The organism is Terriglobus sp. TAA 43 (assembly GCF_000800015.1).
Lineage (GTDB): Bacteria > Acidobacteriota > Terriglobia > Terriglobales > Acidobacteriaceae > Terriglobus.
Genome location: NZ_JUGR01000003.1, coordinates 115344 through 230686, shown reverse-complemented (window position 1 = coordinate 230686; position 115343 = coordinate 115344). Strand labels below are relative to the sequence as shown.

Annotated in this window: 105 protein-coding genes and 1 pseudogene (1 of these 106 only partly in view); 61 read left to right on the top strand and 45 right to left on the bottom strand. The window is 55.7% G+C overall.

What is annotated here, in order from left to right; translation table 11 throughout:
* Window positions 1-233: 233 nt before the first annotated feature.
* On the top strand, window positions 234-1970 hold the full coding sequence (locus tag M504_RS18795; RefSeq protein ID WP_084214542.1) for a sodium:solute symporter family protein: 1737 nt from the start codon (window positions 234-236) through the stop codon (window positions 1968-1970).
* A 14-nt stretch (window positions 1971-1984) separates the two neighbouring features.
* A complete protein-coding gene (locus tag M504_RS18790) occupies window positions 1985-2254 on the top strand; it encodes a hypothetical protein (protein WP_052201051.1) in 270 nt (89 codons plus the stop codon).
* Window positions 2255-2588: 334 nt separating this feature from the next.
* Here M504_RS18790 and M504_RS18785 read toward each other — a convergent pair whose 3' ends face one another.
* Window positions 2589-3029 carry a low affinity iron permease family protein gene (locus M504_RS18785; protein WP_052201079.1) on the bottom strand — a complete coding sequence of 147 codons (441 nt, stop codon included), beginning with the start codon at window positions 3027-3029 and terminating at the stop codon, window positions 2589-2591.
* Between the two features lie 156 nt (window positions 3030-3185).
* On the opposite strand from M504_RS18785, the gene M504_RS18780 reads away from it, so the two are divergent.
* Window positions 3186-3782 carry a TonB family protein gene (locus M504_RS18780; RefSeq protein ID WP_047497181.1) on the top strand — a complete coding sequence of 199 codons (597 nt, stop codon included), beginning with the start codon at window positions 3186-3188 and terminating at the stop codon, window positions 3780-3782.
* Between the two features lie 137 nt (window positions 3783-3919).
* Window positions 3920-4246: a lysozyme inhibitor LprI family protein gene (locus M504_RS18775; protein ID WP_052201050.1), complete on the top strand. Its 327-nt coding sequence runs from the start codon at window positions 3920-3922 to the stop codon at window positions 4244-4246.
* A gap of 20 nt (window positions 4247-4266) precedes the next feature.
* On the opposite strand, the gene tnpA is transcribed toward M504_RS18775, so the two are convergent.
* Complete coding sequence (tnpA, locus tag M504_RS18770; protein WP_047497179.1) at window positions 4267-4707, bottom strand: IS200/IS605 family transposase; 441 nt, start codon at window positions 4705-4707, stop codon at window positions 4267-4269.
* Window positions 4708-4981: 274 nt separating this feature from the next.
* On the opposite strand from tnpA, the gene M504_RS18765 reads away from it, so the two are divergent.
* On the top strand, window positions 4982-5548 hold the full coding sequence (locus M504_RS18765) for a hypothetical protein (protein WP_047497177.1): 567 nt from the start codon (window positions 4982-4984) through the stop codon (window positions 5546-5548).
* Between the two features lie 11 nt (window positions 5549-5559).
* Here M504_RS18765 and polA read toward each other — a convergent pair whose 3' ends face one another.
* Both polA and M504_RS18755 read right to left on the bottom strand, forming a co-directional pair.
* Window positions 5560-8364: a DNA polymerase I gene (gene polA, locus M504_RS18760; protein WP_047497175.1), complete on the bottom strand. Its 2805-nt coding sequence runs from the start codon at window positions 8362-8364 to the stop codon at window positions 5560-5562.
* Between the two features lie 116 nt (window positions 8365-8480).
* A complete protein-coding gene (locus M504_RS18755) occupies window positions 8481-8816 on the bottom strand; it encodes a helix-turn-helix domain-containing protein (RefSeq protein ID WP_047497173.1) in 336 nt (111 codons plus the stop codon).
* Window positions 8817-8909: 93 nt separating this feature from the next.
* Between M504_RS18755 and M504_RS18750 the strand changes: the two genes are divergently transcribed.
* The gene (locus M504_RS18750) at window positions 8910-9341 is read left to right on the top strand and encodes a DUF1772 domain-containing protein (RefSeq protein WP_052201049.1); all 432 of its coding nucleotides are present in this window, start codon (window positions 8910-8912) and stop codon (window positions 9339-9341) included.
* A 197-nt stretch (window positions 9342-9538) separates the two neighbouring features.
* Window positions 9539-10390, top strand: coding sequence for a DUF6607 family protein (locus tag M504_RS18745; protein ID WP_047497171.1), 852 nt, complete (start codon window positions 9539-9541; stop codon window positions 10388-10390).
* Between the two features lie 216 nt (window positions 10391-10606).
* On the opposite strand, the gene M504_RS18740 is transcribed toward M504_RS18745, so the two are convergent.
* From M504_RS18740 to queA, 4 genes are all read right to left on the bottom strand, one after another.
* Window positions 10607-12523: an LVIVD repeat-containing protein gene (locus tag M504_RS18740; protein ID WP_047497169.1), complete on the bottom strand. Its 1917-nt coding sequence runs from the start codon at window positions 12521-12523 to the stop codon at window positions 10607-10609.
* A 3-nt stretch (window positions 12524-12526) separates the two neighbouring features.
* A complete protein-coding gene (locus M504_RS18735) occupies window positions 12527-13207 on the bottom strand; it encodes a DUF305 domain-containing protein (RefSeq protein WP_047497168.1) in 681 nt (226 codons plus the stop codon).
* A gap of 205 nt (window positions 13208-13412) precedes the next feature.
* Window positions 13413-15062, bottom strand: coding sequence for a protease pro-enzyme activation domain-containing protein (locus M504_RS18730; protein WP_047497166.1), 1650 nt, complete (start codon window positions 15060-15062; stop codon window positions 13413-13415).
* A 63-nt stretch (window positions 15063-15125) separates the two neighbouring features.
* Entirely contained in the window at window positions 15126-16217 is a 1092-nt protein-coding gene (queA, locus tag M504_RS18725) for a tRNA preQ1(34) S-adenosylmethionine ribosyltransferase-isomerase QueA (protein ID WP_047497421.1), read from the bottom strand.
* 190 nt (window positions 16218-16407) lie between these two features.
* Between queA and M504_RS18720 the strand changes: the two genes are divergently transcribed.
* The gene (locus M504_RS18720; RefSeq protein WP_198137697.1) at window positions 16408-17208 is read left to right on the top strand and encodes a TIGR03435 family protein; all 801 of its coding nucleotides are present in this window, start codon (window positions 16408-16410) and stop codon (window positions 17206-17208) included.
* Between the two features lie 72 nt (window positions 17209-17280).
* On the top strand, window positions 17281-18108 hold the full coding sequence (locus tag M504_RS18715) for a TIGR03435 family protein (protein ID WP_156994012.1): 828 nt from the start codon (window positions 17281-17283) through the stop codon (window positions 18106-18108).
* Window positions 18109-18147: 39 nt separating this feature from the next.
* Here the strand turns inward: M504_RS18715 and M504_RS18710 are convergent, their stop codons facing one another.
* Entirely contained in the window at window positions 18148-18792 is a 645-nt protein-coding gene (locus tag M504_RS18710; protein WP_047497419.1) for a response regulator transcription factor, read from the bottom strand.
* Between the two features lie 195 nt (window positions 18793-18987).
* Here M504_RS18710 and M504_RS18705 point away from each other — a divergent pair, with 195 nt between their 5' ends.
* Together M504_RS18705 and M504_RS18700 are read left to right on the top strand one after the other, a co-directional pair.
* Window positions 18988-20631, top strand: a complete 1644-nt coding sequence (locus tag M504_RS18705) for an FAD-dependent oxidoreductase (protein WP_047497160.1) — start codon at window positions 18988-18990, stop codon at window positions 20629-20631.
* Between the two features lie 2 nt (window positions 20632-20633).
* The gene (locus M504_RS18700; protein WP_047497158.1) at window positions 20634-22076 is read left to right on the top strand and encodes an ATP-binding protein; all 1443 of its coding nucleotides are present in this window, start codon (window positions 20634-20636) and stop codon (window positions 22074-22076) included.
* Window positions 22077-22132: 56 nt separating this feature from the next.
* On the opposite strand, the gene M504_RS18695 is transcribed toward M504_RS18700, so the two are convergent.
* From M504_RS18695 to M504_RS18665, 6 genes are all read right to left on the bottom strand, one after another.
* Window positions 22133-22363: a hypothetical protein gene (locus M504_RS18695; protein ID WP_047497156.1), complete on the bottom strand. Its 231-nt coding sequence runs from the start codon at window positions 22361-22363 to the stop codon at window positions 22133-22135.
* 3 nt (window positions 22364-22366) lie between these two features.
* Window positions 22367-23170: a succinate dehydrogenase iron-sulfur subunit gene (gene sdhB / locus M504_RS18690; protein ID WP_052201048.1), complete on the bottom strand. Its 804-nt coding sequence runs from the start codon at window positions 23168-23170 to the stop codon at window positions 22367-22369.
* A gap of 75 nt (window positions 23171-23245) precedes the next feature.
* The gene (locus tag M504_RS18685) at window positions 23246-23452 is read right to left on the bottom strand and encodes a hypothetical protein (protein WP_047497154.1); all 207 of its coding nucleotides are present in this window, start codon (window positions 23450-23452) and stop codon (window positions 23246-23248) included.
* A 16-nt stretch (window positions 23453-23468) separates the two neighbouring features.
* Window positions 23469-25247, bottom strand: coding sequence for a succinate dehydrogenase flavoprotein subunit (gene sdhA / locus M504_RS18680; RefSeq protein WP_047497152.1), 1779 nt, complete (start codon window positions 25245-25247; stop codon window positions 23469-23471).
* A gap of 287 nt (window positions 25248-25534) precedes the next feature.
* Complete coding sequence (locus M504_RS18670; RefSeq protein WP_047497148.1) at window positions 25535-26380, bottom strand: succinate dehydrogenase; 846 nt, start codon at window positions 26378-26380, stop codon at window positions 25535-25537.
* A gap of 202 nt (window positions 26381-26582) precedes the next feature.
* Window positions 26583-27191, bottom strand: coding sequence for a non-canonical purine NTP pyrophosphatase (locus M504_RS18665; RefSeq protein ID WP_047497146.1), 609 nt, complete (start codon window positions 27189-27191; stop codon window positions 26583-26585).
* Window positions 27192-27435: 244 nt separating this feature from the next.
* On the opposite strand from M504_RS18665, the gene M504_RS18660 reads away from it, so the two are divergent.
* Window positions 27436-28773 (top strand): inositol-3-phosphate synthase, encoded by a 1338-nt coding sequence (locus M504_RS18660; RefSeq protein WP_047497415.1) that lies wholly within the window; start codon window positions 27436-27438, stop codon window positions 28771-28773.
* Between the two features lie 273 nt (window positions 28774-29046).
* On the opposite strand, the gene M504_RS18655 is transcribed toward M504_RS18660, so the two are convergent.
* Window positions 29047-29847, bottom strand: coding sequence for a DUF1080 domain-containing protein (locus M504_RS18655; RefSeq protein ID WP_047497144.1), 801 nt, complete (start codon window positions 29845-29847; stop codon window positions 29047-29049).
* A 146-nt stretch (window positions 29848-29993) separates the two neighbouring features.
* Between M504_RS18655 and glgX the strand changes: the two genes are divergently transcribed.
* Together glgX and M504_RS18645 are read left to right on the top strand one after the other, a co-directional pair.
* Window positions 29994-32123 (top strand): glycogen debranching protein GlgX, encoded by a 2130-nt coding sequence (gene glgX / locus M504_RS18650; RefSeq protein WP_047497142.1) that lies wholly within the window; start codon window positions 29994-29996, stop codon window positions 32121-32123.
* Between the two features lie 92 nt (window positions 32124-32215).
* On the top strand, window positions 32216-33217 hold the full coding sequence (locus tag M504_RS18645; protein WP_232296362.1) for a ThuA domain-containing protein: 1002 nt from the start codon (window positions 32216-32218) through the stop codon (window positions 33215-33217).
* A gap of 58 nt (window positions 33218-33275) precedes the next feature.
* Here the strand turns inward: M504_RS18645 and M504_RS18640 are convergent, their stop codons facing one another.
* Window positions 33276-33779, bottom strand: a complete 504-nt coding sequence (locus M504_RS18640) for a TlpA disulfide reductase family protein (RefSeq protein WP_047497140.1) — start codon at window positions 33777-33779, stop codon at window positions 33276-33278.
* 22 nt (window positions 33780-33801) lie between these two features.
* On the opposite strand from M504_RS18640, the gene M504_RS18635 reads away from it, so the two are divergent.
* From M504_RS18635 to folE, 4 genes are all read left to right on the top strand, one after another.
* Window positions 33802-34983, top strand: coding sequence for a glycosyltransferase family 2 protein (locus M504_RS18635; RefSeq protein WP_084214537.1), 1182 nt, complete (start codon window positions 33802-33804; stop codon window positions 34981-34983).
* A gap of 71 nt (window positions 34984-35054) precedes the next feature.
* Complete coding sequence (locus M504_RS18630) at window positions 35055-35468, top strand: 6-carboxytetrahydropterin synthase (RefSeq protein ID WP_047497138.1); 414 nt, start codon at window positions 35055-35057, stop codon at window positions 35466-35468.
* Window positions 35468-35926 carry a 6-carboxytetrahydropterin synthase gene (locus M504_RS18625; protein WP_047497135.1) on the top strand — a complete coding sequence of 153 codons (459 nt, stop codon included), beginning with the start codon at window positions 35468-35470 and terminating at the stop codon, window positions 35924-35926. The genes M504_RS18630 and M504_RS18625 overlap by 1 nt, the downstream gene beginning before the upstream one ends.
* A gap of 23 nt (window positions 35927-35949) precedes the next feature.
* The gene (folE, locus tag M504_RS18620) at window positions 35950-36570 is read left to right on the top strand and encodes a GTP cyclohydrolase I FolE (RefSeq protein WP_047497133.1); all 621 of its coding nucleotides are present in this window, start codon (window positions 35950-35952) and stop codon (window positions 36568-36570) included.
* A gap of 72 nt (window positions 36571-36642) precedes the next feature.
* Here the strand turns inward: folE and M504_RS18615 are convergent, their stop codons facing one another.
* Window positions 36643-37317 (bottom strand): PadR family transcriptional regulator, encoded by a 675-nt coding sequence (locus M504_RS18615; RefSeq protein ID WP_052201047.1) that lies wholly within the window; start codon window positions 37315-37317, stop codon window positions 36643-36645.
* 164 nt (window positions 37318-37481) lie between these two features.
* On the opposite strand from M504_RS18615, the gene truB reads away from it, so the two are divergent.
* On the top strand, window positions 37482-38357 hold the full coding sequence (gene truB, locus M504_RS18610) for a tRNA pseudouridine(55) synthase TruB (protein WP_047497131.1): 876 nt from the start codon (window positions 37482-37484) through the stop codon (window positions 38355-38357).
* An 8-nt stretch (window positions 38358-38365) separates the two neighbouring features.
* On the opposite strand, the gene M504_RS18605 is transcribed toward truB, so the two are convergent.
* Entirely contained in the window at window positions 38366-39100 is a 735-nt protein-coding gene (locus M504_RS18605; protein WP_052201078.1) for an arylesterase, read from the bottom strand.
* 96 nt (window positions 39101-39196) lie between these two features.
* On the opposite strand from M504_RS18605, the gene M504_RS18600 reads away from it, so the two are divergent.
* Both M504_RS18600 and M504_RS18595 read left to right on the top strand, forming a co-directional pair.
* Window positions 39197-39886, top strand: a complete 690-nt coding sequence (locus tag M504_RS18600; RefSeq protein WP_156994010.1) for an ABC transporter ATP-binding protein — start codon at window positions 39197-39199, stop codon at window positions 39884-39886.
* Between the two features lie 3 nt (window positions 39887-39889).
* Window positions 39890-42466, top strand: a complete 2577-nt coding sequence (locus M504_RS18595) for an ABC transporter permease (RefSeq protein ID WP_047497130.1) — start codon at window positions 39890-39892, stop codon at window positions 42464-42466.
* Window positions 42467-42471: 5 nt separating this feature from the next.
* Here the strand turns inward: M504_RS18595 and M504_RS18590 are convergent, their stop codons facing one another.
* The 6 genes and pseudogenes from M504_RS18590 to M504_RS18570 all read right to left on the bottom strand — a co-directional run bounded on the left by M504_RS18590 (window position 42472) and on the right by M504_RS18570 (window position 48901).
* Window positions 42472-43494: an LLM class flavin-dependent oxidoreductase gene (locus M504_RS18590; RefSeq protein WP_047497128.1), complete on the bottom strand. Its 1023-nt coding sequence runs from the start codon at window positions 43492-43494 to the stop codon at window positions 42472-42474.
* 285 nt (window positions 43495-43779) lie between these two features.
* Window positions 43780-44421 carry an XdhC family protein gene (locus tag M504_RS22575; protein WP_232296375.1) on the bottom strand — a complete coding sequence of 214 codons (642 nt, stop codon included), beginning with the start codon at window positions 44419-44421 and terminating at the stop codon, window positions 43780-43782.
* 261 nt (window positions 44422-44682) lie between these two features.
* Window positions 44683-44895 (bottom strand): annotated as a pseudogene (locus tag M504_RS22570) (XdhC family protein); the annotation flags it as partial.
* Window positions 44896-44921: 26 nt separating this feature from the next.
* Window positions 44922-47207 (bottom strand): xanthine dehydrogenase family protein molybdopterin-binding subunit, encoded by a 2286-nt coding sequence (locus M504_RS18580; RefSeq protein WP_052201046.1) that lies wholly within the window; start codon window positions 47205-47207, stop codon window positions 44922-44924.
* Window positions 47208-47220: 13 nt separating this feature from the next.
* Entirely contained in the window at window positions 47221-48225 is a 1005-nt protein-coding gene (locus tag M504_RS18575; protein WP_047497123.1) for a xanthine dehydrogenase family protein subunit M, read from the bottom strand.
* Between the two features lie 13 nt (window positions 48226-48238).
* On the bottom strand, window positions 48239-48901 hold the full coding sequence (locus tag M504_RS18570) for a (2Fe-2S)-binding protein (protein ID WP_047497121.1): 663 nt from the start codon (window positions 48899-48901) through the stop codon (window positions 48239-48241).
* An 869-nt stretch (window positions 48902-49770) separates the two neighbouring features.
* On the opposite strand from M504_RS18570, the gene M504_RS18565 reads away from it, so the two are divergent.
* The 15 genes from M504_RS18565 (at window position 49771) to mobF (ending at window position 66664) form a co-directional block, all read left to right on the top strand.
* Window positions 49771-50808, top strand: a complete 1038-nt coding sequence (locus M504_RS18565; protein ID WP_052201045.1) for a LysR family transcriptional regulator — start codon at window positions 49771-49773, stop codon at window positions 50806-50808.
* A gap of 165 nt (window positions 50809-50973) precedes the next feature.
* Entirely contained in the window at window positions 50974-51285 is a 312-nt protein-coding gene (locus M504_RS18560; RefSeq protein ID WP_232296374.1) for a hypothetical protein, read from the top strand.
* A 14-nt stretch (window positions 51286-51299) separates the two neighbouring features.
* Window positions 51300-51563 carry a VirB3 family type IV secretion system protein gene (locus M504_RS18555; protein WP_047497119.1) on the top strand — a complete coding sequence of 88 codons (264 nt, stop codon included), beginning with the start codon at window positions 51300-51302 and terminating at the stop codon, window positions 51561-51563.
* Window positions 51544-53940: a VirB4 family type IV secretion system protein gene (locus tag M504_RS18550; RefSeq protein ID WP_047497117.1), complete on the top strand. Its 2397-nt coding sequence runs from the start codon at window positions 51544-51546 to the stop codon at window positions 53938-53940. Before M504_RS18555 ends, M504_RS18550 begins: the two co-directional genes overlap by 20 nt.
* Entirely contained in the window at window positions 53937-54770 is an 834-nt protein-coding gene (locus M504_RS18545; protein ID WP_047497115.1) for a TrbG/VirB9 family P-type conjugative transfer protein, read from the top strand. Before M504_RS18550 ends, M504_RS18545 begins: the two co-directional genes overlap by 4 nt.
* 2 nt (window positions 54771-54772) lie before the next feature.
* Window positions 54773-56053 carry a TrbI/VirB10 family protein gene (locus M504_RS18540; protein ID WP_047497114.1) on the top strand — a complete coding sequence of 427 codons (1281 nt, stop codon included), beginning with the start codon at window positions 54773-54775 and terminating at the stop codon, window positions 56051-56053.
* 14 nt (window positions 56054-56067) lie between these two features.
* On the top strand, window positions 56068-56853 hold the full coding sequence (locus M504_RS18535; RefSeq protein WP_047497112.1) for a hypothetical protein: 786 nt from the start codon (window positions 56068-56070) through the stop codon (window positions 56851-56853).
* Between the two features lie 19 nt (window positions 56854-56872).
* Window positions 56873-57796 (top strand): type IV secretion system protein, encoded by a 924-nt coding sequence (locus M504_RS18530; protein ID WP_047497110.1) that lies wholly within the window; start codon window positions 56873-56875, stop codon window positions 57794-57796.
* 162 nt (window positions 57797-57958) lie between these two features.
* Window positions 57959-58765: a VirB8/TrbF family protein gene (locus M504_RS18525; RefSeq protein ID WP_052201044.1), complete on the top strand. Its 807-nt coding sequence runs from the start codon at window positions 57959-57961 to the stop codon at window positions 58763-58765.
* Window positions 58762-59730 carry a CpaF family protein gene (locus tag M504_RS18520; RefSeq protein WP_047497106.1) on the top strand — a complete coding sequence of 323 codons (969 nt, stop codon included), beginning with the start codon at window positions 58762-58764 and terminating at the stop codon, window positions 59728-59730. Before M504_RS18525 ends, M504_RS18520 begins: the two co-directional genes overlap by 4 nt.
* Before the next feature lie 532 nt (window positions 59731-60262).
* Window positions 60263-60637 (top strand): single-stranded DNA-binding protein, encoded by a 375-nt coding sequence (locus M504_RS18515; RefSeq protein WP_047497105.1) that lies wholly within the window; start codon window positions 60263-60265, stop codon window positions 60635-60637.
* 102 nt (window positions 60638-60739) lie between these two features.
* On the top strand, window positions 60740-61066 hold the full coding sequence (locus tag M504_RS18510; RefSeq protein ID WP_047497103.1) for a hypothetical protein: 327 nt from the start codon (window positions 60740-60742) through the stop codon (window positions 61064-61066).
* A gap of 195 nt (window positions 61067-61261) precedes the next feature.
* A complete protein-coding gene (locus M504_RS18505) occupies window positions 61262-61654 on the top strand; it encodes a hypothetical protein (protein ID WP_047497101.1) in 393 nt (130 codons plus the stop codon).
* A gap of 483 nt (window positions 61655-62137) precedes the next feature.
* On the top strand, window positions 62138-63730 hold the full coding sequence (locus M504_RS18500; protein WP_232296361.1) for a type IV secretion system DNA-binding domain-containing protein: 1593 nt from the start codon (window positions 62138-62140) through the stop codon (window positions 63728-63730).
* A 3-nt stretch (window positions 63731-63733) separates the two neighbouring features.
* On the top strand, window positions 63734-66664 hold the full coding sequence (gene mobF, locus M504_RS18495; protein ID WP_084214535.1) for a MobF family relaxase: 2931 nt from the start codon (window positions 63734-63736) through the stop codon (window positions 66662-66664).
* 8 nt (window positions 66665-66672) lie between these two features.
* Here mobF and M504_RS18490 read toward each other — a convergent pair whose 3' ends face one another.
* The 6 genes from M504_RS18490 to M504_RS18460 form a co-directional block, all read right to left on the bottom strand.
* Window positions 66673-67068 carry a hypothetical protein gene (locus M504_RS18490; RefSeq protein WP_047497099.1) on the bottom strand — a complete coding sequence of 132 codons (396 nt, stop codon included), beginning with the start codon at window positions 67066-67068 and terminating at the stop codon, window positions 66673-66675.
* A 352-nt stretch (window positions 67069-67420) separates the two neighbouring features.
* A complete protein-coding gene (locus tag M504_RS18480; protein WP_047497095.1) occupies window positions 67421-70648 on the bottom strand; it encodes an error-prone DNA polymerase in 3228 nt (1075 codons plus the stop codon).
* Window positions 70641-72152, bottom strand: coding sequence for a DNA polymerase Y family protein (locus M504_RS18475; RefSeq protein WP_047497093.1), 1512 nt, complete (start codon window positions 72150-72152; stop codon window positions 70641-70643). The genes M504_RS18480 and M504_RS18475 overlap by 8 nt, the downstream gene beginning before the upstream one ends.
* Window positions 72149-73180: an ATPase domain-containing protein gene (locus M504_RS18470; protein ID WP_047497091.1), complete on the bottom strand. Its 1032-nt coding sequence runs from the start codon at window positions 73178-73180 to the stop codon at window positions 72149-72151. Before M504_RS18470 ends, M504_RS18475 begins: the two co-directional genes overlap by 4 nt.
* Before the next feature lie 330 nt (window positions 73181-73510).
* Window positions 73511-73813 carry a hypothetical protein gene (locus tag M504_RS18465; RefSeq protein WP_047497089.1) on the bottom strand — a complete coding sequence of 101 codons (303 nt, stop codon included), beginning with the start codon at window positions 73811-73813 and terminating at the stop codon, window positions 73511-73513.
* A gap of 36 nt (window positions 73814-73849) precedes the next feature.
* Window positions 73850-74521 (bottom strand): SOS response-associated peptidase, encoded by a 672-nt coding sequence (locus M504_RS18460; RefSeq protein ID WP_052201076.1) that lies wholly within the window; start codon window positions 74519-74521, stop codon window positions 73850-73852.
* 246 nt (window positions 74522-74767) lie between these two features.
* On the opposite strand from M504_RS18460, the gene M504_RS21560 reads away from it, so the two are divergent.
* From M504_RS21560 to M504_RS21555, 4 genes are all read left to right on the top strand, one after another.
* Window positions 74768-75436 carry a TetR/AcrR family transcriptional regulator gene (locus M504_RS21560; RefSeq protein WP_052201043.1) on the top strand — a complete coding sequence of 223 codons (669 nt, stop codon included), beginning with the start codon at window positions 74768-74770 and terminating at the stop codon, window positions 75434-75436.
* 160 nt (window positions 75437-75596) lie between these two features.
* Window positions 75597-76058 (top strand): cupin domain-containing protein, encoded by a 462-nt coding sequence (locus M504_RS18450; RefSeq protein ID WP_052201042.1) that lies wholly within the window; start codon window positions 75597-75599, stop codon window positions 76056-76058.
* Window positions 76059-76155: 97 nt separating this feature from the next.
* Window positions 76156-76947 carry a hypothetical protein gene (locus tag M504_RS18445; protein WP_047497088.1) on the top strand — a complete coding sequence of 264 codons (792 nt, stop codon included), beginning with the start codon at window positions 76156-76158 and terminating at the stop codon, window positions 76945-76947.
* 52 nt (window positions 76948-76999) lie between these two features.
* Complete coding sequence (locus M504_RS21555) at window positions 77000-77425, top strand: cupin domain-containing protein (RefSeq protein WP_052201041.1); 426 nt, start codon at window positions 77000-77002, stop codon at window positions 77423-77425.
* A 189-nt stretch (window positions 77426-77614) separates the two neighbouring features.
* Here M504_RS21555 and M504_RS18435 read toward each other — a convergent pair whose 3' ends face one another.
* The gene (locus M504_RS18435; protein ID WP_047497086.1) at window positions 77615-78127 is read right to left on the bottom strand and encodes a ferritin-like domain-containing protein; all 513 of its coding nucleotides are present in this window, start codon (window positions 78125-78127) and stop codon (window positions 77615-77617) included.
* A 341-nt stretch (window positions 78128-78468) separates the two neighbouring features.
* Here M504_RS18435 and M504_RS18430 point away from each other — a divergent pair, with 341 nt between their 5' ends.
* The 7 genes from M504_RS18430 to atpH all read left to right on the top strand — a co-directional run bounded on the left by M504_RS18430 (window position 78469) and on the right by atpH (window position 87241).
* The gene (locus M504_RS18430; protein WP_084214534.1) at window positions 78469-79359 is read left to right on the top strand and encodes a manganese catalase family protein; all 891 of its coding nucleotides are present in this window, start codon (window positions 78469-78471) and stop codon (window positions 79357-79359) included.
* A 124-nt stretch (window positions 79360-79483) separates the two neighbouring features.
* Window positions 79484-80467, top strand: a complete 984-nt coding sequence (tal, locus tag M504_RS18425) for a transaldolase (RefSeq protein WP_047497084.1) — start codon at window positions 79484-79486, stop codon at window positions 80465-80467.
* 489 nt (window positions 80468-80956) lie between these two features.
* On the top strand, window positions 80957-81394 hold the full coding sequence (locus tag M504_RS18420) for an ATPase domain-containing protein (protein ID WP_047497082.1): 438 nt from the start codon (window positions 80957-80959) through the stop codon (window positions 81392-81394).
* A 699-nt stretch (window positions 81395-82093) separates the two neighbouring features.
* Window positions 82094-82372 carry a hypothetical protein gene (locus tag M504_RS18415; protein WP_156994008.1) on the top strand — a complete coding sequence of 93 codons (279 nt, stop codon included), beginning with the start codon at window positions 82094-82096 and terminating at the stop codon, window positions 82370-82372.
* Between the two features lie 113 nt (window positions 82373-82485).
* Window positions 82486-84819 carry a glycosyltransferase family 4 protein gene (locus tag M504_RS18410; RefSeq protein ID WP_084214533.1) on the top strand — a complete coding sequence of 778 codons (2334 nt, stop codon included), beginning with the start codon at window positions 82486-82488 and terminating at the stop codon, window positions 84817-84819.
* Window positions 84816-85850, top strand: coding sequence for a glycosidase (locus M504_RS18405; protein ID WP_084214532.1), 1035 nt, complete (start codon window positions 84816-84818; stop codon window positions 85848-85850). The genes M504_RS18410 and M504_RS18405 overlap by 4 nt, the downstream gene beginning before the upstream one ends.
* Window positions 85851-86683: 833 nt before the next feature.
* Window positions 86684-87241 carry an ATP synthase F1 subunit delta gene (gene atpH, locus M504_RS22810; RefSeq protein WP_047497076.1) on the top strand — a complete coding sequence of 186 codons (558 nt, stop codon included), beginning with the start codon at window positions 86684-86686 and terminating at the stop codon, window positions 87239-87241.
* Window positions 87242-87993: 752 nt separating this feature from the next.
* Here atpH and M504_RS18390 read toward each other — a convergent pair.
* Together M504_RS18390 and M504_RS18385 are read right to left on the bottom strand one after the other, a co-directional pair.
* Window positions 87994-88431 carry a response regulator gene (locus M504_RS18390; protein WP_083344184.1) on the bottom strand — a complete coding sequence of 146 codons (438 nt, stop codon included), beginning with the start codon at window positions 88429-88431 and terminating at the stop codon, window positions 87994-87996.
* Complete coding sequence (locus M504_RS18385; RefSeq protein WP_047497074.1) at window positions 88428-88967, bottom strand: hypothetical protein; 540 nt, start codon at window positions 88965-88967, stop codon at window positions 88428-88430. The genes M504_RS18390 and M504_RS18385 overlap by 4 nt, the downstream gene beginning before the upstream one ends.
* A gap of 494 nt (window positions 88968-89461) precedes the next feature.
* Between M504_RS18385 and M504_RS18380 the strand changes: the two genes are divergently transcribed.
* Window positions 89462-90175, top strand: a complete 714-nt coding sequence (locus tag M504_RS18380; protein ID WP_047497072.1) for a Crp/Fnr family transcriptional regulator — start codon at window positions 89462-89464, stop codon at window positions 90173-90175.
* Window positions 90176-90464: 289 nt separating this feature from the next.
* Here M504_RS18380 and M504_RS22565 read toward each other — a convergent pair whose 3' ends face one another.
* Window positions 90465-90944, bottom strand: a complete 480-nt coding sequence (locus M504_RS22565) for a hypothetical protein (protein WP_231966903.1) — start codon at window positions 90942-90944, stop codon at window positions 90465-90467.
* On the opposite strand from M504_RS22565, the gene M504_RS22560 reads away from it, so the two are divergent.
* Entirely contained in the window at window positions 90834-91061 is a 228-nt protein-coding gene (locus tag M504_RS22560) for a Crp/Fnr family transcriptional regulator (protein WP_231966866.1), read from the top strand. The two genes, M504_RS22565 and M504_RS22560, sit on opposite strands and share 111 nt — an antisense overlap.
* 389 nt (window positions 91062-91450) lie before the next feature.
* Window positions 91451-92164, top strand: coding sequence for a Crp/Fnr family transcriptional regulator (locus M504_RS18370; RefSeq protein ID WP_047497068.1), 714 nt, complete (start codon window positions 91451-91453; stop codon window positions 92162-92164).
* Between the two features lie 425 nt (window positions 92165-92589).
* Here the strand turns inward: M504_RS18370 and M504_RS18360 are convergent, their stop codons facing one another.
* The 3 genes from M504_RS18360 to M504_RS18345 all read right to left on the bottom strand — a co-directional run bounded on the left by M504_RS18360 (window position 92590) and on the right by M504_RS18345 (window position 95430).
* Window positions 92590-93432 (bottom strand): fatty acid desaturase, encoded by an 843-nt coding sequence (locus M504_RS18360; RefSeq protein WP_047497376.1) that lies wholly within the window; start codon window positions 93430-93432, stop codon window positions 92590-92592.
* A gap of 817 nt (window positions 93433-94249) precedes the next feature.
* Window positions 94250-95002 (bottom strand): RES family NAD+ phosphorylase, encoded by a 753-nt coding sequence (locus M504_RS18350; protein ID WP_084214531.1) that lies wholly within the window; start codon window positions 95000-95002, stop codon window positions 94250-94252.
* A complete protein-coding gene (locus M504_RS18345; protein WP_047497062.1) occupies window positions 94984-95430 on the bottom strand; it encodes an antitoxin Xre-like helix-turn-helix domain-containing protein in 447 nt (148 codons plus the stop codon). Before M504_RS18345 ends, M504_RS18350 begins: the two co-directional genes overlap by 19 nt.
* A 416-nt stretch (window positions 95431-95846) precedes the next feature.
* Here M504_RS18345 and M504_RS18340 point away from each other — a divergent pair, with 416 nt between their 5' ends.
* A complete protein-coding gene (locus M504_RS18340; protein WP_232296360.1) occupies window positions 95847-97043 on the top strand; it encodes a Gfo/Idh/MocA family protein in 1197 nt (398 codons plus the stop codon).
* A gap of 31 nt (window positions 97044-97074) precedes the next feature.
* Here M504_RS18340 and M504_RS18335 read toward each other — a convergent pair whose 3' ends face one another.
* Entirely contained in the window at window positions 97075-98283 is a 1209-nt protein-coding gene (locus M504_RS18335; protein WP_232296359.1) for a sorbosone dehydrogenase family protein, read from the bottom strand.
* Window positions 98284-98424: 141 nt separating this feature from the next.
* On the opposite strand from M504_RS18335, the gene uvrA reads away from it, so the two are divergent.
* The 6 genes from uvrA to M504_RS18305 all read left to right on the top strand — a co-directional run bounded on the left by uvrA (window position 98425) and on the right by M504_RS18305 (window position 104679).
* Entirely contained in the window at window positions 98425-100959 is a 2535-nt protein-coding gene (uvrA, locus tag M504_RS18330; protein WP_232296358.1) for an excinuclease ABC subunit UvrA, read from the top strand.
* A 45-nt stretch (window positions 100960-101004) separates the two neighbouring features.
* Window positions 101005-101409, top strand: coding sequence for an inorganic diphosphatase (locus M504_RS18325; RefSeq protein WP_052201039.1), 405 nt, complete (start codon window positions 101005-101007; stop codon window positions 101407-101409).
* Between the two features lie 297 nt (window positions 101410-101706).
* Window positions 101707-102438 (top strand): PIG-L deacetylase family protein, encoded by a 732-nt coding sequence (locus M504_RS18320; protein WP_198137695.1) that lies wholly within the window; start codon window positions 101707-101709, stop codon window positions 102436-102438.
* Window positions 102435-103019, top strand: a complete 585-nt coding sequence (locus M504_RS18315) for a trans-aconitate 2-methyltransferase (RefSeq protein WP_047497054.1) — start codon at window positions 102435-102437, stop codon at window positions 103017-103019. The genes M504_RS18320 and M504_RS18315 overlap by 4 nt, the downstream gene beginning before the upstream one ends.
* Window positions 103016-103747, top strand: a complete 732-nt coding sequence (locus M504_RS18310) for a glycosyltransferase family 2 protein (protein ID WP_052201072.1) — start codon at window positions 103016-103018, stop codon at window positions 103745-103747. The genes M504_RS18315 and M504_RS18310 overlap by 4 nt, the downstream gene beginning before the upstream one ends.
* A 116-nt stretch (window positions 103748-103863) precedes the next feature.
* Entirely contained in the window at window positions 103864-104679 is an 816-nt protein-coding gene (locus M504_RS18305; RefSeq protein ID WP_232296357.1) for a hypothetical protein, read from the top strand.
* A 7-nt stretch (window positions 104680-104686) separates the two neighbouring features.
* Here the strand turns inward: M504_RS18305 and M504_RS18300 are convergent, their stop codons facing one another.
* Complete coding sequence (locus M504_RS18300) at window positions 104687-105058, bottom strand: PleD family two-component system response regulator (RefSeq protein ID WP_052201037.1); 372 nt, start codon at window positions 105056-105058, stop codon at window positions 104687-104689.
* A gap of 361 nt (window positions 105059-105419) precedes the next feature.
* Between M504_RS18300 and M504_RS18290 the strand changes: the two genes are divergently transcribed.
* Window positions 105420-106619, top strand: coding sequence for a DUF2252 family protein (locus M504_RS18290; protein WP_047497050.1), 1200 nt, complete (start codon window positions 105420-105422; stop codon window positions 106617-106619).
* A 175-nt stretch (window positions 106620-106794) separates the two neighbouring features.
* On the opposite strand, the gene M504_RS18285 is transcribed toward M504_RS18290, so the two are convergent.
* The 3 genes from M504_RS18285 to M504_RS18275 form a co-directional block, all read right to left on the bottom strand.
* A complete protein-coding gene (locus M504_RS18285; protein ID WP_052201036.1) occupies window positions 106795-107628 on the bottom strand; it encodes a hypothetical protein in 834 nt (277 codons plus the stop codon).
* Window positions 107629-107686: 58 nt separating this feature from the next.
* Window positions 107687-108259 (bottom strand): ferritin-like domain-containing protein, encoded by a 573-nt coding sequence (locus tag M504_RS18280; protein WP_047497048.1) that lies wholly within the window; start codon window positions 108257-108259, stop codon window positions 107687-107689.
* Between the two features lie 123 nt (window positions 108260-108382).
* Window positions 108383-109690, bottom strand: coding sequence for an NRAMP family divalent metal transporter (locus M504_RS18275; protein WP_198137694.1), 1308 nt, complete (start codon window positions 109688-109690; stop codon window positions 108383-108385).
* 289 nt (window positions 109691-109979) lie between these two features.
* Between M504_RS18275 and M504_RS18270 the strand changes: the two genes are divergently transcribed.
* From M504_RS18270 to M504_RS18260, 3 genes are read left to right on the top strand one after another with little or no spacing between them, the layout of a single operon-like run.
* A complete protein-coding gene (locus M504_RS18270; RefSeq protein ID WP_084214530.1) occupies window positions 109980-111728 on the top strand; it encodes a thiamine pyrophosphate-dependent enzyme in 1749 nt (582 codons plus the stop codon).
* A gap of 49 nt (window positions 111729-111777) precedes the next feature.
* Entirely contained in the window at window positions 111778-112881 is a 1104-nt protein-coding gene (locus tag M504_RS18265) for an enolase C-terminal domain-like protein (RefSeq protein WP_047497044.1), read from the top strand.
* 2 nt (window positions 112882-112883) lie between these two features.
* Window positions 112884-113432, top strand: a complete 549-nt coding sequence (locus M504_RS18260; protein WP_052201034.1) for a hypothetical protein — start codon at window positions 112884-112886, stop codon at window positions 113430-113432.
* Between the two features lie 109 nt (window positions 113433-113541).
* Here M504_RS18260 and M504_RS18255 read toward each other — a convergent pair whose 3' ends face one another.
* Both M504_RS18255 and M504_RS18250 read right to left on the bottom strand, forming a co-directional pair.
* Window positions 113542-115035 (bottom strand): glycoside hydrolase family 32 protein, encoded by a 1494-nt coding sequence (locus M504_RS18255; protein ID WP_052201033.1) that lies wholly within the window; start codon window positions 115033-115035, stop codon window positions 113542-113544.
* Window positions 115036-115090: 55 nt separating this feature from the next.
* Window positions 115091-115343, bottom strand: the end of a protein-coding gene (locus tag M504_RS18250) for an esterase (protein WP_052201032.1). The gene runs 971 nt beyond the window's last position; 253 of the gene's 1224 nt are visible here — the last part of the coding sequence; its start codon lies beyond the right edge, outside the window — the gene reads right to left on this strand; its stop codon occupies window positions 115091-115093.

The window sequence follows — 115343 nt, the reverse complement described above, 5'->3', positions numbered from 1 at the left end:
GATAGGCTCCGGGGATCGAAGAATAGCCCCGTGGTACGACCTTCTAAAGTATTTTTGCTGAGAAGCGAATTATTGATAGTCGCGAGTGTAGACCAGCTTTTTGTAGGTGATTTCGGCGCAGGATGGCAGAAAACCTGAAGGTTGAAGTGCAAAGCGGAAGATGGCTTAACTTTCGTCTCTGGCGCAGAGACTCCCTTATGGGGCACACTGTCTGTCTCAAGGAGAAATAGGGAATGCCCTTTGCTCACCCTGTGATGGCGACACTGCTTGCCTCACAGCTAACGAATCTTTCCGGGATCGACATTGTGATCCTCGCGCTGTACTTCGTCATGGTGCTGTTCATCGGCTTCTATGTGAAGGGCGGCACTAATACGAGCGAAGAGTTCTTTCTCGCTGGCCGTGAGATGACCGCCTGGATTGCCGGCCTCAGTTTTGTTTCGGCGAACCTGGGGTCGCTGGAGCTGATGGGGTGGGCGGGGTCTGCCTATCAGTACGGTATCCTGGCGACGCATTGGTATTGGATAGGCGCCATCCCTGCCATGCTGTTCCTGGGCATCGTGATGATGCCGTTCTACTACATCTCCAAGACACACTCGGTGCCGGGGTACCTGCAGTTACGGTTTGGTGAGGGTGCGCGCGGACTGGCCGCCATCAGCTTCGGGTTCATGACCATCCTGATGAGTGGCGTGAACATGTACGCCATGGCTGTGGTCATGCAGACAGTGCTGGGATGGAACATCACCTTCTCTATCTGGATTGGTGCGATCACCGTGGCGATCTACGTGATGTTGGGTGGACTGCGTTCGGCCATCATCAACGAGGTGCTGCAGTTCGTGCTCATCTGGGCAGGTGCTGCGCTCATTCCTATCCTTGGGCTCATCGAGGCGGGTGGCTGGACCAACCTGAAGGCACAGATTGCCCATAACGTGGGTAGCAATGACTACACGCATCTGTGGTCTACCCTGGGAACCTTCAAGGGGAACCCGATGGGTATTCACTGGACGGGGATTGTGTTCGGCTTGGGCGCCATCGTGTCCTTCGGATACTGGACGACTGACTTCCTGGTCGTGCAGCGTGTACTGAGCGCTAAGGATCTGCGTGCAGCCAAGATGGCGCCGGTGATTGGTGCGGCGTTCAAGATGGCGGTACCCCTCATCGTGATCGTGCCGGGTCTGCTGGCACTGGCTGTGCTGAAGAACCCTGATGGGTCGCTGATGCACCTCGTGCCGGGTGATGTGGCTCGCGCTACGGGGCAGCACGCGTATGACGAGGTGTTGCCGCTGATGCTGATCCGCTACTGTGGGCCGGGTCTGCTGGGGCTGGGTATTACGGCTCTGGTGGCTGGGTTCATGAGCGGTATGGCTGGCAATGTGTCGGCGTTCTCGACCGTGTGGACGTATGACATCTACGGTGCGTACATCAAGAAGGATGCGCCGGATAAGCACTATGTGTCGATGGGCCGCTGGTCGACTGTGATCGGCATGTTGGTGTCGATTGGCACGGCTTACCTTGTGGCTCGTGCGGGATCCATCATGGATTACGTGCAGGCGCTGTTCTCCTTCTTCATCTCACCTCTGTTCGGCACGGTGATTCTGGGCATGCTGTGGAAGCGGGCTACGAAGGCGGGCGGATTCTGGGGCCTGCTGGCGGGAACCGTCAGCTCCATTGCGATGTTCACGTATGTGGAACTCGGTGGAAAGGCTGCGCTGGCACACATCGCGCTGTCGCCTGATGCGCAACCGATGGCTGAGAACATGTATCGCGCACTGTGGAGCTGGATCATCTGCGTGGTTGTGACCGTTGTCGTCAGCCTGATGACCACTCCGAAACCGGATTCCGAGTTGGATGGTCTGGTTTATGGCGCTACTGTGATTCCGCATGATGGTGCTCGCACACTCTTCCAGAAGCCGATCTTCTGGGCGGGCGTTGTGTCGGTTGTATTTATTGGCCTGAACATTCTCTTCTGGTAAAGGAGCGGGGAACGATGGAACACAAGACTGCTGATATTCATCACGTACACGCTTCAATCGAAGACAGAGATGTGAAGCCCAAAGAAACGTTGTCGCTTTGGTTTTTTGTCGGAGTGCTTTGCCTGATGTATGGGCTGGTGCTGACGCCGGTGGGGATCTATGAGTTCTCGCATCCGCCGAGCGTGGTGCTGGCAAACCTTCATGCGGCGTTCTGGTGGGGACTTCTGATGACAATCTTCGGAGCGTTCTATACGATCCGGTTCCGGCCGGGAAGTGGGCGGTAGCACTTCGTGCCGTTCTCGACGCCTTCGGCGTGAAAGCAGGCCAGCGGTTTCCGCTGGCTTTTGCTTATGGTGGGGCCAGGTACCCCCTCCCCCTGTTATTCTAAAATCGTCTTTCTAAAGGGGTTAGGTTTTGGGGTGTTGCTAAAATCGTCATCCTGTTGGAGTTAGAGGCAAAATCGTCTTTCTAAATGACTTAGGGCCGCGACCATCGCGGCCCTTTTCAGCTCTATCTCTATTTTAGGGAGTTGATGGAAGTAACATGCCAACTCTATTTCTTTTGGTTTGTTGGGTTTGGATAAGGCAGGGGCTTGACAGGATTTTGACGGCTCCCGCTTTAGGTGGCGTTGGCCTTGGCGGCTGCGGCTCGTATGGCTCGGCGGTCTTCGCAGGCGTTGCGGACTGCTTCGTAGCGGACTTGGAGGTCGTCGAGTTCGAGGTCGCTTAGGTTCTCGATGTCGATCATCTGATTCTCGGCGTTGTCACCGGAACGGATGAGTTCGTTCAGTTTCAGGTTGATGGCGCGGGCGTCGCGGTTCTGGGTGTTCTGGATGAGGAAGACCATCAGGAAGGTGATGATGGTGGTGCCGGTGTTGATGACGAGTTGCCACTCGGCGGAGTAATGGAACATGGGGCCGCTTGCTGCCCAGGCAACGATGAGCAGAACCGCTGCGGAGAACGCCCATTTGGAGCCGAGCCAGCCTGAGGATGAAGCGGCGAAGCGACCGAACCAGTCGTTGGTGGTACGTACTTCTTCTTCTATGGGCTTCTGTGACACGGCGAACACTCCCTGATCGTTTTGCGAAAGAACGATGCAGATGGTTTGTTTCTGATGGTGTGGGAAGGGTTGTAGGGCAGGGATTCGTGGCTTTTCCTGGAAATGGCCTGCTGATTTTGTTCGTGCGTCTAATCGTGAGGAGGCTACACTGCGGGCATGCGGCGTTTCGATGAGCTTCGGGGTGTTTGGCTTTCAGCGGGGACGCATGCGCTGGTGATTGCGGCGGTGGTGCTGGTGGCGGTGAAGGCTCCGCAGGCGGTGCGGGTGAAGCTGCCGGGGTCGGCGCATGGGACGCATACGTTGCTGACGTACACCATTGGCGGGCAGGAGAGCGCGGCGGCGAGTTCTGCGCCTAAGAAGTCTGCTCCAGCGAAGGTGAAGACACCGACGATTGCGAAGGTGGCTCCTGCGCCGGTGCCTGAGGCGAAGCCCGAGACAGAGAAGGGCGATGGCTCGTCAGGCGTGAGTGCGCTGGGCAGCGGCAATGTTCGGATTGCAATTGTGAAGGTGTTTCCGCGTCCCGCGCCGGACCTGAGCAGCCTGCCGCGTGGCAAGGGCGGCAACGTGATCATGGACGCGGTGATTGATGCGCACGGCACGATTACGAAGCTGACGCTGGAACAGGGGCTGGGCGATCCGATTGATCAGCAGGTGATGGCAACGGTGCGGGGATGGAGCTTTGATCCGGCTACTCGTGATGGACAGCCGATTGCGAGTGAGCAGGAGATCGTGCTGCATTATGAGCGCGGTTAGCACTTCGTGCCGTTCTCGACGCCTGCGGCGTGTTTCGTGTAGATGATTACAGAATGAGACGTATTGTGGTTTTGCCTTTGTTCGTGGCCTTGGCATGTTCTTGTCATGGGCAGAGCAGTTTAACGCTCGACGGTTGCATGAAGGTTGCAGACACACAGCACGATCTGAACCTGTGCGCGAGTGATGAGGCCAAGCGAGTCGATGCTGAACTGAATACGAAATATAAAAACTTTCTGACCCAAATTGCTGGGGATTCACTTGGCTTGGCAAAGCTGAAGGTGGCGGAGAGAGCATGGCTTCGCTATCGAGACGCCTTCATTGCTGCGACGTACCCTGCACTAGACAAGCAATTGAATTATGGGACGGAGTATCCGATGAATGTGAATCTTCTGCGTGCGAAGTTGACCCGCGAACATTTGGCCACTCTCACAGACCTCATCAACGATTACCAACCGCCCCAGTGATTGAGCGCCAACGGCCCAGTCTAATCCCACACGTATTGTTCGTCGTGTTCGACGCCGTAGCGTTTGAGGATGGCGCGGAGTTCATCGCGGAAATCGATCTTGCGGTGATGTTCTTCCTGGTTGTCGATGTATCGCATGAGTGCATCAAGGTCGGATTTGCCGAGGGTGAATGCACCGTAGCCTCGTTGCCACGCAAAGGTGGATGCGCCTTGCGTTTTCATCCATTGAGATGAGGATGTTTTGAGTTCGGAGATGAGGTCGGCAATGGTGATTGTTCTCGACAGGCCAACTGCCAGATGCACGTGATCCATCGTGCCTCCGACTCGGAAACAATCGCAACCGAGGTTTCGCGCGACGGTGGCGAGATAGGCGTGGAGATCGGTTGGGTTGGTGATGGATGGTGTGCGGTCTTTGGTGCTGAAAATGATGTGGACTAATGCGAATACGAGAGATTGTGGCACGCGAGGATTATAGAGCGGGCCTTTGGCCCTTGGCCTTCTATAGGGTCTAGCCTAGGCCTTCGGCCTAGGCTAATATCTCGGCGCGCCTTTGGCGCTTGTTTCTGTGGTCGGAGTTGAACTGTGAAGTGGTGTGCATCTCAAACGGCTCGCGTCCGATACAAATACTCATCCATGTGCGGAGCGGAATGAATTTGTATTACACACGGCAGCAGGACGGAAGTTTTGGTGAGGATATGCTGTCTAGATGTGTGCGGCTATGGAAAGAAACACGGCAATGAAAAGAGCGCAACGAGGAATAATCGCGATTGCTATTTTTCTGATGGTGGTTACATCTTGTCGGGGGCAGACGAGATGGCCGTCTTCTGTTGATGACAACTGCTTCGTGAAAGTCACAGGGCCAACAACGTCGTTTGATCGAGAGCATGATAGGGACACGGTAAATGGTGGATCTTTATTTTGCAGATTAGGGATTACCGCGAGTAAGGCCAATCAGGCGATCTCGGCTTTTAAGCTGGCTGTGAAGTCCCCCGGTGAGAATCCGAATGCAATTCTGAAGTTTCCGGTTGAGGTCATACTGCCCGGCAGCGCGATACATGGCAAACAAGTAGATTCGAAGTTCTTTGTCAGGGACTCTACTCAGTGGGCTGAATTCGTACAGAACAAACTGAACGAGAAACAGCGTGCCGCAATTCACGCCGCAAAACTGTCCGATATGTCGATTGTTAATTCGCGATCAGCAGGGCCGGGTTTCATTTTGGGTAATGGCCTGGTCTTCTTCAGCACCAGAGATGCAAAACGCATTGTCGTTTTGCATCTCAACACTGAAGACGGTGCAGAGTAGCAAAAGGAAAATTACTTAGCGTCGCGCCAGTTGGGGCCTTGGCCTACTTCGGCGACTACTGGGATGGAGAGTTGGATTACGCTCTCCATTTCTTTTTTGACTAAGGCGGCGACTGCTTCTGCTTCTTCCTTTGGTGCGTCGAAGAGGAGTTCGTCGTGGACCTGCAGGGTCATGCGGGTTTTGTAGTTGCCTGCGGTGAGTGCCTTGTCGATGTGGAGCATGGCTACCTTGATCATGTCGGCCGCGGTGCCTTGCAGCGGGGTGTTGACGGCGGTGCGTTCGGCGAAGCCTCGCATGTTGGGATTGCGTGACTGAATGTCGGGGATGGGGCGGGTGCGGCCGAAGAGTGTGGTGACTTTGCCGGTGTTGCGTGTCTGTTCGAGCAGTTCTGTGATGAAGGTCTGCACGCCCTTGTAGCGGTCGAAGTAGGTTTCGATGTAGGTGCGGGCTTCTTTCTGGTCGATGCCTAACTGCGCTGCCAATCCAAACGGACTGATGCCGTAGACGATGCCGAAGTTGACGGCCTTGGCGCGGTTGCGGGTTTCCTTGCTCATGGTGGCGGGGTCGACGCCGAAGACTTCCGACGCGGTGAGCGTGTGGATGTCGATGTTGGTGCGGTAGGCGTTGAGCAGGAGCGGGTCCTGCGAGAAGTGGGCCATGAGGCGGAGTTCGATCTGGCTGTAGTCGGCGGAGAGGATGATGTTGCCGGGCTGCGCGGTGAAGGCTGCGCGGATTTCTCTGCCTAACTCAGTTCTTACAGGAATGTTTTGTAAGTTGGGGTTAGTGGAACTTAGTCGGCCTGTGGCGGTGCCTACCTGGTTGAAGGTGGTGTGGACGCGCGAGTCGGTGTCGACTAACAAGGGAAGTTGTTCGGTGTAGTTACTGCGTAACTTGGCTAACTGACGGTACTCGAGGACGAGGCGCGGGGCTTCGTGTTGTTCGGAGAGTTCTTCGAGGACGTCCTGCGCGGTGGAGACGACTTTGCCCTTGCCGTACTTGAGCGGCTTGGGCAGGTTCATCTCGTTGAAGAGGACTTCTCCTAATTGTTTGGGAGAGTTGATGTTGAAGGTGCGGCCTGCGAGGGTGTGGATGCGGGCGGCGAGGTCGTCCATGGCGACGGCGAGTCGGGTGTTCTGCGCGCGGAGGAGATCGGTGTCGATGCGGCAGCCGGCTTTTTCCATGTGCAGGAGCACGGGGACCAGCGGGAGGTCGATGTCTTCGTAGGTTTTGTTTAGTTCGGCTTCTTCGATTTGCGGTTTGAGGAGGCTGGTGAGTTGGAAGACTGCGCTGGCGGCTTCGGGCAGGATGTGTGCTGGTGGGGTTTGTTTCTTTTCTACCTGCGTGAGGGCGCGGTCGTTGAAGCGTGCGGCGACGTCGGAGAGCTTGTGGCTGCCGTGCGTGGGGTTGATGAGGTAGCTGTAGAGCATGACGTCGTCGCGAACGTTTTTGATTTCGATTTTGGCGCGTTCGCAGGTGCGCAGCACGGCTTTCAGGTCGTGGACTGCTTTGGGGATTTTGTTGTTTTTTAGCGCTTCGCGGATGGGGGCTGCTATGTCGGTGTTGAGGTCCAGCAGAATGGCTTTGTCTGCTGTTGTTGCCAGGCCTACGGGCAGCGGTTCGGTTTGCGGTGGTGCGAAGGGTTTGGTTTCGACCGGGGTGGTCATCGCGGCGAATAGATCCATGTTGGTGGCGATGGGATCTTCGGCGGGGGATTCGGTGTCGAGTTCGGTTTCGGCGCCTGACTCTTCGGCGATGGCTTGCGCGTCTTCGGGGAAGAAGATGGCGAGGGTGTCGCTGGTGGCGAGTAGTTCGGTGATGTCGTGCGCGGTGGGCTCTAGGATGTAGTCGATTTTTTGCGCTTCGGGGGCGGGGAGGTCCTTGAGCAGCGTGGTGAATTCGAGTTCGGTGTAGAGCGCGCGGAGGTCGGCGAGGTTGGGCTCGGTGGCGGTGCTCATGGCTTCGAGCGAGTAGTCGACCGGCAGGTTGCAGTGGATGGTGACGAGCTCCTTGGAGAGCATGACGGTGTCACGATTGTTCTGCAGGGATTCGCGCTGGCGTTTGCCCTTGATGCTGTCGGGGTTGTCGCGGGCGGCGTCGAGTGCGGCTTCTACGGAGCCGAATTGCTGGATGAGTTCGACGGAGCCCTTGTCGCCGATGCCGGGTGCGCCGGGGATGTTGTCGATGCTGTCGCCGCGGAGGGCCATGACGTCGATGACGCGTTGGGGTGGGACGCCGAGGACTTCTTCGACCTTGGCGGGGTCGAGGATGAGGTTGTCTTTCGTTGGGTTGAGGATATGCACACTGTCGGTGACGAGCTGCATCATGTCCTTGTCGGACGAGACGATGTAGACGGGGTGGCCCTGTTCACTGAGGCGCTGTGAGAGTGTGCCGATGACGTCGTCGGCCTCGAAGCCTTCATGCGCGAGGATGGGGATGCCGAAGGCTTCGAGGGCGCGGCGGATGTAGGGCTGCTGCTGTGTGAGGTCGGGCGGGGTCTCGGTGCGGGTGGCCTTGTAGCCGCCGTAGTCGACTTCGTCGAACTGCTGGGTTTTGATGTTGAACTTTTTGATGGTCTTCATCTGCGCCGCGGCTTCGTTGCGGTGTACGGGCGCGCCGCCCTCGTAGATGGCTGCGAGGTAGTGCGGATGGAAGTCCTGCCGCAGCTTGTTGATCATGTTGATGAAGACATAAGTGGCCGCCGTGGGGACGCCGGTGCGCGTGGACATGGGCCGCGACCGCTGCATGGCGTGGTACGCGCGGAAGATGAAGGCCATGGTGTCGAGCAGGTAGACGGGCGGCTTGTTTTCGTTCGGCATCGTCTACAAGTATCTCGCTTTGAGGCTGGTTGCGCTTGCGGGGCGTTCTGCTGCTCAATCGCTGTGGGGACGGCGGATGGTGGCCGTATACGGAGGACGCAGCTGGCCGATGAGAATCAAGCCGATAGATCGCGCTTTAAATGCTCTCTGCCCCATGAACACAGGGCATCCAGTACCGGGACGAGGGTCAGTCCGTAGGGCGTGATTGAGTAATGGACTCGCAGGGGCAAGCCCTGATCCTGATGACGTCCTAGAATTCCGGCTCCGGTCATCTCGCGCAGATGACGGAGAAGCATGCGTTCTGTGATTTCGGGGATGCTCTTCCGCAATTCGTTTGTCCTCATGGGCCCGTCCAGCAGTCGCCAGAGTATGGTGCCTTTCCATCGCCCGTCGATCACGCTTAGCGTCACGTCGATGGGGCAGGGTGAGATTTCTTTCTTTGAGACGCCCATAGATTCCTCCAACTGACGAATTTGTCAGTGCTGCTTTCTGCATCAGTGCTCCATTGCAAAGCGTCTTTTGGGAAGAGTCAATGGGAGGCCCTCATGCACTTGTTCAACGTGACGACCCTCTTCGTCGTTCTTACCCTGGTCGGCGTCGAGTTTTCTGTGTCTGCATTCACGAACCCTGCGGCGTCGCAGCTGGAACCTGAATCGCAATTGAAGCTGCTGAGCCGTTCTGCTCTGATGTTGGGAAAGGTGATGCCCGTCTGGTACATGGCCTCTACCGTGTTGCTGGGGATTGAGACGTGGCTTTATTGGCATACGCCGGGCCGCGCAATCCTGCTTGCTGCGGATACGGTCTGGGTTCTTACTTCGGTGGCATCGATCGTGTTTCTGGTTCCGCTTGCTCGTCGCGTGGCGGAAGGTGATGCCGATTGGCAGCGGTTGAACCGGGTCTGGGATGGGAGACATCGGGTGCGCATTGCCGCCGTGGCCTTTGCGGCTGTTCTGCTCGCGTATGTCGTCGTTCGGTGAGTAAGAAAAGGATCGATATAAATATGGGACTTAATTGATCCTAGATCGTGTAGTCTGACTGCACTATGAACGCTCTGGTGAAGTTGGTCTCGTTGGGTTTGGTGTCGTCGGTGGCTTGCGCACAGATGTCGCAGCTTGAGGCAGGGAAGAAGGCGATTCATGCGCGCACTGGCTGTTTCCTGGTGGACTAGAGCTTTGTGGAGACGGAGACGCTGAAGCCGGGGTATGTCCGCGACAATCGCGTGTACGACGTGAACAAGGACAAGAGCGTGAAGGAGTGGATCATTGCCACGGAGGTCTCACCGACGCGTGTGAAGCTGCAGCATGTGTTGCAGGGAGTGACGCTGAAGGGCGAGCACATGCCAGGCGGCATCATTCGGCATACGGGTGAGGATTGGGCGTTTAATGCGTCGAGCCGGTTTGAGTATCAGGGGCCGAATGCTAAGGGCGAGGACACGTGGAAGACGATCCAGCTTGAGCCGAACCAGTGGCTGCGTCGTGTGACGAGCCTGGATGATGGTTTGCGCTATGAGTGCTCCGCTGCGTGGACGACGGACACGGAGTATGCGAGCTGGAAGTGCGACGACATGGCGCCGATTCCGGGGCGTGAGTATCGCGATATGAAGCGGAAGGATTATCAGGATCTGGAGCGGTCGTCGAAGCTGGTCGTGTATGACACGAACTGGCTGGAGCGTGAGGCGAACACGAAGATTGTGGATGCCGATGGTGTGAAGACTCCGCTGGTGAAGGAGCTTGGCAAGACCTGGTATGTGCGGCTGCCGGATGCGGAGTGCAAGGATGCACAGGAGTTTGCTTCGCCTCGTAGGGTCGCCTTCTGGGACATTACGCGTGAGGCGTGGGATGAGGAGCTTGCTGGTGTGAACGCGTGGTCCGATGCGAAGGCAGCTAAGGGTAAGGATTCGCGGTATGGGCGGATTGCAGATATGGAAGAGACTTGGATTCGCAAGGATCTGTCGCAGCCTGCGGTTCGTGCTGAGGCTAGGGATGCTGTGAAGAAGGTGATTGAGGAGACCCAGGCAGGGAAGTAATGCACCGTGGCTGAATGGTGTTCAACGTTGAGTCGATGCGAGGGGCATGGGATTTTTCGCTTTGCTCAGAATGACAGCGAGAACCTATCGCTACAGTCACAACCTATCGCCGTGTAATCGCCACTACCTGTCGATGTGGTGATTGTGTTTTGTTGATTCGTGAATAGCAAAGGGGCGCGGCTGATTGGCCGCGCCCCTTTTGTGATGATGGTGGGGCTACTGAGCGAGGATCTCAGCGAGTGCCGTCATGCGGGCTGCAGTGTTCGGCGATGCCTTGGCGGAGTCCTTCTTGAGGGTGGCTGCGTAGGTCTTCAGCACCTTGGTGTTCTTCTTGTCCATTGCTGCGAACAGCGTGGTGGCCTTGTCCTGTGTGAGCGCATTGTCGCGCACAAGCTGGTCCACGTATGCCTTGGCAGTGATGAAGGTTTTGGGATAGATGATCTTCGTCGCCAACTGAGCGTTGTAAAGAGTCATGTGAACCTGTTCGGCTGCGGCGATTTCATTTGCCGTGACGAACTTGGTTGGCGTGATCTTGTAGACGTCGAGACCACGGGCGATTTCTGCACCGTAGACATAGCCGTTGTACCAGTAGGCCGACCATGTGCCGCCGTCGATGAACTTCTCGCTGTCAAGCGGTCCACGATCGAAGTAGGCAATTTCAAACGGGTGCGTTGCGTCGGTGAAGTCCATGATGGAGATGCCACCCTGGTACCAGCTCTTCACTTCGATATCGCGGCCCGGGATGGGAACCAGATTACCGTTGTGGGCGGTGCAGTTCTCCAGCTCGGTCTGCGGTGCAGGCATCTTGTAGTAGCTGCCGAGGGTGAGTTCAGAACCCTTGCGCGTGAAGATGGAATCCGCGCCCCAGGTCATGGGGTCGGTTGCACGGCAACGCGGCTGGGTGCCGCCGCCCCACTCGTCGTCAAAGATCAGCTTGGAGCCGTCGTTGTTCCAGAGAGCGGAGTGCCAGAAGGAGAAGTTGGGATCGGAGATGGCGGCTACACGCTTGGGGTGAGCCGGGTTCTTGATGTCGAGCAGGATGCCCACGCGGGTGCATGCGCCAGCAGCGAGACCGATTTCAGGGAAGGAGGTGATGTCGTGGCAGCCGCTTACGGGCTGTGCGGCAGCGCCTTCACCATGCAGGTTTCCGACCGCAAGGCCGTTCATGGCGCCGGTGTTTGGATCGGAGAAGATGCGCGGGCTTTCGATGACCTTTGCGGTATCAGGATGTGCGAGCGGCACCTGGATGACGACGATGGTGTAAAGCGCGGTGTTGGGATCGTCTACGCCGCCAGAAGAGCAGCCGGCCAGTTCCTCAGACGAACGGATGGGAGCGTAACCAGCGACGTAGATGTAAACGTTGTCCTTGTCGTTGGGGTCCGTTACGAGGGTGTTGGTGTGTGAACCGCGGCAGGTCTGTACGCCGGGAAGCTGCTTGGGGTTGGCGATGTCGCTGATGTCGAAGATGCGAACGCCACGGAAGCGATCTTTGCTGGGTGGCTCAGGAGCGCGGGGCGAACGACCGCCACCCGGAGCGCCTGCGGGACGTGCTGGCGGTGCCGGTGGAACGTAGCCAGCGGGAAGGGGAATGCCCTGTGTGCCGCAATCAACGCGCGCGCTGGTGGATTCCACGGAGATGAAGAGCAGGTTGCCGTAGACGGTTGGATCGCCCTGCGAGCCGGGGCACATCACGGAGGACTTCAGTGTGGTCTTGGTGGGATCTGCAATGTCGTAGATGTTGAAGCCGTTGTAATTGCCGACGACGACGTAGTGATCCTTGAACGCAAGATCAGAGTTGGTGGAGCCGAGCTGCAAAGCGCGTACACGGGGCTTGCCGTCGGGGCCAAGGGGCGCCGGTGCTGCGGGTACCGGTGCGGGAGCCTTTTCCTGCGGCGTGGTGCCTGCTGCAAAGCCCGGAGGCTTGGGCAGGTTGAGCACCAACTCCATACCCTGAGCTGCAACGCCTGCGTCTGTAACGCCACCCTTGAGGCCGACGCGGGGATCATTGGGAAGCTGCGGGTTGTTATAGACGGTGGGCTTTGCCGGCATGGCTACCTGCGCAGAGACCGCTGCGGTACCTGCTAGAAAGGCCAGTGCCAGTGCGGCGGTGTTCCACATCGTGCGTCGAGTCATCGCTTATTTTTTCTCCTTGGCCAACATGCTTTGCATCGTTTCGATTTCGGCGCGCTGCGTGACATCCACGTCTGCGGTGAAATCAAATAACTGCGGTTCCTGACCGCCATCCTTCGTTTCAAACAACTCCTTCACCATGTTGAGAGCGCCGGTGTGGTGCTGGATCATGCCGGTGAGGAAGAGGTGGTCAAACTGTGCGCCTTTGGCATTGCGCAGTGCCTGCATCTGGCGGGGCGTGAGCATGCCGGGCATTACGGCGGTGTCCATGTCTTGCTTGCCGTGGTCCATGTGCGACATGTCCATACCGGGCATATCCATGTCCATGTCCATTTTGTTTTCCTGAACAGGCTTGCCATAGAAGGAGAGCCAGCGCTTCATGAAAGCGATTTCGTCGCCCTGCGAGATGCTGATGCGCTTACCCATCTCAAGCATCTGCGGATTGGTGGTGCGGCCGTTCATGAGGCCGACCATCTCCACTGCCTGGCTGTGATGGATGACCATGCCCTGCATAAAGCCGAAGTCGGCGGCCGTGGGTTCGTGCACCGCTGTTCCCACGGGATTGGTGATGACCTTGTTGGGTTGGCCGGGAGCGCCGGGCTGCACCAGAGGCACCTGTTGTGCTGCAGCCATGCCCACACATGCGGACAGGACGAAGGCGCAGGCACACGAACATCGAAAAGCCATGAAGACTACTCCCTACGCGATTGCCTGCGGATGTACGTGGGCAAACGCGTGTATTGCGCTGACAACGCCACGACGGGCGCGGTCGGCTGAATGTATCCAGTGAGAGGAATTGTATGAGGTGACGCAGGAGCGTGCGCGTTTGTTTCAGCACGATAAAAGAAAATGGCCGAGAGTGGCTTAGCCTCTCCCGGCCCGCGAAGAACTTTTATGCCTTTGCTCTGCTGGTTTTCTTTTTGGCTGACGACTTTGTAGCTAGCAAGGTGATGATGGATGCGGCTTTGGGAGAGCCGAGGCCGGTGCATGCGTCCCAGCCTTTGGCGGCTTTGAATGCTCCGTTGTTGCCGCTGGTGATGTCGCGGAAGGCTTTCTGTCCGGTGGTGCTGTAGAGCTTTGCCTGCGGTAGTCCTGCGGCGTTTTTGTTCGTTGCGTTGCTGAGTGCGATGAGGCCCGCCCAGAGAGGAGCTACGGCGCTGGTGCCACCGATGACCATGTTCTGGCCGTCGACGCGGACTTGATAGCCGGTGGTGGGATTGGCGTCACCTGCTACGTCTGGAACGCCTCGGCCGGATTTGGTTGCGGCGACGCTCTTCTGCCATGTGGGCTGCGGGAATGCGGTGCTGATGCCGCCGCCGGTTGCGCCCTCATTGTTTGCGGTTTCGTTCCAGACGACTTCGCTGGTGATGGCTCCGTTGGAGGCGACTAGTTTTGTGCCGCCGCAGGCGAGTACGTTGGGGCTGCTGGCGGGGAAGTCGACGTGCTTCTTGCCGTCGCCTACGCCGTCGTTTGATCCGTCGTCACCTGCTGCGGCGGTGACGGTGATGCCGAGGGCTGCGGCGTCTTTGCAGGCGTTGTCTAAGGCGGTGAGCGCCTGGGATGTCCAGGATGATTCCGGGCCTCCCCAACTGATGGAGATGATGGTGGGTTTGTTTGTGGTGTCGTGCGCGGCGGTGGCGATGGCATCGACGAAACCCTGGTCGGTGTTGGGTGCGAAGTAGACGGCGATCTTTGCGCCGGGTGCGACGGCTGCGGCGACTTCAATGTCGAGCATGACTTCGCCGTCTGCACCGTTGGCGTTGCTGGGGGCGTTCTTGCCACCGTCCACCAAGACGGCTTTGACGCTGGGGGCGGCGATGCCGAGGGATTTGAAGTAGGCGGCGATGTCGGCCTGGCGGAATCCGCCGCCGAGTTCAATCAGCGCGATGGTTTGGCCGGTGGCTTTGGCGCTGGGAGGGAAGCCGTAGAGCTGCGCGAGTTGTGGCGGTGTGAAGGAGGTGCTGGCGGCGGCGCGCGCTTTGCCGACTCGGTAATGCGGTTTGGCCTGGGGACGGTTATCCAGACCGAGTACGGCTTGCACGTGAGGCAGGACGGAGTCTGGGAGATAGATGGCGCCCTGCCGGATGCGCAGAGTTTTTGTGCCTACTGTGTGTTCCTGCAGCGTGACGCCGAAGGCTTCCTGCATGTCTTTGACTGTGCCGGTGACGTGAACCGTGCTGTGTGCGGGTTCGGCTTTGGAGGAGAGGTTGAATGCCTTTGCGAATGCCTGCACCGCCTTTACTGACGAGGGCGCGGCGGCGTGCGATGACTTGAACTGTGCGCGTGTGAGGTGTTTGCCTACGACTGCGGCCTGGGTGACGGGCTTTATTCGAGGCACTACCACTGACACAGTGATCTTCTTGCGACTGGATGCAGGCTTGGCCTTTGCAACAGCGGTCGCTCGCAATGGTTTTATTCCTGCTGCGACTGTTGCGGGAGTGTCAGCTAACGCTGACTTTTCGCTACCCGGTAGAGGGCTGCGGGGTTCGTTGCGGAGGTCGGCAAGTGCTGAAGCTGTCGTCCTGACGGCACGAGTGGACATGGCGAGTAGCCTCCTGTGATGCGTGGCATCCATCAGGCGCAGAAACTGCGTCCGGTTAGGAGACTAGCTTAGAAACATACAGTCGCCGTAAGAAAAGAAGCGATATTTCCCGCCTACTGCATGTGCATACGCACGAAGAATCTTTTCGCGGCCTGAGATGGTTTGGTCTTCAGTTTCAGCCAGCGCACTTACGAGCATGAGCAAGGTTGATTTTGGAAGATGGAAGTTTGTGAGTAGCGCGTTGACTAACTGGAAGCGATGACCGGGCTGCAGAAAGATGCTGGTGGTGCCGCTGTGTGGCTCGATGCGATTGATGGCGGCGATGTGTTCGAGCGTGCGCGTGGTGGTGGTGCCTACAGCGATGATGCGTCGGCCTTCGGATTTTGCTTTGTTGATGGCGTCGGCTGTAGCTGCGGGTAGCGTGTAGGGCTCTTCGTGGAGGCGGATGTCTGCGAGGTCTTCTACACGGACGGGCTGGAAAGTGCCGAGGCCTACGTGCAGGGTGATGTGTTCGATCTGCACGCCTCTTGCTTTGATCTGTTCGAGGACTTCCGGAGTGAAGTGCAGGCCTGCTGTTGGGGCTGCTGCGGAGCCGTGGGTGTTGGCTCCGGCGTAGACCGTTTGGTAGCGGGTGCGGTCTTCCTCTTCGTCTTCTTCGCTGCGATGGATGTAAGGCGGCAGGGGCATGTGGCCTAACTGCTCTAACGCGCCGAAGAAGTCTTGCGTGGGAGCGAACTGGAGTGCGCGTTCGCCGAAGTCGCCGGATTCGATGACTTCAGCTTCGAGTACGTTGTCGCCGAAGATGAGGTGCTCGCCGGTGGGGACTTTACGGCCGGGTTTGACGAGAGCTCGCCAGCGGTCGTTGCCGAGAGGTTGCGTTAACAGGACTTCGACCTGGCCGGTTGGTGCGGGGCTGTTGTGCTGTGTGCGAAGGCCGGCGCGTCGAGCGAAGAGTCGTGCGGGGATGACTCGACTGTTGTTGAGGATGAGCAGGTCGCCTTCGTTGAGCTGCGCAGGGAAGTCGCGGAAGTGAGCGTTCGTGTAGTTACCGGTGTGGCGGTCGATGAGGAGCATGCGGCTGTCGCCGCGTTCGGCGGGCGGGTGCTGCGCGATCAGTTCTGTGGGGAGATGGAAATCGAAGTCGGAGACGCGCACGTTCTTTATTGAAGCAGCGGGGCAGCGAGACAGCAAGTTGGGGACTTGATACGGTTCCTGACGCCTACGGCGTGCTTGAGCTGCGAGATCGCTGCGTCCGGTGGAATGGATGCGTACGTAGTAAGTGGGGAACGATTGTCTTGCCCGTTCGTATCGTCTGGTAGGTGGGGAGTTTATGCGAAGAATTGTTTTGACCCGGGCTTTGATGATGACGATTGGGTTGGCTTCCGTCGGCGTCGAGGCGCAGGTGGCGAAATCGCCGAGTTTTGAAGTGACGGTGGTGAAGCCTGCCAAGCCGGATGCAGATGGCGAGGACTGGGATTCGAACGAGGGCACTACGGTTATTCAGAACTATCCAGTCATCAAGCTGATCCGCAATGCCTATGGATTGAGTACTGTGTCGCAGGTGGTCGATGCTCCTGATTGGCTCAAGGATGAGCGGTTTGACGTGACGGCGAAGGTGGATGCGGAAGAGTTTCATCGGTTGAACACGTTGAGCGCGGATGAACGCGATAAGGAGTTCAGCGACTTGTTGAAGGGTATGTTGGCGGAGCGCTTTGGCCTGAGGGTGCGGCCGGGCACACGGAAGATGCCGATGTATGCCCTTGAGCGCGTCTCTGCAACGACGTTGGGCTCGAAGCTTCAGTCCGTCCCTGTGGGCAAGGATGGCCGGGCGATCGGCGGACATCATTCCAATCGCAATGGAGGTCATTGGGATGCGCAGGGCGTTTCGATGGAGGAGATTGCCCGTTTGCTCTCAGGACGCTATGAGATGGGCGGTCGGCCTGTTGTGGATCGCACCAGTACACCGGGGGCATATCGCTTCACGATGGATTATGCGCCGGACAACGGAACAGGCGTGGCACCGGATGCGACGCTGCCGGGGCTGTCGGACGCGGTGCGGCAGGAGCTTGGATTGAAGCTGGTGAAGACGGATGGGGACGTGCCTGTGGTGATTGTGGAGTCAGTGAAAAAGCCTGAGCTGGATTGAGCATTCAGGTGCGTGGTTTGTGTGCGTATCTTGAACCAGCGGCTATTTGCATTGTTGCGTTGTGGAGGGGTTGTGCGGAGAACGGTTCTTGCGGTGGCTTTGAGTATGGTGGCGATGCCATCCGTGGCGGTTTGGGCGCAGGATGTAAAACCTGTGAGCTTTGAAGTGACCCTGGTTAAGCCAGCGAAGCCAGACGAGCGCGGAGGAAGGGGATGGCATTCGACCAGAAATATTACGAATATCGAGAATTATCCGTTGATGGACCTTATCCTTCGCGCCTATGACCTGAAGTCGCCGATGCAGATCCTGAATGCCCCGGAATGGGCAAAGAAGGATCACTATGACATCACTGCCAAATCGTCAGAACAAGAGTTTGAGCGGCTTGGTAAGTTGAAAGCCGAAGAGAGCGGTGACGAATACCTCAAGATGGTGCAGTCCATGCTTGCGGAACGATTTGGACTTCTGGTGGAGACGAGCACACAGCGGATGCCTCGCTTCACCATAAAACGTGTTTCAGATGACGTGATTGAGCAGGGGTTGAAGCCTACGCCAGTGGGGCCAGATGGACGCCCCCCGGGCGGCAGGGATGTTTCATCAAATGGGAATTCCACATTGGTGACAATGGAAGTCTCCGGCGCGTCGATGGAAGATATCGCGAAGATTCTTTCGGGGCGTGCAGAGGTTGGACATCGTGTTGTTATCGATACAACAGGGTTGCCCGGCTTCTTCAGTTTCAGACTGCAGTTTGCTCCAGACAACGGTATGGGGATATCGCCGGATGCGACGGTCCCTGGGCTTCTGGACGTAGTGCGACAGGAGCTAGGGCTGAAGCTGGTGAAGGATGAAGGCGATGTGCCTGTGGTCATTGTGAAAGCAGCAAAGAAACCAGAATTGGATTGAGGTTTCTTATGCTGCTTTCGGTTGTTCTATGACCTGTGATCAGACGGTGACGGCAGCGGGAGCGGCTGCTTTTGCTGCGGCCTCTGCAAGTGGGCGGTGATGCAGCGTGAAGAGCGCCAGCTCCAGGCGATCGCTGGCTCCTGTCTTGTCGTAGATGGAGCGGAGGTAGTTCTTAACGACCTGCTCCTTGGTTCCAATCTCGTCGGCGATCTGCCGGTTCTTCCAGCCCTGCACGATGAAACCCACGATCTGCAACTCGCGCGTGGTGAGTGCGTCGCGGATACGGCGGCCGACGCTGTCGTCTGCCTCAGCGACCGGTGCTTTGACGGCGCGTTCTCCATTGAAGACGCGACGTACGCAGTGCAGCAGATCGTCTGTGGAGACGTGGCGTGAGAGGAGACCATCCATCCTGCGGGAGACGGCGGCTTCCGGCTCGTTGCCATTGTCATGAAGCAGGATGATCCGGACACCGTTGGCAGAAGCTGCTGCGAAGGCCTTATCGATGTCTGCTTCAAGGGAGGCGGCGAGTAGAAGAATGGCGTTGCGCGCGGGGGCAATGAGGGGAAGAAGTTCGTCCGGGGCCCCACATTGGCCCAGAACGGTCATGTCGTCCTGTGAAGAGAGGACACGTGCCATCCCGGAGCGGAAGATGGCCTGGTTGTCAGCAAGCAGAATTCGAATCATGGCGTAACCGGAGAGTCTCGAAAAATGGAACAGCGAGGGGGAATTTTTCGTGCCAGAGAAGCTAAAAACTGTGTTGCCATGAGTATGCAACACCTTATGCCGTTCGACGCGAAATAATTGCATCAGGGGCCGTTATTCGGGAATCTAAAGCACGGCAGGCGAAGAGACACCGCCGGCTGTGGGACAGGAAGGCACATGGCACGACCGATTTTGTTCGCAGTGGATGACGACGTTAGCGTTTTAGAGGCCGTCGTTGGCGATCTGCGCCGCAAGTATGCGCAGGAATATCGCATTGTGCGCGCCGCTTCCGGGCAGGCTGCGCTGGATACGTGCGATCAGTTAAAGAATCGCGGGGACGCCGTGGCGTTGTTCCTGAGCGATCAGCGTATGCCAGGCATGACTGGCGTGGACTTCCTGAGCCAGGCAATGGGGCTCTATCCCGATGCAAAACGTGTTTTGTTAACGGCGTATGCCGATACGGAAGCTGCGATTCGTGCGATCAACACGGCACGCATCCACTACTACCTGAACAAGCCGTGGGACCCGCCGGAGGACAAGTTGTACCCGGTGCTGGATGACCTGCTGTTCAGTTGGCACCAGGGATACAAGCCACCTTATGAGGGATTGCAGGTGGTGGGGACGCGCTGGGGATCGAAGGATCATGCGGTGCGCGATTTTCTTTCACGCAATCATGTTTCTTTTCGCTGGCTGAATCCGGACTCGCAGCCTGAGGCGCTGGAACTGTTGAAGTCGCGCGGGCTGGATGATGCGAAATTGCCTGTGGTGGTGTTCTCCGACGGCACTTCAGCGGTGCAGCCGACTCAGATGGAGTTGGCAGGAAAGATTGGCCTGCGCGTGCAGGCAGAGAAAGAGCACTACGACCTGGTGGTGGTGGGCGCCGGGCCTGCTGGTTTGGCTGGTGCAGTGTATGGCGCTTCAGAGGGTTTGCGCACGCTGGTGGTAGAGCCAGATGCGGTTGGCGGACAGGCTGGATCGAGCTCGCGCATTGAAAACTATCTGGGTTTTCCGGATGGCGTGAGCGGCGACGAGCTGGCGCGTCGTGGATTTGTGCAGGCGCAGCGGTTGGGTGCGGAGTTTCTGACGCAGCGCGTGACGAAGATTCGCGTGGAGGACCAGTACCGCTTTGTGACGATGGGCGACGGTCGCGATGTGAGTTGCTCGGCTGTGTTGCTGGCGACTGGTGTGAGCTGGTGCAAGCTGGATGTGCCCGGTGGCGACGAGTTGGTTGGCGCTGGTGTTTACTACGGCGCGGCGCAGAGTGAAGCGCAGTCATGCAAGGACGAAGAGGTCTTTGTGGTGGGCGGCGCGAACTCGGCCGGACAGGCTGCGATGAACTTTGCCCGTTACGCACGGAAGGTGACGATGCTGGTGCGGGGCAAGGGATTGGCGCAGAGCATGTCGCAGTACCTGATAGACCAGATTGCGGGGACTCCGAACATTACGGTCGAGACGGGAACTGAGATCACGCGCTTCTGCGGCACGGAGCATCTGCAGGGCATTGAACTGCGCACTCCAAATGGCACGGATAATCGCGCGGCGACTTCCGTGTTTATCTTCATTGGCGCTGCACCGAAGACGGAATGGCTGCCGAAGGAAGTGGCGTGTGACGATCGTGGCTTTGTATTGGCTGGGCCAGACCTGAAGCGCGTGGGGGTAGATCGCATGGGGGATCGCAATCCTTATCTGCTGGAGACCAGTGTCCCCGGCATTTTTGTGGCGGGTGATGTGCGGCATGGTTCGGTAAAGCGTGCAGCCTCAGCGGTTGGTGAAGGCTCCATTGCAATTCAGTTTGTGCATCAGTATCTGGCGGGGTTCTAACTATGGCAACGACGACGGATTGCCTTGCAAACAGTGTCGAATGGCAACGCAAAGCTCTTGATGATCTGCAGCGTGTGAAGCCATTTGGTGACAACGTACCGGAAGAAGAGTTGGCTTGCCTGGTGGCGGTGGCGCAGGATATGTATGTCGCTGCGGGCACAAAGATCGTGGACCAGGAAGATGACCTGCACTACTTCACGATCTTTACCGAAGGCCGAGCCCATGTTTCCCGCAAGGATGAGCAGGGCAACTACTTCTTCAGCAAGATCATGGAAGCGCCCGCATTCATGGGTGAAGTGCCACTGCTGACCGGCATGCATTCCAACGTCACGGTGATTGCACAGACAGACATTCGTGGATTGCGTTTGGACGAAGAATCGTTCTGGGCCGGTATGTCGCACTGCCCGCATCTGCGCTCCGTAATTTTGGGCGAGCTGCGTATGCGGCTGATGGGCATGCAGACACAGCAGACTCAGCAAGCAAAGCTGGCCATGCTGGGCACCATGACTGCGGGATTGATGCATGAGTTGAATAACCCGGGTGCTGCGGCTCGTCGTGCGGCTTCTCAACTCCGCGATAATCTTCGCCACATGCATGAGATTGCGCGTTCGTTCTCAGAGCACGGACATACAGAAGAACAGCGTGCTTGCCTTACCGCTTTGCAGGAACGTGCACTGGCGGTGAAGAAGGATGTTTGCCTGAGCTCGCTGGAGCAATCGGACGCAGAAGAAGAGATGGGCGACTGGCTGGATTCGCACTCGATTGCAAAGGCGTGGGACATTGCGCCTGTGATGGTGGCGAGCGGCATCAGCACGCAGGATCTGGATTGTCTTGCGGATGTGTTCCAGAGCAGCGAGTTGACTGCTCCACTGGAATGGCTTGAGGCAAGTGCCTCGTCGATGCAGATGGTTACGCTGGTTGAAGAATCAGTAGCTCGCGTCACGGAGCTGGCACAGTCTGTGAAGAGCTATGCGCATGAAGGGCAGACCGGTGAGCAGGATGTGGATGTGAACGAAAGCATCCATGCCACGGCCGTGATGATGAAGCACAAGCTGCGCGAGAAGAACGTCAGCATCCACAAGGAGTTTGGTTCGAAGATGCCGAAGGTGCACTGCGTGTGCAGCGGCTTGAACCAGGTGTGGACGAATCTGCTGGATAACGCGATTGATGCTGTGCCGCAGACGGGTGGATTGATCACGATCAAGACCGCTCGTGTTGGGGATGAGATTCAGGTGACGATTGGCGACAACGGTTCCGGTATTTCCGCGGAAGATCGTGATCGCATCTTTGATCCGTTCTTCACGACGAAGGCTGCGGGAGTGGGAACGGGACTTGGACTTGGGATTGTGCGTCGCGTGCTGGAAGGTTATGGCGGCCGTCTGACGCTGGAATCGGAACCGGGGAAGACGGAGTTCACCGTGCATCTTCCTGTCGAAAATATTTAGTCAATCGCACATCATGAGGGGCACTGGGGAAACTGTCTCCAGTGCCCTTTTTCTGCTCAGCGTTCGGTGAAGTGCATGACGATTGCGTACAAGATGTACAGCGAGAACAGAAATAGAAACGCAACTGTGCCAATGAAGAGCACGAGATACAGGACGATGCCGAAGCCGGTGTCATGTGGGCCTTGGTCGTGACCAGTCACAGCCATAAGGATCAGGCTTGATACAGCAGAAACGCCTGTGGCAACGATGACTCGTCTCCACAGGCGTTCTATTGTGTCTCTGATCATTGCTTAACGAGTGAAGAAGTCCTTGACCTGCTGGATGGCTACGTCGCGGCCCATGTCGCTGATGGCTTCGGTGAGCGGTAGCTGCTTGGGGCAGGCCTGTACGCAGTTTTGTGCGTAGCCGCATTCCTGCACACCGCCGTCGCCTGCGAGAGCGCGTAGACGATCTTCCTTCAGCACCGCGCCCGAGGGGTCGAGGTTGAAGAGGCGGGCCTGTGCGATGGTGGCAGCGCCAACGAAGTTTGTGGAGTCGTTGAACTGCGGGCAGACTTCCATGCAGATGGTGCAGGAGATGCAGTTGGAGAGCGGGTAACGCTCTTCCTGAATCTGCGGGAACTGCTTGGGGCCAGCGCCGAGGTCGTAGGTGCCGTCGATGGGAACCCATGCCTTAACGGCCTTCAGGTTCTCAAAGAGAACGCTGCGGTCCACGGCGAGGTCGCGCACGACGGGGAACTTGCTGAGCGGCGCGAGAGTAATTTCGCCCTTGCCGTTCTCATGCAGCAGCGCGTCCACCAGAGCGGAGCAGGCCATGCGCGCTTTGCCATTGATGAGCATGGCGCAGGAGCCGCAGATCTCTTCGAGGCAGTTGGAGTCGTAGGCGATGGCGGTGGTGGTGGCGCCCGTCGCATTGATGGGGTTCGCCGCGATGTCGACCAGCACGCTGGTGATGTTCAGGCCCGAGCGATAGGGAAGCGTGAATTCTTCCGTGTGGGCCGGTGCATTCGGCGACGCCTGCCGCTTGATGGACACCTTGAAGGTCGAGCCCGTGTAGGGCTTTGGCTTTTCGACATGTGCTGACTTCTTTGCCATGTTTCCTCTCGCTCCCGGACCTTGTGGCTCGGTGTCGTGCTTGTGTTGCTCAACCCTGGTTGCCCGAGGTTGTTGTTACTCGGACGGTTGGTCCGTTTCATCCTTGTTCGCCCGATATTCCCGGGCTTCGACATTGCCATCCGATGTGGTGACCGGATGCAATCCCTTGTCACGTATTGCCTGTCGCCTGCCGTCAATCCACTCGCCGAGGAAGAGAAACCCTCCGTAAGCGACGGCTGCGATGATTGCTGCTACTACCGCGAAGATGAAGTAACGGTTCATCTCCAGTTGGATGCCTCTAGGAACTGGTGTAGACGCGTGGGCGTGGTTTGATCCACTGCGTGTCGACTTCTTCGTAGGTGATGACCGGTGCGTCTGACTTTGCGTCGTATGCGGCCATGGTGGACTTCAGGAACTGCTCGTCGTTGCGATCCGGGAAGTCCGGCTTGTAGTGTGCGCCGCGGCTTTCGTCACGCTTCTCTGCGCCCTGCACGATGACGCGTGCGAGTTGCAGCATGTTGTAGAGCTGACGGGAGAAGGCGAACGATGTGTTGGCCCACTGGCTCTTGTCCGTCAGATTGATATTGCGGTAGCGCTCGAGCAGTTCGACGATCTTGGCGTCCGCTTCCTTCAGGCCCGCGTTGTAGCGAACGATGGTGGCGTGACGCGTCATGGTGTCGCCGAGTTCGCGCCAGAGCTTGAACGGATTCTCCGTGCCCTGGTTCTGCAGAAGGATGTTGTTGTACTCCATCTGGCGAACCTTTTCGGCTGCGTGGCCGCCGTCGCCGGTCTGCGTGGGCAGGCTCTTCGCGTAGGTCATCGCCTGCGGTCCGGCGACGAAGCCACCGTAGATGCAGGAGAGCAGCGAGTTTGCACCGAGGCGGTTTGCGCCGTGGATGGAATAGTCCGCTTCACCCGCGGCGAAGATGCCGGGGATGTTGGTCTGCTGGTTGAAGTCAACCCAGAGGCCGCCCATGGTGTAGTGGACGCCGGGGAAGATCTTCATGGGAACTTCGTGCGGGTCTTCGCCGACGAACTTCTCGTAGATTTCGAGGATGCCTTCAATCTTCTTTTCGAGCGTGGCGCGGTCGATGTGCGACACGTCGAGGTAGACCATCGGCTGGCCGTCGATGCCCAGATCCTGCTCGTAGACAATCTTGTGAATCTCGCGGGTGGCGATATCGCGCGGTACGAGGTTGCCGTATTTCGGATACTTCTCTTCGAGGAAGTAGTAGCGATCGGCCTCGGGGATGGTCTTGGCCGGGCGCGGGTCGCCCTTCTTGCGCGGTACCCAGACGCGGCCACCTTCGCCACGTGCGGATTCCGACATGAGGCGCAACTTATCTTCACCAGGGATGGCGGTGGGGTGCACCTGGATGAACTCGCCGTTGGAGTAATACGCGCCCTGCTGATACAGCGCGGACTGCGCGGAGCCGGTGCATACGACGGAGTTGGTGGACTTGCCGAAGATGGCTCCGTTGCCGCCGGTGCAGATGATGATGGCGTCGGCGGGGAAGGTGCGGACTTCCATGGTGCGCAGGTCCATGGCGCAGATGCCACGGCATACGCCGGTGCTGTCGATGACGGCGGAGAGGAACTCCCAGCCCTCGTACTTGGTGACCTTGCCTTCGGATTCGTAGCGGCGCACCTGTTCGTCCAGCGCGTAAAGAAGCTGCTGGCCGGTGGTGGCTCCGGCGAAGGCGGTGCGGTGATAGAGCGTGCCGCCGAAGCGACGGAAGTCGAGCAGACCTTCGGGCGTGCGATTGAACGGGACGCCCATGCGATCAAGCAGATCAATGATGGCCGGGCCCTGCGCCGTCATGTTCTTTACGGGCGTCTGGTTGGCGAGGAAGTCGCCACCGTAGACAGTGTCGTCAAAGTGCTTGTCGACGTTGTCGCCTTCGCCCTTGAGGTTCTTGGCGGCGTTGATGCCGCCCTGCGCGCAGACGGAGTGCGAGCGCTTAACCGGGACGATGGAGAAGAGGTCGACCTTGCCGCCGGCTTCTGCGATCTTCATGACCGCGGAGAGTCCGGCGAGACCGCCGCCTACGACGATGATGCGTGGTGTTGTTGCCATAGTTCGGCTTTCCTATCTGCCGCCGCCCGAAACGGGCTGAGCGCTAAACGTCAAAATCAAACCTACGAATCCGATAAGTTGGGCAGTGATACCGGTCGCCATCACTACACTCCACTTACCTTTCGGGGCCAGCGTTTTATATCTTTGCCACACTTGCCATCCACTATTTCGTAACTCGGGAATAGAGTCGGTTTGTGTGGATAGCAAATTGACATGTTGCAGCATTGCGAAATGAGACCAGGCCGTAGTCCAACCGCCAATTAAGAAGACGATCAGAGCGACGATCATTATTGATTGGCTCCAGACGGGAGTGGACTTGTCTGGAGCGGTTGGCCGTTGCTGTCGTACTGTTGCTGCTGCACGGCTGGAACCTGATACGTGGGCACTACTGCTGGTGCTGAGTCGTCTGCGGGTGCCGGGATCACTTCCACTGCCGGAACCATGGGAGCTGACACGATGGCTGCGATGCTCCACAGACCCAGACCGCACAGGATGACGCCAAATGCGGTGGTGGCATAGCCGAGCTTGCGGCGTGCGTCGTCGCCGGGGGTGATGCCCCACTTGGCGCAGAAGAGCCAGATGCCGTACGAGAAGTGGAAGCAGGTGGCGATCATGCCGATGACGTACACCGCAACCATCCACGGGTTGGAAAGTTCGTACTGCACCTTCCAGTACGCGAGGCCCGGATGTTCCGGCAGGCTGACGCCGGAGAAGCGCTGGAACCAGAGGTGCTGGATGATGTAGAGCAGGGCAATGATGCCCGAGACACGCTGCATCACGTACATCCAGTTGCCGGCCCACGGATAGACATTCACGTTGGAGCGTCCGCGGACGGCGATGAAGACGCCGTAGCCCGCGTGGAAGAGCAACGGAATAAAGATGAAGGCCCACTCCAGCACGCGCACGAGCGGCAGGCTGTTGAGGAAGAGAACCTGCTTGGCGTAGGCGACGGGGCCGTGCACGATCTCAAGGTTCGAGATGATGTGCTCGATCAGGAACGCGCCAATGGGGACGATGCCGGTGAGCGAGTGCAGTTTGCGCAGCAGGAACGAGTGTCCCTGACCGGCGCGCAGCGGCTTCACGCCCTTGCGGTGTGCGTTATCGGGTGGTGCAACCCGTGCGACTGAGCCCATGTTCTTGCGCTCCCTGCTTCCGTACAGATATTGCTTCCGCGCATGAGGAAACGGCCTCACTGCGGAAGAAAGGCACGCACAGTATCCGGCGTATGGAAAACACCCGTCAATGATGTGGTCGGAGCGGTGTTCGGTTATCGAATGAATCGGGCGGTAACCGATATGGGACTTATTCGGTCGCTGTTTGTGCGGATACGAGAGATCAGCAGGCTCGCCACTGTCGTAAGAGAGCGCGGAGTGCGCGTCCGCGATGGCTTACGCGGAGGCGATCTTCATCGCTGGCTTCTGCCATGGTGCCGTTAAGTTCGGGCGCGAAGAAGTATGGGTCGTAGCCGAAGCCGCGTTCGCCTTGTGGTGCGGTGAGGATGTTGCCTTCGAGTTTGCCGAAGGCAACGGCTTCTACTTTGCCGTCGGTTGCGAGTGCGAGTGCGCAACGGTAGCGGCCGGTGCGGCTGGTTGCGTCTTTCAGGTTGTGCAGTAGGGCAACGTTGTTGTCTGCGTCGATGCCGTTGCCTGTGGAGGGGAAGTTGAGGTCGGCGGCGTAGCGTGCGGAGCGGACGCCGGGGAGGCCGTTGAGTGCATCGACTTCAAGACCGGAGTCGTCTGCGATGACCCAGTGTCCGGGCGCGAATTTTGAGTAGTACGCAGCCTTGATGCGTGCGTTGCCTTCGAACGTGGGCTCGTCTTCCGGTGGCGCGGGGATGTCTGCGAGGCCGGGCAGAGGCTGAATATCGAAGCCCGGTGTGTCGGTTGCGGCGGTGCGGAAGTCGCGAAGCTTGCCTGCGTTGGATGTGGCTACATACAGAATCATGAGTTGCGTTGCCGTCCGGTTAGGAAACTTACTTGATCTTCTCATGTGGGTTTTTATGGGCTTGCGTAAAAGAAATTTCAAGAAAATCAGACACCGATAACTTAACGGGACGTTATCGATAACCCTCGTGTTTATTGAGCGAAATCAAGCAGCTGCGATGTTGCGGAATGTGTGGAGATGCTTCAGGTTGGTGTTGAAGGCAACGTGGTTTGGCGCGTTGCTCATGAGCATTGAGGAGAAGCAGATGGAGCAGGCAGCAACGCAGCCGAAGGCAACGGATATTGCACCCGCGAAGGGAAAACTGGGCGTGATGATGCCGGGGATGGGCGCGGTGGCCACGACGATGATTGCCGGTGTGGAAGCTGTGCGTCGCGGCATGGCGAAGCCCGTGGGATCGATGGCGGAGATGGGCACGATCCGGTTGGGGAAGCGCACGGAAGATCATTCGCCCCTGATCAAGGACTTTGTTCCGTTGGCGGGATTGGATGATCTTGTGTTTACGGGATGGGACATCTTTGGTGGCAATCTGTTCGATGCGGCGAAGACTGCGTCGGTGTTGGACCGTGAACAGTTGGAGGAGATGCGTCCGTTCCTGGAAGGCATTGAACCGATGCCTGCGGCGTTCGATCAGCGCTATGTGAAGCGCCTGGACCCGAAGAAGATTAAGACGGGGAAGAACAAGTGCGATCTTGCGAATCAGATTCGCAATGACATTGCGGAGTTCAAAAGCAAGAGCGATCGACAGGTGATGATTTGGACAGGATCGACCGAAATCTTTCTCAAGGAGAAGGCGGTGCATCAGACGCTGGCTGCGTTTGAAAAGGGATTGGTCGAAGATGACGAGGACATTGCACCGTCGATGCTGTATGCGTGGGCGTGTTTGAAAGAAGGCGTACCGTTCATCAACGGTGCTCCGAACCTGACGTGCGATATTCCTGCGTTGCGTGAGTTGTCGAAGCAGGCTGGCGCGCCGATTGCCGGTAAGGATTTTAAGACGGGGCAGACATTCATAAAGACTGTGCTGGCGCCTGCGTTGAAGGTTCGTTACCTGGGATTGAATGGGTGGTATTCGACGAACATCCTGGGCAATCGCGATGGGGAAGTGCTGGACGATCCGGATAACTTCAAGACGAAGGAAGAGTCGAAGCTGGGTGTGCTGGAATATATTCTGCAGCCGGATAAGCATCCTGACTTATATGGCGACATCTTCCATAAGGTGAGGATTAATTACTATCCTCCGCGCGGCGATAACAAGGAAGGTTGGGACAACATCGACCTCTTTGGATGGATGGGATATCCCATGCAGTTGAAGGTGGACTTCCTGTGCCGCGATTCAATTCTTGCTGCGCCGCTTGCGCTTGATCTGTGCCTGTTTATGGATCTGGCTGCGCGTACGCCGAGCCTGAAGCACCTGGGTATTCAGGAGTGGCTGAGCTTTTACTTCAAGGCTCCGGATGCTGCTCCTGGTATTCACCCTGAGCATGATCTGTTTATTCAGAGCATGAAGCTGAAGAACACGCTACGCCACGTTATGGGCGAGGACCTGATCACGCATCTTGGGCTTGAGTATTACTCGGAGTAAGTACGTCGATACTTCTCAGGCCAGCGGCGTAACATCTCAGTGGAGAGTGAGCGATGTTAAGGCTTCTGGACTCTGTGATCTTAATCGCGTGGTACGGCTTCGTTCTGGTCGGATCGATCGTTGCGCTGGTCCGGTTGTGTCGAGGTCAGGTTCATCGCGGAGGGCAAGCGGCGGGACTGCCTGAACGGTGGAGACGCTGGATGTTCGATGAACGCATCGAAGAGAAGTAGGTTTAAATTTGAGCGGAGGCTGCCCTGCCGGCAGCCTCCTTTTTTATTGCAGGTCTTTCAGCCACAAGTTGCGGAAGGATATTTTGACGGTTCCTGAGCCTGCGGTTTGCAGCGCGAGGAGGCCTTTCTCGCGGAGCTTTGTTGTGTCGTCGTCAATGAAGACGGCCATGACGTGGCCGTTAAGAATATGTGTCAGGACGTGGCCGTGTGCGACGATCTCCATCTGGTTCCACTCGTTGGGATGCCAGTAGCCACCGAGTTCTTCTCGGGTGCCTACGACGGCGATGCGTTCCATTGGCTTGCCTGTTTCTGCGTGAACCACTTCGCTGCGTGATGCGACGATGATGCGGCCGCGGCCATCGACGACTTGTCCGGTGTAGTTGCCGATGAAGTTCGCATCGCATTGATAACCGCCGACGATGTAGCGCGGATCGGCCTGAGGCATGGCAGGTGCACCGGGACGTGGCGGCGTTGGCGGTGCGATGTAACTGCGGTATTGAATGCCGCTGTCGGCTGTGACACCTTGCAGCTTGATTTCAAGTCGAAGGTCGAAGTCTGCAGGTTCCTTGCCTTGAAGAATCAGGAAGGTTTCGGGATTGCGTCCGCCTTCCGGCGACTTGTACTGGCCGACGATGGCGTTGTCTTCCACGCTCCACACCTTTGCGTCGCCTGCCCAGCCGCTGAGTGTGTTGCCGTCGAAGAGCGACGTGTAGCCGTCGTGATTATTCCAGTCGGTTGGAACGGCCTGCGGTTTTGGTCCACCTGTGGGACGCGGCGTCGCTGGTGACTGCGCCATGAGAGTTGCGGAAGTGAGCACGAGGACAGACGTGTAAATCCAACGCATTACCGGAGATTCCTTGCAGTGGAAGTTGATGAAACGAAACCACTGTACGCGCGGCGGCCTTGCTGTGGAAAGTGCGCGCCCATCCCCTCAGAGCAAAGGTGCATCCCATAGGGGGATTTCGCAGACATAAAGGAATTGGAAAGTTAATGAACCGAACTGTTCTTCCCGGCGTTCCCTATCCATTGGGAGCCACTTCTTCATCACGCGGCACAAATTTTGCGGTGTATTCCGAAAACGCAACTGGAGTCTCTGTTTGTTTTTTTGATGAGGAGGACAAACAGACTGATTGCATTGAACTAAAAGAACGCACAGCGTTTGTTTGGCATGGACTGGTGAAGGGGATTAAGCCAGGGCAGCGCTATGGCTATCGTGTGGAGGGTCCGTGGGAGCCTGAGAAGGGGCTGCGGTTCAACTCCGCGAAGCTGTTGTGCGATCCGTATGCCAAGGCGCTGACGGGCGAGGTGGATTGGAAGGCGCCGATCTTTCCGTATGACGTGATCAGCGGCGACGATCTGAAGAAAGATGATCAGGACTCTGCGGCGGGTGTGCCGAAGTCTGTGGTGATTGATCCGAAGTTTGATTGGGGGGATGATTGTCCTCCGCAGACGCTGCTTGCGGATTCAGTGATCTACGAGGTGAATGTCCGCGGATTTTCAAAACAGAATCCGATGGTGGAAGAGAAGCTGCGCGGGACGTATGCGGCGTTGGCATCAGAAGCGAGCATTAACTACTTCAAGATGTTGGGTGTTACGGCGGTGGAACTGCTGCCGGTACATCACTTCATTGATGAAGGCCACCTGATTGATCGTGGATTGCGCGATTATTGGGGCTACAACACGCTCAGCTATTTCGCTCCCATGTCACGCTTCAGTTCTTCTGGCGATACCGGCGGACAGGTGCGTGAGTTTAAGGAGATGGTGAAGAGGCTGCACGCGGCGGGCATCGAGGTGATCCTGGACGTGGTCTACAACCACACCTGCGAAGGCAATCGCCTGGGGCCATCGCTGAGTATGAAGGGAATTGATAACACCACGTATTACCGGCAAGTGGTAGATAATCCGCGGTATTACATGGATTACACCGGTACGGGCAACACCCTGAACGTGATGCATCCGCAGGTGTTGATGCTGGTGATGGACTCTCTCCGCTATTGGGTGACGGAGATGCATGTGGATGGTTTCCGCTTTGATCTTGCGGCTACGTTGGCACGTGATCAGGATGGCGTTTCGAAGCTGTCGAGCTTCTTCAACGTCATCCATCAGGACCCGATCTTGCAAAGCGTTAAGCTGATCGCGGAGCCGTGGGATGTGGGTGAGGGCGGCTACCAGGTTGGTAATTTCCCTGTGCTGTGGGCGGAGTGGAATGGTCGCTATCGCGATACGGTGCGCAGGTTCTGGAAGGGCGATGAAGGATTGCTGTCAGACTTCGCTTATCGCATTACGGGGTCGAGCGATCTGTATCAGCAGGATGGACGCAGGCCATATGCGTCGATCAACTTTGTTACCGCGCATGATGGCTTCACGTTGACAGACCTTGTCAGCTTCAATGGCAAGCACAACGAAGCCAACGGCGATGACAATACCGATGGCGCCGACAACAACGATAGCTGGAACATGGGCGCGGAAGGACCAACGGACGACGCAGGCATTAACGAATTGCGCGAGCGGCAGGTGCGCAATTTCCTGGCGACGCTGGTGTTGTCGCAGGGCGTGCCCATGATCTGCGGTGGCGATGAAGTGGGCCGTTCGCAACGTGGCAACAACAATGGTTACGGCCAGGACAACGAGATCACCTGGTACGACTGGAAGCTGGATCCTCCGCGGAAGCGGTTGATGGATTTCACCACGAAGCTGATTCAGTTGCGCAAGAATCATCCGAATCTGCGGCGCAGAAAGTTCTTTCAGGACCGTACGATTCGCGGTTCCGTGGTGCGTGACATTGCGTGGTTCAACTCGAACGGTGAGGAGTTTCATGAAGAGGACTGGGGCGCCGGATGGCAGCGTTCGCTGGCCTTTATGTTGAACGGCAGCACGTTAGGCGTGACTGACGAGGATGGCGTTCCGATCAAGGACAACAGCTTCCTGTTCATGGTGAATGCTGCGGCCGATGGAGTGGAGTTTACGTTGCCGCCGCCGCCGGGAGATACGCCGTGGCACCAGGTGCTGGATACGCAGAATGTGGATGATCCGTTTGCCGAGTCGGACATTGGAGACAAGGTGATTCTGGGCGGGCGTTCGTTCCGGGTATTCTGCGACGGCCGACCGAAGCTGCAATAGCGTCATCTTGCGGTGAAACTGAGAAGCGGCGTTGACGCGCCGCTTTTCACATTGATACGGTTCAGAACGTTACCGAAATCCCTGGAGGAACCGTGATCCGTCCGCTTGCTGCTGTTGCCTGTCTGTTATTTGCCACCTGTGCCATTGCGCAGGATTCCACTGCGCTGTTGAAAGAGAAGACGGTGCCTAGCCCCGGGCGTCCGCAATCGATTAAGGATGGCGTGCAGATTCAGAAGTCGCAGTTAGAAGACTATGTTGCCATGCTGGATAACCTGCCGCTGACGGCTCCGGCAAAGCCGAAGCAGGCGCGCAAGCTGCTGATCCTGTGCAAGGCTGCGGGATTCTTTCATTCGTCGATTCCGCTGGCCGCGGAGACGGTGAAGACGATGGGCGAGAAGACGGGCGCTTATACCGCGACCATCACCTACGATTCTGCTGATATCAACGCCGCAAACCTGGCCAACTACGACGGCATTTTCCTGGACAGCACCACGCTGGAATTCCTGGGTGATCCGAAGGACCCGGCAACCGATGCACGTAAGAAGGCGTTGATGGATTTTGTGCGTAGCGGTCATGGCATTGCCGGCATTCATGCTGCGGGCGACACGTATCACACGGTACCGGCGCGCGATTCGGGGCTGAAGCCGGAGGGGACGTGGCCGGAGTTCAACAAGATGATTGGCGGCTTCTTCAAGTTTCACTGGGTGTATCCGCAGCCGGTGTGGGTGAAGATTGACGATCCGAAGAGCCCGCTGACGGCGATGTTCCATGGCCGCGAGTTTGAGGTGCACGACGAGATTTACACGTTCCTGCAGGAGTCGTTCAGCCGCAAGAATGTGCACGTGCTGACGAGTGTGGACTACTCGAAGATGTCGGCTGAGGACAAGGCGAAGGAGCCTGCTGCGACGAAGCGCACGGATGGCGACTATGCGTTGAGCTGGATTCATCGCGAAGGTAAGGGCCGCGTGTTCTACGAGGCGCTGGGGCATAGCGAACACATCTATGCCATGACGCCGATCATGACGCATGTGCTGGCGGGTATTCAGTACACGCTGGGTGATTTGTCTGCGGATGATGCGCCAAGTGTGAAATAGTCTGCATTCCAAACGAAAAGGCCCGGCTAAAGCCGGGCCTTTTCAATGCCTGTTGATCTTAGATTTTGTCGAGATAGCTCATGATCTCGGAGTTGGTCCACTCTTGCGGGCCGATGAATTTGCGGCGGATGTTGCCCTGGCGGTCGATCAGGAAGGTCTCCGGTACGCGGACGGAGCCGTATTTCAGGTTGGCTCCCTGCGTGCCGTCGCGGGCGCTGAGCAGGTTGATGCTGTATTGCTGCAGAAACTTGTTGTAGGCGTCGGGGTCGTCGTCGATGGAGACGGCGACCACCTGGATGTCCGGGCGCAGGGCTTGGAGGCGCTGGAGGCTGGGTAGCTCGTCGATGCAGGGCGCGCACCATGTGGCCCAGAAGTTTAGCAGAACGACCTTGCCCCGGAACTTGCTTAGCTGGATGTTCTGCGCGCCGTTGTGGACGGTGAAATCAGGCGCTACTTCTGCGATTTGCTGCGGATGGTCGCCGCGGTTGCAGCCCGCGAAAAGGGCAGGGGCCAGCAGGCTGGCGGACAGAATCAGGGAACGGGAGGCGACGCGGAATCTCACGCTTCCTATAATACGAAGGCGCATGATTGATGATCAGGACAAGACGCCGGATTTGACCAAACCGGCCCCGAAATTTGAGTTTCGCTTTGACGGTAGCCCTTCGGCCGCTTCGGCGCGGCGGGAGGCGGCTGCGTCCTCAAAGATTGTGGAAGATGAGCCTTCCACGCACGCGCTGACGGTGCTGATTCCGGCGCGGAATGAAGAGCTAAACATTGGCGGCTGCATGGAATCGCTGCTGAGGCAGAGTGAGCCGGGGTTTGAGCTGGGGAAGCACTGGCATCTGCTTGTGATCGATGACAGCTCGACCGATGAGACGTTTGCCATTGCGTCCAAGCTGGGGGAGGGGCGCGACGGCGTTCAGGTTCTTCGCGCCGAGCCGCTGAAGTCGCAGCGTAAGGGATTTACCGGGAAAAATGCGGCGTTGTGGCTGGGCGCGCAGCAGCCGGTGGCGCAGACGGCGAAGTGGCTGTTGTTTACGGATGCGGACACGCTGCATGAGCCGAACTCGCTGCACAGGGCCATTGTGGAGGCGGAGAGGCATGATGTGGCTCTACTGAGCTATTCGCCGAAGCAGATCAACGCGAATCTGGCGCAGCGCGCGGTGATGCCGCTGATCTTTTCGGAGCTTGCCAGTACGTATCCACCGAAGAAGGTGAGCGATCCTTCCAGCCCGATCGCGGCGGCGAATGGGCAGTTTCTGCTGGTGCGGCGACAGGTGTACTTTGACGTCGGCGGGCATAAGGCTGTTGCGGCCGAGGTGTTGGAAGACGTTGCGCTGGCGCAGAAGGTGAAGCGTCGGCATGCGATTCGTTTTCGTTATGCGGCGGAGGCGGTGTCGGCTCGGATGTACCGCACGACGGCGGAGATGGTGGAGGGTTGGACGAAGAACCTGGCTCTGCTGTTCCGCAATCCTCTGTTCATGGCGTTTATTGCTCTGTTGAACTTTGTGTTGCTGCTTGGGCTGCCGCTGCTGCCGTTTGTGTGGCCGAACCTGGTGTATTGGCAGGTTCTGACGATTGCGATTCTGTGGCTGCGGGTGGTGGTGCGGTACTTCGGGCGGGTGGGGCGGTCGAATGTGCCGTTTGTGGACCGCGTGCTGAGTATTGTGGCGCTGCCGCTGTTTGCGTTGTTGCTGTTCCGGTCATGGCAGAAGGTGAAGATTGCTCGGGCCGTGGTTTGGAAGGGGCGGGAGTACACGACTTAACTGCCTGCTGGGATTGATGTTTGCCCATGAAACGGTTCGGGGTGTTCCGACATCCAATACACTGACAAACGATGATTTACCTGACACGCAAAGCCGATTTTTCTTCCGCGCACTTCTATCGCAACCCTGATTGGAGCGAGGAGAAGAACCTTGCTGTTTTTGGCAAGTGTGCCAATGCGAATGGGCATGGGCATAACTACACGCTGGAAGTGACGGTGGGTGGCGAGGTGGATCCAGTCACCGGGTTTGTGGTGGACCTGAAGCTGTTGAAAGACATTCTGGAAGAGCAGGTGGTCAGCGTGTATGACCATCGCCATCTGAATCACGAAGTGCCGGAGTTTGCGTCGACGGTGCCCACGACGGAGAATATTGCGGTGGCCATCTGGCGTCGGCTGGATGGGAAGATTCCGAATGCGAAGCTGCATCGCGTGCGCGTGTATGAGATGGATGACCTGTTTGCCGATTATTACGGCGAGGAGGCCTGATGGCTCCGCTGGCATACTTCTCGCGGCGATATCGGTTTTCGGCGATGCATCGTTTAAACGCGCCTTCGCTTTCGATCGAGCAAAACCGTGACACCTATGGGAAGTGCAACAACCCGTTCGGGCATGGGCACAACTACTTCGTTGAAGTAACCGTCGCAGGGCCGATTGATCCGGTGACAGGCTTTGTGGTGGATATGCCGAAGCTGGATGGGTTGGCGCAGCGTGAGTTGATCGACAGGTTTGACCAGGTTTCGATGAATGATGATCCGGTGTTTGCTGGTGATTTCGTGCCTTCGACGGAGAACCTGACGATTGAAGTGGAACGCATCTTCCGCAGCGAGGTGCCGAAGCTGGATACAGCGGGGAAGCTGCGGCTTCATGCAATACGGATTGAAGAGACGGCGAATAACAGTTTCGATCTGCCGTCAGATAACAGGACGCAGCCGTTGCTTTCGTAGCTGCGCGTGAAAGAGTTTGATTGATGGAAGATAGCCGTTTGGAGACACATACTGCTGTTGTAGATCCCGCACTGGAATTGCATGCGGCGAGTACAGAAGACATTCATCGCGAATTGCTGCGCCGGCTTGGTGAAGACCCTGCTCGCGATGGATTGATCAAGACGCCGGAACGCATCACGAAGGCGATGACGTATCTGACGCAGGGATACGAGCAGAGTGCAACTGAGATTCTGCGTGGTGCGCTGTTCGATGTGGACTATGACGAGATGGTCATTGTTCGCGATATTGAGTTTTATTCACTGTGCGAGCATCACATGCTGCCGTTCTTCGGCAAGGCGCACGTTGCATACATTCCAAAGGGTAAGGTGATTGGCCTGAGCAAGGTGGCTCGGCTGGTGGATGTGTATGCGCGTCGTTTGCAGGTGCAGGAACGTATGACACGCGAGATTGCCGATGCAATCGTTGAGGCGATCCATCCACAGGGGGTGGCGGTGATTCTGGAAGCGCAGCACCTGTGCATGATGATGCGTGGCGTGGAGAAGCAGGGAAGTATGACGTCGACTTCGACGATGCTGGGATGCTTCCGTGAAAGTGCGCAGACGCGGAATGAGTTTCTTTCGCTGATCCGTCGGTCATCGCTGTAGTTCAGTTTCTTAACTAAAAGAGAGGGCCCGCATTGTTGCGGGCCTTTTCCTGTTTCTACTGCAGGTTGAAGACTAGATTTCGCGGATGGCTTTGGCTGCGTTTTGCAGCACCTCCGCCACCTTGCGGATCTGTTCCGGTGTGCTGTCTTCGTGACGGATGCGATCGCCGATGGCTTCGCGCAGCGCGCCCATGGCTTCCATGATTTCGGGCGAGCGGCCGCGAGCGAATCCGCGTCCGGCAGCCTTCATCAGGTGTTCCAGTTCGTTCAGACGTTCCTGGTTTTCGTTGAGGAATGCCTTGCCCTCGTCGGTGACGGAGTAGACCTTCTTGCCTGCTTCGTTGACGGTGGCGACGGTGAAGCCCTGCTCCTCAAGCATGGTCAGCGTGGGATAGATCACGCCGGCGCTGGGACGGTAACCACCCGCCATACGCTCTTCCAGTCGCTTGATGAGTTGGTAGCCGTAGGCCGGTTCCTGGGCCAATTCGCGCAGAATAACCAGACGCATCACGCCGCTATCAAACAGGCGTTCGCGTCCGCCGCCGAATCCTCCGCGGCCTTTGCCGAAGGGGCCGAAACCCTCTCCGAATGGGCCTCGCGGTCCGCCGAAACGTCCGTGGTGACCTCCGGGGAAGCATCCCTCGCGACCTTCCGCGTAGTCTCCGGCGAAGCGGTCATCGCGCCGTCCACGACGGTCTCCGCGATGGAATCCCCGAGGATCGGGGCAGTGCATAGAAAACTTAAACATTTCGTGCCTCCTTCTCGCGATATATCGTGAGATATATCTTAGATACTCCTTTCCGTCATCGGATGCAAGATATATCGCAGAATATTTTCACGGCTGCTGCCGGCCGCGCATTAGGCGTGTCGTTCGGTTTCCTGAGGGAACGGTGGTCTAATGGAAAGGTTGCAATGAACGGCCTTCTGATTTTCGATAAACCCTCCGGACTTACTTCTCACGATGTTGTTTCGCTGGTGCGGCGTGCCAGCGGGGAACGATCTGTTGGCCATCTTGGCACGCTGGACCCCATGGCGACTGGCGTTTTGCCGTTGCTGCTGGGTAAATGGACGCGCCTGGCGCAGTTTTTCAATGCGGCGGACAAGCAGTACACCGGCACGATTCGTTTTGGCTTTGCCACTGACACCTACGACGCCGAAGGCCAACCTGCAGGCGAGTCGCAGCCTTTGCGTTGTTCGCTCGATGAATTGCGTGCGTTGGGTGCGCATTTTCACGGAACAATTGACCAGGTTCCGCCGGTGTTTTCTGCCAAGAAGATTGGCGGGATTCCGGCGCATAAGTTGGCGCGGCAGGGTAAAGAAGTGGCAGTAAAACCGGCGCGCATTACGATTCATCATTTTGCGCTGACTGAGTTGGAAGGTGATACCGCCCGCTTTGCCATGCACGTTTCATCGGGTGGCTACGTACGTTCCGTGGCACATGAGTTGGGACAGCTTGCCGGTTGCGGCGCGCATCTGTCGTCGCTGCGCAGGACGCAGGCGGGCGTGTTCACGCTGGCGCATGCAGTGAGCCGCGAGCAGTTGATTGAAGCGGCAAATGCAGGCACGGTGCAACAACTGATGCGGCATCCTCGTACAGTACTGCCGGAGATGCCTGCGGTGACTGCGGATGAGGGCTCACAGACAAGGCTGCGTAACGGCATGGCAGTGAATCTGCCGGAGTTTTCTGATGCGCCGCTGGTGCGGATTTTCAACGGCAGCAAAGAACTGCTGGGCATTGGAAAGCGCGTGGCTGGAACGCTGATCCAGCCACACGTAAACATTGCCTGAGATCGGCGTTATTTCTTTAGCATCGGGTGAATCAAGGTGAGCACGTTCTTTGCTACCTGCTTGCAGCCTTGTGCTGTGGGGTGGATGCCGTCGGACTGAATGCTTCCGGGCACTCCGTAGACGTCCTGAAGAACGAACGGCAGTAACGGCACGGAGTACTTCTTTGAGAGCACCGTATACGTTTCGTTGAATTGCTGGATGTACGGCGCGCTGTACTGTGGCGGCAACGTGATGCCGGCGAGAGCAACCTGTGTCCCAGTGTGGGTGAGGCGGCTAAGAACGTCATCGAGGTTCTGGCGGGAGTTCGCAACCGGGACGCCGCGAAGGCCGTCGTTGCCCCCAAACTCCACAACGGTGATCGCCGGCTTCATAGCGATCACGCGGTCAATCCGCGCCAGTGCGTCCTTGGTGGTGTCGCCACTGATGCCCATGTTGACCACACGATAGCGATAACCAGCGTTATCCAGTTCTCGTTGGAGGTCTGCAGGATAGCTGCTGTCCAGATCGACGCCCAGGCCTGCCGTCAGGCTGTCGCCGAAGCAGGCGATCACGGGACGACCGTCGTCAACATCATTTGAGGAAGCAACGGTATCGGACTTCAGTTGCATGGTGCCCGTTGGCGTTGCTCCGCCGTTTTTGCTATCGGTGGTCAGGTCGTGATGTTTGGGTTCGCAGCCAGTCAACAGGAACATTGCGGCCACGGCAAACGTACACATAAGTGTGAAGGGGGAACGCTGTATCATCGACCTCAACTCCGGCTCTCCGTTGTTGCAAACCATAGCAGATTCCGCCAGAAAGCGAGTAACCGCCTGACTCCGACGACTGCAACTTCCATCCGAGTGAACGATCTCCGCAAATCCCTTCGCACCGGATCTCGTACCGTTGAGATTCTTCGTGGCATCTCGTTCGATGTTGCCGCGGGCGAGTTCGTCGCTATCGTGGGTTCATCTGGTTCCGGAAAAAGTACATTGCTTGGATTGCTGGCGGGACTTGATACGCCAACCGCTGGCGAAGTGATTCTGAACGGCACCGCGATCAGTTATCTGCCAGAAGACAAACTTGCGGAAGTGCGCGGCAAGCTGATTGGTTTTGTCTTTCAGAGCTATCAACTGATTCCTACGCTTACAGCGCTTGAGAATGTGTTGTTGCCGCATGAGTTGAATGCGCCTTCAAACGAGCAAAAGGCTGGCCGTGAACGTGCGATGGAGTTGCTGCAAGCGGTGGGGCTTGGCGAACGTGCGGAGCATTATCCTGTTCAGCTTTCTGGTGGAGAACAGCAGCGCGTGGCATTAGCACGTGCGTTCATTCTGCGTCCGCCGATTGTGCTGGCCGATGAGCCGACAGGGAATCTCGATTCAAAGAACGGCGCTCACGTGATGGATCTGCTACTTGATTTGAATCAGCGCGAAGGAACGACGCTGGTGCTGGTCACGCATGATCCTGCGGTGGCTGCTCATGCAACACGTGTGCTGACCGTGCGCGATGGTGAAGTGATCGCGGATGAACGCAAGTTTGCGGAGCAGGTGTAATCCGTGGCCGCGCTCTCATGGACAACGGCGGCACGTATTGCATCGCGCGAACTACGTGCCTCGCGTGGCAAATTTCTGTTCGTGATTTTGTCGGTAGCGATTGGTGTTGCTGCATTGACGGGAGTTCGCGGATTCTCCACGGCATTTCGTCAAACGCTGATGGTGCGTGCACGATCCATTCTTGCAGGCGATCTTGCGGCACGCACGTTTCAGCAGCCGAGCGACGCGCAACTGAAGCAACTGGAAGCGTTGACTGCGAACGGCATAAAGATGACGCCGGTCACGGAGATGGCGGCGATGGCTACGGCCGAACATTCGCTGGACCCTTTGCTGGTGGCGTTGAAGGCTATCGACCCTGCGAAGTATCCGTTCTATGGCACAGTCGATCTGCAACCAGCCATGCTGTTACGACAGGCGATTGGTGGCGAGAATGTTGCTGTTGGCGATGATCTTCTGATTCGTTTGAAGCTGCATGTAGGCGACCGCATTCAGCTTGGCGATGCGACGCTGCGAATTGCGGCAGTCGTTCTGAGTGAGCCGGATAGGCTCTCTGGATCGTTTGCAGCGGGGCCACGCATCCTGTTATCGCAGGATCAACTGGATCAAACGCATCTGCTGGCTGCGGGATCGCGTGCGGGACAACGTTATCTGTTCATGTTGCCCAAGCGTGATGATCGCGCCGTTGCAAAACTAAAGACGACGCTGGAGGGTGTTCTGCCTGAGGCGCAGATCACGGATTACCGTGAGACGAATCCTGCGATCACTATGGCGCTGGACCGTGCAACGGGTGTGTTGTCGCTGGTGTCGTTGGTGGCTTTGGTATTGGGCGCTGTGGGTGTTGCCATGGCCATGCGTACGCATCTGCTGGAGCGCATGGACTCGATCGCAATCATGAAGTCGCTGGGTGCGCGGTCGTCGCATGTACTTCGCATTTACCTGGTGCAGACGGTGCTGCTGGGATTGATTGGCGGCGCGGTTGGTGTGGCGCTTGGTGTTGGCGTGCAACTTGTGCTGCCGCTGCTGTTGGCGAAGCTGCTTGGCATTACGCCAGAACTTCATATTGCTGCTTCTGCCATTGTTGCTGGGCTAGCGACAGGTTTGCTTACGACGTTGCTGTTCACGATGCCGCCCCTGTTGGATATCCGCGGCGTTCGGCCGATCTTGATTTTGCGACGCAATGTTGATGATGTGGAAGAGAAGGGAACAGCGGCAAACCTTTTTGCAAGAATCAAAGCGTCGTTTGCTCAGGTGATTGCAGGTGCGTTGATCCTGCTGGGCATCACGCTGATTGCGACAACGTTGTCAGACTCAAAGGTTGTGGGGCGAGTCTTCACGATTGGGCTTGCAGGCGTGCTGGTGGTGCTGTTGATCGCATCGTCTGTTGTACTCGCGCTGCTGCGGCGATTTTTGAAGAGCACCCGCTCCTCGCTGCAGCCCGTGGTACGGCATGGTCTGGCGAATCTCTATCGTCCGGGTAATCCTTCTGCAGCGCTGCTGGCTGCGGTGGGGCTTGGAGTGATGCAGATTGGGAGTGTCTTCTTTCTTTCGCAGGCGCTGGTGAAGGAACTGAAACTCTCCACACGGCCCACGCTGCCGAATGTGTTTCTCATCGATGTTGCACCGACTGAAGTAGAAGGTGTAACGGCGCTTCTAAAGTCACAACCTGGTGTTCACGGTGAGCCGGAGATGTTGCCGGTGGTTGCGTCACGCATCATCGCTGTCAATGGCGTGAAGGCTTCAGACCTCAAGTTGGAAAACTTCCCCAAGCGCCTGTTGCAATCCATCTCGCTGACGTGGGTGGATGAGATGCCGCCGGGGACGAAGGTGGTGAGCGGGACGTTTTGGCATAGCGGCGACTCGCATCCACAAGTGGCGATTGGGCAGCGCATGTCAGAGCGTCTGCATGTGCAGCTTGGCTCTCACATTCTGTTTGGAGCGCCGGGTGATCCGGACCATCCCATCAACGCGGAAGTCACGGCCATCATCAAGTCTGATGGTCAGCATGCATGGTCGCGTTCCGAATTTCTGTTGCCGAAGTCTGCGTTGGCTGGTTTGCCGGTGGTGTATTACGGCGGAGCTCATGCCGATCCAGGGCGTGTGGGTGAGCTACAGCGCGCGTTATTTGCGAAGTATCCGACTGTCACAGTCATCAACGTGGCGCAGGCCATGGAGACATTGCGCAGCGTGCTGTTGCAGGTGTCGCTCGTTGTCCAATTCCTGGCGGGCTTCTCTATTTTCGCGGGACTCGTCATTCTTGCAAGCGCTATCGCAGGCACGCGTTATCGACGCATGCGCGAAGTCGTGGTGTTGAAAACGCTGGGCGCAACACGGTCGCGCATTGCAGCGATCTTTTCCATTGAATTTGCAACGTTGGGCTTGGTCGCCGGGCTGGTGGGACTAGTGTTTGCAAACCTGACAGTTCGTGTGGTGTTGTCGCGGCTTGATCTGGAGTATCACTTCCTCGGCTTGGTCAACGTGCTCTCGCTCATCGCTGTCATGGCCCTGACTGTGTTGACGGGATGGCTCGCAAGCTATCGCGTACTTGGTCAGAAACCTTTGGAAGTTCTTCGCGAGGAGTAGCGCGCCTATCTCCAGCCGAGTGCAGGCGCCACGTGCGTAAGAATCGATTCCATAACGTGGACGTTGTATTCCACGCCAAGCTGATTCGGCACGGTGAGCAGCAGCGTATCGGCCTCTGCAATCGCTTCATCTTGTCGTAGTTGCTCCACCAGCTTCTGGGGTTCGGCTGCGTAACTGCGGCCGAAGACTGCGCGGGTGGACGCGTCGAGAAAGCCGATCTTGTCCTGCGAATTGCTGTCGTGCCCGAAGTAGGCGCGATCCAGATCGTTAGTCAAAGCAAAGATACTGCGGCTGACGGAGACACGCGGCGTGTGCGTGTGTCCTGCCTGCTTCCATGCTTCGCGATAAGCGCGAATCTGCTTTGCCTGCTGGATGTGGAAAGGCTCGCCTGTTTCATCGAACTTCAGCGTTGAGCTCTGCAGATTCATTCCCAGTTTCGCCGCCCATACCGCGGTTGCGTTTGTTGCGGCTCCCCACCAGATGCGCTCATGCAATGTTTCTGAGAAGGGTTCCAGTCGCAGGAGTCCGGGAGGATTGGGGAACATAGGACGCGGATTGGGACGAGCAAAACCTTCTCCGCTGAGGAGTTTTAGAAACTCTTCGGTGTGACGTCGTCCCATGGCTGCGTCGTCTTCACCTTCCTTCGGTTGATAGCCGAAGTAGCGCCATCCATCAATCACCTGTTCCGGCGATCCGCGGCTGATACCTAACTGCAGTCGTGAGCCGGAAATCAGGTCGGCCGCGCTCGCGTCTTCGAACATGTAGTGCGGATTCTCATAGCGCATGTCGATGACGGCGGTGCCGATTTCGATATTGCGTGTGCGTGCTCCGACCGCAGCAAGAAGAGGGAAAGGCGATGAGAGTTGCCGAGCAAAATGATGCACACGGAAGTAAGCGCCGTCCATGCCGATCCGCTCAGCCTCTACCGCCAGATCGATTGACTGCAACAGTACGTCCGAAGCGGAGCGCGTTTGGGATTGTGGGGAAGGCGTCCAATGGCCAAAAGAAAGAAAGCCAATCTTCTTCATGCTGACTCCACGTGTGAGTTTACTCGGAAGAAGAGATGCTTGGTTGCCCCCCAGGGATTCTCATACGTTGAGAGCAAAGGCATTACAGGTCAATCAACGTGCCGTACCCGTATTCGTACCCCTCGGCACGTCTTGTCGTGGCTTAAGAAGCTCTCATCTCTTTGCATCCGACCCGACGTAGATTATCAAGTCACAGGACATCATCCGCGCAAGCTGCTAGTCACTTGCCCGATGCCTTCCTGTGATCAAGAGAAACTGCTATAGACGTTCAGGGCTAACGCGGTTTCATAGCGTATTGAGCTCACATCGACTGAAGATCTGTCGTTCAGAGTCGACATCGACAAGGTAGCTCTGCACGCGATGCGCAGACAGCTTTTCCCGTGTTTGCGCCTTGCCACTGCAGACTGCCTGAGCCTCGGCGATGATCGCAAGTGCGATGTCTTCCGGTCCTTCACCGCCGATATCAAGACCGACCGGAGCGCTCACAACCTGGCAGCATTCTTCAATGGAAAGTCCGAGTCGACCCGCTGCGTCCCCCATGAGGAGCGAGCTGCGTTGACGCGAGCCGAGAAGGCCCAAATATTTCGGACGTTTCGACAAAAGGGCGATTAAGCAGTCTCGGTCTTGTTCAAAGCTGTGAGTCATGATGACAGCAGCGTCATGATCACTGACTTCATGCAAGATCTCTTCTCGAGAGGAGGAGACCCTGACATGTCGTTCTGGAAATCGGTCAGCAGCCGCGAGGTGCGTCCGCCCGTCGACCACCGTAACATTCCAACCGAGAAGTGAGGCCATCGTCACAAGGGGCTTTGCGTCGTCACCGGCGCCAAAAACAAAGAGTCGTTGAGGTGGCTTCAGGTGTTCGCAGACAACGCCTTCGACTGTGAGCCGAGTCGAGCCAGAGCTCTTGCGCTGAGCCTTCAGCACTTCCTCCTGTGAAAGTCCTGAACTTGCGAACAGTATTTGTCCGCCTCCATCAACGATGACTCGTTTCAGAGTGGTTGACGTTGACGGGAGCCATGTAACCACCAAACGTTCTTTGCCTCCGATGTGGTCTTCGAATGCGCTTAGTAGGGCTTGCCCTTCCTCTGAATCGACCGGCTCAAGGAGTACATCAAGTACGCCGCCGCAGCCGAGCCCATATGGAACCTCGGATGCGTCATCGAAGATTGTCGAATAACGTTCTATCGCTGCTCCATCTCGAACGAGCCAAGTTGCCTTTCGAACCAGGTCCGCTTCAAGGCATCCACCACTGATGCTGCCTTCGTAGGAGCCATCCTTACACACCAACAAGCGGGCTCCGGGTTGGCGATAACTCGATCCACTGACATGAAAGAGTGTCGCGAGAACGGAGCCATCGCCACGCTGCCACCGATCGATGATTTGTCGCCGCTCTCTCATGTTGTAAACAACCCTCCCTGGTTCACTTAGGCCTGGTGTCGAGCCGCCCCATGCACGCCCAACAGGTCTTCAATGCGAACTGGAAGATTACGCACCCGAACTCCTGTGGCGTGATAGACGGCGTTTGTGATCGCCGCTGCGACCCCTGCCAAACCGATTTCACCGACACCTCGCGCCCCAAGAGGGTTGAGGTTGTAATCGGGATAGTCGAGGAATGTTACGTCGATCTCCGGGCAATCCGCACTGACGGCGACAAGGTAGTCAGCAAGGCTCGCGTTGATCGGTGCACCAGACTTCGGATCATATTCGGTGGCCTCAAGCATCGCCATGCCAACGCCCATAACGACCGCGCCTTCGATCTGATTCCGCGCCGCCTTTGGGTTCAGCATTCGTCCTGCATCAATCACGGTCATCACACGGCTTACTCGCAGCCGAGCAATTTCCGGCTGCCAGGTAATCTCCGCAAATTGCGCTCCGTAACTATGAAATGAGAATTTGAGATTCGGATCGCCGAGCGTGCCCTGAGACTTGCCGGCTCCACTAATGGACTTCAGTTTGGCCATCCGAACGATAGCAGCGACAGGGACCTGTGTAGACGGCTGATCCTTGACTCGAACGAAACCCTCCGCATACTCCAACGTCTTGGCGTCCTTGCCGTGAAACGGAGATTCGGGAGTCTTGACCGCGACCGCGAGTGCCGCTTCCGTCGATTTCTGTGCCGCTTCCAATACCGCAGGAGTTACTGAGGCCGTAGCCCAAGAGCCTCCACTGATCGGGCCCGGAGGCAAAGCGGAGTCGCCGAGTACCACATCCACTTTATGGAGGGGCACGCCTGTTTCATGCGAGACGATTTGTGCTATGGCCGTATACGTTCCACCGCCAATATCCTGTGTGCCGCACACGACACGCGCCGAACCGTCGGCCAAGAGATCAACTGTTGCTTGCGAGTCGGTTCGTGCTGCAATCCACGTGCAAGCAGCTACACCCCAGCCGATCGTCATGCCTTCGGCATTCTTCATGGAGCCAATGGCTGGATTGCGGCGCGCCCAACCAAACTTTTCTGCCCCGGTCGTTAAGCACTCTTTTAGGTGACGCGATGAGAAAGGTAGACCCGTGCTTTCGTCTTTCTCGGGCTCATTCTTAAGCCGAAGCTCAACGGGGTCCATTTTCAGTTTGACCGCGAGTTCATCCATCGCTGATTCCAGAGCGTAGAGGCCCGGAACCGCCCCCGGACCGCGCATCGAGGTTGGTGTCCCGACATTACGACGCGCAAGTCCGCCTGTGACCAAAACGTTCGGGCAGGAATAGATGAAGCCAGTCGCTTCGCCGCAACCTTCGTCGTAGTCGTCCAGCATACTGGTGTGGTTCACATAGTCCTGCTGGATCGCCGTCATCTTTCCGGTGGTGTCGGCAGCGAGTTGTATCCGCTGATCGATCGCCGGACGATGGCCTACGCTTTGAAACATCATGCTGCGTGACACCACCAGCTTCACGGGCCGACCTAAATTGCGTGAGCAAGCCGCAGCCAAGAGTGCATGCGGCCACGGCCAGAGCTTTCCACCAAAACCGGACCCCAGGAATCGCGTGATGACCTGTACGTTTTCAGGAGGTACTCCAAGCATGGCCGCCATAACGTCGCGATGATTGACCACGGCTTGCGAGGTTTCATAGAGCGTGTACTTGCCGTCTTTATAAACCGCGACGGAAGCGTGCAATTCAATGGGATTGTGCGTTTCCGTGGGGATCTTATAAACAGCGTCGTGAATGACTTGACTGCTCTTCAGAGCATCGGCAGTGTTCCCACGCTTCGTTACTTCAGTTGCTGAAGGCGTCGTCAAAGCGGTACCGAGTAGCTTGTCTTCGATGCTCAGCGATGTTGGGTTATAGCGGATTTTGACAGCTTCGGCAGCTGCCCGTGCCTGTTCTACCGTCTGCGCTACCGCTACCGCTACGTATTGACCGTAGTAGCGAACGACCTTGTCCTCTAAAGGAGGCCGTCGTTCATCGACAATCATGCTGAAGCCGGCAGCAGGCGGGGTTCGATACAAAGGCCCCAGGGTTTCGTGGGAATAGACCGCGATTACACCTGGCATCTTCTCGGCGACTGCTATGTCCATCTCTTGAATCGTGCCACTGCTGACGGTAGCCGTGACGGGCCACGCATATACCAGTTCAGGGAAATGATGATCTGAAGAGTACATGGCCTTGCCCGTGGTTTTGAGGGGGCCGTCAATACGTGGTGTGGCAACACCGATGACGCTGCTTTTCGTGATCGGTTGCTGCTGCGGTAGCTGTTCTTTATGTTGTGCCATCGCTCATCTCCCGTCAGGCCTGCGCCACTGCTTGCGTCAGCGCATGCGTCAAACAACGTTTCGCTAGCTCGATCTTGAAACCATTTTGCGACTGTGGTTTTGCGTCGCGTAATGCCGCATCCGCTGCTGCGCGGAAATTCGCCGACGTGGGAGACTTGCCTCTCAGAAAATGCTCTGCCTCCGGGCTTCGCCATGGGACTGTTCCAACGCCTCCCAGCGCCACACGGATGAAGTCGATATGACCATTCGTCGTTTTCAAAATGACCGCCGCCGAGGAGAGTGCAAATTCATAGGAGGCGCGATCACGCAGCTTGAGATAGTAACCCTTCGACCCAGGTATCGGAGCGGGAAGAGAGATATAGGTGATCAGATCTCCAGGCTCAAGCACCGTCTCACGATTTGGTGTCGTGCCTGGCAAGAGATAGAACTGCGTAATCGGTACTGTCCTGTCGCCTTTGCTACCCGTGATGTGGATGACCGCTTCAAGAGCTGTTAGCGCAACATTCTGATCCGAGGGATTGGTCGCAATGCACTGGTCGCTGGTGCCGAGTATTGCCAGCATCCGATTATGGCCGCCAATGGCTGGACATCCAGTTCCGGGCTCGCGTTTGTTACACCCGAATGCCGTATCGCGGTAATACACACACCGCGTCTTTTGCAGAAGATTGCCAGCTGTCGTCGCCATGTTGCGCAATTGTGTCGACGCACCGCTGAGAATTGCCTGTGACAGGACGGGATACCGCTGTTTCACGGCGTCATGATTCGCAACCACGCTGTTGCGGGCAAGCGCTCCGATTCTGAGTCCGCCATCCGTGAGTGGCTCGACCGTGTCGAGTGGGAGGTTGTTGATATCAACGAGCTGGCGAGGCGTCTCGACGTTCAGCTTCATGTAGTCAACAAGGTTGGTGCCTCCCGCAATGAAACGGACCGGAGCACCTTGCTGCGCAGTCGACGAAGAGGCTTGCGCTTTGACTGCTTCTGGAACCGACCCTGCTGTGATCAAGTCAAATGGGTGCATGCTCAGCTCCTAATTAGGCAGTAGCATTACGACGGCAAGCCTGTACGGCAGCCACGATGTTTGGATACGCTCCGCAACGACAGATATTGCCAGAGAGCGCTTCTTTGACATCACTGTCGGCAGGTCCCCATGATTCACGCAACATCGCAGCTGCGCTCATAATTTGTCCGCTGGTGCAATACCCACACTGATATCCATCGTGTTCAACAAAAGCTGCTTGCAATGGATGCAGTTTGTCTGGTGAACCGAGTCCTTCGATCGTTGTGATCTCTTTGTTTTGCTGCATGGCTGCAAACAGAAGACAGCTATTGGCACGCTGGCCGTTGACATGAATCGTGCAGGCGCCGCATTGGCCATGGTCGCAGCCTTTTTTCGTGCCGGTCAGATGGAGCGTTTCCCGTAGTGTGTCGAGCACCGTCGCACGCGGATCGATCTCCACCTTGTGCATCTGGCCATTCACTCGAAGCGTGATCGGAACCGTTCCGGGAATCGAGTTCTCATGGAGCGCTTGCGCTGCCTGTGAGACAGAATCGACGACGGCTGCGGCGGCGAGAGGTGCCGCAACACCGGCTGTGGCTGTCGCCACTCCGGCAGCGCCTGCTCGCGTGAGGAACGCACGACGGCTTAGGCGTTCGATAGCGGTTAACGGCTTTTGTTCGTCCGAGTGGTCCGACATGGTCCCCTCCGTTCGTTTAGCTTGCTCTGTTCCAAGGTTTTCTTGTGCGCCATACAGCGGCGAATGCAAAGATCTTCAATTCAATATCGCGCTGGCAGTGAGTAACCGCCTTGTGTGACCGTGAGTCTAGCCCCGCTTCCATTCGTTGGTCTACGCCACTTGCCGAGTTACATCCTTCAAGATCACTCGCACGCACGCTATTTAGATGAATATTCACGCGAAAACGTTCGACAGCGGGACATACAAAACGTGACTTCTGGACTGCGTTTGCCATTTCTCGAGAACGAAGCGATCGGGTTCATGGCTAACAGAAGATTGGTCCGCCTCCACGCGTGAGCGTTGCGCAAATGGTCAGGAAGTGCTCGACGAATTTCGGGTTCTTGTATCCGCTATGTGTGAGAGGTCGGTGGTATCCCACCCCACGGCCAGGACCACTCGCTAGCTACCAAAAGAATATGGAAATACGACAAGTGTTGCTACTGTATTTCCAGTCGCGGCTAGGCCTCCGAGCTTGCGTCCCAGTGATCAGTCCTGACTGATTCCGTCCTCGACAGGCTCTGACTGTCGTACATAGGCAGATAACTACCGAGTTGGTTACGGTGTTGTGGTGTGGAACGGCTTCTATCCAGATGTTAGAACGGCTGTGATTTATGCAGATTCCCAGCTGCCGTTCGGGTTTTGTTGGTGCACGAATCTGGTGATGGTCGTTCCTGAGGAAAAATGCCCGCGTAAATTTGGCCGTTGTCGCGCCCGATACGTAAAATCCGGCGACGCTCTGTAACGATCAAAGAAGATCCACAAGTTCGCCATCTGTCCGTTCTCCGCCTCTCCTACCGCGCAACGCACGTTAAAACGGGACGACTGAACGAATGTACGATTGGGCCGAATTCAGGCACTTCCGATACCTTCTCGCAATCCTCGAGAAGCAGGGGTTTCGGGCTGCGGCGGAAGATCTTCGCACGGCACAACCAAACCTCAGTGTGCAGGCGCGACAGTTTCAAGAGAATGCATCGATTCGCCTCTATCGAAAGACGAAGAGCGGCCGCATCCGCATTACAGAAACCGGTATGGCGTTCATGACCCTCGCTCGCTTTCTCCTTGAGACGAGGCAAGAGGTGATTGATACTCTGATGGCGCTCGAACGCGGTGAACTCGGTTCCTTGCATCTGGGATACACCTCGCTTGCCGATCCGATCTTGTTTCGTGACTTGTGTGCTCTGCAGAAAGAGATTGCTCCCGCTTGTCAGATCCGTCTCAGTCACGGCGATACCGTGCAACTCGGCAAGGAAGTGCTGGAGAGAAGTCTGGACGCCGCACTGGTTACGCTGCCCATTGAGCATCCTGACCTCCGAGTTGAGCTATTGCGAAGTGACCGGTTGGTGTGTTGTCTTCGACGCGACGATCCATTGGCAATAAAGCTGGCGATTAAACCGCACGATCTTCAGGAACGGCTGTCGGTCCTGTTCCATCCCGATCGACATCCGGAGGCGCATGAACGTTTGCTGGAACTCTTCACGGATGCCGGTATCCAGATCAGAGAGTACTCGTGTGCTACGCATCCATCCGAGTTGCAGTCTCTTGTACGAGAGGGATATGGCATCGCCCTACTGCGAGAAGGAACAACTCTCGACGATGTGCTCACCACGCGTCCGGTTGCGGGAGTCTCGTGGACGGTTGACATGGCCATTATCTATCGCCGCGATACGCATTCCAAGTCGTTGCCGTTACTCGTCAAGAGATTGAAGAGAAACCTGGGCCTATCGAGAGTGCAAGGCTCTCCGAGTCGGGTCTCAAATGGTCATGCAACATCGACCGCAATGCGGCGGCTTCCGCAACCGGAAAAGACTGTTTCCACACAGCTGAATCTCCTCGATGCAATGGAAGGGAAGCGCGGCAAATGCGCATGACCGATACGAAGCAGCTATCCCCCGATAGCAAAGACGTATTGGACGGCATGTCCAGCTCTTCCTAATCTTCAGGCATATCTCGACTGCATGGAGTCGATGGAGGTGCCTATGAATCACAGACTTCGTATCGTTCGTTTCCTTCACTCACACCGCTTTAGACAACGTATGTTGAGGAACCTTCGTGAGTGTTACCGCACTCTTTTACCCCTTCTCGTTGCTTCCGGATGTGCCGGAATCGCACACGCACAAGGAACGATGGATTTCTCCGGCGCACAGACCTTGATGGGAACGTTCAAAACGTTTGCCATGTATGCCGGGGCAGTTATCTGTTTGGGGGGCTTGATATTCGCCGGCATTCGCATGATGTCTGGACGATTTCAAGATGCAATTCCTGGTCTCTTTGGTGCGCTCTTTGGCGCCGGTGTGCTCGGCTGGGGAGCTGGTTGGATTGGCTCGCTCACCGGGCAGCAGATGTAGGAGGTACATCTGCGATGTCCCGTCGAGGAGAGCCGCAAGCAATCAATCAGGCATTGAACCGTCCGCGAGCCAAACTCGGTCTGGACCTCACGGCATGGATGGCGATCGTATTCGTCTGCATTACGGTTTTCCTCGTTGGGCTTCGTCTGCTGGCCATGATGGCATTTCCCACGTTGGCAATCGCTGCATGGCTCATCATCCGCAAACACCCGAAGATGTTTCAGCTTTGGGGACTCAGCCTCAACCAAAAGAGCTACTATGACCCGCGCAAACACTGAGCAGATCCGATCGGTTCCATGGTTCGCGAAAGCGGGCGCGGCGTGCAGCATCGTTCCGATTGCACGCTTCGTGAACGACCACATCTTCGCATTGAAGAGTGGTGGCTACGGATGTCTCTTCTCCCTGTCCGGACTGGACGAAGAAGGACTGACAGATCAAGAGCTGGATTCTCATCTCCGCATGATCGAGGGCGCGTTACGTGGCCTACCGGATGGCGCCTGCCTCTACCAATACACGCGTGTGCGTTCTGGGTTCGCTCTCCCGCGACAGAAAACCTATGGCAATCCCGTCACACAGGCCTTCGTAGATGACCGTCTCCATTTCCTCGAGACGTCAGCAAGCTTCCGTCGTATCGACCTGCACTGGTGCCTGACATTGGAGCCACCTACGGCGGGATCTTTCAAGCACAAGCCACCGGAACATGCCGAAGTCACTTCTCGCATGCTGGTTGAGCTCGAAAAATCCGCGAGCCTCCTTGTTGGCAATCTCACCAGCCTGATTGGACTGTGTGGGCTCGACAAACAACAGGCGTTCCAGTTTTTCAGCTATCTCTTCAACCTTGAAGATTGGGCTGAACCATCACAACTCACATCCGGTCTCGGAGTTGATCGGAACATCGTACAGAGTGCCGTTTCCTGGGAGAACGATCACCTGCGCGTTGGGAAGCGCTTCGTGCAGATGTATTCGCTGAAAACCACACCCGAAGCCTCACGACCCTGCCTGTTCTCGAGCCTGCTAGGACTCGACTGTGACAGCATCCTTTGTTCGACCTGGCGGCCGAAGTCTTCGGCGACTGCCCGCCATGAGATTGACCAACAGGAGAAGTTCATCAGCTTCTTCAAAGTGGGCGTGTTGTCTCGCGTGATGGCCGGCAGAGACACAGCCTCGCTTGACACAGGAGCCGGGGCGAAGGCCGCGAACGTCGCCGTCGATGATCTGGGTGAAGTGATTCGTTCTTTGGATAAGAAAGCCCAGGGAGAATATTCTGTGAGGCTGCTTGTCGCTACGCGCAGCCTTAGCCAGTTGCACGCTATCTCTCCATCGGTGCATCGTGTCTTCGTCGAAGCCCGCGCGCAAATCATGGAAGAGACCTTAGGGAATCTCTCCGCGTTCTACGCGATGTTTCCGGGCAATGGGAAATTCAATGTCTTCCCTCTGTGGCTTGGTGAAGACCATCACGCACGATTGTCCTCCATTTTCGCACCGAGCCTGGGGCATGCGCATTCCGAGGATCTCGATGCCGAGTATCTGAACGTCTTCGAAACACGGACAGGGACGCCGTTCTTTCAGGACGCGTATGTAGATGGCGTTCGCGTGCAACTCATACTCGGGCCCACTGGCAGCGGCAAGTCAGTGACGGGCAATCTCACGATCGCGCACGAACAGAAGTACGGTGGCTTCACCTACATCTTCGACATCGGCGGCAGCTATGAGAGTGTGGTCGAACTCTACGGCGGTCGTGTCGACCGAATCGCCAAAGATGGTCCTCGTGTGAACCCATTCACACTCGAGCCAACCGAGAGCAACATCCAGTTCCTTTACAGCTTCATCAAGTTACTCCTCAGCAACGGTGGCGCCGCGTTAGAGCCAGAAGACGATGACGTGATCCACAAAGCCGTGCGGGACATGTATCTCCTGGATCCATCGAACCGCCGTCTGTCGAATCTCTATCTGCCCAAGAAACTAGACCGCTACCTGTCCAAGTGGGTGGGCCGTGGTGTCTACAGCGCGATCTTCGACAACGTGGAGGACAGTCTCTGGTTATCTCGTATCCAATGCTTCGACTTCCAGGGTGTGAACAATGCGCAATATGCCGACCTGATCGAGCCGCTGATGGTCTGGTTACTGCGATGCATCAACGATGTTCTCTTCAACCCTGATAATCTCGGTGTCCCGAAACACATCCTCATTGAAGAGATCTTCTCTTCGATGAAGAACCGCCAACTTCTCGAAGCAGCGCTGGCTTCGATTAAGACCGTTCGTAAGAATCTGGGTGGCGTCACGATGATCGGCCAATCGGTAGAAGATCTGGGCGCGAATGCCGACAGCATCGTCAACTCGTGCACGTCTTTCCTATTTCTTCGGGATGCCACGTTCAATCGCAAGCGATACGCCGAGCTCTTCAAAATGAACGAGCAACAGCTGTCGCTATTTGAGAGCCTGCAGGATCGTGAGGCGCTTTATATACGCCGCGACGGACTCACGAAAGTGATTCGCTTGAACCTTGACAGTCGGAGTTATGCGGCGTTCTCCACCAAACCGAAAGACCGAGTGCGAAGATCAAACCTCATCGCAAAATACGGACTCACCGAGGGCATCGCCCGCTTTGCTGTGGGTGAAACAGTGTCGCCATTTGAGAAAGGACTGGAAGCATGAAGCCGCTCATTCCTATCGCCGTCGCCTTGAACCTCGCTCTTGCCTCAGTCTCCGTGCGCGCGACAGAACCCGGGCAGCTGCTTCAGCCCAACGCATCGCGCACGGTCACTGTTCTGGAGTCGCAGACTCCACCCACGATCCGTGCAGGCTTGCTGCAATCGACATTGATTGTGTTGCCGGCCGAAGAGAAGGTAGCGAATGTCTTTGCTGGGGACACGGTGGACTGGGCCTTTGATGGAGGACACGTTGCTTCACGTTTCATCAGTGTGAAACCAAAGACGCCGAATGCAACGACGGATATTCATATCGTCTCCGATCATGGCAACGAGTACACATTGCAGTTGCGAGAGGTCTCCGGTGAAGGGGACAGCCATTACGATTCGAAAGTCCTTATAGAGCCTGGCGAACGAGCGGCCAGAGACAAGCTAACCCAGTTGCCAGTGTTTGTGCCCGCGGCAGAGCTCGATAGAGCCAGGTTGGAGATTGCTGCCGCACGGGCTGCTCAAGTCACTGCAGTCAGGGCCGAAGAGGCCAAGGAAGAAACCTACCGTAGCCAATATCCGCGTTCGCTGCACTTCGACTTTACCTGGGATGAGAAGAAAGGGAAGGAACTCGGCCTGCAACAGATTTGGCGTGATGAGAGGTTCACCTATCTGCGCGGCCAGTTTCAGGAGACGCCGGCGCTTTACGAGGTGAAAGACAAGAAGCCTTCGCTCATCAACTTCGACTTCGCGAGTGGCCTCTACACGATCCCCAAACAGATCGACGACGGCTACCTGGCGATTGGCAAACAGCGCGTCGACTTTCATCGCACGGGGGAGGGAAGGTAGCCATGCCGGAACTCGACAACAACGGTGCTCCTGCTACCGTCCCAGAGCAACCAGAGTCCAAGCCGCCTCTCAGGAAGGGCATGCCTGTGATCCTCGCCCTGGTGGTGATTGTTGCCTTGATCGGTATTGCCAATCTTTCCAGCCTACTGAAAGGCAATAAAAAGTCTGTTCCGGCCAGCGCGCTGACCATGAGTCCGACGACGTCCAACGCGCAACAGGTCGCTAGCTTTGAAACGCAACAGAAGATGCAGGCGCGGCACGATGCTGAAGAGCAACAACGGCAGCAGGCGCTCGCACAGGCTTTCCAGCGACTCCAGGAGGAGCAGGCCGTTCCCAGTCCGGAGTCGAATACTACTCCTCCAATGACTGCCGCACAGCGAGATTCGATCTATGGAGGAAGTTCCAACGCACCACAGCGTACCTCGAATGTCTCGGAAACGCAGGCCGAGGCGAAACAAAAGCGCCTCGCTCACGAAAAGCAGGAGCGGGATGCATTGAACAGCGACACCGTAGCCATCGACTTCTCTCATGGTGGGAGCAATCCCGTAGTTGTTCTGTCGGAGCAACAGCCTACCGTGACGACAACGAATGCTGAAGAGACTCTACCTAGACCCGCTTCGGTCGATCCGATGGCGGTCCAGCCGGTCAAGTCCGATACGTCCGAACCGATGGGATCGTATTCATTCGATCAGTACCAAGGGCGTCTCTACCGAGTCTTCGAGGGCACGGTCCTCGAAGGTGTGGTCACGAACCACATCGATGGCGGATTCTCAGGCCCGATTCTGGTCATGCTCACTACGGACTACTACTCGCACGACCACCTACAACTCCTGATGCCGCAAGGGACACGCCTGATTGGTTCGGTACAAAGCGTGGGGAACACGCAGCAACGGAAGATGTTCGTTACCTTTCATCGGGCCGTATGTCCTGACGGTTTCTCCCTTGATTTCGACAAGTATGTTGGCCTCGATCCGATCGGTACAACAGGCGTTGCTACAAAAATTGACCACGGCTACCTGCTGGCCTTTGGCGCGGCTGCAGCCATCGGCGGTCTGGGGGGCCTCGCACAGATCGGCAATAGTGGAACTGTCCTCGATCCATCAGCGCAAGTTCGCAACGGTATCTCCGCGCAAACCGCAGCGGAAGGGCAACAGGTCTTAAACCATTTCCTAAACCGACTTCCCGTCATCACCTTTAAAGAAGGATCGCGCGCTCGTGTGTATATCGGCCGCGACATCCTCATCCCGTCGTACGCAGAGCATCGCGTTGACCCCACGCTCTAGTCAAAGGAGATTCTATGCAGATCCAATCGAATATCCGCTGCAGATGGTTTCTCGGAGCCAGTCTGTTCTTGTTCACGGCGACCCCAAGCTTTGCGCTCTTTGGATTCGGAGATATTGTTTTCGATCCCACTAGCTATGGAAGCCTCGTCTCACAACTCACCACGCTGAAGACGCAGTACACCATGCTCAAGAACAACATCGAGCATTTTTCGATCAAACAACAGTGGGAAACGACGCTACACGCGATGGAAAACGTCAACGTCAAGAGCATGTTTGGCGAGACGAATGGCTTGACCACGGCGCTGAACAACAACTCGCCGTCCGCATCGTCGGCGGGCTGGAGCGCGGCAACTGTACTCGTCAGTTCTGATCTCTCTTCGTATCTGAGCAACCAGACGCCTGGAAATCCTCAAATGGCAGAACTCGCCATGATTGAAATGTCAGACGCGGTTTCGCCGGACTGCATCACCGCTGTTGGTCAGTATCGATCCTCCCGCACACTGAACGCGACAGCCGCAAGCGATCTCACTGCGAACGAATTGGACTCCTCTGATGCGACCAACAGCGAGGTGCAGCAACTCAACCTCCTCAATGCAGCCGAGGCGCAGAAGATGGCCGAGATGCAGGCGCAGGGGACGATGCAGGCCTGTCTCGCTTCGCAGACGGCGGTTGCCAACATGCAACAGCGGAACGCTGCCGCGACCGACCTCAATACTGCCGTCTTCGTCCAGTCACAGCACTCGACGCACAACATGAACGCCACGAGCGAGAGCAATACGTGGCAGGCTTACCTGCCCTAGTGGAGTCGGGAGAGATTGGATGAGCGTCACCATTGTTCTCGCGCAGGTACTACCGTCTACGTCATCGGGCATGGACTGGCTCTACCAGTTCACAAACAACCTGACCAACCTTACGACTCAGAACGGCGGCGCATTGACTCAGCTTGGCTGGACAGAGCTGAGTTGCATCGCTCTCTTCACCCTCGTGAGCATGGTTATCAACTGGAATACCAGCACCATGACCTTCCGCTTGCACCATCACCCTGTTCGAGCGGGCGATCTTACCCACTTCCTTCTTAGGTTGATTGTGTGCAGTCTCTTGTTGAGCTATTGGGTGAATCCTTTTCCCGGTGCCAGCTTCGGCATCAATCACTTCTTCAGTTACATTGCACAAGCGATGGTTGCGGCCTTCGATCAGAACTCGCTCGATAACCTCCTGCAGCTCTTGAAGACAGCCGGTGACGGAACCGCAATGCCTTCTCTGACTGCTCCGGTGCAGATCCTCTGCTACGTGCTGGTTCAGCTCATGCTAGGACTTGCTTCCGCGATTCTCTTCGTCATTAACTGCAGCGCCTTCATTCTCTATGGCGTCACCGCTTTGTTTGGACCTGTATTTGTACCGCTGCTGATGACGCAGAACTTCAAGTCCAAGTTCTTCCACTTCCTTGATGTACTTATCAGTTTCGCGATGATTCGCGCTGTGGCTGCTGCCTTCATCTTTGTCTGGGCTGGGTTCATGAATGCATTCCTCCAGCAGACCTTCAACGGTAACTATTCGATGGAGATGTGGATCGCGAATCTGGTCCCCTGCTTGATGGTTTTCATTGCGTTCATCATCAATATGCTATTCATTCCGAGCATGACGCAGGCCGTTTTTGGCGGAGCGGCAGGTATGGCTTCCTCCGCTGCCAATGCTGTGGGCGGCGGCGCAGTGTTGCTTGCGAAGAGCGGTGGAGGTGCTTGATGCGGAGATGGTTTTGGCTAGCAGTCGTCAGTGGCGACAGGCTACGTTGGCCTCGCTGGTTCACACTCCTATTGGCCAGTGTTTTCGTCACTTTATTGGTTTTAGGAATGATTTATGCCTATGTCGTTTTGCATGCCCTCTCGGAAAGGAGTGAACAGCACCATGTCCACACGCACACTGTCCGCTGAGCCCGCGCTAACGCCTGAGCAGTCACTCCTTGTCGACCAAATCGGGAACGAGGTGTACTCCTCGCACTATGCGGAGCGTAGAGCCTACCGTCTGATCATCGGTTCTGGGACAGTTCTCCTATGCGTTTCCTTGTGGTTAAATCTCTCGCTCGCTCGTCGTCCCATCGCCAATCGATACATCCGTATCGATGAGATGGGACGAGCCCAAGCGATCCAATACGCCGATCTCAACTACAGCCCACGCGAAGGGGAGGTGCGGACGTATCTCACCGATTGGGTGAACTATCGCTATACAGTCAATCACGAGACGATCGCCAAGAAATATCCGCTTAACTACTACTTCCTTTCACAAGTACTTGCAGCGCAGCTCATGGCCGCGGACAACCAGAATCATCTTGTCTCTCAGGTGGTCGGCGGCCAGGTGGAGTCGAGCGAGGTCCAGGTACGCAATGTCACGATTACCTCCATGGCGGAAGAAATGGTGCAAGAAACGCGTATCGCGCATGGAACTGCGCTTGTGAACTTGGACAAGCTCTTCTCTGAGGAACACTCTCACCAGCCGCGTACCGAGCATTGGTTGCTGTCTGTGACCTATTACCTGAATCCGAAACAGGTGAACGATCAGGCCCGAATTTATCCGCAGTATGAGTTCATCAATCCTCTGGGCTTAACGATCACGGAGTTTCATGAGAACCGTGTCTCGGTAGAGGTTGCGACACAGGATGGTGTTGCTACAAGTCGTCCTCTTAATGCTCCAGCGATGGCAGGAGTTGTCCGATGAGCTTTGAACTCATACTCCCGTTCTTTCCAGAAGAGTTGCGCGCTCTTCTCATGGACACCTCGATCTCGGATTTAATGATCAATGGAACCTCCGGAATCTTCGTGGATCGCGATGGCGTCATCGAGCACATTCCACTTTCTACGCCTTACACGAATGATCGCCTGCAAGCGGCGATCGAGCGCGTCGCCCGGATCCTGGGTCAGGATCTGACGACACAGAATCCCATCCTCAACACGCGCTTGCCAGACGGCTCGCGTGTCGCCGTCGTTGGCTCGCCTTCTTCGATCTACGGGCCAACTCTAACGGTTCGTAAATTCAATCGTTGGTTCTCGAGTGATGAACTCGTCGCAGCAGGGACCATGTCTTCGCGGATGCGCGACGATGTCGTGAGCCTCATTCTCAAGCGCAAGAACGGCATCATCAGTGGTGGAACGGGATCCGGAAAGTCCACGTTGATGAAAGCACTTCTCGACCACATTCCAGTGCAAGAACGTCTCGTGGTCATCGAACAACCAGCAGAGTTGAAGATCGCCCATCCCAACGCTGTTCGTTGGGAGGCCGTGGCCGCGATTCCCGGGCAAGTTGCCATCACACCGAGCCAGCTTGTCGCCGCTGCACTTCGCCATCGTCCAGATCGAATCATCATAGGAGAGATTCGCGATGAGTGTGGCTACGACCTGCTGCAAGCCATGAACACCGGCCACGGAGGAACGCTGTCCACACTGCATGCTGATTCGGCATCGGATGCTCTTGATCGGTTGGCAGACATGGCCCTGAGTGCGAGGACCAATTTGGACCAGGCGTTTGTCCGGTCCCAGACCGGAAAAGCTGTGGACTTTGTGTTGCATTGTGAGCGCGATCACAAGGGCCGCCGACGCGTCCGGGAACTCATAGCTGTCTCCGGCTACAGTCACGCGGAGCAGCGCTTCCTCACCGAGGAGGTCTATCGTGCTTCCGAAGCATAGCCCCGCGATTTAGCGCGAGTTTCGTAACCCACAATCTGAGGTCACTCCGATGCTCTTCCCAGCGGCTCTGGTAACTGCACGCCCCAACCCGTTTTGGAATGCGCTCAACATGGCAGACTCGGCCTACCGGACACGGCACCACGGGGACTCGAGGCCGTCTTCACGCAGGTTGGTTGCCGTGAATAGCTCGACTGCTATTGCTGGAGTTCTGCACGCCAGGAATCGGTTAGGCGACTTTGATGCATTGGAGTTCCTTCCGTCCCGTATCCCGTCTTCTGTTCGGGTTCACGCTTCGGGGCCAAACCGGCGCCCTGCGGCTCGGCGTCGTTCTGCTTCTCCTGCGTCGCCCCTTCGGGGTCTCGGTTCCTCCCAAAAGATGTTTGAAGGCCGCAGCAAAGAACGCTGCTCAAACTTCTTCCGGGCCCCGCCAAGAAAGCACTCCTTGGCACTTGGGAGCCGGGCCCTCTCGCTCGCTTCGCGAAGGGTGACCCGAGCAGGTTACGGGAATCAACACGAAACGGAGATCACCATCATGTACTCAAACAAAGTCACCCTCATCGGCTTCCTTGGCAACGATGCAGAAGTTCGCAGCAACAACGAGCGCAGCCTTACCAATCTTTCTCTGGCAACCAAGAGCTCTTACAAGAAGGACGGCAAATACATCGAGCACACCGAATGGCATCGTTGCGTTGTCTTCGGCAAGCTCGGAGAGTTCGCCGCCACGCTGAAGAAAGGCGCCCACGTCCTCCTTGAAGGCGAATTGCGCAGCCGCAAGTACGAGAGCACGAAGACGAACTCAGAGCAGACCATCTGGGAGATTCGGGTGGACTCAATTCTCAAGCTGGATCGCGCAGCGAAGAGATCAGCGGAAGACAACGAAGAGTCTCCCGAAGAAGAGGCCGCATAGGCTCCATCATCCAACCCGCAGAGTCCGGCAGCCAGCCGGACTCTGTCGGCCGTTAGAACCTTGTAATTGCTCCACAAAAGATCAGAAGAGGAGGGAACTCAGATGCCATTGCTTGAAGTCGTTCAAACCCGCCTGATCAGCGCTTCGATTCGGTTGACGGACTCCACTGCAACACAAGTCGATCAGTATGCAGCTTTCATCCGTGCTTCTGCTGATGATGTCGTGGAACAAGCGCTGTCTTACGTCTTCACCAAAGACCGTGACTTCCAGGAGTTCCTGAAGTCACCGGATGCGCAGAATATAAAACCGACACTACGCATCCGTAAGCCAGCCGTAAACGATGTCACGGAACCGGCTGTTCGTAGGCCGACTTCCTCAACATCTCCGCCTACTCAAACAACTGCATCGGTGGCGGGATCGAAAGCATGATCCCGCTTCAACATTCGTGGCAAAGCGATCGCGGTGCTGCGCACCGGAAAAAGGTTGACACTCCATCCCTCGGATGGTCGTGTTTCGCGCAACGCGCGTATGCAATTGTCTACGCCAATCGCCACAACGACTTGGCAATCGTACGTATGCAATTGCATTCACTGTGTATGCGATTGCATTCGCAATGAGGTGAGCATGAGCGCACTCGATACTCCTGCAATCCGAGAGATGGAAGATCGTCTCTCTCGCTCGAAAGGGCGCCCTCCTCGACAGCATGTGGCTCAAGCGCGCGTGACACGCCCAGAACACGAAGAGTTGGAGCAAGCAGCACGTCGTGAAGGTAAAGCTCTGAGCGAGTGGGCTCGGGATGTCCTATTACGCGAGGCTCGCAGAGCAACCGGCGATGCGGTCTTCACGGAACTGGTGGCGACTCGGATGCTTCTTGTCAACCTATTGAAGCCACTTGTTCTCGGTGAAAAAGTGACGCAGGCGTGGATCGCAGAGGCCATGACGATGGTGCGCAAAGAGAAGTACAAAGCGGCCCAAGAGGTCATGCGGCAATACACGCAATCGACAGGAAAGGACTAGGCCATGGCAACCCAATGGGGACGAAAAGAGACGATCATCTGGCCTCCGCATGCCCCGATCATGAGTTATACGGCGGTTGCCACTGCGCTCCTTTGCACAGTCCTGTTCGTCTGGCAACGACTCAATTATGGCCTCGAACCACTCCAGCGCTCCTATGCTTCTGAATACGTTAGGTCGTCGATCGGAGCGACCTTTCACGCGCACGAAAAATACCGGATGATCTTCCTTGCTGGTCTAACAGCGAAGCCGCGTCTCGCCCTTCCCGTTGACTTTACCTCGGGAACAATGACTCTTCCCGGAGGGCCGACGGTATCGTATCGTCTCTCAGACTTGGCCGCGTCGCAAGGATATTCATTTCCCTTTCGCGGGATGCCGTATCAAGCTTCGGATGCTGCGATGCAATCCTGGCTACGTGATGCGATCTTCGAACGGCACGGCCTTTGGCGGACCTTCCGAATCAGCTTGATCGAAGGTGGAGTCTGCATGGTTCTATTCCTTGGTCTTGCTATTCCTAAGGACATCCAGCGTTATCGCCAGATGAAGTACGGACGTGTCCTCCGTGGGCCTCGGATGCTTGATCCGCGACAATTCAACCGCGTTGAGAAGGGTGACGGGCTCGGTTTCAAAACAACGCAGGCCAACAAGATGATGCGCATTCCTCTCCGGAAAGAAGCACAGCATCTTCAGCTCATGGGCGATACGGGTGTGGGCAAAACGCAACTCATCATGCAGTGCCTACGACAGATTCGTGGACGTGGAGACTCTGCCATCATCTATGACCCGGCTTGTGAGTACATCCAACGTTTCTACGAAGCCGACCGTGGTGACATCGTCCTTAATCCACTTGATGCTCGTTGCCCCTACTGGGGGCCCGCACAGGAGATGGAATCGAACGCCGAGGCCGATGCGATTGCGGCATCCCTCTATCAACCGAAGACGGATAAGGTGGATGAGTTCTTTCACGAGACGCCAGCGCAGATCTTCTCTCATCTGTTAAAGCTCGGGCCAACGCCACATCAGCTTGCCCAATGGATGGCGAGCGATAAAGAACTTACCCAGCGAGTTCATGGAACAGAGATGGCGTTCTATATCGATCGGAACGCGGGTCCGCAACGAGCCGGTGTTCTTTCCTCTCTGGGACTCGTTGCTAAGTGCTTCCGGCTTCTCCCGGAACGCGATGAGAAACGCCCTGTTTGGAACGCGCGGACGTGGTCAAAACACCGCCAGGGATGGATTTTCATTACCTCACGTCCGCCAGAACGGGATACACTTCGCCCCCTGCATTCACTCTGGATCGACTTGCTTGTCATGCGCCTCCTGACTGCACCTCAGCCAGGACAGAGGCCCGTGTGGTTTGTGATTGATGAACTGGCGAGCCTGCAGAAGCTGCCGCAACTCCACACTGCCATTACAGAGAATCGCAAGTCACGAAACCCTCTCATCCTCGGTTTCCAGGGTAAGGCCCAACTGGAGGTGATCTACGGCCATCTGGCTGAGGTCATGCTCTCTCAACCGGCCACGAAAATCTTCATGAAGACTGCCGAGCCTAAAGCTGCGGAGTGGATATCCGAGGCGCTCGGCAAGGTCGAGATCGAACGTCTGAAAGAGACTAAATTTGATGGAACGCGATCCGGGCATAACTTCACGGTCGAGCGTCAGGTCGAACCGTTGGTCATGGGGTCTGAGATTACCGGTCTGGACGACCGCCATGCCTACCTGAAACTTGGAAACCATGTCGCTCGGTTTGCTTTCGACTATCTCGACCTGCCGATTCGGACGTCAGGCTTTGTCCCGCGCCCCAGCGCGGCGGGTGGCATGAAGTTCAACCCGGATACGCTAGAGCCAATTTCTCCGTCGCATTCAGAGCCAAACCAAGTGGCGGTCTCAGAGTCAATCATGTCCGCCGAGAGCTCAGGTCCATTTGATCACCAGCGGACATCGTCTGCGGTCGCCCAGACACCGGCCCTGGAGCGTGCGATTACGCCGCTCGAACTGACTCCACCCGAGCTTCATGATGAAGGTGAAGAGGTAGAAGGAAAGCAAACCCAAGATCACGAGTGGATACGGGAGCACTAACCCATGCTCGAGATATCCAAGGCGCTGAATGCCGCGCAGGCGCAGACCTATCACAAGTTGGACTACACCTCGCCAACGCAGAGCTATTACGAGCAAGGTGACGTGGTGAAAGGCGTGTGGCAGGGCAAACTCGCTGAGACTATGGGACTGTCCGGTGAGGTCTCTGCTCAGGAGTTCTCTCGCCTAACGGAAGGTCGGCATCCCCGCACCGACGATCAGATGGTGCGGCACAGAATCGCGACGGAATACAGGAACGCGGATGGCTCTGTTACGAAAGCGGTAGCGCATCGTGCTGGCTGGGATGCGATGTTCGCTCCAGCCAAGTCGGTATCTCTAACGGCACTCGTCGGTGGTGATGATCGCATTCGGGAAGCGCATCGTGAGGCAGTCACGATTGCGCTCGGTGAGCTTGAAAAATACACGCACGCACGAATCGGAGGAAACAATCCCGCCGAGCGAACCGGTCGCTTTGTAGCCGCAAAGTTTGAACATGACACGGCTCGTCCAGTAGATGGCTACGCTGCTCCTCAGCTTCACACCCACGCGGTGATGTTCAATGTCACCCAGCGGGAGGATGGAACCACGCGCGCTTTGCAAGAGCAGCCATTCTTCGAGAGCCAGAACTTCGTGACTGCGATCTACCAGTCCGAACTGATGTATCGGTTACGCGTCTTGGGTTATGAGATCGAGCCAGGAAACAGTGGCGCTCCGGAAATCAAGGGCTACAGTGAGGAGTATCTGAGGGCGTCAAGTCTCCGCCGCGAAAGGATCAAGGAGGAGATGGAGCGTCGCGGTGTGAGTGGTCCGGAAGCAGCAGAAATTGCCGCTCGTTCTACCCGCGAACGAAAGCACAAGTTGACGCCCGCGGAGGTACTTGCCGCCCATCGCGAGATGGCCGAACAGTTTGGCAACCAACCGGAAAGGATCATCGCTGAAGCGCGTAAACGGGCGCGTGTCAAAGGCCATGGTCCTGACCAGGCGGCGCACGCGCGCGAAGCTGTTTCCTATGCGCGAGCAAGTCTATTCGAACGGGAGGCGGTTCTCGATGAGCGCTTACTGCTGCGTGACGCGCTCCGTCGCGGTATGGGCGAGACGACCTATCAGCAGGTCTACGCGGAGTTTGAATCACGTCGCTCGGACGGTGCGTTTCTGTTGGTTGCTGCGCACAAGTACGATTCGGGACGTCGCTTCACTACCGCAGAAACAATTGCTGCCGAACGTGAAAATCTGGCACGCGTACAGAGCGGAAGGAACAGCGTAGAGCCGATGATGACGGCAGAGTTGGCGCAGCGTCAGGCAAACTCTCGAGACTTCCTGAATGATTCTCAACGTCGTGTCATCGAAGAAGTATTAAACTCGCCCGATCGGATTCATGGGCTTCAGGGACGGGCTGGCTCGGGTAAGACAACGGTTCTCCTCAGTGTGCGGGAAGGCGCAGAACAAAGTGGTTATCTGGTCGAAGGATTTGCCCCTACCTCTCGCGCCGCTGCTCAGCTCCGCGAAGCCGGGATCCAGGCGAGTACACTACAGAGTTTCCTCGCTCGTGCGGCCAGCGGGAACACGGACACGGATATTGGGCACTTGTACATGGTGGACGAGTCGAGCCTTGCGAGTACCCGACAGATGCGCGACTTCCTCAGTAAGATCGCGGCCAATGACAGGGTTCTTCTGATTGGTGACACCCGGCAGCATCAGGGAGTCGAAGCGGGACGTCCGTTCCAGCAGATGCAGGAGGCAGGCATGCGAACTTCGCAGCTGGACCGCATCGTGCGACAGAAGGATGCAGGTCTGCTCAAAGCTGTCGAACATCTCTCCAGAAATGAAACCCGCGAAGGCATTGCACTGCTACAACAGCAGGGACGCATCACCGAACTGGCTGATCGGCGTGATCGAATTGCAGCCATTGCGAGGGACTATGCTGAGCGTCCAGAGGGCACCATCGTCGTTTCTCCAGACAATCGAAGCCGCCAAGAGATCAACGAGGCGATCCGAGCCGCGCTCGCCGAAACAGGAGTGGTTTCGAAGCGAAGCCACTCTCTTCCTGTACTCCTTCATCGTTCTGATATGACTGGCGCTGACCGCACGTGGGCCGCTCGGTACAACATTGGTGATGTTCTGGCATACAACAACGGAAGCAGGGCCAATGGGATTGAGCGGGGAAGCCAAGCCACGGTACGAGCCGTGGATGTACGGGCGAATATGCTCACAGTGGAACTAGCCAACGGTGAGATGATCTCCTACGATCCGAAGCGGCTTCGTGGAGTGAACGTCTTCCGAGAACAGGTAAGAGACTTTGCTGCGGGTGACCGCCTGCAATTCACCGCGCCACAGAAGGAGCTCGGTATTGCGAACCGCGATCTGGGAACAATCCAACGGATCGAGGAGGGACAGATGACGATTCAGATCGATGGGAAAATCCCACGATTGGTTGAACTGAACTTATCAAGGGTCCGCCAGTTCGATCATGGGTACGCGGTCACATCACACAGTTCCCAAGGCCTAACATCGATTCGCGTCCTCGCACATTTTGATACAGATGGTCCACGACTTCTCATCAACTCGCGACTTGCCTACGTCGCAATCTCGCGAGCTTCGGAAGAAGCGCACATCTACACCAACGATGCCATCACCCTCGGTCGTCGGCTCGCTGTAGATGTTTCAAAGACTGCAGCAATCGAGCTTGGCTCCAGCCCTAAGTCGGACAGGAAGGAGCAAACCAAAGATGGTCACGGTAAGAGGTCCGCGGTATCCGAAATGAAAATGCATGAGTTCGCAGATCCAGAGCGTCACCTGGCGTCGGTTGCCTTGTCCAGTGACACCAACCTGCAACAAGTTGTCAGCGCGAAAACTTTGAATCGACCCAAAACACTGAATAGTGTTACTGCCCCGATTGCTGACGAGATCGTGCGGTCAGGATTTGGGATTGGGCGTTAGCGACGTGGTTAACGAACTGGACGAATCCATAGATCGTGCGCATCAAACTCGAAGGTCGCCGATGTTGTCTTTCGGGAGCCATCCTTGAAATGCAACTCCAAGATGTATTCCGATGGTTCTCCCTGTTGCAGGGCATCACGCAAGCCGTTTTCGAGCCAACCTTCGCGATGAAATTGCAGAAATTCGAGCGAGACGAAGTTCTCCTTAAGATCCTCTGCGTCCGTATAGGTTTGTGACATCTCGCGGCCGCTGGGTTGGCTCGGCGACAGATCGAGTGAGAGAACGCAGCGATCACCTTGAACATCGATGACAAGATCATTCGCAAGCAGGTTGTTGCTGTAGTCACCACTACGGTAGGTGGCATTGCCTATAACGAATGTTGTTTGTCTTAGGGGGACTCGCATGAAACAAGTCTATTAGCGTCCATGAAAATTGGATGGGGATCATTCATTCATCTGAGCCATCAAGATGTGTTTTTATTTGGGAGAATCTTCATCGGTAGCGACATACCACGGAACTCTCTTTGAGTGGAAAAGATCTGGGTACCGTGTCGTTAGGAAGCTCAACATGCGCTTCGCAACTCGTGCGCTGTGCTCTACCTCCTTTTCCCATTCCTCTCCTGCAAGCCCGTCGCTGTGTGTGGCTTCCCATCGGATTGTGCGCATCCCCAAGATGAGGCCTGCCGTAATTACGAGGGCGGGGCCAAGCTTCTGTTGATCGACCTCATTCCGATATCCACCGACACGTGAACCATCGTTAGTGGAAGTCATGGGAAGTCACCTGAAGAGTTCCTGAGGCGTTATCGAGTGAGAGCTCTTCGAAGGAACTCGCCATGACATGAATGATCGGTCCTTCTTTCTGGAGAGGACCTTCGACCGCGATGAACTTAGCCGTTGTGATCACCTGTCGGTTTTGCTCAAAGAATTCAGGGCCAACAAAGATGTTAAAAACTCCTGTCTCATCTGCAACGGAAAGGAACACCACTCCCGAGGCAGTGCCCGGACGTTGCTTGGCGATCGCGAGGCCCGCAGTTCGGACATAAGAACCATCGGGGTAATGAGCGAGGTCCACCGCACGCAGATAGCCCTTTTGCTGAAGCTCCTGACGACGAAACCACATTGGATGCGGCCCTGTTGTCACGCTGCTGACGGCGTAGTCTGCGACCAGCCGTTCTTCCGCTGTCATGGGCAGGAGGGGAGGCTCAGAGATTTCCTCCCGAAGCCAGCGGCTCTGTTGCATGAGCAGCGGGCCTTCCAATCGGCCCGCTCGTTCGATCTGCCACAACGCATCCCGTCGGTGCTCGACTCCATCGAGACTGTTCAACGCTCCGACGTTTGCTAGCAGAGATAGTTCCTTCCGGTTCAATTGCGGAACTCGAAGGACAAGATCATCCACCGACGTGAATCGGGCTTGCTTTCTCGCTTGCATAATGGCCTCGCTGCATTGACGTCGTAATCCGCGGACGTATCCGAGACCAAGACGTAGCGATAGGGAATAGTCGGTCTCATGTTCGACAGAGCACGGCCAATCTGAAATCTGAATATCAATGGGCTTCACACGCAAGCCATGACGTCGTGCATCTTCCACGATTACCGACGGGCTGTAGAAACCCATGGGCTGATTGTTGAGCATGGCACATGTAAAAGCCGCCAAATACTTCACTTTGATGAAGGCAGAGGCATACGCAATCAGAGCGAAACTCGCTGCATGGCTCTCGGGAAAGCCATAGAGTGCGAACGAACTGATGTTCTGGATGATCGTTTCCTGGGTCTCGGTATCGAGCCCGTTCGTTGTCATTCCTTCTCGAAGCCTGCCTTCGAGATTTTTCATCCGTTCCCAGGAGCGGCGCATACCAACGGCGCGGCGTAACTCTTCTGCTTCGGAGCCGGTGAAATTCGCAACGACCATTGCCATGCGCAGTAATTGTTCCTGAAAGAGGGGAACACCAAGCGTTCGCTTCAATGTGGATTCCAGCGAAGGATGTGGATAGCTCACTTCTTCCTGCTTCTGCCGCCGTCGCATATAGGGATGCATCATCTTGCCGACGATTGGCCCCGGGCGAATGATGGCAACCTGAACCACCAAGTCATAAAACTTCTCGGGGCGATTGCGCGGCAACGAGAACATTTGCGCTCGGCTTTCAACCTGAAACATCCCGATCGTGTCCGCCCGTTGGAGTGTGCGATACACCTCTTCGTCTTCGGGAAGCTGGGCTAGATCGAGTGGCTCTCCGTAATGCTGTGGCACAAGAGTTAAACAATCCTTAAGAACGGCCATCATGCCCAGTCCTAAGAGATCGACTTTGATGATGCCGAGGTTGGCACAGTCTTCCTTGTCCCACTGCACGACGGTGCGTCCCGCCATTGACGCGCGTTCGAGAGGGACGACCTTGTCGAGCGCTCCCTGACAGATCACCATGCCGCCGGAGTGCTGTCCGAGATGACGTGGAAGATCCTGCACACGCATGCAAAGTTCCAGATACTTTGCGATGCGCGGATGATGCACATCGAAGCCAGCGTTCTGGAAGGAACGCGCCATCGTGTCGTTCGGCCCTTTCCACTCGTAGTTAGCAACTAAACCGGAGAGACGTTGCAGCGATTCTGGATCGAAGCCGAGAGCTTTGCCGACCTCACGTGCCGCCGACTTACCTCGATATGTGATGACATTCGCAGTCATTGCTGCACCCAGTTGGCCATACCGTTGATACACATACTGGATGGCTTGTTCGCGCTTTTCTTCCGAAGGCAGATCGAGGTCAATGTCCGGCCACTCACCACGGCTCTCTGAGAGAAAGCGTTCGAAAAGTAATTCCATCCCAACGGGATCGATTGCTGTAATCTCCAGCGCGTAGCAGACCGCAGAGTTGGCAGCGCTGCCTCGTCCCTGAATGAGAATGCCGTGCTTCTTACAGAACTCGACGATATCCCACACGATGAGGAAGTAGCCTGCAAAGCCTAACTTTGCAATCAACCTCAGCTCATGTGCGACCTGCTTCTTTGCGCGTTCGAGGAGGCCTGTATTGCGCTTCGATCCGTATCTCCGTGCGACGCCTTCTGCAACGCGTTTCTCGAGGAAGCTGTCCATTGTCTCGCCATCCGGTACTGGATAGCGCGGGAATTCATATCCCAAATCAGAGAGCTGGAAGTGGAGCCGCGATGAAACTTCGACCGTGTTTTCAATCGCGCCAGGTACATCGCGAAAGAGAGCCGCCATGCGATTCGCTGGACGAAGATGGCGTTGATTATTGGAAGCTAAGAGACGTCCCGCATCGTCAAGACGCGTGTGATTGCGCACGGCAGTGAAGAGGTCGGCAATTTCGCGATCATACTTGGTTGCATAGCGTACTCCATTGGTCGCGAGTACCGGAAGTCGCAGTGATTCCGCGATCCGTAGTGCTGCCTGATTTCGCCACTCTTCCGCACGCTCCCGATGACGCTGCAGTTCGACGTAAACGTTGTTCGGACCGAAGATGCGAACGAGGTGCTCTACGGTTTCGCGGCCTGCGGATTCTCCACCTCGCATGAGCGCAGCAGCCAGCGGCCCTTCATCGCCACCGGTAAGACATATCAATCCACGTCCGTACTCTTCCATATCCGCAGGCTTGGCGGAGCCTTCCTGTTTGGTGTTCTCCCGCATCTTGAAACGCGTGATGAGTTGACAAAGGTTCTGATAGCCCTCTCGTGTTTCACAAAGCAACGGAAGACGTATTGGCTCGGATAGATGTTGATGCGGAAGCCACACAGGCGGGACAAGACGATGACCAAAGCCGGTGATCGCAACTTCTGATCCGACATGAGCGACGATCTTGTTCTCGGAAGCGATCTTGTGAAACCGTGCGGAGCCGTAGAATCCGTTCCGATCCATCAGCGCCATCGCAGGCATATCGAGCGCAAACGCGCGTTCGGCCAATGCCTCAGGTTGAGAGCCGCCTTCGAGAAACGAGAATGCGCTTGATGCGTGGAGCTCGATGTAGTGATCAGTCATAGAGACCTGCCACGCGCCATTCATTCCGGACGAAATCTCTGGCGAGCCTGCACGCCAGAAAGCTGCTGTCCGTGGATCGTGCAATGACATCCCACTGTTCGTTACCCCAAATTGCTTCGTTCCACCAATCACCACCACTTAGCCAAGGGCCATAGGCTTTTTCCACGCCATAACGGCGGGATCGAAAGTAGAACTCGCAGGGGCGTCCCAAATGCACCTCGACTCTAGTTCGTTCGGCCGGACGAAGAGTGCGCAAACACAGACGCTCTGTTGCAGTGAAGGGAAGCGGTTCCGTAGACACAATTGCAAAGGGTTCGATGTGGAAGTCATCGACTCGCCTCGTGTCATTGAGAACGGCTTGCCCTACATTGCCTTCTCCAACGATGGCTGCGATGCGAGCAAGAGTGACGTCTAGTCTTCCTGGCTCCGGTAGCTGTGGTGAGAAGAGACCAAGCTGGACCTTACTCGTTGCACCAGGCTCCGCGTGCAGATGAACCCTCAGAATCGAGGTTTGCGGAGGATGGCCCTGTAAATCTAGATGAAGTAGCTTTAACCAGAGCTGTTTATCGCTGGTTGGTACGCGGGGATTCACAGTTCGTTCGTGACGTCCACCACCTTCGAGATGCAGTGTGATCGTGATCGACGCCAACGCATACACGCGTGACTTGGCCCTTAGAATCAATTGTTCCAACATCGTCGAGAGGCCAAAGAGCAGCGATTCTAGATCGTCGAGCGGAAAGTCGAGTTCCGCCTCTTCTTCCAAAACGAAGGGGACGAGGATTGGTTGCAGAAGATGAGGTCGTTCTCCACGTGCGAGTTCGAGCAGACGCTTGCCGTCTTGTCCTAAACGAGAGATTAACGACTTTTCCGGCAGGGCCGACAATGCACCGACGGTGCGTATGCCCCATGCACGAAACGTCTCTTCCTGGCTTTCACTCATGTCCAGCACGGATAGCGGAAGACCAGACAAGGCTTTCGCTTCATCACCTCGGCGCACCACCTGAATCGGAATTCCGCCTCGTAGCCCTCGTGCGAAGCAGATAGAAGCATGAAGGTTCGAGCTCACAGTAATCGATGCGGAGACGCCTATTGCGCGAAGCCGTTGTCTCAGCTGCTTCGCCAGCATGGCCGGTGGCCCGAATAGGCTTTCCGTTCCGAAAGCATCCAGGACACAAACAAAGCTGCCGTTGACGCTTCGATCTTCAATGCGCGGAGAGAAACAACCTGCGCACTCAAGCAGAATGGTTCGTACCGTATCTTCGATGCGCAACGATCGATCCAGTACAGTGACACCTTCGAAGGTGTCCACTTCAACCTTCGTCATCCCGGGTCGAAGGCCTAGAAGTCGGGCGCGTGTATTCAGGGCGCACACGGTTTGCTGTGGAGCCTCTCCTTCGAAGACCACACACGGTTTCTCGCTCAGTTCTGGACGAAGGCGCAGAAGGGCTTGCGCAGGAAACTCTCGCGCATAGACGCACACGTAGAGTTCGGGAGGTGTCTTCATCTCGGCCCTACCCAACTTGCACGTTGCTGCCACCGTGCTTCTGTCGCACGTTGTGGAGGCTTATACATCGGAATGACATTGGAAGGCGTTGGTGCAAATCGCTGGCGTAACACTTCCACTCGCGCATTCAGTCCCGTGAACACTGTTCGTTCTTCATCGGTGTCATCCATCGGATGCAGCCGCAGTTGCAACTCGGAGCTACTTTTCGCGCACGGATATTGCGAGAGAAGAAGGATGGTGGACTGCGTTTTCTCTGCCGCGACTCGGTAACGATGCCAGGTCGAAAGTTCGATCCGCGCAGCGTGTTCCAGTGCGATCCCACCAAGGTCGAGCACGATCGCACTGAAGCCACCCGTCTGAATCAAGAGATCGGCGGAACGCAGTGCTTGTTCGATGGCATCGTAGGTACGGGCCCGACGATGCGTCCGTTTCGCAGTTGCGGCGGAGATCAGGCTTGACTCGAAGGTTTGAGGAATAGAACGTGGCCTGGCAATCGGCTCCGCACAGCGAGCGGCAATGACTTCCTCACCCAAGAACCGATCCACAGCTGCGGAAAGCCCTTTCGATTCGGATCGTGGATGCGTTCCGTGTCCACCGCCATGTAAACCTTTCGTCACTGCCTTGGGGGCGAAGCACTCCGGCGGCAGAGAAAGCTGCTTCGTCTCCTGCGCTTCGATGCGTTCGTGCACACCGCAACGTACCCAAAGCAAGCGCTTCAGATCCATCCCGACAGAGGCTGCGGACGTAGGATTGAATGTGTTTGCTGCATCAATCCAGGCGCATACCCTTCCCGATGCCGCAATCGAGGCAAGGAAGGAAAGAGCGACTGAAGTTCGGCCGGAGCACTCTTCCCCCACCAACTCCGTAAGAGCCCCCACAGGAAATCCGCCACCCAACAGGTCGTCCAACGCAGTGATGCCAATCGGGTTCGTAGGGCGAATGATCCTTGGCGGTGGTGTTAGCGCCGATGGAATTCGGGCTGCTAAAGCAGCCTCAACCTGTACCCGGATTGTGTTGGAGGAGAGCATGGCGTATTCGCCATATATTCGCCTATGGTGACGGGGAGACGTCAAGCAATTCTTGCACCCTTACATGTGCAAATGCTATCTAACGATAAGCAATGAAAGAAGTAAAGATTTCTTGATTGCGGGCTTAAACCAAGGCGCTTCTTTCGTACGCAACACGTTAATACGAACGGGATAGAACACCATATGCTCCATCTGCCTATCTGCGGTTATCTCTTGGCGGAGCCTCTTGCATAGAAACAGAAGCGCTCACTCTATCGGTGAATACATAGGAGATTTGGCTCTCCTTCAGGTGCGTCACTGATCGTAAACACGTTTCTCAGAAGAAGTAACTCACTCCGGCGACTCTTGTTTCGTCGACTTCTTGTCCGGGTTGGTATCGATGCGCCTCATACCCACGGCGTCGATAAACCTGTCGATCTCAGTCACGGAGCAGACCAGGGTTCCGTCTGGTTTTTCGTAAGCAGAAAGCAGTTCGCTCCAAGTGGCATACAGTGCCCGTTCTCTGATGAGAGGAGAACCGTCCCGATGAATGAAAGGATGCGCCACCTGGTGGCCATCCGAAAACGCACTTAGTTCATAGGTGCCGTCCGGCAATCTCTTGCCGAGTACTTCGCCATTTCGCCCTTCACTCACTTGCCACCGTCACAACCTGGGATGTGTTGCAGACCATCATTTGCTATTCGGTTCAACGAACATCTCATCCTGTGTGTTGTCGGTGAGATGTGCTGTCATCGTCTCCGCTTCAAACGGACGTAGCAGATCAATGGGTGGCTGCTCTGTCTCTTCGCGACTCAGCCATCGTGTGTAGTCGTTCGGGTGCAAGATAACTGGCATCCGATTATGAATTGATTCCATCAGTTCGTTCGGGTCCGTTGTGATGATGGTGTAGCTCTGTAACCAGTCGCCAGTTTCAGGATTCTTCCACGCTCCCCACAATCCCGCGAAGGCGAAGGGGCGATGGTTCTTGAGAGTGATCTCGTACTTGGGATTGTCCTTCTTGCGGATCTTATGCCACTCATAAAAGCTATCAGCTGGAACCAGGCAGCGATGGGTTGCGAAGGCTCTCTTCCACATGCCTGCCTTCTCGATTCCTTCCGCCCGTGCATTGAACGTGGTGGGTGGAAACCTCTCATTGGGCTTATGCCAGGAAGGAACGAAACCCCAACGGGCCATCACAAGGTCACGCTCACCAGTATCTTTGTTCACGCGGATAATCGGCTGCATAGTGGCGGGTCGTACGTCGTCATCAGGGGGCAGAATAACGCTGTCTAGATGCCCGTTAACATGGAACGCCGTGGCGATGGCCTGCTTATCCGATTTCCGTTTGTAACGACCGCACATGAAGAATGAGATGCGAGAGCGTGAAGGAAGAACAGTAGCCGAGCGAATGAGGGATGAAAGATTACGTAGCATAGCGTGACAGAATTTTCCGTATCGGTCATCTCGGCAAACGTCCGGGATGGCCTTTTCATTCCATGTGCGGCGCCGCCGGAAGAACCCCTTACGGATTGCAAACAAACGAAAATATTTGAGACAACCAAATAAAATTGATTGCCTGAGTAGTGCAATGATGACATACTAGGTGTCATGAATGAAGCACGCGGATATACGAGCCCTCTCCGTAAACAGCAAGCCGAGGATACCCGCCGACGAATCGTTGATTCCGCGCTGGAACTGATTCAGGAAACACCTCAGGAGGCGCTGTCCCACGAACGCATTGCCAAGCGTTCCGAGATTGCGCTGCGAACGGTGTATCGGCATTTTCCTTCCCGCACAGAATTGCTGGATGCGGTCTGGCAGGAGAGTGATCGCCGACTGCAATTGGCGCACTATCCGGACACCGAGAGCGACATGCTTGCTTCGCTGGACTCTGTATACGGCAACATGGATGCGCACCCGGGACTCATCCGCGGGCTGCTGTATTCCAACGCCGGCCAGGAGATGCGCCGCCGGGACAGTGAACGCCGACGGCAGGGCGTGGTCAAAGCGCTCGCTGATGCGACGTCCCAACTTTCAGAGGGTGAGCGCAGGCAGGTGATTGCGGTCTTCCAATCCCTCTACAGCGCTCGTACGTGGGAGATGATGCGCGACCGTGCGCACCTGAAGGATGGCGAAGTTAGCAAGGCTGTTGGATGGGCTATGCGGACGCTGCTGGACTCGCTTCGTCGCGACCAGAAGCAGAACAAGACGAGCGTCGCCAAAATGATAAAGGCTTCCTCTAAGGCGAACAAAGGGGGACTCAATACGAAGCGTTGAGATCTCCGTCGGACGGCGAATGACATCGCCTCTGGGCGGCTAACAACAACAGAAGATCTTCGCAGTCCGCCGCACACCGTCATCGACCGTGACCGCGGCTCTGCGCCCAAAAACTTCAATCGCTTCAGCCTTGGCTTGAGGCCCACAGAAAGGATTCTCTATGGCACCACTAAAGCAACTCCGCGTGTTCGGCGAACTCGTTGAAATCCTAGTAAGCAGCGAACAGACCGGCAACACCTTCTGCGTCGTGACGCAGACCTGCGGCCCGGGTGGAGGTCCCCCGCCTCATATTCACGAGTATGAGGACGAAGTCTTCACTGTTCTCCAAGGTGAATTTGAGGTGCTGACGGACGACACCTGGAAGACGCTATCCCAGGGCGAAACGACGTACTCCATGCGTGGGACGCTGCACACTTTTCGCAATTGCGGTTCAGGTATGGGCAAGATTCAGGGTGTCGCGTTTACGTCGATGAAGTTCGATGAGTATCTGGAAGAGATCGCCGCATTGCAGATGCCACAAGACTTGGATCGACTTGCCGAGATCTCAGCGAAGCACGGCATCCGCTTTGTGACACCCGAGCAACCTGTGGCTGGTAGGGAACAAGCACTTCAGTATCGCTGAATAACAGGCGCCCCGCAGGGCGACGACCCCGTGCGCCCAGAAGCGCCTCACGACAAGAACAAGGCGGCTATCTTGCTGCCTCGAGGAGAGCAACATCATGACGATCTATCGAACATTCTTTGGAATAACTGCAAAAGCGCTTATCGTGTTCGCGCTTATTCCGTATCCATCCTTTATGCATGCCCAGCTATGGTCCCCGCACCAGAAGTCCACATTGGTGGAGAAGCAACCTCAGATGCAGCAACTACCGCAGTCCGTCGGTGGTAGGACAGCAGTTGCATTTAGTAATGAGGATGGCACGTTGCCAATCTTCGCTGCGAAGAAGCCCGATGTTGTCCGCATCGGCGTGATCCTGCCGATCAACAAGCTTGATGACAAGGGACAATTGAACGATGGTGAACCGTGGCGAACCGCCGAATTGCAGTTACTTGCGGGACCAACGCTGGAGGCGATTGCGCTCAAGTCGATCCTTCCCGAGCAGGCCCTCAAAGAAGCAGAGCTTCTTGCCTGCGACTACGTTTTGACGACCACGATCACACAGCAGCCGGTCCAAACACAAGGTCGCTTCAGCAGGCTCAGTAACATGCGGACGCTACAAGCTGCCGCTACTGCAGCGCAGTTCGTTCCTGGCGTCAGCTCGGGTGCCAACGTCGCTAACATGGCGGTCTCTACCTTAGCGTCTCAAGGCCGTCCTTCTTTGGCTGATGGTCTGCCTCAACAGGTAAAGGCAAACTCCGAGATCATCATGGAGTACAGATTGACCGATGCGCACTCCAAGATTGTCTTGTCGGGAACGGAAAAGCAACGGTCGGGCAGCGACGGTTACTCGGTTGTGACCGGGATGATCACGACGGTTGCAAGCAAGGTCGCGGCCGCAGCCACCCGTTAGCCGTTCAACGATCAATAACCTTCTTACACATCACAACTCAGAAAGGATCGTAATGAAAACGCACTTTGACATCTTCGGTGAACCGGTTGAACTAGTCCTCACCAGCGACAAGACAAACGGGATGTTCTCCATCGGCCGCCAGACTTGTAAACCCGGCAGCGGAACGCCGCCACACGTTCATCAACATGAAGATGAGGTCTTTTCCGTGGTGACCGGACGTTTCGAGATCTTCAACGGGGAATCGTGGACAGAGGTTCCAAAGAACGGCATCATCTTCGCACCTCGTGGAGGCGTGCATTGCTTCCGCAACTGCGGCGATACAGATGGCACCATCCAATTCATCTGCAGTGGAGATCAGTTCGATATTTTCCTCGAAGGCTTATCGCGCTATGTCTTGCCGCAAGACGTACAGGCCATTGTGGATTATTCTGCAACCTATGGGATCACCTATCCAACGCTTCCACCGCCCTCCGCTTGAGGGTGGTGCAAAGAGCGATTGAATGTTCCGCCGTCGGCTTTCCGTGGCAAATGCCTCACGGCTGCCTCCGGCAAAGAGATTCTCATTACGCCTCGCACACGGAAGCCATTCTTCCCCATGCGCCATTGACTTACGAATCAGGCCAAAAGGTAAGCGGGCACCGCGATATCGTGGCACCCGCAAGAAAATTTATGCAGCTGCAGCAGCTTCCGTATTCTCTCGTTGGGAAATGGAAGTCAGCAACGAATCCGCATGCTTCTCTTCACTCAGCGTCTGCTCCAAGAGGCGAGCATGCTCAGAGAGGCCAAGAATCCGTGCCCATTCCCGCGCGGAGCCGTAGGAAGCAATCTCGTAGTGTTCGATCTTCTGTGCCGTCGCAAGCAGCCCTGCATCTCGAACGGGACCTTCGCTCGATTCGCTAACGATATTTGTGCCACTCGAAATCAAGGCCGTGGTGATGGGATCTTTCTTGTCATCATCGTCGTCCGTTAGTTCCATCAGCATCTGCCTAAGACGATCAGCCTGTACCTCGGTTTCCTGTCGATGAGATTGAAAAGCCTGCTTGAGCTGCGTGTCCCGGGCATGCTCAATCATGCTTGCAAGACCCTTGACGATCTGCGTCTCCGTTGAGAGCAGGTACTGAAGCTGTCCTATGTAGAGCGAACGCAGGTCTTCATATTCATTCGGTGTAATTAGTCCCATATATTCTCCTGTCGGTCACGATCTTCCTGCTGAGAGCGCCTATACCGGTCGCAGGTTGGCTCAGACGGAAATACTTCGTGCGTCAAAGCGGCGCATTTCGTTTTTCAACGGCACACTATGTCGGGATCGCAACTTCCTACTTCAGCACAATGTCTGAAAGGAGACTTATCGAGATGATTGATTGACGCTATATCGATGGGACTCAATTTGTATGCCGGGAATAGGACTTACATGAAACTACTCTCTTTGGCACTTACATTCGGTTCTAAGCGGAGGCGTTTTCCCCTGAGCTTTGCGCATCCCATTGTGTCAGCTCGATCGATTTGGTCAGGGAGACTTTCATGTATCACCACATTAAGAAGATGATGTATACCGTCAACGTCGGCATGCCGGACGTACGGTTCGGCAACATGTTACTCGAGCAGTTTGGCGGTGCCAATGGCGAACTCGCAGCTGCGATGCAATACACGATTCAGGGTTGGAACTGCGTGGATGATCTCGCGCGACGCGATCTGCTCCTTGATATCGGAACAGAGGAGTTGAGCCACCTTGAGGTAGTAGGCGCGCTCATCCGTATGCATTTGAAGCCGATGAAGGAGAATCGGGAAGCAGCCGAAGCGGATCCCCTCATCTGTATCGCGGGAGGCGGAGGAGTCGATTTACGCAACTCGATGGGAAATGCGTGGACAGCGGACTATTTGAAGATCACCGGCGAACTCGACGTGGATCTTCGAAGCAACATCGCGGCCGAAGCTCGCGCCAAAATCGTCTACGAGCGTCTGATCAATTACACCGACGATCCAGGTTCGATCGACACTCTACAGTTCCTCATGACGCGAGAAATCACTCATATGAAGGCGTTCTCGGCGGCGCTCGAATCGTTGGAAAAGTCGCCATTTTCGATCGGTCGTCTCGCGGTAACTCCCGGAATCGGCAGTGAGTATTTCAATGCATCCACAGGGGATGGAAACGAGGGTGAGACGGACATGCACGGACCGTGGCAGTCATCCTTCGGTCTTCATCCAGTGGAGTCGGAAATGAATGGAGGCCCTGGACTATCCATCGGAGATATCCAGGGTATCGCTGGCCCGGAGGGCCGCGGAAAACAAGACAGTGGAATCAAAGCGGCCACCGCAACGGACGTTTTGACTGTTGACCCTAAACCCGTACCGCAGACTGACGCCGCTCAAACAGGTAAGCAGGCATTCCTAAGAGAAACTCCCACAAAGTAATGTGTTTGGAAGTTGTGTGCGGAATGGATCTTGGGTCCATTCCGCGTTCATCTTCAGTTGAAGTCAACGCATATAAACGAGCAGCTCCACCCGATGAATCTCAGTTGGTTCAGAAAGGAAGTTCATGCCCACGATGCTCGAACAGCTCCGCACGATGACGACGGTTGTCGCAGATACGGGCGATATGAATTCGATCCGCGCATACGCTCCGACAGATGCCACAACGAATCCATCCCTGCTTGAGGCGGCTGCAAAGATGCCGGAGTATCAAACTATCGTGGATGATGTCCTCCGCACCGCCCGCAGGAAGGCGGGTACATCGGCATCGAGTGAAGAGGTATCGGCGGCCGCATTCAAAACGCTGGCTGTTGCCTTCGGTCGCAAGATCCTAGAGATCGTTCCGGGTCGTGTCTCGACCGAGATGGATGCGCGTTTAAGTTTTGATCGTGAGAAGACCATCGAAGAAGCTCGGGATGTCATCCGTCAGTACGATGAAGCTGGCATATCTCGTGAGCGGGTGCTCATTAAGATTGCCGCCACGTGGGAGGGCATTCAAGCGGCCGGGATTTTGGAAAAAGAAGGAATTCACTGCAACCTGACTTTGCTCTTCGGCATTCATCAAGCCGTCGCGTGTGCTGAAGCTGGCGTGACCCTGATCTCTCCCTTCGTGGGGCGCATTCTCGATTGGCACAAAGCCAATACAGGCAAGACCTATACAGGTGCGGAAGACCCCGGGGTCAAGTCTGTGACGGAAATTTACCGCTACTTCAAGAAGTTTGGGTACTCCACCCAGATCATGGGAGCGAGCTTCCGCAACCTCGACGAAGTCAAGGAACTAGCTGGGTGCGACCTATTGACCATTTCTCCCACGCTCCTTAGCAAGTTGGCCTTGAGCAGGGAGGAACTTCCTCGCAAATTGGATCCGCAGAGTGCAAGGGAATTCAATGTGGAGAAGTTGCCAATGGAACAACAGACCTTTGAGAGAATGCATGCCGCTGATTCCATGGCCCACGAACAGCTAAGCGACGGCATTGAACGTTTTTCGAAGGCTCTGGAGAGCCTGGAAGCTCTTCTCTTGATGCGTCTGAGAGAGATTGAATCAGACTAACGGAGCTATAACCGGACGCACTGACGCTGCCTAACGCGGATCCATCGCCTCGGGAGTGACAGCTGTCAAATATCGCATCATCGGTTCGCCACGATCCCAGAGGGAAGCTTTGTTTTACTTGAACTGTCACCAGCGCATTTTCAATCGCGCACCCAAACGTTCATATTCGAGAGGAGACAGCAGTATCCAATACCGTGAAGCTTTAGTCTTCGAGCGAGCCAAGATACCGATACATCTCGCGTCGTTCCGCTAAGAAATGAGCCCTGCGTCTCAGTCTGATCGATCGAAAGTGCAAAAATACCGCAACTCCGGTGAGAAGCGCGACAACGACGATGGGTAGAAATTGCACAAACATCTTGCTTCCTCAGCGGACCGTAGGGATGGGTTGACGCCTAACGTATTTGATGCGGTCTGCGCTGGTCAGCTACGTCCGATTCCATATTTGTAAGAACACGACTTATCGAGTCGTGAACCCGCCGGATAGGGCTCATGCACTATTCTGGTGCCCTGCCAACGGACTTCAACCTGACGCGACTCACTACCGGGGTCGCTGGACTCGACGACATTCTTGCAGGCGGCCTGCCTACTGGGCAGATGTATCTCCTAGAGGGCGATCCAGGAACGGGTAAGACAACGCTGGCAATGCAATTCATCCTCGAGGGCTTTCGGCATGGGCAAAAGGGACTTTATGTGACGCTATCGGAACCCCGGGCCGAGTTGGAGCTCACCATGCGCTCGCACAGTTGGAAGCCCGCGGAGCTTCCAGTCGTGGAGTTCCTGCCTGACGAAGCGAGCCTTTCAGCGGAACAGCAATATAGGAGGTTACACATGCAGGGGTGTAGCTCCACACAGCTTAAGATAGGCAACCATTTCCGTATTCACTTCCACCGAAACGATGTTCCTACGCTTTCATGCAGGGACGTGTGAAAGCCTTCGAACTTCTCCGCTTTATATCTCTCCATCGCGAGCTTCTTAATGCCTCATCTGAGGCAAAGCAAGAGCTGCTCTTAAATTCCAGACGCATGCTTGAGATCAAGATCGATCCGGGGCGGCACGGCAAGCATGTCTTTGCATCGTTGGAGTACATTCAGATTGGGTAACCAGTTCAGCCCTATAAAACAGGTCAAAAATCTTGGCATACGGTGCAGTCATCGCTTCGGTCGGCTTGTCACGACAAGGAACTAGGACCTATAGCCTAAAGAAAATCGCGGTGCTTACGATGCTCTAAGGTACTGATTCACACGTGGTTCCGAATGTTGTCCCCTTGCTAGGGACGAATACGGATTGCCCTTCTCGGCACGCTCGTGAATAACGGCGTACAGTTACGTTTAGAGTCCTTCTCGCCTTCAGCCTTCACGGCATTGCTCCAGACGAGCGTCTTTCAAGCACGCCACAGTCTCGGAGTCCTAATGAGTGTTCCTCGTAGCAGCGACGTCTCAAAGCATCTTGCGCGTAGCCCCAAGCGCAAAGGAATTATCCTGCCATTTCCAACACCGCATGTTCCTGGCCGAGATGGTCAGACGAGTGAAATGGCAGCAGCGACGGAGGGACAACTCCTCGTGGATGACTTACAAACGATTCAGGAAACAGACGATTCTGAGCCTCTACCGGAAACGAGATAGCTCTGTGAAAACAGGAGTATCTCAGTTTTGGATTGATATCCGTCGTTGCTCCACGAACGAGATATCGACTTACACGGTGACTGGGCGTGGAATTGATGCGGTGGGGCGGTCCCTTAGCTATACGTTCCAAAGTTATGCCGATCTAAAAGACGATCTGGACAATCTCGGAGTCAGCCTTCCGTGGATCGCAGACCGCCAACTCCGCGGTGGGCTACATGCAGCCGTCGAATGTGATCAACGAACGCTGTGCCTGCTTGGGATTTGGGACCCGGTCGCAGCGTAAATCCTAACGGGATCAAGGATCCGCCTTGCGGCAGATCCCATACGTAGGAAACTCTACAAGCCCGACCCGGCTTCTGCTCTTCCTCCTAACGCTGTCGAATTTCGAAAGCAATCATGTCCAATGAGATCGCTCCTGCCCTCTCTGAGCTCGGCAACTCACAGCCGTTGCCGCTCCCCACACGAATCGCGTTTATCGGCAACTACTTACCCAGGCAATGTGGCATCGCGACATTCACCACGGATCTTTGCACCGCAATCGCACAAGAGTTTGGAGAAGAGAGGTTGTTCGCGATTCCGGTCAACGATCCGGGAGGGGACTATCAGTACCCGGAGCGAGTTCGCCTTGAATTAGAGCAAGAGGATGTTAGCTCGTATGAGCGCGGGGCTGACTTTCTCAACTTCAACGGCAACGATCTCGTGTGCCTACAGCATGAATACGGCATCTTCGGCGGCCCAGCGGGTGGCCACATCCTAACGCTGCTTAGGAAGCTGCGGATGCCAATCGTTACAACCCTACATACAGTGCTGCGAGAGCCGAACCTGGATCAAATGGCGAACCTTCGAGAAATTGCGAGGATCTCCGACCGCATCGTGGTGATGAGTCAGCATGCGGTAGATCTTCTAGAAGAAATCTATGACGTCCCTGCAAGCAAGATTGACTTGATTCCGCATGGGGTTCCCGATCTCCCCTTCAATGACCCGAATTACTTCAAAGATCGTTTCAACGTCGAAGGCCAGTCGGTTCTTCTCACATTTGGTTTGCTGTCTCCAAACAAAGGGATTGAGAACGTACTCCGTGCCTTGCCCGCCATTCTGAAAGAAAACGCGGATGTGGTTTATATCATTTCAGGTGCCACCCATCCTCACGTCAGAAGGTCTGAGGGAGAGGCCTACCGAACAGGGCTTACTGAACTCGCGAGCTCACTTGGGGTCAGTGAACACGTGATATTCGATAACCGCTTCGTGAGCAATGAAGAATTGATGGAACACGTAGGCGCGGCTGACATCTATATCACTCCCTATCGGCAAGAGGCGCAGGTTGTTTCGGGTACGCTGGCTATCGCGTTCGGTGCGGGGAAGGCAATTATCTCGACACCTTATTGGCACGCCAAAGAGTTGCTTACCGATCAGCGAGGAATCATTGTCCCATTCGACGATCCGGCTTCCATCGCCGAAAGCGTAAACATTCTGCTCGCGAACGACGCTTTGCGGCATCAGATGCGCAAACGTGCTTATCTCCATTCGCGTGGCACAACATGGAAGATGACCGCGCAGGCGTACATGGCAAGCTTTCAAAGAGCCCGCTCGGAGCGGATGTCAAGGCCGCGGCCGGCCCCCCGCGATGCAGAAACCATCGCCTTGGATCGACTGCCATTTCTCAACACGAGCCACCTTTTCGCCATGACAGACGACACCGGCATTCTGCAGCATGCCATCTACTCTCTGCCAAACAGCTCAGAGGGTTACACCACGGACGACAACGCACGAGCACTCATCGTAGCCAACGCGTTGAATGCATCTCCTCTATCGAGCAGTGTCGAGTATGAAACATTGTCCTGTCGATACATGGCTTTTCTATGGCTTGCCTTCCGTCATGACACTGGTCGGTTTCGGAATTTCTTGAGCTATGGGCGAACGTGGCTAGAAGAGACCGGCTCCGAAGATAGTCATGGTCGTGCGTTATGGGCGATCGGGACCGTGCTTGGCACTTCGAGCCATGCCGGCCTTCGCGGCGCAGCCGGCAGGATGTTCCAGGCTGCTGCCGCCTCTAGCCTTACCTTCAGTAGTCCACGCGCGTGGGCCTTCTCAGTGCTTGGTATGCAGGCTTATCTCGATTGGTTTCCCGGTGACCGGTTAATCCAAGGTTGGAGAAACGTCTTGGCAAACCGTCTGTTGAGCATCTTCGATCAGACACGCGGCAATAACTGGTATTGGTTTGAGAAACACTTGTCCTATTCCAACGCTCGCTTGCCGCAGGCGCTTCTCCTCGCTGGATGGAAGAGTAACAACAAGCGGATGGTAGAGGCTGGCACTGAATCTTTGAGGTGGCTGCTGGCAGAACAACATCGTGAGAGCGATAGCGTGTTTGTTCCCGTGGGATCGATGGGATTTGTTGCTGGTTCGAAGAAGGAGAGATTTGATCAGCAACCCGTCGAAGCATGCGCGACGGTTTCAGCGTGCATGACCGCGCACCAGATCAGCGGAGAGCAGTCCTGGCTCGACGAGGCAGGAGTTGCCTTTCGTTGGTTTCTCGGCGAGAACGATCTCCAGGTTCCTCTCTACGATGCCGCGACAGGTGGCTGTAGGGACGGCCTGCATCCAGACCGTGTTAATGAGAATCAGGGAGCAGAATCGACTCTTTCGTTTCTCATGGCACTTCTTGAACTGCGTGGCATGGAACTTTCCAATGAAACGCAACAGCTTTCTGAAATGAGTGCATCGCTTTGAGTTCTACAGCCCCGATCAGCTTTACCTCGGCCCACACGGACCGAGAGACAGAACGCCTCAGCACACTTGCGAACGAACCGCTGTTTCAGCGGCATTCTGCGAACCCGATCCTCGGCCCCAATGATTGGCCCTATCCCATCAATAGCGTTTTCAATGCTGGCGCAGTCAAGCTGCCGGATGGAGATACGCTTCTGCTATGTCGTGTTGAGGATAGGCGAGGACTCTCTCATCTCTGTGCCGCAAGGTCCGCAAACGGCATTGATAGATGGAGGATCGATCGGACACCAACCATGCCCGCGTTGCCGAAGGAATTTCCTGAAGAGATATGGGGTGTCGAAGATCCACGCATCACGTATGTCCCAGAACTCAAGCAGTTCGCAGTTGCGTACACATCGTTCGCTCGCGGAGGTCCGGGAGTCTCCCTGGCTCTGACATCAGACTTTGTTACGTTCGATCGTTACGGTGTCATCATGCCACCTGAGGACAAAGACGCCGCACTGTTTCCAAGGAAGATCAATGGAAAATGGGCCCTGATACATCGTCCAATGACGGCACTGGGCGCTCATATGTGGATCTCTTACTCTCCTGATCTTCGACATTGGGGAGATCACATGGTGATGCTCGAGGCACGGAAAGGCGGCTGGTGGGACGCAAATAAGATAGGGCTTTGCTCACCTCCCATAGAGACAGCAAAAGGGTGGCTCGTGATTTATCACGGTGTCCGTACTACCGCATCTGGAAGCATCTACAGATTGGGGTTAGCCTTGTTTGATCTCGACCGCCCTGAAGTATGTCTTCAGCGTGGCGACGCTTGGATATTCGGACCAGAAGCTCCTTATGAACGAAATGGTGATGTGAAGGATGTCGTCTTTCCTTGTGGACAGGTTGTTGAAGACGATGGCGATACGATCCGTCTTTATTACGGTGCCGCAGATTCCTATATGGCCGTGGCCACAGGGAGTATTCGTAAGCTGCTGTCGTGGTTAGAAACGAATGCACCAATTACTTTGTCTGATGGAACTGAATCGTAAGACGCACGACATACCAGCTGAAAAGCGCGCAGGCCGAAATAAAGAGCGTAAGCTCAGCGCAGTAGCTATTCTTTCTCGCCTCCAGCAGTACCATCGCTTCGCTTCAGACGAGCACCTCCCAAGCAAGCAACTGGAACTCTGGTGTAGACATGAGTCGCAGAGACAAGTCTGACGTACATAACCACCTTTCCGCCTCGCGCAAGCACTCGCCGTTGATTTCGCCCACGGATCGAAAGACCGACGCAACTTCCCAGGCGATTGCGGTAGAAAAGCCTTCGCTGGTCCTGGTTAGAAAATCGGTTGGTCGATTAATACTGCCGTTAATGGAAGATCAAACCGGATGACTACAGGTTCCGTTTTCTTTCGTTCTGGTACTCGCTTCCCAAGAAATTTTAGTTTTCCTGACAAGCCCGGCTATGCCGGTTGGAGTAACTCCGAGTTTGAGTCCGCACACAAGGTGGACCAACGGATCCGCGAACTGGGATGGCACTTCATGTGGTTAGCGCTATATTCCACGAGGATCGGAGTTGGACGTAGTCGAACTTCGGCACTCGATAAAGCGATCCGTTCAGGCCTCGAGGATCTCAAGCCCCGATTCAATACGGCAGAGCTGATGGATGTAAGGGTGAGAAAATATCCGGGATTTTACGTCGCAAAGGTAAAGCTGGCCGCCCGACACATTCAGGAGTGGGCGTCCCTCGGGCTGGTCGACGAGGCGGTCTTCAGGATCGCTCCGGATCTAGTCAACGGTTAGGCGACTCGAGACCTTCGCTGTCGAGTGGGAGCGTTCGAATTTGTAGAGTCGCAAGCAGTCTTCATGGAGATCGTCGGTCATGGAAATAATGAGCTCATCTCGAGCATCGCGATACGGACGAGCATTCCTCGGAGCCGTGCGCCACCAAGAAGGCGATGCTTCATTGGAGACGCATGTAAGAAATTTGCGTGGATTTGCTGCCGTACTGAGTGCGTCTGCAGAATTACAGAAGGCGCTGAATTCGCGATGGGTCACTGCGCCAGAGAGACGTTCTGTCATCGCCTCCCTCTGTGATCGATTGGAGACGGGGTCGTTCACTCGCAATCTCCTCTTCATACTAAGTGATCGGCACCTTATGCGAAGCCTCTCTATCATCGTGGACTCTATCGATGCGTTGTCCGATGAGATAAGGCACGTCGAACGGGTTCAAATTACGACGTCACGTCAACTTGCTGAGACAGAGATGCAGTTGCTTCGGACGCAGATTGCCTCGCAAAGAGGATCCACAGTACGGCTCATTCATATCGTAGACCCATCTGTTCTTGGCGGAATCCGCATGCAGATTGGGGCTCAGGTATGGGACGACACGGTCAAACAACGGTTGGCAACTCTTCTTGCCACTTTGAAAGCAGCCTGAAATCACGGTGAATAAGATGTCCAAAAAGACTGACACTGTTAAGAACATTCCTAGCTGGTATCCAACGGCAGGCGAAATCCTACAGACGCAGCGTGCGCAGCTTGATAGATCAAAACGAGAAGCAGCAGCATTCGCATCGGAAATGTTCAACCACCATGATCGTCCCTGGTGGAAGCGTCTTTTTGCGAGGTGATTCTGGCTATTTTCTCGGGTAGCTTGCAACAATAGTCTGATGCTTGCTCGGAGGGCCCTCAGCTTTCGCTGCGTGGTATCTAAACGCTTCAAATCCATCCGTTGTCCCTTGGTTGTATCCGCGCAGTTCAACGCACCACCTCACAACGGTCTTCTGGAGTTTCGCATGCGTTCAGCCGAAACATTCCGCTCTCTAGAGCAGATATCAAATCGCTTCATGCTGTGTCAGGTCATCTCCCAAAGTGTTCGTCTTATTCATAGAGGTGGCTTTCCGATCGAGGACAGTGTTTCTGAAGCGTTGCGGGGTATTGAGGCAGGCAGGATCCGGGGCATAAGCCGATTTCCTGGAACATCGGTCCCGTCAGAACTGCATACTACTGTTCTCTTTGGTTTGCCCGAACTGCTCTAGGGAAGGAATGCGTTATCGCCAAACGAGGCCGACCATGGCGATTCAGTCTCAAGCCCACTAATCGAAGTTAACTACGAAGCCATTAGATGCTCGCAATTACAGACTGTATAAACGGCACCTGCTTTCAACTTCATATGAAGTTGTTCGTTTTCTAATGAGACGAGGTGAGCTCTGCCGGCAACACGCACGGCTCACCTGTCTCAAGCATCTGCCCGATCTGAAGCAGTAGGTCTGTCGGATGCACCGGTTTCGTCAAGAGTAGGAAGTCATGTCCCGCGTTGCGAGCTTCTTCTAGAAGATTTGCTGTGGCAGCCTGGCCGGAGAACAGAAGGACTTTGCATCCGGGATGTTGCGCTTTCATTTGGATCGCGAGTTCGATACCAGACAATTCCGGCATTGCGACATCAGAGATTAAGAGATCCGGAACGAGATACTGAGCAGCTTCTAGAGCGTTCAGTGGATTCGTGTACGGCGAGGCGTTGAAACCCTTCTGGCACAGGATGATTGCCAGGGTTCTCGCGATCGTGGACTCATCGTCGACAACAAATACCCGCATCGTTCTTCCGACCGTGGTGAGATTCACGCTCATCGGAAGCCGCCCGACTCGAGGAGAGTGGGATGTTCCATCCGATCTACTTCGCGTGAGTATAACGAATCGTGGTCGGTCAGCAAGCGGTCTGAGAACCTTTGTTGCATTGCTACTTTTTCGTGGAAACCCTGAAAGAGCACCTCGACAACTTTCCTTCTCCCAAAAGCTCTGGCCTGGGACAGAGACGCACGGTAGTAACTCAAAATGGAATGATCAAGCAGCAGAAAAGCATCAATTGGATCAGCGCTACGCGATGTCCTTTCCACGACGAAAAGCGTACCTGGCATAACTATTCCTGGATACTTAGCTTTGGCCGTGGGAGTTATAGCATGGTCGTGCGAACATTCGAGATAATCGAACAAATCCTCAAGCCGAAGAAGATGCTCTTCTGTCTCGTCAAAGTACTGATCTAGCAGACTGGATGGAAAGCAGGGCATGGAATGAGGTATAAAAAGCTCTGCTGACGCCCTGAGAGCGCGATATTCCTCACCATACAGCAAACCAAGCTCATCAAGCAGCGCACTCTTAGCATTCATTTCCAATCCCCTTGAGCGTTGCAGCTTTCGTTAACCGGAACGCCTTTTGCAAAAGCGCGCTCGCGGAGAACGAAAAGGAGCGGCATCGGAAACACACGCTCTTGAAAACAAGGCAGGAACCTATCGTTCAACCAGGTATACAGCCGGAGAGGAAGCAATTAGCTTTACATTGCCCCCGAGTTGAATCGGGGATGCGCCATATTTCTGCGTCTCTAATTCTCCGTTAGGGTCTCCCGGGAGTGTCACTGTTCCAAGTCTCTATACCCGGCCTGAAACGGTCTGTGCGACTTCACACATTTGAATAAAAATAAACCCTCCGGGCGAGGAGTAAGGATGTTGTCTTCGTGGGGTGGCAACGCTGACTTCCTCTGCAAATTCTGTTTTCCGGCGGCTTGCATCCAATGTGACATAGGTTACTTAGGCAATGTGAGTTGCGTTCGGCAATTTTCAACGCCTTTCACCCCTTAAACCCGCGCACATGATCGGACGGTCAAATGCACAACCTCACATTTGCCAACACCTTGCTGAAGCGTCTCCCGCCGAGTACCATCGCTCGACTCAATCTCCATCGCGTCGATCTCCCTCGGGGACGGGATCTCGCCGTCATTGGTGAACGCATTCAGTGCCTGTGTTTTTTGGAACAAGGCATTGGATCGATGACCACCTGTTTCGAGAACGGGGCGCAGGTAGAAGTCAGCATGTTTGGGTACGAGTCAGTGATTGGCGTCTCTGCACTGATGGGGGTTAAGCAAAGTCTGAATCGCGTATTCATGCAGCTCGCTGGAACCGGTTATACCTGCAATCTACAGACTGCATTCGTGGAATTCGAGAGCAATGCTTATTTTCGAGGACTAATGCTGCGTTTCGTCCAAGCTCAGCTCACGCTCGCCATGCAAAATGCTGCATGCAACTCCTCTCACAGCTATGAGCAACGCCTGGCGCGTTGGCTGCTAATCTGTTCGGAACGAGCGGCTCAAGACACCCTTGAATTGCCACAAGAGTTTGTTGCGGAGATGCTCGGTAGCACGCGTTCGACCGTCTCGATAGCGGCTGCTCACCTCAAAGCCAAGAGGCTCATAGACTATAGCCGCGGACACATCCGCCTGATCGATAAGCGTGGACTGGAAGCCGAGTCCTGTGAATGCTATCGAGTGGTTCGAAATCATCTGGAAAGCTTCGCTCAGTTCGATACTGAGTTCGTCACATAGCGCGATCGCGTGCTGCCCGTGAGGGAATGCAGGAACAAGATATTCCAGTAGTGCTCTTGACTAAGTCAGCCAAGTGACAGACAGCTGTTGACACCGAACATACGGTTGGAAGCGGAGCCATCGCATCTGCTCCCGTCAGAAGTTTGTTCGCCGCCGGTTCTCTAGGCAATCTCTTGCGACGTGACGAAGGAGTTGCGTGCGCCAGACGACGAATGAGCTTCTGCAGAGGTTGCCGCGCGTTTATCGTCAAGCACTCATCGCCAGCATGGAAGAGGTATCCCTTCCCGTCTCAACGGTACTTTTCGAACCGGGAAGAGTTCCGACTCACGCGCACTTCGTTCTTTCGGGAGCCATTTCCGTCGTCGATTCTTTTCAGAGCGGCGATGGCGTCGAAATCTTTTCGGTTGGGCGAGAGGGACTTGTTGAAGCGACTCATCTTCTGGGTCAATCGACTTCTCCTGCAAGAGCCGTGGTGCAGATTGAGGGCCGGGCAATCCGTTGCCGGCTCGGTGAGTTGCAACTTCAATTCACGGAATATCGGCCGTTGCGATCTGTGGTGCTTGCGTACGTGCAAAGGCGTAGCTTCATCTTGGAGCAACTGTCTGCGTGTAATCGCCACCATGAAGTTGATCAGCGCATCGCTCGATGGCTGCTCATGATGCAGGACCGCCTGGGTGCGCAGAACTTTCCGATTACCCAGGATGTCCTTGCGGAACTGCTTGGTACGCGCCGAACGACAGTCACACGTGCCGCACGACGACTGCGGCATGAGGGAGTCATCAGTTACAGCCGCGGTGACATGAAAGTTCTTAATCGCAGAGGTCTGGAGCGAAAGGCATGCGAATGCTACGCCATCGTGCGGCGACTTGCCGCGGAAGGTAGATAGCTGCGTGGCTCTCGATTCACGGACCTTGTTTTCGGAAAGGACTGTCGCGTAAGAAAACAGGCGCACATTGCGAACGTTGGCAGACTCCGCTTACAAATCCAGAATATGCCACGCACTTCACTCGATTTGAGATTTGAACACGCATCCATAAGTGCGAGTTCGCACGGACAGACCTGTACTCACTGAGACACACTTCAGTTACCGCACCGAAGTTCACAGGCGTGTGGTCTGGACCGAGTAGGCAGATGAACTACAAAGTGTGACGTCGAGTGTCCGCAGCGTAATGCCCGACATGGGCTTTCGTGAGACGTAGGCACCTCAAGTGAAGTCGGCGATTGCAATATCTTCCTTTCTTAAGCATCTGGCCAACCGAACAGAGGAAGGGAACGATGCAGAGACAGGAGTTCCGGAACACAATACTTCAGCACCTACACCCAGAAACGATTCGGAGACTTCAGCTTCGTTCAATAGAACTGAAGCTTGAACAGGATGTAGAAAGCCCGGGCAAGAGTATCCGTAATGTGGTCTTTGTCGAAGAGGGCATTGGATCCATGACCAGTGTGTTCAAGGACGGGTTTGAGGTCGAGATCGGGATGTTCGGTTACGAGTCCGCGATTGGCGTTTCTGCTCTCATGGGTACAAAGCAAAGTTTGAATCGCGTGTTTATGCAACTTGCCGGCCACGGATATTCATCAGCACTCGCTACAGCAATGGAGGAGTTCCGCCGCCACGGAGATTTCCACGATCTGGCACTTCGCTACGTGCAGGCTCAACTGACTCAAGCCACGCAGTCCACAGCCTGCAACGTCCATCACAATCATGAGCAACGGCTTGCGCGATGGATTCTTATCTGCTCTGATCGTGCCCAGAAGGACATCTTGAAGCTGTCACAAGAGTTCTTGGCGGGGATGTTGGGAAGTGCCCGACCCACTGTTACCATCACAGCGCGAAAGCTAAAATCTCTAGGACTTATCACGTATTCCAGAGGAATAATCCGCATTTTGAACAGGGAGGGACTCGAGAAGCAGGCTTGTGAATGCTATCGCCTCGTAAAAAGCCACCTTGATAACTTCGCGGAGTTCGACACAGGTTTCACAAGCTGACGGATTCATGTCGCGGTGTCTACCACTCGACGTCTCCCTCCTTGAGCATTGTGCACTCGGGGAGTTTAGAGAAGAGAAACGCGTCGGAATAATATCCGCACGCGCCATTCTCGAATTGGATCACCAATCCATCATTCAATCTGTCTACCACTGCGATACGGGGAGCAGAGCTCAGAGGATTTGAGAGGTCGATTGAAGTTTCCATGAATTAAGGATCATCTCATTCCTTATCTCCGCGCTGTCACCCAGCTTGCATAAGGCGAAGAGCAACGGTCCTAATCGTGTGATCACACCATCGGTTTCGCACTGTTCGCCATTGTTCCGTAGTTTCTTTTACTCCGGATCCTATCTAGGCTCTCGAAATTTTTGCATACGGGCCACCTGCAGATCTCCATGGGAGGCCCAGCAGTGTTTGAGTGACAAAACTATCCCTCAGACAGCGATCGTGCCTTCACGTCCCAAGCCAAACCCATTGCTTTGAGCAGGCAGATGCCATACCAATTCAGGTCAACTTCGTACCAGGCCAGGCCGTGGCGCGATGACTGGGGATGTGCGTGGTGGTTGTTGTGCCAGCCTTCACCGAACGTCAGGAGCGCAACCCAGAAGCTGTTCCGTGAGGAGTCGCCGGTGGCGAACCTGCGCGATCCCCACATGTGCGTTGCGGAATTCACGAGCCAAGTGGAGTGCAAGCCGAGCACGGTCCTGAAGAAAATCCCCCAAAGCAGGAAGGGCCAGCCCCCGAGAGAAAGCAGCAGGACTCCAAGTATGGTCATTGGTACCCAATGCCATCTGCTAATCCAGACGTGGAAACGATCCTTGCGGAGATCCGGTACGTAAGGCAACAGATCAGCGGCATCATTGTGCATGGTCTGCCCTGTGAGTAGCCAGCCTACGTGCGACCAGAAGCCTCCATCGTGGGGAGAGTGTGGATCGCCCTCCTTGTCGGTGTTCTGGTGGTGTTTCCGATGCGTGGCAACCCAGAAGATTGGTCCGCCTTCCAGAGTAAGCGTCGCGCAAATAGTCAGGAAGTACTCGACGAGTTTCGGAGTCTTGTACCCGCGGTGCGTGAGCAGTCGATGATACCCCACGCCGATACCCAGACCGCCCGCCAGCCACCAAAGAAGTAAGGAGAACAAGAAGGCCTTCCATGTAAAGAAAAACAAGGCGGCGATCGCCCCAAGGTGGAAGGCTAACAAGACGAGGCTGGTAGCCCATACTACTGGCTGTTGAAATGTGCGGTCGTACTTGGCTGGTAGCAGCGATGCCATGGAAATCCTCAGTAAGTAGGACGCTTCGTCTGTCATCCGCTGAGTGGTATGACGGTAATAGTTCCGTAAGGCTTGCGCAATCGCCATCGCCGTTCAAGGCAAATAACTTCAGCCAGGCGCGAGAGGAGCGATCAACCGGTGCTTCTTTAATCCCTGAGGGATTTGCAACTGTTCCGCAGCGAACTCTTTGATGAGAGAACCATTTCCGGCGCTCGTCTCAAAGAGATTGCTCCCGATCATATAGAGGTAAACGAGACCCTGGAGCGATCGGAGCTACTTGAGAGGTACGTGATACTGAAGAAATCAGTTGTCGCGTTCAAGAATGCCCCGAGACTTTTCTGAGTTGAGCCAAGGCGTCTTGCCAAGCGCGTTGTACGCGAAGGTCCCAAGATGCACGCATCCTCTCGCGGCCAACTTCTTTTCAGCCCAATCTTTCGTTTCGCGACATAGTCCGAGAATCTCCGTCAACGAGCTCCAATCATGCTGGAACGTTCGCGCTTGTGACGTGTCGTGCAATTGGGGTGACGGGGCGACGCTTACGCTTACGATGGATGTCTCGTTGGATGCAGTCACGATAATGTCGATGATCGGAAGGGGGTTCGACATTCGGAAAGCGTACGAACTCTGCAAAATATTTTGCAAGTGAATCTCGGAGACACTTCGGGTATAGGGGAAGAAACAATACGGGATGTTGAGAGCGTGAAACGGAGATGGTGAAGCCGAAGATTTCAGGCTACCGTGCTCGCACCGGCAACTGTGTCCAACAAATCCAGAAACTACTTCGCGCCTTGTTCTTTGCAAATGAAGATTCCCCGTGCTATCGGGATCGCTGCAAGGGGACTTCGTTCACTTCTTGTCGGTAATGATCCCGTCTCCAATGGAAGGAGAGGAGATATCGTTTGGCACGCCGTGGGCGATAGACCAAGGCAGGGCGAAAGCAGACCAGGCAGCGACCACCCTTCTTGCGTACGCTGGGGTACAGGATGCCATTGGACTTGTCTTTCAGAAGTTGTTGCGCGAGCTTCTGTGACTCTCCGTAGCATGCAGGAACGGGTTCTGGCGCGAGGCATGTGGCGTAGTCAGCGGCCGGCTCCAACGCATGAAACTCACCGTGAAAATCCGCGAGCCAGTCGTCATACGTCGATGCATCCGACTCGGGGACACCTGTCGCTGTCTCCGGAACAATGATTTCCGCGAGGCGCTTGGCCTTGTGATAGCTGACTTCTGCGACCGATGTCTCCAACCTGTCTGCGGCGTACCACGCACCTCGGTCCGGACCGTTGAAGCGTGCTCCGTTCGGACTCGGATGGAGGAATGCTGCGCGGACGATGTGAGCGTTGGGAATCCCGTAGACCAGCTCATAAGTGCTAATGCCAGGAAGTCCGAACTGTTCACCCTGGATCCGGTCATTCGTCGCTCCATCCAGGCGGATCAACTTCTGGAGCATGTCGTCATCGTCAGCCAGATCATCAAGAACCGTACCCGCTTCGCTGTAACGCGAGGGAAGCAACCGATGCATTCCGCTTCGGTCGATCTGCCGGAGTGGTGGTGTCACTGGCCGCCTCGCCATGCATCCAGCATCCGCCGAACCTCAATCATTCCGGGTTGCCCCCGTTGGATCATATAGGCGAGCGGTGTGCGCCCCATGAAGACCGGTCCACGATTCGCAAGAGTGATCCAACGATCCGCCCAGGGTTTTCCAAAGTAGATATTCAGGGCCTTATAGATTCCGATCAGCAGTGAGATTCGGGTCAACGTGTCTTGATCGAGCGTACGCTTCGGGTTCGTCTTCCATGCGTGGAAGGTCGACGACGCCAAACCTCCGAGAAGGGAACGAGAGTCCTCTTCATTCAATCCCCACTTTTTCCGGAGATTCAGGAACGCTTTGATGGCAGCGGACGAAAGCTCCGCTCGTTCGGCTGCATTGCTAAGATCGGCACCCGATTCGAAATCGTATCCGGCGATTCGGGGCAAGACAAGGGACGCAGCGGTTGCCATAGCAAATCTCGCTTTCGAGAGTAATTATCCTCGAAAACGAGATGCGCTGCAAGCAGCTTAGATAAGCAATCTGGGAGGATCATAATCCGCCTAAAGAGCCTCCCGATACACCGGGGCAGCGTCGAGCATTTGTCGCAGTTGCAGATAACTGCAGAAGATTTTCTTGTGAGTTGAACCCTCAATCCACGGACGATGGCGAGCAAAAGATTCATGAACAGCACAGTCTTGGAAGGCGGGTTTGACGATGAGAGGCTCGAAGTGACGTGCGTTCGTATCGTCTCAAGAGCACCAGATCGCCATCTGTCTGGCTATGAGCCGGCATCCCATGGGGGATGGACACTCCTCGGGATCTTTTCGTCGACGTATCTTCTTCTCGCCGTGCTTTTTTGCGATCTGCTTCTTCAGCGATTGCGGGCATGGCAGCGGTGGTACCCAGCGTGAGTGGCCAAGCGCAGAAGCCGAATGAGGCGAACGATGTCCAGTTATCGCAGATTCATGCCCCAACCGAGGCTCCAGAGAAGGCTCCGGGGCCATTCCTGCCCGTGAATCGCCGCGTGGGCTTTGCGATTGTTGGGCTGGGACGTCTTTCGCTCAATCAGATTCTGCCGGCGTTCGCGACAAGTGACTACTGCAAGCCAGTTGCTCTTGTGAGCGGAGATCGTTCGAAGGCGCTCAAAATCGCGACTCAGTATGGCATTGCCGAGAGTCACATCACCGATTACGCCAGCTTTGAAAAACTGAAAGAAATGTCCGGTGTGGATGTGATTTATATCGTGTTGCCAAATGGAATGCATCACGAGTTCGTACTTCGCGCGGCAAAGATCGGCAAGCACATCCTCTGCGAGAAGCCGATGGCAAACAGCACTGCACAGTGTGAAGAGATGATCGCTGCCTGTCAACGAAGGAACGTGAAGTTGATGATCGCGTATAGGCAGCAATATGAGCCGATGAATCGGGCTTTGGAAAAGGCAGTGCGAGAGGGCAAGCTAGGAAAGCTACGCAGCATTGTGGCTTCAAATTCGCAGAACGAAGGCGATCCAACGCAGTGGCGGCTCAACAAGCAACTAGCTGGCGGGGGAGCGCTACCCGATGTTGGGATTTATTGCTTGAATGCAAGTCGTTTCCTCTCGGGAGAAGAGCCGAACGAGGTAATCGCAACTCTGGTGCAGCCCAAAGACGATCCTCGTTTCAAAGAGGTCGAAGCGCGGTGCGAAGTGATCGCACGGTTTCCAAGCGGTATGACCGCAACATTCACAAGCGGGTATGATGTGCATCGCTCGGCATTCTTACGGCTCGAGGGAACCGATGGCTTTGCCGAGGTGGATCCAGCCTTCGGATATCACGGTTCAAAGCTTCGCTTCACGAAACTGATGGACGGAAAAGACACCGAACTACATCCAGCGATTGAGGAGAAAGATCAGTTTGCCCTCGAGATGGATCACATGGCTGTTTGCGTCCTGCAGAATCAGCAGCCACGCACAGGTGGTGAGGAAGGGTTGCAAGATCAAAGAATCATCGAGGCGATCTATCGATCTGCAAGAGAAGGGCGCCTCGCTTCTATTGAGGCGCCCGCAGGTGCTACACGTCTTGGCATTCTGCCGCCGCTTGAGTAGCGAGCGGCAGGGCCGCTAGGACTCTTGGGGATTATCGCGAATAGGTGATTCGGTAGAGAATCCCATTCTGCTCATCGCCGAGCAGGACGCTTCCGTCTGCCATTTGCGCCAAGCCAAAGGGGCGAGCAAACCGAGCCCATCCACTACCACCTTGGGTCTGCATCAGAAAGCCATCGACAAACGGCGTGATTGTCTTGGCGACGCTACCTTCAAAATGAATGCGAACCACTTGGTAGCCACTGGATGGGTTGGCTCCCCATGAGCCGTGCATGCTGGCCAGCGCATCCCCGTCGAAATCGGACGGCAGCCCCGTTCCTTTGAGGAAGATCAGTTGCATGCCGGACGCGTGGGCATTCCAAGTCAAAACTGGAAGGGTTGTTTTCGCGGCCCATTGATCGAGAGTGGCGCCATGGGGTGGTGTGAGATAAAGGTTCTTGAGACCGTTGCCAAGGATGTACGGCCAGCCGTACTCCTTGCCCTGTTCGATCTTGTTCAACTCTTCACGTTGCTCCTGATCCCCCATCCAATCCACGCCATCGTCCCACCCATACAAGTCCTTGGTGCCGGGCTTGAAGTTGAATCCAATCGTGTTGCGAAGCCCGGTGGCAAAGGTCTCTCGACCGCTACCGTCCAGGTTGTAACGCTGCATCGTACTGTTGATGTGATTCCGTTCCTCGCAGGTATTGCAGGTACTCCCGACCGAGACGTATAGCTTGTTGTCCGGTCCCACCGCGAGCGTCCGATCCACATGTTGTCCAGCGTCCGGCAAGTCCGCAATCAGAAGCTTCGATGCCCCGAGCGTTCCGTCGGGATTGAGCGGTGCGGCGTATACCTGCTTGATCGTGACGTAGTACAGGATGCCGGCATGGATCACCATGCCGTGAACATTTTCCAGTTCGAGAACCTTCTTCTTCTTACCGCTGCCATCGATCATCGTGATTGTTCCCGCATCGCGGCTGCTGACGTAAATGTTTCCAGCTTCGGAAACTACGACGACCCGAGGACTATCCAATCCTTCGATGAATTTGGCGATATGAAAACCCGCGGGCAGCTTCAGTCTCCCAATATTCTCCGGCGTGGCGGTCAGCGGCGCTGGCAGCACTACGTTGACGGTGTGACTGTCACGCTGTGGGTTCGGCATCGTCTGTGCCGAAGCCGACAACGCGAGAGCGGTGAAGAATACAACCGGAGTGAGCTTCATGCAGCAAGGGATGCGAACTCGCCCGAACGATGTTGCCACGGGCTCTCACTCAATGCTGTGCCTTCCATGCGGTGGAATAGCACTTCCCGAATCGTTGAGGTGGCGCACGGGTGGTACGTTGCATCCTATGAATTTATGAATGACGCTCGGAGTCGGGCAGAAGGCGCACAGACAACCGGAATGATTCGCGTGCGAGGTGCGCGCGAACATAACTTGAAGAATGTCGACGTGGATATTCCGCGAGATGCGTTGGTCGTGTTTACCGGCGTTTCAGGATCGGGCAAATCGTCTCTTGCGTTTGGAACGTTGTATGCCGAAGCGCAAAGGCGTTATTTGGAATCGGTATCGCCCTATGCTCGTAGGCTTTTCCATCAACTGAGCATTCCCGAAGTTGATTCCATCGAAGGTCTTCCCCCAGCCGTTGCTCTGCAACAACAGCGGGGAAGTGGCACCACGCGGTCTTCGGTTGGAAGTGTGACGACACTTTCGAACCTGTTTCGCATGTTGTATTCAAGAGCTGGGAACTATCCGGCCGGCCGCCCGATGCTTTATGCCGAATCGTTCTCCCCCAATCGGATTGAGGGGGCTTGCCCAAAGTGCAACGGGACCGGCCGCATCTACGAGGTGACCGAACAATCCATGGTGCCGGACCCATCGTTGACGATTCGCGAGCGTGCCATTGCTGCGTGGCCTACTGCGTGGCAGGGGCAGAATCTACGTGACATCCTCGTCTCCTTAGGCTACGACGTCGACACACCGTGGAAAAGGCTTCCCGCCAAAGAACGGAAGTGGATTCTGTTCACGGACGAGCAACCAACAGTCCCAGTGTATGCAGGGTTCACGCCCACTGAAACTCAGCAAGCATTACGACGCAAGCTAGAGCCGAGTTATATGGGCACCTTCACCAGCGCCCAGCGTTACGTGATGGAGACCTTCTCAAAATCCCAGAGTGCCATGATGAAACAGCGAGTCGCGCAGTTCATGCTCAGCAGCGAATGTTCTTTGTGCCACGGTAAGAGGCTCCGAACGGACGCACTGGATGTGACATTCGCAGGCATCGACATTGCGCAGATGAGCCGTCTTCCGCTAAAACAATTGGCAACGATCCTGCAGCCCTTCACTACGGGGAGTTCGAATGATTTTGCCAAGCATGTAGAAAAGGCAGCCGCGGCGCAACGCATCACGCAGGATGTCGTGAGTCGACTCGAGGTATTGATCGAACTCGGTCTCGGCTATTTGGATTTGGAGCGAAGTACACCGACACTGTCCCCCGGAGAACTTCAGCGGCTCAGACTTGCGACACAGTTGCACTCAAATCTTTTTGGTGTTGTGTACGTGCTGGATGAACCATCGGCTGGCCTGCATCCATCCGACACAGAGACGCTACTCCACGCACTCGCGGCGTTGAAGAAGAGCGGCAATTCGCTCTTCGTCGTCGAACACGAAGTGGACGTCATCCGGGCTGCCGATTGGATTGTGGATGTCGGGCCTGCAGCCGGAGCATACGGTGGTGAGGTGCTCTACAGTGGACCGCTAGCAGGACTAAAGGATGTCGGCAGCTCCGAAACCGCCAAGCATCTCTTTGCGAACGCCGCAGCTTCCGTAGCTCCACGAAGAAACCCAAAACAATGGCTACGTCTGGAAGGTGTGACCCGTAACAATCTCCACCAGGTTGCTGTATCGATTCCGCTTGGTGTTCTGGTGGCGGTCACTGGTGTGTCTGGATCGGGGAAATCCACCCTAGTCAGCCAGGCTCTAGTGGATCTCATTGCGGCGCATCTCGGCCAACCAATTGAGGATGGAGAGGAAGACGACGCTCTCGCTGCACACTCCTCAGTGGTTCTAACGCAGGGAAGAATTCTGTCCGGCATGGAAGGTATACGTCGATTGGTCCGCGTCGATCAAAGACCAATTGGACGAACGCCGCGTTCCAACATCGCCACGTATACCGGTCTGTTCGACGAAGTCCGAAAACTCTTCGCATCAACGAAGCTGGCACGTACACGGAAATATGATGCAGGCCGCTTCTCTTTCAATGTGACGAAGGGGCGCTGCGAGACCTGCAAAGGAGAAGGGCAGGTCTGTGTCGAACTACTTTTTCTACCGAGCGTATATTCACCGTGCCCGACCTGCCACGGTGCGCGCTTCAATGCCAAAACACTCGAGGTGACCTGGGGCGGCAAGAACATCGCAGAGGTTTTAAACCTGAGGGTCGATGATGCAATCGTATTCTTCGACACGTCCCCATCCGTCCGTCACTCATTGCAAGTCTTACACGAGGTCGGATTGGGTTATCTCCGATTGGGACAACCTGCGACCGAACTCTCAGGCGGAGAAGCCCAGCGCGTGAAATTGGCGACGGAGTTGCAGCGTGCCACCCGCGGGAACACGATCTACGTTCTCGACGAACCAACCACAGGCCTCCATCCTGCGGACGTAACACGGCTGCTACGGCAATTGAACGAACTTGTGTCTGCGGGCAATTCGGTGGTGATCGTTGAACACGACATGCACGTTGTTTCGGCGAGCGATTGGGTCATCGACATTGGTCCCGGCGCGGGTGAAGAAGGTGGAACGATTGTCGGAGAAGGAACTCCCGAGCAAATAGCCCACATCTCCGGGAGCAGAACGGCGCCTTACATCCGGAGTCGGTTGGGGATTTCGGGGCGCATCAAGGGCGCATCAAGGGCGCATCCTACAGAAGACAGATCGTGATTCCTTCGGAGACGACAATGAAATCCCTTAGCGAATCCCACCAAATTGAAACCGCTTCCAGACGGAGGCCAAAGCATCCAAGTCATCGTCGAAACTCCCGCACGAAGTCGAAATAAGTTCGCGTTTGATCCCGATCAGGAAATCTTCACGCTCAAGAGCGTTCTTCCAGCCGGCATGGTCTTCCCCTATGTCGGCTTTCTGCCCGGGACCGAGGGAGGCGATGGCGATCCGGTGGACGTGCTTCTTCTCATGGATGAGCCAGCGTTTCCTGGAGTCGCCGTCAGAGCTCGCCTCATCGGCGTGATCGAGGGCGAACAGGTTGACGGCAAGAAGAGGCTTCGTAACGACAGGCTAGTTGCGGTATCCGAATCGACCCATCAATACGCAAAGATCAAACCTTATCCGATCTCCCGAAGAAGTGGATTCGCGAACCGGAGACGTTCTTTGTGAACTATCACGGACTCGAGGGCAAGAAATACAAGTTGCTTGGCTGCAAAGGGCCCCAAACAGGCTTTCGCATCATCAAAACCAGCCGAAGCAAGTAGGGTCGAGTTGGGAAACATCGCTGGAGCAAAGTCATCTGATTTCGATCCGAATCAATTCCGTAACTGACGGAGTGGGTTTATTCTCGGAAACCTCCAGACACCCGGGAACGATCTGCAAGCCCATGCGTTGATGGATGGTTTCGCTGCGCCTGCCATACCTTGGGTAGATACTTCAACTTTGGATAGAGCACTTCAGGCGACGTTGGATCGATCTCAGCGCATCACAGACAGCGTGATTGTGCCGATTACTGATGACCGGATTTGGCGCGAGAATCTTGGTACTTTAAGGCCTCTTGATCTGCCGACGGGGCCAATTCTCGTGATCGCTCCGCATCCCGATGATGAGACCCTCGGAGCGGGTGCTCTGATTGCCACTCTGTCCGCGCAAGCGACGAGAGTGATCGTCGTTGCAGCGACGGATGGAGAGAATGCATATGACCTTCCTCCGGCAGGCCGAATCGATCTTGGCCTCATTCGCGAGCGCGAACAACGCAAGGCTTTGGGGCTGTTAGGTGTGCAACCGGATTCGGTGATACGTTTGCGCCTAACGGACAGCGGCCTTATGGGACAGCGCTCCGAGTTGGAACGCAGAGTCATGGAGGTTGCAGAGCCAGGGATGACAATCCTTGCTCCGTGGCAAGGAGACTTTCACCCTGATCACGTTGCATGTGCCCATGTAGCGTGTTCTGTTGCGCAAGCAAAGGGACTTGCGTTGATATCCTACTTTTTCTGGACATGGCACCGTGGATCTCCAGAGACATTGGACGGACTGCCGTTACGGAGATTCATCCCCACCTTCGATGCTCGGGCAGCGAAGGCACAAGCCATTAGCCAGCATCGTTCGCAGTTCGAGAGCGAATCCGGCGATCCTATCTTGAATGACCGTCTTATTGCCCCGATTTATTGGGACTTCGAGGTCTTCCTTTCTGCATGAGTACACCCTCGACATCAAGCGCAGATTTCTTTGAAACCAAGTATCGGCAAGCCCCCGATTTTGACCCTTGGAGGTTTGCGACTTCGGACTATGAACTCGGCCGCTACCGAGTCGTTATGCAGGCACTCAAGGAACGTACTTATAAACATGCATATGAGCCAGGCTGTTCCATTGGTGTACTCACCCAGCAGCTTGCTTCCGTCTGCGACAAGGTCTATGCGTGCGATTTTTCAGCCACTGCTGTGGATGTGGCGCGAGAACGTTGCCGTGATCTTCCGGGCGTAACGGTGCGTTGTGCATCACTCACTGGAAGTCAACCCTGGTCGAAGTTCGATCTCATCGTGTTGTGCGAGATCGGCTACTACTTCACCGCCGACGCTTGGCAGAAATTGGTGGAGAACATGGTTCACGCTATGAGGCCGGGAACAGTGCTGCTTGCTTGTCACTGGCTTGGGGAATCTGAAGATCATCTACAGCGCGGGCAAGAGGTGCATGAAGCGATAACGCATCCTCTGCTCGTGGGCACGCTGAGTAGCTGCTATGAAGGATTTCGTTTGGACCGATGGATACGAACAACATGAGACTGCCTATTGAACCTGCTATCGCATGGCATTTTGCCGTAATCATTCCGGCCTGTAACGAGGAGCAACTCCTTCCGCGTTGCCTTCGCTCTGTTGCCACAGCACAAGCCCAGCTGCCGTCGGAGGTGACTTCCGACGTTATCGTCATTGCGGATAGTTCCACCGATGACACGGCAAAGCTGGCGAGAGACCTCCTTACCGGCAATGGCCTGGTATTGGAGATCGATCTCGCGTGTGTAGGCGCTGCACGTTCGCTCGCTGTGACGGAGGCTCTTGGCCGGTACACTGGGCCCTTGAGCCGCTGCTGGATTGCGAATACGGACGCAGACTGTGAGGTCTCGCCAACATGGCTTGTCGACCAACTTCGCATCACGCAACGGGGATTTGAAGCCGTCGCAGGCATCGTTGATGTGCGTGACTTCTCCGAACATCTTTTCTTTGTTGAGGAACGATTTCGGAAATCTTATCGAATCGAACCCGACGGGACACACCCACATATTCACGGTGCGAATCTGGGTGTTCGAGCGGACGTTTATCAGATGGCTGGAGGATGGAGTCCTCTGATTACGGCTGAGGACCACGACCTTTGGCGTCGCTTGGCTGATTGCGGTGCACGACGCCTGAGCGATGCCAGTCTGCAGGTGATCACAAGCGGCCGTCGAGTGGGACGAGCGCCGATGGGATTTGCGGGCGCACTTGCCGCACACAATGAAATGGTAGCGGCATGACGGGTGAGCATCTTATCGATCGCTTTCGATCGCTAACGGATGTCCGTCTAGCTCGGCCTGGGATTGGAAAGACTGCGGTTCGCCATGATGCGATTTTTGCTGCAGGGCGGGAAGATTTGAGTCTTGCGAAGTTAATTGAGGCCCATTGGGACGCCGTCGCGATTCTTGAGGAGGCTGGTAAGGAGCCAAAGCAGGGAATTGCCTATGCCGTTTGGGCTAGTGAGCTTCCAGGTAAACCCCTTTCTTTGCGCGACGGGATGCTTCACGGTCAGAAGGACTTTTGCAGTGGTGCCACCCTCGTGGATCGCGCTCTTGTGACAGCAGGTCCTGTCATCGTAGAAATCGATCTCAACTCAGCGCCCTCACAATTAACGATCCGAGAAGATGGCTGGAAGACCGAAGCATTTCGGATGACGCACACTGCGTCCCTAACCTTTGATCACTTTCCCATCGTGTCGATTGTCGGTGATGAAGATTGGTACACCAAGCGTGTGGGTTTCTGGCAGGGAGCGTGTGGTCCGGCCGCAGCATGGGCCGGAGGTGCCGCAGGGCTTGTCGATTATGCCTTTTCCAAAAGACGAGACGAACCACATTCCATGGCCCACCTGGGTGCCATGAGTGCGGAAGTTATAGGGATGGAGTATGTGCTAACTGGAGTAGCAGAACATTTCGATGCTATGCCCACAGAACCGGCAATGATTCGAGCTCTCACAGTACGGCATCTCGTCGAGGCGGCCTGTACTGATATCTTGCAACGGTTTGGCAGATCTCTGGGAGCCGCACCATTTGTAAAGGATGTGGAGGTTGCGAGGCGCTATGCGGAGTTGGAACTTTACCTGCGGCAGTGCCACGCGGAGCGCGATCTGGAATCCCTTGGGCGAGCTCTCAACTGCATTGGCGCCTTGCCTGGATCAAATGGGCTGTTCGCATAGGTTCAGATCATTTGGTTTGTTTTCGCCGCGTGATGCAGCCCAACAACACTGACGTGAGCGTTGTTGTCTCAAACGGGAAGGTAAGGAAAGCGTCGGAGCCGTGAGTGGAAACGGGTGAGCCTTCCGCCGTCAGAAGTATGATCGCGACGCTCTGCATGGATGGATCGTCGCGAAGCATGGTCATGACTTCGACTCCGTCCATGTCCGGCATATGCAGATCCAGCAACACTGCGTCAGGGCGGAGAGATCGTGCGCGAGCGATACCTTCTGTTCCGCCGAATTCGGCATAAGCTTCAAAACCCTGAAGCGTGAGTAACTCCGCCAGTCCCTGGCACCGGGCACGGTTGTCGTCGATAACAAGGACCTTGTAGGCCTTCATAAGACATTGAGTTTATAAAATCCTTTCCTAGACTCCTATCCCACCACTAGCGCGCCACAGAAAGGCGCTGATCGCTTGTAGCGTTGAAGTCATGCATCGTAGGGGTGGTCAAAATCGAGAATCGTCGCAAGCAAAGGACGTCCAGCTTTAATTGAATGGGAAAACTCTCTGCGTGACTCAACTCCTCATCGCAGAAAAAGATGAGGCAAAGCATTATCCCAAGTAGGAATATGTCGAAATCTGCCTTGGGCAGAGCGGAGGAATCTCCCATGCAGACGAATAATTTGATACCAAGGGCCGATCGTCGCAAGCTCGCCAGCACCCCTCCGCATTTCACTGATGATTGTTGTAGAACTAACTGATGGCTCAAGTCGCGTCTTCCATCAAGCCCCGAGATCGGTCGAAGGTTCTTAACGCAAATCGTCAGGCGAAGATGGCTCAGTCTGCCCACGCCTATGTTCGCGGAAACACGCTCCAGTTTTACGAATGGTTGAAAAAGGATTCGGCCAAGAGCATTCCGGAGGGCCCGCCGGTCTGGATCTGCGGGGATTGCCACGTGGGGAATATTGGACCGCTGTCCGATTCGGACGGCAAAATTGAAATCCAGATTCGCGATCTGGACCAGACGGTTGTCGGAAACCCTGCTCATGACTTAGTGCGGTTAGCGCTCTCGCTGGCAACGGCAGCACGCGGGTCCGATCTGCCGGGCGTCACTGTCGTCAAAATGATGGAACAGATGGTCGAAGGTTACGAACGGGCTCTCGTCGCTCCGAACACAACCATCAAAGCCAACAGTGACGATCTTGCTCCCATCCGAAACGTACTGGAACAATCACGCCGCCGTCGCTGGCATCATCTTGCTGAAGAAAGGATCGAGGATGTTAAGCCCCAGATCCCCCTCGGAAAGCGATTCTGGATGTTGGAAGAGCAGGAGCGCGTCGCGATGGATGAACTGTTTCGTGATGAAACGGTTGTAGCGAAAATTCTGGCATTCAAAGGCCGCAGGCCGGGATCAAAAGTATCCGTAGTGGACGCTGCCTATTGGATGAAGGGATGCAGTTCGCTCGGTCGACTCCGCTTCGCTGTTCTTCTCAGCATTGGCAAGAAAGCCGACCGAACCCACTGCCTGATTGACCTCAAGGAAGCTACTTGTGCTGCTGCACCGAAGGTCGAAATGACCATCCGCAACGACGCGGAGAGAGTGGTGACGGGAGCGTCGAATCTCTCTCCGAACCTAGGCCAACGAATGTTAGCAGTCCCGCTTCTCGGGAAAAATCTTGTTATGCGCGAGCTAATGCCGCAAGACCTCAAATTCGATCTGGATCGCCTGACCCAGCAAGAAGCTTTGGCGGCGGCTCGCTATCTCGCAGGAATCGTGGGCAAAGCTCATGGTCGGCAGATGAACCGCGAGACGCGCCAATCTTGGCTCGCCAAGTTGAAGAAACAACACTCGAAAAGCCTGGATGCCCCGAACTGGTTGTGGTCAAGTGTAGTTTCGCTAATTGCAGACCATGAAGCGGCTTATCTGGAACATTGCAGGCGATACGCGAGTTCCTCCTGACAGCTCCCTCAGCGTGTGCCGAAGGAGCAGCTTTGGTGCGCCGTCACTGAACTGTCTGATGGAACTAGCGAGAGAACAGTGCAATCAGGAGCACGATCGGGATGGGAACACCGAGCAACAATAAAAGAATCGAGCGCATTTCATTTCCTCCGAAATTCCGAGCCGTTGGACCGCCTTAGATGGTGATTACACGGTCGCGCTGACGCCCGCCGACCGTTGCCGCGAAGCTGGCACTGAAGGCTCCGATAAGAAGCGCCAGGAATGTCCATAGAAGCGAGTGGGCAGTTGCTTTCCGAAGTTCGTCAGCGGATTGTTGTGCGTTCGTAAATGCATTGGAAACTCGCTGCTTCGCATCTTGCGGTGATAGTCCAGTCTGGGTAGAAACGATCTGTTCCAGATAGGCTTGATCCTCGGTAGGCAGACTCCCCTTTTGCAGTCCGTTCGCAAAGATGAGAGCAACCTCAGAACGTGCCACACTCCCACCGGGATCGGTCTTTGCTCCGGAATTCCGAAACAGGCTGTCGACGAAGTATGCGGAAGAGCTGTAAGCGGAGCCCGAAACCTTCTCTGGGTCACCCTTGGAAGATACGGACGCTCCGACCATGGTCGTCGCTGCCGTAGCCAAGAACGCTGCGGTGAAAACGAGAGCGGTGGACCAGGCCAAAAAGCCGTGTGCGGTGTCCCGGAAGTAGACCTCATCCGTGTGGACTGACGTCCATTTCGTGCGCAGCCTTCCGGCCAGATAGCCGCCCATCGCCGAACTCAGAATCTCCATCACGATCAGCCACATGATTGCTGAATGGCCGATGCCCGACGCCGAGACCCCGGTGTTCGACCATGGTGAGACGGACGAAAGGCCCAGGCCGGCTCCAAGAGCGAGCAGAATCAGAACCAGGGCAGCGGTGACGAAGGCCCCAGCAAAAACCGCGGACCACGATACGCCGGAAGCATTCGCTTCGGGCTGTCCGTGTGTCGTCGAAGAATAGGAACTCGCTATCGGTTCGGACATTGACGATCTACTTTCTGGCGCACATAGAGGCGCGGTCTAGTTGCGTGAGCACGACAGTTTATAGATCTCGTGCGGCCTTGGTTTCGTCTTCCTTGCTTTTCTTCGCGGAGTATTTCTCCTTGCCCGTTTTGGGTTTTGGCTCCGGCTCAGGCTCCGTGGAAGACTTTTTGATGAGCGGTACGCCGATCTTCGTGATCTTCTTAGCGGCTGCGAGCTCCTCGCGCAGATTGGCCGTCAGCAGTGACACGATCTTGCGCTCACCCAGTCCCTGCGCCATCGCAATGCATGCCTCATAGCCCGCGATCTCGTAATGTTCCGTACGGAGCGCGGCACCGACGATTCCCACGTCGAAGGAAGCTCCTTCTTCGTCCTTCTCCAGAGCGTCTGCACCCTCTTCAATCACGCCTTCCATGCCGTTGCAATGTTGGCCAGTCGGTTTCTCACCAAGCAATGCAAAGACGCTCCTGAGCCGCAAGACTTGGCCCTTGGTCTCTTCCAGATGCGATTGGAAAGCTGCCTTAAGCGCCTTATCTTTCGCGCCCTTCGCGAGCTTTGGTAGAGCCTTCACGAGTTGGTTTTCCGCGCTGTACATATCGCGCAATTCATCCAGAAGTACTGTCTTCAATGCCATGTCAGGTCACCATCGGTTGAGCTACTTACGTTTTAACCAATGGTGAGATGCAGAATTGGACCGGATGGAGCGCATCACTTACTGGAAACCGCAATCGGTCAATTAACGACTAAGTGCCGTCGATCACATCGAAGATACGATGAGGCCGATGGCAGCCGCGGTCATGATGAGGGCGCACGTCCAACCAAGACATTTCATGCCGACCGTGTTCGTCCGGTCGCCCATCACCTTCCTGTCGCTTGTGAGCAGGACAACCATAACAACGAGGGGAGGTGCCAAAAGGCCGTTGAGGATAGCTGACCAGAAGAGCATCTTCACTGCGTTCAAATGAGCGAAGTCCAGCGCGAGACCCACCGCGATCGAGACCCCAATAATCCCATAGAATTTCCGAGCGAGCTGGGGTTTGAGGTTCAGGGATGCCGCCCTCCATCTCGCACCCTCTGCGACGGCGTAGGCGCACGAGCCGGCAAGAACTGGAACCGCAAGCATTCCCGTCCCGATCATGCCCAGGGTAAAAAGCCAATATGCTCCTCCGCCAGCCAAGGGGCGAAGCGCTTCCGCCGCTTGCTTAGCGGTCTCGATATCTTTATGACCGTGAGCGTTCAGCGTCGCAGCCGTTGTCAGGATCAAGAAGTACATCACGACGTTGGAGAGCAGCATGCCTGTCACCACATCGATCCTCGCCGAGCGAATCTCTGCGTTGGTAGAACCCTTTCGTTGTGCGACCGTGATTTTTCCATGCGCACGATCTTCCTCCACCTCCTGCGCCGCCTGCCAAAAGAAGAGATAGGGAGAGATCGTGGTTCCCAGGATCGCAACCAACACGGCGATGTAGGCCTTGCTCCATTCAATGTGTGGGACGAAGGTCGAATGGGCAACTGTGCGCCAGTCGGGATGGGCGAGGAACGCAGTAATGATGTATGCGAAGAGAACAAGCGTTAGCCATTTGAAAATCCGGGCCATCAGGCGGTACGACGTCCAGAAAAGAAGGGCGACGATTCCGGCTGCAAAGAGCGGTGTCCAGTAATACGAATGGATACCGGTCATCATTTGCATGGCGTCGGCCATGCCGCCCAAGTCCGCGCCAATGTTGAAGATGTTCGCGATGATAACCAGCGAGCAAGACAGCCACAGAACCCACCGCGGGTAACGGTTGCGAATCACACTGGCCAGACCGCAGCCTGTAACCATGCCCAGCTTGGCGCACATGAATTGCACAGCAGCCATCAGTGGGAAGGAGAGCAGCGCCGTCCAGAGCGTCGCGTATCCAAAGGACGCCCCGGCAACGGAGTAAGTCGATATCCCGGAAGGATCGTCGTCAGCAGCTCCGGTAATGATGCCGGGTCCGAGTTCCTTCAGGAATTGTTGAAGGCCATTCGGGGCCGATCCCTCAATTGCCGAGCCGTCCGTTGAAACGTCTCGTTTCGTCACGTCTCATGGTACGGGATTCGAGTTAACGGATCCTAACGTAATGCCTTAGTTGGACCAACGACGTCTGCCGGGCTCTGTCGCAGGCGAAGTAGATACCGAGCAGCGGTCCGCAAAAAGGCACATCAGGTTCCGACACCTATCTTGACTACCTCTCGTCGAACTTTGGAGCTTTCGGAACACGCTGGCGATTACGATCATCAGGTTCAGAAGCGATTTAACGCCATCGGTCGTCCTGTAGAAAACGCGGCGATGTAACTCATCATCCATTTTGGCAACGAGGTGATTGAGCGTGGATGCATCGGACGTACTGGTAGAACGGCTAATCGCTTGGGGTGTGGATACGATTTTTGGGCTGCCCGGCGACGGCATCAACGGCGTGATGGAAGCGCTTCGGAAGAAGCAGGACAAGATCAACTTCATCCATGTTCGGCATGAAGAATCCGCTGCGTTTATGGCCTGCGCTTATGCGAAGTTCACCGGAAAGATCGGTGTGTGTCTGGCAACGAGCGGACCTGGCGGAATCCATCTCCTGAATGGTTTGTATGACGCAAAGTTAGACGGCGCACCGGTGTTGGCAATCACGGGTATGCAATTCACGGATGTTACCGGCTCATTCGGTCAACAGGATGTGCAGTTAGACAAAGTTTTTATTGATGTTGCTGTTTATAACGAGCGCATCATGAGTCCCACGCATGTTGAGTCAACCATGGACCTGGCAATCCGCACGGCGATCACCCAGCGTGGGGTAGCGCACGTGACAATCCCCATCGATACCCAAATGATGGAAGTGAAAAGTTCACAGCGTTCTGAGCGCAACGTGGCCCATCACAGTAATGCCGTCTATGCGATCACGGGGAACAAGCCCATCGAAGGCGACCTGCAAGCTGCCTCCGCTGTTTTGAATGCCGGAAAACGCGTCGCAATTCTTGCCGGGGCTGGTGCATTGCATGCGACCGAGGAATTGTTGCAGATTGCAGAACTGCTGGGAGCACCCATTGTGAAGCCGTTGTTGGGGAAGGCAACCGTGCCAGATGATTCTCCGTATACGACAGGCGGAATTGGCCTTCTGGGAACGGCTCCCTCACAAAACGTAATGGAAAACTGCGACACGCTGCTCATGGTTGGTACAAGCTATCCCTACATGGAATATCTGCCCAAGCCGGGCGATTGTAAGTGTGTCCAGATTGATGCGAATGCCCAACGCATCAGCTTGCGGTATCCGGCGGAAGTGGGCTTGGTAGGCGATAGCAAGAAGACACTTCGCGAGTTGTTGCCGCTGCTGCAGCGTAACGAATATCGCCGATTCCTCGAGCAGGCCCAGAGCGGTATGAAGGATTGGAACAAGATCATCGAAACGGAAGGTACGGACTCTGCCTCTCCCATGAAACCGCAAGTGGTGGGATACGAACTGAGCAAGCGTACGCGGGAAGACGCCATCATCGTTAGCGACAGCGGTACAAACACCACGGTGTGGGCTCGATACATGCAGGCGAAGAAGGGGCAGAAGCATTCGTGCAGTGGCAATCTGGCCACCATGGCTGGTGGTATGCCGTACGCGATTGCGGCTCAGGTTGCATATCCAGATCGGCAGGTGATTGCGGTGATTGGTGACGGCGGCTTCACCATGTTGATGGGCGAGATCATTACCGCAGTGACCTACAAGCTGCCTATCAAGTTCGTCATCATCAAAAACAACACTCTGGGGCAAATCAAATGGGAGCAGATGGTCTTTGAGGGCAACCCAGAATACCAGTGCGACTTGCTTCCCATTGACTTCGTCTCGCTTGCACGCTCCGTCGGTGCGGAAGGCGTTCGTATCGACGATCAGAAAACCGCGGGAGCGAAATTTGATGAGGCCCTGGCGATATCTGGTCCGGTGATCATTGAGTGCGTAGTAGACCCATTGACGGCGATGCTGCCTCCCAAAATCACTGCAAAGCAGGCATTGAAATTTACGGAGGCATTGGCGAAGGGTGAACCAAACCGTCTTCGCATTGCGCTGACTGCAGCACACGACACTGTAAGGCAAATTGTGTAATTAAGCATCGCGGGATGGGCGACCGTTCCGCGATTTGTATAGGTATGCCTTGAATAGTTCTGCTCAAATCACAATCGGTACCGTGAGTGCCTACGTCATCCCGGCGGACGCTCCGGAAGGTGATGGGACTTTCTCGTGGGATTCCACCACGCTTGTTCTTGTGGAATTGAAGTGCGGTGATGTTATTGGTCTTGGCTATACCTACAGCCACAAAGCTGCAGCTCTGCTTGCAAGAGATTTGATCGATACGGCGGTTGCTAGATCAGATCCATTCGATACCAATGCCATCTTTACGAAGATGCGTCACGAGCAGCGCAACTATGGGCGCGAGGGAGTTGCGGCGACTGCGTTGTCAGCGGTGGACGTTGCTCTGTGGGATCTGAAGGCAAAGATGATGGGGCAACCGCTGGTTCGGGTGTTGGGACAGATGCGTGATTCCGCGCCAGTCTATGGTTCTGGTGGATTCACGACGTATACGGATGCGCAGTTGCAACAACAGTTGAGCGGTTGGGTAGAACAGGGAATACCGCGCGTGAAGATGAAGATTGGGACCCATCCTGAAGAGGATCTGCGTCGCGTTGCGGTTGCTCGCGAATCCATCGGCGACGATGCTGAGTTGTTTGTTGACGCGAACGGCGCATACTCATGCAAACAGGCGCTGGCATTCGCGAAGAAGTTTTCAGAAGACGACAGAGTGACCTGGTTTGAAGAACCTGTAAGCTCTGATGATCTTGCGGGCTTACACATGCTGCGTACTGCAGGACCGGCCGGGATGGATATTGCAGCAGGCGAGTATGGTTTTACCGCAATGTATTTGCAACGCATGCTAGAAGCTCAGGCGGTCGATATTCTTCAGGCCGATGCAATGCGCTGTGGAGGCGTGACTGGCTTTATGGATGTAGCAGCACTCTGTGACGCGCACCCGCTTCCTATGTCGGCACACTGTGCGCCAACGTTGCATACGCACCTTGCTTGTGCCGCTCGCCCCTTACGACACGTGGAGTATTTTCATGACCACGTTCGTATTGAGCGCATGTTTTTTGATGGATTTCGAGAACCGCTGGATGGAGCCCTACACCCCGATCTGTCACGCCCAGGGTTAGGGATCGATTTCAAGCACAGAGACGCGGAAAAGTTCCGCGTGGACATATAGGTATGCGATTGCTGCCTGCGGACACTTCGCCGCGTGCCATGCTCCGAAGGATTCCGGCACCGGTGCGTCCTCCGTTCGCCAGCGTCCTTCGGCATCTACAGCACGGCACATTTCAGCGAACGCTGTCGTTGATGGTGGCTGGTTCCAGCGCCGTGAGTGCGATGGAAGTGGGATATGAGCACTATCGCGGTGGTTATTCGAACCCCGTGATGTACACACCGGTGCTGTTGTCCAGTGCATTAACACTGGGAAGTTGTGCCTCTGTCTTCTCGCGGAGGGTTGCCAGAACGTGGATGCGCTATCTCTCTTTCTTGACCTTGATCGATGGAGTGGTTGGCTTCGGCTTTCATATTCGTGGTGTAGCTCGCAAACCAGGCGGTTGGCGCATGCCTGTGGTGAATATCGTGATGGGGCCACCGTTGTTTGCACCATTGCTTTTTGGAACCGCGGCATATTTGGGAGTGATTGCTTCCTACCTGCAACGGGAAGAGGATGAAGGCGCCGGCCAGATCACGACGGACGTGTTTTCCAAACTGGTTTGGCGGACCTAGTGTCAGTGGACTGAATGGAAGTTCTCGACCAATTAGAATTTGCCTGGATGAACTGAGAACCAAGCTCTAAGACATGACTGAGCCGTGCCCGTGTCGAGTCAGGCGACAGTCATGTGGTAAGACGATCGTTCGAGATGGGCCTGACTTTCCAGCACTCAACGGAATCCACGCCCCCTGTTATGTGAATCGTGACATCCGGTGCCAAGTCACCGTCATAGTAGAAGCGCTTGGTACAAGCCATCGTTTCACTCACGATGGCTTCAACGATAGAGCCGTCAACCAGAAGATGCAGGGAGGGGAAGTGCGTTTCATCGAGAGCAACCTCTCTGTCTGCCATCCGAACCGCGTGCAAGCCCGGGAGATATTCGATACTCAAAATCTCGTTTCCCGCGAGTTGAATCGAGACATGCAGAGGCTGGCCTCTCTTACCCTTGCAAGTGATCTCACCGTTTGCTACGGGAAGAGTTAATGTGACTTCCGCCCTACTTCGTGTCATAGGAAGACCTGCGTCCGAGCGGAGTGTCTTGAGCTCTGGTAGTAGTTGGATCCGGAGCGTTCCATCCGGCGAGAGCCGCAATACACGCGGCAAACTCATCATGCCGGACCATCCCGCTTCGCGCATCGCCGCTTCGGAACGTTTCTCTGGGATCCAGCCCCATAGGATACGTCGACCGTTTGCGTCCAACTGTGTCTTCGGTGCATAGAAATCACCGAGGTCGAGCAAGCCCCCCTTTTCCGGGGTGAATCGGAGTGTGGCGGGATCAAGTGTCCCCGATTGCCAGAAGACTCGACGAAGGGTTGAATAGATGAGCACGAACTTGCCATCCAGAGCAAATAGGTCCGGGCACTCCCACATCTCGCCGTCGTCCACTGGATTTGAGGAAACGGCACCATTCCAACTTCCGGTTGCAATGGGATGCAGATAGTCCCATTGCTTCAGATCTGGTGAGCGATAGAGCAAGGCGCACCCGCCGACGGAGTTGATGCCTGAACCGACGATCATGAGATAGCTACCGTCTTGCTCCAAGAGGCAAGGATCGCGGAAGCCCGTGATGTGGAGGCCCTGTGGAGGCCTTGGGAGAATGGGTTCTGCTTGTTTTTGCCACGTGCGCAACATCGGGTCGTCCGACCACGCAAGGCACTGCGATTCACGCAGGCCTTCGTTGCGAATCGTTTCATTCTGCTTGTCGTGCACGACCCCTGTGTACAACGCGTAAACACGCTGCCCGCCACCGTGGGGAACAGTGATGGTCGATCCTGAGAAACAACCAGCAGAATCCGGGCCGTCGGAAGTGGGTACGAGCGCTACAGGGAGATGCTCCCAGTGGATCATGTCGGGCGAGGCCGCATGGTTCCAGCTCATGTTGCCCCATACGGCGGCTTGAGGGTTGTACTGAAAGAACATATGGTAACGGCCATTGAAGTAGATGGGGCCATTTGGATCATTCATCCAGTTCTTTGCTGGCAGCAAGTGGAACTGCGGGCGACGCGGGTCCCGAGCAAGGGAAGTTTCGTTTACGTCAACTGCATGGATCGCTGCATGAGCCAAGCCTTGATGCGCTAATACCGCTGACGTTGCTTGAAGGAACTGTCTTCGATTCATATCTCAGGCCTCGTCACTGCTTGGCTTCGCTCATCCTCTTGGATGCGTTCTCAAACTATCGAAAGAGCAAGGGAAGTGATTGTGCGAGATTCTTTCTCCAAACGCTCCACACGTGAGCACCTTCCGTCTCCACGTATTGGTGGTGGACGTCGTGTGCGGCGAGTGTTTCGTGGAGCGTGTGATTGGGACCAAACAGGAAATCTTGTCGGCCGATGGAGATCCAGATCAGCTTGAAGCGTTGGTTGGTGAGTGTGGGATTATTTTCGACCTGGCTCTCGACATTTTGAAGATCCAGAAAGTTTGGGCCA

Bases quoted from the DNA above. Each gene is read 5' to 3' on its own strand.
- sdhA (WP_047497152.1), bottom strand. From the start codon at position 25,247: ATGGCAACAACACCACGCATCATCGTCGTAGGCGGCGGTCTCGCCGGA.
- M504_RS18410 (WP_084214533.1), top strand. From the start codon at position 82,486: ATGTCCAATGAGATCGCTCCTGCCCTCTCTGAGCTCGGCAACTCACAG.
- M504_RS18575 (WP_047497123.1), bottom strand. From the start codon at position 48,225: ATGCACCCATTTGACTTGATCACAGCAGGGTCGGTTCCAGAAGCAGTC.
- M504_RS18490 (WP_047497099.1), bottom strand. From the start codon at position 67,068: ATGCGAGTCCCCCTAAGACAAACAACATTCGTTATAGGCAATGCCACC.
- M504_RS22560 (WP_231966866.1), top strand. From the start codon at position 90,834: ATGCAGGACCGCCTGGGTGCGCAGAACTTTCCGATTACCCAGGATGTC.
- M504_RS18665 (WP_047497146.1), bottom strand. From the start codon at position 27,191: ATGATTCTGTATGTAGCCACATCCAACGCAGGCAAGCTTCGCGACTTC.
- M504_RS18520 (WP_047497106.1), top strand. From the start codon at position 58,762: ATGAGCTTTGAACTCATACTCCCGTTCTTTCCAGAAGAGTTGCGCGCT.
- M504_RS18500 (WP_232296361.1), top strand. From the start codon at position 62,138: ATGGTTCTATTCCTTGGTCTTGCTATTCCTAAGGACATCCAGCGTTAT.
- polA (WP_047497175.1), bottom strand. From the start codon at position 8,364: ATGCCGAACGAAAACAAGCCGCCCGTCTACCTGCTCGACACCATGGCC.
- M504_RS18525 (WP_052201044.1), top strand. From the start codon at position 57,959: ATGTCCACACGCACACTGTCCGCTGAGCCCGCGCTAACGCCTGAGCAG.
- M504_RS18475 (WP_047497093.1), bottom strand. From the start codon at position 72,152: ATGAAGACACCTCCCGAACTCTACGTGTGCGTCTATGCGCGAGAGTTT.
- M504_RS18345 (WP_047497062.1), bottom strand. From the start codon at position 95,430: ATGGCAACCGCTGCGTCCCTTGTCTTGCCCCGAATCGCCGGATACGAT.
- M504_RS18555 (WP_047497119.1), top strand. From the start codon at position 51,300: ATGTCCCGTCGAGGAGAGCCGCAAGCAATCAATCAGGCATTGAACCGT.
- glgX (WP_047497142.1), top strand. From the start codon at position 29,994: ATGAACCGAACTGTTCTTCCCGGCGTTCCCTATCCATTGGGAGCCACT.
- M504_RS21555 (WP_052201041.1), top strand. From the start codon at position 77,000: ATGAAAACGCACTTTGACATCTTCGGTGAACCGGTTGAACTAGTCCTC.
- M504_RS18280 (WP_047497048.1), bottom strand. From the start codon at position 108,259: ATGGCATTGAAGACAGTACTTCTGGATGAATTGCGCGATATGTACAGC.
- mobF (WP_084214535.1), top strand. From the start codon at position 63,734: ATGCTCGAGATATCCAAGGCGCTGAATGCCGCGCAGGCGCAGACCTAT.
- M504_RS18530 (WP_047497110.1), top strand. From the start codon at position 56,873: ATGAGCGTCACCATTGTTCTCGCGCAGGTACTACCGTCTACGTCATCG.
- M504_RS18655 (WP_047497144.1), bottom strand. From the start codon at position 29,847: ATGCGTTGGATTTACACGTCTGTCCTCGTGCTCACTTCCGCAACTCTC.
- M504_RS18710 (WP_047497419.1), bottom strand. From the start codon at position 18,792: ATGATTCGAATTCTGCTTGCTGACAACCAGGCCATCTTCCGCTCCGGG.
- M504_RS18255 (WP_052201033.1), bottom strand. From the start codon at position 115,035: ATGAATCGAAGACAGTTCCTTCAAGCAACGTCAGCGGTATTAGCGCAT.
- M504_RS18435 (WP_047497086.1), bottom strand. From the start codon at position 78,127: ATGGGACTAATTACACCGAATGAATATGAAGACCTGCGTTCGCTCTAC.
- tal (WP_047497084.1), top strand. From the start codon at position 79,484: ATGCCCACGATGCTCGAACAGCTCCGCACGATGACGACGGTTGTCGCA.
- M504_RS18370 (WP_047497068.1), top strand. From the start codon at position 91,451: ATGCAGAGACAGGAGTTCCGGAACACAATACTTCAGCACCTACACCCA.
- M504_RS18340 (WP_232296360.1), top strand. From the start codon at position 95,847: ATGGCAGCGGTGGTACCCAGCGTGAGTGGCCAAGCGCAGAAGCCGAAT.
- M504_RS18735 (WP_047497168.1), bottom strand. From the start codon at position 13,207: ATGGCTTTTCGATGTTCGTGTGCCTGCGCCTTCGTCCTGTCCGCATGT.
- M504_RS18670 (WP_047497148.1), bottom strand. From the start codon at position 26,380: ATGGGCTCAGTCGCACGGGTTGCACCACCCGATAACGCACACCGCAAG.
- M504_RS18450 (WP_052201042.1), top strand. From the start codon at position 75,597: ATGGCACCACTAAAGCAACTCCGCGTGTTCGGCGAACTCGTTGAAATC.
- M504_RS18570 (WP_047497121.1), bottom strand. From the start codon at position 48,901: ATGTCGGACCACTCGGACGAACAAAAGCCGTTAACCGCTATCGAACGC.
- M504_RS18545 (WP_047497115.1), top strand. From the start codon at position 53,937: ATGAAGCCGCTCATTCCTATCGCCGTCGCCTTGAACCTCGCTCTTGCC.
- M504_RS18550 (WP_047497117.1), top strand. From the start codon at position 51,544: ATGACCCGCGCAAACACTGAGCAGATCCGATCGGTTCCATGGTTCGCG.
- M504_RS18420 (WP_047497082.1), top strand. From the start codon at position 80,957: ATGCACTATTCTGGTGCCCTGCCAACGGACTTCAACCTGACGCGACTC.
- M504_RS18705 (WP_047497160.1), top strand. From the start codon at position 18,988: ATGGCACGACCGATTTTGTTCGCAGTGGATGACGACGTTAGCGTTTTA.
- M504_RS18535 (WP_047497112.1), top strand. From the start codon at position 56,068: ATGCAGATCCAATCGAATATCCGCTGCAGATGGTTTCTCGGAGCCAGT.
- M504_RS18700 (WP_047497158.1), top strand. From the start codon at position 20,634: ATGGCAACGACGACGGATTGCCTTGCAAACAGTGTCGAATGGCAACGC.
- M504_RS18615 (WP_052201047.1), bottom strand. From the start codon at position 37,317: ATGTTTAAGTTTTCTATGCACTGCCCCGATCCTCGGGGATTCCATCGC.
- M504_RS18740 (WP_047497169.1), bottom strand. From the start codon at position 12,523: ATGACTCGACGCACGATGTGGAACACCGCCGCACTGGCACTGGCCTTT.
- M504_RS18790 (WP_052201051.1), top strand. From the start codon at position 1,985: ATGGAACACAAGACTGCTGATATTCATCACGTACACGCTTCAATCGAA.
- M504_RS18445 (WP_047497088.1), top strand. From the start codon at position 76,156: ATGACGATCTATCGAACATTCTTTGGAATAACTGCAAAAGCGCTTATC.
- M504_RS18515 (WP_047497105.1), top strand. From the start codon at position 60,263: ATGTACTCAAACAAAGTCACCCTCATCGGCTTCCTTGGCAACGATGCA.
- M504_RS18360 (WP_047497376.1), bottom strand. From the start codon at position 93,432: ATGGCATCGCTGCTACCAGCCAAGTACGACCGCACATTTCAACAGCCA.
- M504_RS18695 (WP_047497156.1), bottom strand. From the start codon at position 22,363: ATGATCAGAGACACAATAGAACGCCTGTGGAGACGAGTCATCGTTGCC.
- M504_RS18660 (WP_047497415.1), top strand. From the start codon at position 27,436: ATGGAGCAGGCAGCAACGCAGCCGAAGGCAACGGATATTGCACCCGCG.
- M504_RS18795 (WP_084214542.1), top strand. From the start codon at position 234: ATGCCCTTTGCTCACCCTGTGATGGCGACACTGCTTGCCTCACAGCTA.
- M504_RS18565 (WP_052201045.1), top strand. From the start codon at position 49,771: ATGTACGATTGGGCCGAATTCAGGCACTTCCGATACCTTCTCGCAATC.
- sdhB (WP_052201048.1), bottom strand. From the start codon at position 23,170: ATGGCAAAGAAGTCAGCACATGTCGAAAAGCCAAAGCCCTACACGGGC.
- M504_RS18750 (WP_052201049.1), top strand. From the start codon at position 8,910: ATGCACTTGTTCAACGTGACGACCCTCTTCGTCGTTCTTACCCTGGTC.
- M504_RS18480 (WP_047497095.1), bottom strand. From the start codon at position 70,648: ATGACTGATCACTACATCGAGCTCCACGCATCAAGCGCATTCTCGTTT.
- M504_RS18260 (WP_052201034.1), top strand. From the start codon at position 112,884: ATGCGATTGCTGCCTGCGGACACTTCGCCGCGTGCCATGCTCCGAAGG.
- M504_RS18780 (WP_047497181.1), top strand. From the start codon at position 3,186: ATGCGGCGTTTCGATGAGCTTCGGGGTGTTTGGCTTTCAGCGGGGACG.
- M504_RS18540 (WP_047497114.1), top strand. From the start codon at position 54,773: ATGCCGGAACTCGACAACAACGGTGCTCCTGCTACCGTCCCAGAGCAA.
- M504_RS18775 (WP_052201050.1), top strand. From the start codon at position 3,920: ATGAAGGTTGCAGACACACAGCACGATCTGAACCTGTGCGCGAGTGAT.
- M504_RS18430 (WP_084214534.1), top strand. From the start codon at position 78,469: ATGTATCACCACATTAAGAAGATGATGTATACCGTCAACGTCGGCATG.
- M504_RS21560 (WP_052201043.1), top strand. From the start codon at position 74,768: ATGAATGAAGCACGCGGATATACGAGCCCTCTCCGTAAACAGCAAGCC.
- M504_RS18730 (WP_047497166.1), bottom strand. From the start codon at position 15,062: ATGTCCACTCGTGCCGTCAGGACGACAGCTTCAGCACTTGCCGACCTC.
- M504_RS18290 (WP_047497050.1), top strand. From the start codon at position 105,420: ATGGCTCAAGTCGCGTCTTCCATCAAGCCCCGAGATCGGTCGAAGGTT.
- M504_RS18310 (WP_052201072.1), top strand. From the start codon at position 103,016: ATGAGACTGCCTATTGAACCTGCTATCGCATGGCATTTTGCCGTAATC.
- M504_RS18315 (WP_047497054.1), top strand. From the start codon at position 102,435: ATGAGTACACCCTCGACATCAAGCGCAGATTTCTTTGAAACCAAGTAT.
- folE (WP_047497133.1), top strand. From the start codon at position 35,950: ATGGAAGATAGCCGTTTGGAGACACATACTGCTGTTGTAGATCCCGCA.
- M504_RS18505 (WP_047497101.1), top strand. From the start codon at position 61,262: ATGAGCGCACTCGATACTCCTGCAATCCGAGAGATGGAAGATCGTCTC.
- M504_RS18765 (WP_047497177.1), top strand. From the start codon at position 4,982: ATGAAAAGAGCGCAACGAGGAATAATCGCGATTGCTATTTTTCTGATG.
- M504_RS18460 (WP_052201076.1), bottom strand. From the start codon at position 74,521: ATGTGCGGTCGTTACAAACGGAAATCGGATAAGCAGGCCATCGCCACG.
- M504_RS18385 (WP_047497074.1), bottom strand. From the start codon at position 88,967: ATGAATGCTAAGAGTGCGCTGCTTGATGAGCTTGGTTTGCTGTATGGT.
- M504_RS18350 (WP_084214531.1), bottom strand. From the start codon at position 95,002: ATGGCGAGGCGGCCAGTGACACCACCACTCCGGCAGATCGACCGAAGC.
- M504_RS18560 (WP_232296374.1), top strand. From the start codon at position 50,974: ATGTTGAGGAACCTTCGTGAGTGTTACCGCACTCTTTTACCCCTTCTC.
- M504_RS18390 (WP_083344184.1), bottom strand. From the start codon at position 88,431: ATGAGCGTGAATCTCACCACGGTCGGAAGAACGATGCGGGTATTTGTT.
- M504_RS22565 (WP_231966903.1), bottom strand. From the start codon at position 90,944: ATGCCGCAGTCGTCGTGCGGCACGTGTGACTGTCGTTCGGCGCGTACC.
- M504_RS18380 (WP_047497072.1), top strand. From the start codon at position 89,462: ATGCACAACCTCACATTTGCCAACACCTTGCTGAAGCGTCTCCCGCCG.
- M504_RS18510 (WP_047497103.1), top strand. From the start codon at position 60,740: ATGCCATTGCTTGAAGTCGTTCAAACCCGCCTGATCAGCGCTTCGATT.
- M504_RS18630 (WP_047497138.1), top strand. From the start codon at position 35,055: ATGATTTACCTGACACGCAAAGCCGATTTTTCTTCCGCGCACTTCTAT.
- M504_RS18590 (WP_047497128.1), bottom strand. From the start codon at position 43,494: ATGAAGAAGATTGGCTTTCTTTCTTTTGGCCATTGGACGCCTTCCCCA.
- M504_RS18580 (WP_052201046.1), bottom strand. From the start codon at position 47,207: ATGGCACAACATAAAGAACAGCTACCGCAGCAGCAACCGATCACGAAA.
- atpH (WP_047497076.1), top strand. From the start codon at position 86,684: ATGGAAATAATGAGCTCATCTCGAGCATCGCGATACGGACGAGCATTC.
- M504_RS18470 (WP_047497091.1), bottom strand. From the start codon at position 73,180: ATGCTCTCCTCCAACACAATCCGGGTACAGGTTGAGGCTGCTTTAGCA.
- M504_RS18300 (WP_052201037.1), bottom strand. From the start codon at position 105,058: ATGAAGGCCTACAAGGTCCTTGTTATCGACGACAACCGTGCCCGGTGC.
- M504_RS18285 (WP_052201036.1), bottom strand. From the start codon at position 107,628: ATGTCCGAACCGATAGCGAGTTCCTATTCTTCGACGACACACGGACAG.
- M504_RS18625 (WP_047497135.1), top strand. From the start codon at position 35,468: ATGGCTCCGCTGGCATACTTCTCGCGGCGATATCGGTTTTCGGCGATG.
- M504_RS18635 (WP_084214537.1), top strand. From the start codon at position 33,802: ATGATTGATGATCAGGACAAGACGCCGGATTTGACCAAACCGGCCCCG.
- truB (WP_047497131.1), top strand. From the start codon at position 37,482: ATGAACGGCCTTCTGATTTTCGATAAACCCTCCGGACTTACTTCTCAC.
- M504_RS18685 (WP_047497154.1), bottom strand. From the start codon at position 23,452: ATGAACCGTTACTTCATCTTCGCGGTAGTAGCAGCAATCATCGCAGCC.
- M504_RS18755 (WP_047497173.1), bottom strand. From the start codon at position 8,816: ATGGGCGTCTCAAAGAAAGAAATCTCACCCTGCCCCATCGACGTGACG.
- uvrA (WP_232296358.1), top strand. From the start codon at position 98,425: ATGATTCGCGTGCGAGGTGCGCGCGAACATAACTTGAAGAATGTCGAC.
- M504_RS18605 (WP_052201078.1), bottom strand. From the start codon at position 39,100: ATGATACAGCGTTCCCCCTTCACACTTATGTGTACGTTTGCCGTGGCC.